At 69.3% G+C, this 103,889-nt stretch carries 104 protein-coding genes, 1 pseudogene and 1 riboswitch (1 of these 106 only partly in view); of the genes and pseudogenes, 63 read left to right on the forward strand and 42 right to left on the reverse strand.

The features are described from left to right. Positions 1-2,776, reverse strand: partial view of a serine/threonine-protein kinase gene (locus U3653_RS28645; RefSeq protein WP_195078005.1) — the 5' portion only. 227 nt of this gene lie to the left of the window's left edge; only the first 2,776 of its 3,003 coding nucleotides appear in the window; the start codon lies at positions 2,774-2,776; its stop codon lies off the left edge, out of view. Beyond that, positions 2,773-5,319, reverse strand: a complete 2,547-nt coding sequence (locus U3653_RS28650) for a serine/threonine-protein kinase (protein WP_195078006.1) — start codon at positions 5,317-5,319, stop codon at positions 2,773-2,775. Before U3653_RS28650 ends, U3653_RS28645 begins: the two co-directional genes overlap by 4 nt. A gap of 178 nt (positions 5,320-5,497) precedes the next feature. Here U3653_RS28650 and U3653_RS28655 point away from each other — a divergent pair, with 178 nt between their 5' ends. After that, the gene (locus U3653_RS28655; RefSeq protein WP_195078007.1) at positions 5,498-6,970 is read left to right on the forward strand and encodes an amidase family protein; all 1,473 of its coding nucleotides are present in this window, start codon (positions 5,498-5,500) and stop codon (positions 6,968-6,970) included. On the opposite strand, the gene U3653_RS28660 is transcribed toward U3653_RS28655, so the two are convergent. From U3653_RS28660 to U3653_RS28670, 3 genes are all read right to left on the reverse strand, one after another. Beyond that, positions 6,960-7,847 (reverse strand): LysR family transcriptional regulator, encoded by an 888-nt coding sequence (locus U3653_RS28660; RefSeq protein WP_195078008.1) that lies wholly within the window; start codon positions 7,845-7,847, stop codon positions 6,960-6,962. The genes U3653_RS28655 and U3653_RS28660 overlap by 11 nt on opposite strands. A gap of 427 nt (positions 7,848-8,274) precedes the next feature. After that, complete coding sequence (locus U3653_RS28665; RefSeq protein WP_195078009.1) at positions 8,275-9,108, reverse strand: SDR family oxidoreductase; 834 nt, start codon at positions 9,106-9,108, stop codon at positions 8,275-8,277. After that, on the reverse strand, positions 9,105-10,709 hold the full coding sequence (locus tag U3653_RS28670; RefSeq protein WP_195078010.1) for an aldehyde dehydrogenase family protein: 1,605 nt from the start codon (positions 10,707-10,709) through the stop codon (positions 9,105-9,107). Before U3653_RS28670 ends, U3653_RS28665 begins: the two co-directional genes overlap by 4 nt. Positions 10,710-10,880: 171 nt before the next feature. On the opposite strand from U3653_RS28670, the gene U3653_RS28675 reads away from it, so the two are divergent. Beyond that, entirely contained in the window at positions 10,881-12,194 is a 1,314-nt protein-coding gene (locus U3653_RS28675) for a PucR family transcriptional regulator (RefSeq protein WP_323124575.1), read from the forward strand. A gap of 12 nt (positions 12,195-12,206) precedes the next feature. Here U3653_RS28675 and U3653_RS28680 read toward each other — a convergent pair whose 3' ends face one another. Then, positions 12,207-12,473, reverse strand: coding sequence for a DUF2277 domain-containing protein (locus U3653_RS28680; RefSeq protein ID WP_195078011.1), 267 nt, complete (start codon positions 12,471-12,473; stop codon positions 12,207-12,209). Positions 12,474-12,626: 153 nt separating this feature from the next. On the opposite strand from U3653_RS28680, the gene U3653_RS28685 reads away from it, so the two are divergent. Continuing rightward, complete coding sequence (locus U3653_RS28685) at positions 12,627-13,460, forward strand: DUF1266 domain-containing protein (protein ID WP_195078012.1); 834 nt, start codon at positions 12,627-12,629, stop codon at positions 13,458-13,460. Here U3653_RS28685 and U3653_RS28690 read toward each other — a convergent pair. Continuing rightward, positions 13,440-14,318 carry a hypothetical protein gene (locus tag U3653_RS28690; RefSeq protein ID WP_323124576.1) on the reverse strand — a complete coding sequence of 293 codons (879 nt, stop codon included), beginning with the start codon at positions 14,316-14,318 and terminating at the stop codon, positions 13,440-13,442. The genes U3653_RS28685 and U3653_RS28690 overlap by 21 nt on opposite strands. Positions 14,319-14,745: 427 nt before the next feature. Here U3653_RS28690 and ftsH point away from each other — a divergent pair, with 427 nt between their 5' ends. The 19 genes from ftsH to U3653_RS28785 all read left to right on the forward strand — a co-directional run bounded on the left by ftsH (position 14,746) and on the right by U3653_RS28785 (position 33,477). Continuing rightward, entirely contained in the window at positions 14,746-17,121 is a 2,376-nt protein-coding gene (ftsH, locus tag U3653_RS28695) for an ATP-dependent zinc metalloprotease FtsH (protein WP_195078014.1), read from the forward strand. A 138-nt stretch (positions 17,122-17,259) separates the two neighbouring features. Then, complete coding sequence (gene folE, locus U3653_RS28700) at positions 17,260-17,871, forward strand: GTP cyclohydrolase I FolE (RefSeq protein ID WP_323124589.1); 612 nt, start codon at positions 17,260-17,262, stop codon at positions 17,869-17,871. 71 nt (positions 17,872-17,942) lie between these two features. Next, positions 17,943-18,800, forward strand: coding sequence for a dihydropteroate synthase (gene folP / locus U3653_RS28705; RefSeq protein WP_195078392.1), 858 nt, complete (start codon positions 17,943-17,945; stop codon positions 18,798-18,800). Further along, a complete protein-coding gene (gene folB, locus U3653_RS28710) occupies positions 18,797-19,234 on the forward strand; it encodes a dihydroneopterin aldolase (RefSeq protein ID WP_195078016.1) in 438 nt (145 codons plus the stop codon). The genes folP and folB overlap by 4 nt, the downstream gene beginning before the upstream one ends. Before the next feature lie 58 nt (positions 19,235-19,292). After that, the gene (gene folK / locus U3653_RS28715; RefSeq protein WP_195078017.1) at positions 19,293-19,829 is read left to right on the forward strand and encodes a 2-amino-4-hydroxy-6-hydroxymethyldihydropteridine diphosphokinase; all 537 of its coding nucleotides are present in this window, start codon (positions 19,293-19,295) and stop codon (positions 19,827-19,829) included. Positions 19,830-19,831: 2 nt separating this feature from the next. After that, positions 19,832-20,302, forward strand: coding sequence for a DUF3180 domain-containing protein (locus tag U3653_RS28720; RefSeq protein ID WP_195078393.1), 471 nt, complete (start codon positions 19,832-19,834; stop codon positions 20,300-20,302). Between the two features lie 70 nt (positions 20,303-20,372). After that, on the forward strand, positions 20,373-21,311 hold the full coding sequence (locus tag U3653_RS28725) for a DUF6779 domain-containing protein (protein WP_195078018.1): 939 nt from the start codon (positions 20,373-20,375) through the stop codon (positions 21,309-21,311). 140 nt (positions 21,312-21,451) lie between these two features. Beyond that, entirely contained in the window at positions 21,452-22,396 is a 945-nt protein-coding gene (locus U3653_RS28730) for a Rossmann-like and DUF2520 domain-containing protein (RefSeq protein WP_323124577.1), read from the forward strand. Further along, positions 22,396-23,373, forward strand: a complete 978-nt coding sequence (gene panC / locus U3653_RS28735; protein ID WP_195078019.1) for a pantoate--beta-alanine ligase — start codon at positions 22,396-22,398, stop codon at positions 23,371-23,373. The genes U3653_RS28730 and panC overlap by 1 nt, the downstream gene beginning before the upstream one ends. 13 nt (positions 23,374-23,386) lie before the next feature. Continuing rightward, entirely contained in the window at positions 23,387-23,806 is a 420-nt protein-coding gene (panD, locus tag U3653_RS28740; protein WP_067794633.1) for an aspartate 1-decarboxylase, read from the forward strand. Between the two features lie 17 nt (positions 23,807-23,823). Continuing rightward, positions 23,824-24,621 carry a type III pantothenate kinase gene (locus U3653_RS28745; protein WP_195078020.1) on the forward strand — a complete coding sequence of 266 codons (798 nt, stop codon included), beginning with the start codon at positions 23,824-23,826 and terminating at the stop codon, positions 24,619-24,621. 181 nt (positions 24,622-24,802) lie between these two features. Continuing rightward, positions 24,803-25,399 (forward strand): cysteine dioxygenase, encoded by a 597-nt coding sequence (locus tag U3653_RS28750; RefSeq protein ID WP_195078021.1) that lies wholly within the window; start codon positions 24,803-24,805, stop codon positions 25,397-25,399. A gap of 8 nt (positions 25,400-25,407) precedes the next feature. Then, positions 25,408-25,830 (forward strand): rhodanese-like domain-containing protein, encoded by a 423-nt coding sequence (locus U3653_RS28755; protein ID WP_195078395.1) that lies wholly within the window; start codon positions 25,408-25,410, stop codon positions 25,828-25,830. A gap of 204 nt (positions 25,831-26,034) precedes the next feature. Continuing rightward, positions 26,035-27,591: a lysine--tRNA ligase gene (lysS, locus tag U3653_RS28760; RefSeq protein ID WP_397071604.1), complete on the forward strand. Its 1,557-nt coding sequence runs from the start codon at positions 26,035-26,037 to the stop codon at positions 27,589-27,591. A 115-nt stretch (positions 27,592-27,706) separates the two neighbouring features. Beyond that, positions 27,707-28,066 (forward strand): histone-like nucleoid-structuring protein Lsr2, encoded by a 360-nt coding sequence (locus U3653_RS28765; protein ID WP_039794672.1) that lies wholly within the window; start codon positions 27,707-27,709, stop codon positions 28,064-28,066. 182 nt (positions 28,067-28,248) lie between these two features. Then, positions 28,249-28,896 carry an FHA domain-containing protein gene (locus tag U3653_RS28770; RefSeq protein WP_195044519.1) on the forward strand — a complete coding sequence of 216 codons (648 nt, stop codon included), beginning with the start codon at positions 28,249-28,251 and terminating at the stop codon, positions 28,894-28,896. Positions 28,897-29,022: 126 nt separating this feature from the next. Further along, entirely contained in the window at positions 29,023-29,601 is a 579-nt protein-coding gene (locus tag U3653_RS28775; RefSeq protein ID WP_195078022.1) for an anthrone oxygenase family protein, read from the forward strand. Positions 29,602-29,689: 88 nt separating this feature from the next. Further along, positions 29,690-30,631: an esterase/lipase family protein gene (locus U3653_RS28780; protein WP_435406595.1), complete on the forward strand. Its 942-nt coding sequence runs from the start codon at positions 29,690-29,692 to the stop codon at positions 30,629-30,631. Positions 30,632-30,921: 290 nt separating this feature from the next. Continuing rightward, on the forward strand, positions 30,922-33,477 hold the full coding sequence (locus U3653_RS28785; protein WP_067794648.1) for an ATP-dependent Clp protease ATP-binding subunit: 2,556 nt from the start codon (positions 30,922-30,924) through the stop codon (positions 33,475-33,477). Between the two features lie 67 nt (positions 33,478-33,544). Here the strand turns inward: U3653_RS28785 and U3653_RS28790 are convergent, their stop codons facing one another. From U3653_RS28790 to U3653_RS28805, 4 genes are all read right to left on the reverse strand, one after another. Continuing rightward, positions 33,545-34,348, reverse strand: a complete 804-nt coding sequence (locus U3653_RS28790) for an LLM class flavin-dependent oxidoreductase (RefSeq protein WP_323124578.1) — start codon at positions 34,346-34,348, stop codon at positions 33,545-33,547. Between the two features lie 28 nt (positions 34,349-34,376). After that, complete coding sequence (locus U3653_RS28795) at positions 34,377-34,646, reverse strand: SHOCT domain-containing protein (RefSeq protein ID WP_323124579.1); 270 nt, start codon at positions 34,644-34,646, stop codon at positions 34,377-34,379. 462 nt (positions 34,647-35,108) lie between these two features. Next, positions 35,109-35,801 carry a response regulator gene (locus U3653_RS28800; RefSeq protein WP_195078023.1) on the reverse strand — a complete coding sequence of 231 codons (693 nt, stop codon included), beginning with the start codon at positions 35,799-35,801 and terminating at the stop codon, positions 35,109-35,111. Positions 35,802-35,832: 31 nt separating this feature from the next. Then, complete coding sequence (locus U3653_RS28805) at positions 35,833-37,428, reverse strand: histidine kinase (RefSeq protein WP_195078024.1); 1,596 nt, start codon at positions 37,426-37,428, stop codon at positions 35,833-35,835. Between the two features lie 204 nt (positions 37,429-37,632). On the opposite strand from U3653_RS28805, the gene U3653_RS28810 reads away from it, so the two are divergent. Both U3653_RS28810 and U3653_RS28815 read left to right on the forward strand, forming a co-directional pair. Next, positions 37,633-38,535 (forward strand): ABC transporter ATP-binding protein, encoded by a 903-nt coding sequence (locus U3653_RS28810; RefSeq protein WP_195078025.1) that lies wholly within the window; start codon positions 37,633-37,635, stop codon positions 38,533-38,535. Next, entirely contained in the window at positions 38,532-39,395 is an 864-nt protein-coding gene (locus U3653_RS28815; RefSeq protein WP_195078026.1) for an ABC transporter permease subunit, read from the forward strand. The genes U3653_RS28810 and U3653_RS28815 overlap by 4 nt, the downstream gene beginning before the upstream one ends. Before the next feature lie 55 nt (positions 39,396-39,450). Here the strand turns inward: U3653_RS28815 and U3653_RS28820 are convergent, their stop codons facing one another. Continuing rightward, the gene (locus U3653_RS28820; RefSeq protein ID WP_195078027.1) at positions 39,451-40,071 is read right to left on the reverse strand and encodes a TetR/AcrR family transcriptional regulator; all 621 of its coding nucleotides are present in this window, start codon (positions 40,069-40,071) and stop codon (positions 39,451-39,453) included. A gap of 110 nt (positions 40,072-40,181) precedes the next feature. Between U3653_RS28820 and U3653_RS28825 the strand changes: the two genes are divergently transcribed. From U3653_RS28825 to U3653_RS28835, 3 genes are all read left to right on the forward strand, one after another. Continuing rightward, positions 40,182-40,829, forward strand: a complete 648-nt coding sequence (locus tag U3653_RS28825) for an FMN-dependent NADH-azoreductase (RefSeq protein ID WP_195078028.1) — start codon at positions 40,182-40,184, stop codon at positions 40,827-40,829. Between the two features lies 1 nt (position 40,830). Then, positions 40,831-41,151, forward strand: coding sequence for a DMT family transporter (locus U3653_RS28830; protein WP_195078029.1), 321 nt, complete (start codon positions 40,831-40,833; stop codon positions 41,149-41,151). Positions 41,152-41,314: 163 nt separating this feature from the next. Further along, the gene (locus U3653_RS28835) at positions 41,315-41,755 is read left to right on the forward strand and encodes an OsmC family peroxiredoxin (RefSeq protein ID WP_067794871.1); all 441 of its coding nucleotides are present in this window, start codon (positions 41,315-41,317) and stop codon (positions 41,753-41,755) included. 56 nt (positions 41,756-41,811) lie between these two features. Here the strand turns inward: U3653_RS28835 and U3653_RS28840 are convergent, their stop codons facing one another. From U3653_RS28840 to mhuD, 4 genes are all read right to left on the reverse strand, one after another. Next, a complete protein-coding gene (locus tag U3653_RS28840; RefSeq protein ID WP_195078030.1) occupies positions 41,812-42,294 on the reverse strand; it encodes a hypothetical protein in 483 nt (160 codons plus the stop codon). A 35-nt stretch (positions 42,295-42,329) separates the two neighbouring features. Then, positions 42,330-43,136 (reverse strand): CbtA family protein, encoded by an 807-nt coding sequence (locus U3653_RS28845; protein ID WP_195078031.1) that lies wholly within the window; start codon positions 43,134-43,136, stop codon positions 42,330-42,332. Beyond that, complete coding sequence (locus tag U3653_RS28850; RefSeq protein ID WP_039794710.1) at positions 43,127-43,321, reverse strand: CbtB domain-containing protein; 195 nt, start codon at positions 43,319-43,321, stop codon at positions 43,127-43,129. The genes U3653_RS28845 and U3653_RS28850 overlap by 10 nt, the downstream gene beginning before the upstream one ends. Before the next feature lie 30 nt (positions 43,322-43,351). Continuing rightward, positions 43,352-43,503: riboswitch (cobalamin riboswitch) on the reverse strand. 80 nt (positions 43,504-43,583) lie between these two features. After that, the gene (gene mhuD, locus U3653_RS28855) at positions 43,584-43,898 is read right to left on the reverse strand and encodes a mycobilin-forming heme oxygenase MhuD (protein WP_039794711.1); all 315 of its coding nucleotides are present in this window, start codon (positions 43,896-43,898) and stop codon (positions 43,584-43,586) included. A 58-nt stretch (positions 43,899-43,956) separates the two neighbouring features. Between mhuD and U3653_RS28860 the strand changes: the two genes are divergently transcribed. Beyond that, positions 43,957-44,703, forward strand: a complete 747-nt coding sequence (locus tag U3653_RS28860) for an alpha/beta fold hydrolase (protein ID WP_195078032.1) — start codon at positions 43,957-43,959, stop codon at positions 44,701-44,703. A gap of 25 nt (positions 44,704-44,728) precedes the next feature. Here U3653_RS28860 and U3653_RS28865 read toward each other — a convergent pair whose 3' ends face one another. Continuing rightward, the gene (locus tag U3653_RS28865; protein ID WP_323124580.1) at positions 44,729-45,649 is read right to left on the reverse strand and encodes an A/G-specific adenine glycosylase; all 921 of its coding nucleotides are present in this window, start codon (positions 45,647-45,649) and stop codon (positions 44,729-44,731) included. Positions 45,650-45,737: 88 nt separating this feature from the next. Here U3653_RS28865 and U3653_RS28870 point away from each other — a divergent pair, with 88 nt between their 5' ends. Together U3653_RS28870 and U3653_RS28875 are read left to right on the forward strand one after the other, a co-directional pair. Next, positions 45,738-46,361, forward strand: coding sequence for a carbonic anhydrase (locus U3653_RS28870; protein ID WP_195078033.1), 624 nt, complete (start codon positions 45,738-45,740; stop codon positions 46,359-46,361). A gap of 123 nt (positions 46,362-46,484) precedes the next feature. Beyond that, a complete protein-coding gene (locus U3653_RS28875; RefSeq protein WP_195078034.1) occupies positions 46,485-47,132 on the forward strand; it encodes a hypothetical protein in 648 nt (215 codons plus the stop codon). Positions 47,133-47,143: 11 nt separating this feature from the next. Here U3653_RS28875 and radA read toward each other — a convergent pair whose 3' ends face one another. Both radA and U3653_RS28885 read right to left on the reverse strand, forming a co-directional pair. Beyond that, the gene (gene radA / locus U3653_RS28880) at positions 47,144-48,541 is read right to left on the reverse strand and encodes a DNA repair protein RadA (RefSeq protein ID WP_195078035.1); all 1,398 of its coding nucleotides are present in this window, start codon (positions 48,539-48,541) and stop codon (positions 47,144-47,146) included. A 621-nt stretch (positions 48,542-49,162) separates the two neighbouring features. Beyond that, positions 49,163-49,918, reverse strand: a complete 756-nt coding sequence (locus U3653_RS28885) for a hypothetical protein (protein ID WP_323124581.1) — start codon at positions 49,916-49,918, stop codon at positions 49,163-49,165. 407 nt (positions 49,919-50,325) lie between these two features. On the opposite strand from U3653_RS28885, the gene carD reads away from it, so the two are divergent. The 6 genes from carD to U3653_RS28915 all read left to right on the forward strand — a co-directional run bounded on the left by carD (position 50,326) and on the right by U3653_RS28915 (position 54,801). Beyond that, positions 50,326-50,814 (forward strand): RNA polymerase-binding transcription factor CarD, encoded by a 489-nt coding sequence (carD, locus tag U3653_RS28890; protein ID WP_011206964.1) that lies wholly within the window; start codon positions 50,326-50,328, stop codon positions 50,812-50,814. Between the two features lie 2 nt (positions 50,815-50,816). After that, a complete protein-coding gene (gene ispD, locus U3653_RS28895; protein ID WP_195078036.1) occupies positions 50,817-51,542 on the forward strand; it encodes a 2-C-methyl-D-erythritol 4-phosphate cytidylyltransferase in 726 nt (241 codons plus the stop codon). Between the two features lie 2 nt (positions 51,543-51,544). Further along, positions 51,545-52,012 carry a 2-C-methyl-D-erythritol 2,4-cyclodiphosphate synthase gene (gene ispF, locus U3653_RS28900; protein ID WP_195078402.1) on the forward strand — a complete coding sequence of 156 codons (468 nt, stop codon included), beginning with the start codon at positions 51,545-51,547 and terminating at the stop codon, positions 52,010-52,012. Positions 52,013-52,076: 64 nt separating this feature from the next. Continuing rightward, positions 52,077-53,483, forward strand: coding sequence for a cysteine--tRNA ligase (gene cysS, locus U3653_RS28905; RefSeq protein ID WP_195078037.1), 1,407 nt, complete (start codon positions 52,077-52,079; stop codon positions 53,481-53,483). After that, positions 53,483-54,460, forward strand: a complete 978-nt coding sequence (gene rlmB, locus U3653_RS28910; RefSeq protein WP_195078038.1) for a 23S rRNA (guanosine(2251)-2'-O)-methyltransferase RlmB — start codon at positions 53,483-53,485, stop codon at positions 54,458-54,460. The genes cysS and rlmB overlap by 1 nt, the downstream gene beginning before the upstream one ends. 62 nt (positions 54,461-54,522) lie before the next feature. Next, positions 54,523-54,801, forward strand: a complete 279-nt coding sequence (locus tag U3653_RS28915; RefSeq protein ID WP_195078039.1) for a DUF4190 domain-containing protein — start codon at positions 54,523-54,525, stop codon at positions 54,799-54,801. 153 nt (positions 54,802-54,954) lie between these two features. Here the strand turns inward: U3653_RS28915 and U3653_RS28920 are convergent, their stop codons facing one another. From U3653_RS28920 to U3653_RS28930, 3 genes are all read right to left on the reverse strand, one after another. Further along, positions 54,955-55,761, reverse strand: a complete 807-nt coding sequence (locus U3653_RS28920; protein WP_195078040.1) for an enoyl-CoA hydratase/isomerase family protein — start codon at positions 55,759-55,761, stop codon at positions 54,955-54,957. 55 nt (positions 55,762-55,816) lie between these two features. Then, positions 55,817-56,989 (reverse strand): acyl-CoA dehydrogenase family protein, encoded by a 1,173-nt coding sequence (locus tag U3653_RS28925; RefSeq protein ID WP_195078041.1) that lies wholly within the window; start codon positions 56,987-56,989, stop codon positions 55,817-55,819. 271 nt (positions 56,990-57,260) lie between these two features. After that, a complete protein-coding gene (locus tag U3653_RS28930) occupies positions 57,261-58,235 on the reverse strand; it encodes a helix-turn-helix transcriptional regulator (protein ID WP_195078042.1) in 975 nt (324 codons plus the stop codon). A 100-nt stretch (positions 58,236-58,335) separates the two neighbouring features. Between U3653_RS28930 and U3653_RS28935 the strand changes: the two genes are divergently transcribed. Continuing rightward, positions 58,336-58,731, forward strand: coding sequence for a RidA family protein (locus U3653_RS28935; RefSeq protein WP_195078403.1), 396 nt, complete (start codon positions 58,336-58,338; stop codon positions 58,729-58,731). 105 nt (positions 58,732-58,836) lie between these two features. Here U3653_RS28935 and U3653_RS28940 read toward each other — a convergent pair whose 3' ends face one another. The 5 genes and pseudogenes from U3653_RS28940 to kstR all read right to left on the reverse strand — a co-directional run bounded on the left by U3653_RS28940 (position 58,837) and on the right by kstR (position 65,779). After that, complete coding sequence (locus U3653_RS28940) at positions 58,837-59,673, reverse strand: metal ABC transporter permease (RefSeq protein ID WP_397071654.1); 837 nt, start codon at positions 59,671-59,673, stop codon at positions 58,837-58,839. Between the two features lie 758 nt (positions 59,674-60,431). Further along, a pseudogene (locus U3653_RS28945) lies at positions 60,432-61,292 on the reverse strand (metal ABC transporter ATP-binding protein); the annotation flags it as partial. 4 nt (positions 61,293-61,296) lie between these two features. After that, positions 61,297-62,178: a metal ABC transporter solute-binding protein, Zn/Mn family gene (locus U3653_RS28950; RefSeq protein ID WP_195078044.1), complete on the reverse strand. Its 882-nt coding sequence runs from the start codon at positions 62,176-62,178 to the stop codon at positions 61,297-61,299. A gap of 159 nt (positions 62,179-62,337) precedes the next feature. Continuing rightward, positions 62,338-64,911 (reverse strand): trehalose-phosphatase, encoded by a 2,574-nt coding sequence (otsB, locus tag U3653_RS28955; protein ID WP_195078045.1) that lies wholly within the window; start codon positions 64,909-64,911, stop codon positions 62,338-62,340. Positions 64,912-65,137: 226 nt separating this feature from the next. After that, positions 65,138-65,779, reverse strand: a complete 642-nt coding sequence (gene kstR, locus U3653_RS28960; RefSeq protein WP_195078046.1) for a cholesterol catabolism transcriptional regulator KstR — start codon at positions 65,777-65,779, stop codon at positions 65,138-65,140. A 145-nt stretch (positions 65,780-65,924) separates the two neighbouring features. Here kstR and U3653_RS28965 point away from each other — a divergent pair, with 145 nt between their 5' ends. The 7 genes from U3653_RS28965 to U3653_RS28995 all read left to right on the forward strand — a co-directional run bounded on the left by U3653_RS28965 (position 65,925) and on the right by U3653_RS28995 (position 73,472). Then, on the forward strand, positions 65,925-68,078 hold the full coding sequence (locus U3653_RS28965; RefSeq protein ID WP_195078047.1) for an acyl-CoA dehydrogenase family protein: 2,154 nt from the start codon (positions 65,925-65,927) through the stop codon (positions 68,076-68,078). Between the two features lie 25 nt (positions 68,079-68,103). Then, positions 68,104-69,168 carry an acyl-CoA dehydrogenase family protein gene (locus tag U3653_RS28970; protein ID WP_195078048.1) on the forward strand — a complete coding sequence of 355 codons (1,065 nt, stop codon included), beginning with the start codon at positions 68,104-68,106 and terminating at the stop codon, positions 69,166-69,168. Then, complete coding sequence (locus tag U3653_RS28975) at positions 69,153-70,391, forward strand: acyl-CoA dehydrogenase family protein (RefSeq protein WP_195078049.1); 1,239 nt, start codon at positions 69,153-69,155, stop codon at positions 70,389-70,391. The genes U3653_RS28970 and U3653_RS28975 overlap by 16 nt, the downstream gene beginning before the upstream one ends. 18 nt (positions 70,392-70,409) lie before the next feature. Further along, on the forward strand, positions 70,410-71,345 hold the full coding sequence (locus tag U3653_RS28980) for a bifunctional MaoC family dehydratase N-terminal/OB-fold nucleic acid binding domain-containing protein (RefSeq protein WP_195078050.1): 936 nt from the start codon (positions 70,410-70,412) through the stop codon (positions 71,343-71,345). Further along, on the forward strand, positions 71,342-71,761 hold the full coding sequence (locus tag U3653_RS28985) for a MaoC family dehydratase (RefSeq protein ID WP_195078051.1): 420 nt from the start codon (positions 71,342-71,344) through the stop codon (positions 71,759-71,761). The genes U3653_RS28980 and U3653_RS28985 overlap by 4 nt, the downstream gene beginning before the upstream one ends. Further along, positions 71,754-72,929: a lipid-transfer protein gene (locus U3653_RS28990; RefSeq protein WP_195078052.1), complete on the forward strand. Its 1,176-nt coding sequence runs from the start codon at positions 71,754-71,756 to the stop codon at positions 72,927-72,929. The genes U3653_RS28985 and U3653_RS28990 overlap by 8 nt, the downstream gene beginning before the upstream one ends. A gap of 105 nt (positions 72,930-73,034) precedes the next feature. After that, positions 73,035-73,472 (forward strand): NUDIX hydrolase, encoded by a 438-nt coding sequence (locus U3653_RS28995; RefSeq protein WP_195078404.1) that lies wholly within the window; start codon positions 73,035-73,037, stop codon positions 73,470-73,472. Here U3653_RS28995 and U3653_RS29000 read toward each other — a convergent pair whose 3' ends face one another. Continuing rightward, a complete protein-coding gene (locus tag U3653_RS29000; protein ID WP_195078053.1) occupies positions 73,473-74,045 on the reverse strand; it encodes a TetR/AcrR family transcriptional regulator in 573 nt (190 codons plus the stop codon). A 62-nt stretch (positions 74,046-74,107) separates the two neighbouring features. Here U3653_RS29000 and zapE point away from each other — a divergent pair, with 62 nt between their 5' ends. From zapE to U3653_RS29045, 9 genes are all read left to right on the forward strand, one after another. Then, positions 74,108-75,118: a cell division protein ZapE gene (gene zapE / locus U3653_RS29005; RefSeq protein ID WP_195078054.1), complete on the forward strand. Its 1,011-nt coding sequence runs from the start codon at positions 74,108-74,110 to the stop codon at positions 75,116-75,118. Between the two features lie 179 nt (positions 75,119-75,297). Then, on the forward strand, positions 75,298-76,215 hold the full coding sequence (locus tag U3653_RS29010; RefSeq protein WP_323124582.1) for a DUF4129 domain-containing protein: 918 nt from the start codon (positions 75,298-75,300) through the stop codon (positions 76,213-76,215). A gap of 34 nt (positions 76,216-76,249) precedes the next feature. Then, the gene (locus tag U3653_RS29015) at positions 76,250-76,738 is read left to right on the forward strand and encodes a hypothetical protein (protein ID WP_195078405.1); all 489 of its coding nucleotides are present in this window, start codon (positions 76,250-76,252) and stop codon (positions 76,736-76,738) included. A 29-nt stretch (positions 76,739-76,767) separates the two neighbouring features. Next, positions 76,768-77,730 carry an AAA family ATPase gene (locus U3653_RS29020; RefSeq protein WP_195078056.1) on the forward strand — a complete coding sequence of 321 codons (963 nt, stop codon included), beginning with the start codon at positions 76,768-76,770 and terminating at the stop codon, positions 77,728-77,730. Further along, on the forward strand, positions 77,727-79,001 hold the full coding sequence (locus tag U3653_RS29025) for a DUF58 domain-containing protein (protein WP_195078057.1): 1,275 nt from the start codon (positions 77,727-77,729) through the stop codon (positions 78,999-79,001). Before U3653_RS29020 ends, U3653_RS29025 begins: the two co-directional genes overlap by 4 nt. Then, positions 78,998-79,459: a hypothetical protein gene (locus U3653_RS29030; protein ID WP_195078058.1), complete on the forward strand. Its 462-nt coding sequence runs from the start codon at positions 78,998-79,000 to the stop codon at positions 79,457-79,459. The genes U3653_RS29025 and U3653_RS29030 overlap by 4 nt, the downstream gene beginning before the upstream one ends. Positions 79,460-79,747: 288 nt before the next feature. Further along, on the forward strand, positions 79,748-81,271 hold the full coding sequence (locus tag U3653_RS29035) for a PucR family transcriptional regulator (protein WP_195078059.1): 1,524 nt from the start codon (positions 79,748-79,750) through the stop codon (positions 81,269-81,271). Positions 81,272-81,393: 122 nt separating this feature from the next. Next, positions 81,394-81,963, forward strand: coding sequence for a CBS domain-containing protein (locus tag U3653_RS29040; RefSeq protein ID WP_195078406.1), 570 nt, complete (start codon positions 81,394-81,396; stop codon positions 81,961-81,963). Between the two features lie 28 nt (positions 81,964-81,991). Further along, entirely contained in the window at positions 81,992-82,447 is a 456-nt protein-coding gene (locus U3653_RS29045) for a TraR/DksA family transcriptional regulator (protein WP_195078060.1), read from the forward strand. A 119-nt stretch (positions 82,448-82,566) separates the two neighbouring features. Here the strand turns inward: U3653_RS29045 and U3653_RS29050 are convergent, their stop codons facing one another. Further along, on the reverse strand, positions 82,567-83,433 hold the full coding sequence (locus U3653_RS29050) for a MaoC/PaaZ C-terminal domain-containing protein (RefSeq protein ID WP_195078061.1): 867 nt from the start codon (positions 83,431-83,433) through the stop codon (positions 82,567-82,569). A gap of 315 nt (positions 83,434-83,748) precedes the next feature. Next, positions 83,749-85,458, reverse strand: coding sequence for a 3-oxosteroid 1-dehydrogenase (gene kstD, locus U3653_RS29055; protein ID WP_195078062.1), 1,710 nt, complete (start codon positions 85,456-85,458; stop codon positions 83,749-83,751). A gap of 105 nt (positions 85,459-85,563) precedes the next feature. Between kstD and U3653_RS29060 the strand changes: the two genes are divergently transcribed. From U3653_RS29060 to U3653_RS29080, 5 genes are all read left to right on the forward strand, one after another. Further along, entirely contained in the window at positions 85,564-87,189 is a 1,626-nt protein-coding gene (locus U3653_RS29060) for an FAD-binding protein (RefSeq protein WP_195078063.1), read from the forward strand. Between the two features lies 1 nt (position 87,190). Beyond that, positions 87,191-87,976, forward strand: coding sequence for a 2-keto-4-pentenoate hydratase (locus U3653_RS29065; protein WP_195044485.1), 786 nt, complete (start codon positions 87,191-87,193; stop codon positions 87,974-87,976). Between the two features lie 16 nt (positions 87,977-87,992). Then, positions 87,993-88,898 carry an acetaldehyde dehydrogenase (acetylating) gene (locus U3653_RS29070; RefSeq protein WP_195078407.1) on the forward strand — a complete coding sequence of 302 codons (906 nt, stop codon included), beginning with the start codon at positions 87,993-87,995 and terminating at the stop codon, positions 88,896-88,898. 12 nt (positions 88,899-88,910) lie between these two features. Beyond that, positions 88,911-89,948 (forward strand): 4-hydroxy-2-oxovalerate aldolase, encoded by a 1,038-nt coding sequence (gene dmpG, locus U3653_RS29075; RefSeq protein WP_195078064.1) that lies wholly within the window; start codon positions 88,911-88,913, stop codon positions 89,946-89,948. Between the two features lie 205 nt (positions 89,949-90,153). After that, the gene (locus U3653_RS29080; protein WP_324722487.1) at positions 90,154-90,630 is read left to right on the forward strand and encodes a hypothetical protein; all 477 of its coding nucleotides are present in this window, start codon (positions 90,154-90,156) and stop codon (positions 90,628-90,630) included. Here U3653_RS29080 and U3653_RS29085 read toward each other — a convergent pair. After that, entirely contained in the window at positions 90,619-91,191 is a 573-nt protein-coding gene (locus tag U3653_RS29085) for a YdeI/OmpD-associated family protein (protein WP_195078066.1), read from the reverse strand. The two genes, U3653_RS29080 and U3653_RS29085, sit on opposite strands and share 12 nt — an antisense overlap. Before the next feature lie 259 nt (positions 91,192-91,450). Between U3653_RS29085 and U3653_RS29090 the strand changes: the two genes are divergently transcribed. After that, positions 91,451-92,308, forward strand: coding sequence for a 3-hydroxyacyl-CoA dehydrogenase (locus U3653_RS29090; protein ID WP_195078067.1), 858 nt, complete (start codon positions 91,451-91,453; stop codon positions 92,306-92,308). Positions 92,309-92,396: 88 nt separating this feature from the next. Here U3653_RS29090 and U3653_RS29095 read toward each other — a convergent pair whose 3' ends face one another. Genes U3653_RS29095 through hsaA form a run of 6 tightly spaced genes read right to left on the reverse strand, consistent with a single transcriptional unit; the run spans position 92,397 to position 96,677 of the window. Then, on the reverse strand, positions 92,397-92,801 hold the full coding sequence (locus U3653_RS29095) for a type II toxin-antitoxin system VapC family toxin (RefSeq protein WP_195078068.1): 405 nt from the start codon (positions 92,799-92,801) through the stop codon (positions 92,397-92,399). After that, on the reverse strand, positions 92,798-93,073 hold the full coding sequence (locus U3653_RS29100; RefSeq protein WP_195078069.1) for a type II toxin-antitoxin system Phd/YefM family antitoxin: 276 nt from the start codon (positions 93,071-93,073) through the stop codon (positions 92,798-92,800). The genes U3653_RS29095 and U3653_RS29100 overlap by 4 nt, the downstream gene beginning before the upstream one ends. Positions 93,074-93,125: 52 nt before the next feature. Next, on the reverse strand, positions 93,126-93,698 hold the full coding sequence (gene hsaB / locus U3653_RS29105) for a 3-hydroxy-9,10-secoandrosta-1,3,5(10)-triene-9,17-dione monooxygenase reductase subunit (protein ID WP_195078070.1): 573 nt from the start codon (positions 93,696-93,698) through the stop codon (positions 93,126-93,128). A gap of 20 nt (positions 93,699-93,718) precedes the next feature. Beyond that, entirely contained in the window at positions 93,719-94,624 is a 906-nt protein-coding gene (gene hsaC, locus U3653_RS29110) for an iron-dependent extradiol dioxygenase HsaC (protein ID WP_195078071.1), read from the reverse strand. Further along, positions 94,624-95,502: a 4,5:9,10-diseco-3-hydroxy-5,9,17-trioxoandrosta-1(10),2-diene-4-oate hydrolase gene (gene hsaD, locus U3653_RS29115; RefSeq protein WP_195044478.1), complete on the reverse strand. Its 879-nt coding sequence runs from the start codon at positions 95,500-95,502 to the stop codon at positions 94,624-94,626. The genes hsaC and hsaD overlap by 1 nt, the downstream gene beginning before the upstream one ends. 11 nt (positions 95,503-95,513) lie before the next feature. Next, on the reverse strand, positions 95,514-96,677 hold the full coding sequence (gene hsaA / locus U3653_RS29120; protein WP_195078072.1) for a 3-hydroxy-9,10-secoandrosta-1,3,5(10)-triene-9,17-dione monooxygenase oxygenase subunit: 1,164 nt from the start codon (positions 96,675-96,677) through the stop codon (positions 95,514-95,516). A gap of 198 nt (positions 96,678-96,875) precedes the next feature. Here hsaA and U3653_RS29125 point away from each other — a divergent pair, with 198 nt between their 5' ends. The 3 genes from U3653_RS29125 (at position 96,876) to U3653_RS29135 (ending at position 99,468) form a co-directional block, all read left to right on the forward strand. Then, the gene (locus tag U3653_RS29125; RefSeq protein ID WP_323124583.1) at positions 96,876-98,147 is read left to right on the forward strand and encodes a 3-ketosteroid-9-alpha-monooxygenase, oxygenase component; all 1,272 of its coding nucleotides are present in this window, start codon (positions 96,876-96,878) and stop codon (positions 98,145-98,147) included. After that, entirely contained in the window at positions 98,147-98,479 is a 333-nt protein-coding gene (locus U3653_RS29130; RefSeq protein ID WP_195078073.1) for a hypothetical protein, read from the forward strand. Before U3653_RS29125 ends, U3653_RS29130 begins: the two co-directional genes overlap by 1 nt. A gap of 170 nt (positions 98,480-98,649) precedes the next feature. Continuing rightward, positions 98,650-99,468: an MBL fold metallo-hydrolase gene (locus U3653_RS29135; RefSeq protein WP_195078074.1), complete on the forward strand. Its 819-nt coding sequence runs from the start codon at positions 98,650-98,652 to the stop codon at positions 99,466-99,468. A 6-nt stretch (positions 99,469-99,474) separates the two neighbouring features. Here the strand turns inward: U3653_RS29135 and U3653_RS29140 are convergent, their stop codons facing one another. Next, on the reverse strand, positions 99,475-99,885 hold the full coding sequence (locus U3653_RS29140; protein ID WP_195078075.1) for a cupin domain-containing protein: 411 nt from the start codon (positions 99,883-99,885) through the stop codon (positions 99,475-99,477). Between the two features lie 31 nt (positions 99,886-99,916). After that, complete coding sequence (locus tag U3653_RS29145; RefSeq protein WP_195078076.1) at positions 99,917-100,966, reverse strand: saccharopine dehydrogenase family protein; 1,050 nt, start codon at positions 100,964-100,966, stop codon at positions 99,917-99,919. 96 nt (positions 100,967-101,062) lie between these two features. Between U3653_RS29145 and U3653_RS29150 the strand changes: the two genes are divergently transcribed. Next, positions 101,063-101,980: an AraC family transcriptional regulator gene (locus U3653_RS29150; RefSeq protein ID WP_195078077.1), complete on the forward strand. Its 918-nt coding sequence runs from the start codon at positions 101,063-101,065 to the stop codon at positions 101,978-101,980. 36 nt (positions 101,981-102,016) lie between these two features. On the opposite strand, the gene U3653_RS29155 is transcribed toward U3653_RS29150, so the two are convergent. Genes U3653_RS29155 through U3653_RS29165 form a run of 3 tightly spaced genes read right to left on the reverse strand, consistent with a single transcriptional unit; the run spans position 102,017 to position 103,544 of the window. Further along, the gene (locus U3653_RS29155; protein WP_195078078.1) at positions 102,017-102,415 is read right to left on the reverse strand and encodes a YbaB/EbfC family nucleoid-associated protein; all 399 of its coding nucleotides are present in this window, start codon (positions 102,413-102,415) and stop codon (positions 102,017-102,019) included. Beyond that, positions 102,415-102,681 (reverse strand): hypothetical protein, encoded by a 267-nt coding sequence (locus tag U3653_RS29160; protein WP_195078079.1) that lies wholly within the window; start codon positions 102,679-102,681, stop codon positions 102,415-102,417. Before U3653_RS29160 ends, U3653_RS29155 begins: the two co-directional genes overlap by 1 nt. Then, entirely contained in the window at positions 102,678-103,544 is an 867-nt protein-coding gene (locus U3653_RS29165; protein ID WP_323124584.1) for a T3SS effector HopA1 family protein, read from the reverse strand. Before U3653_RS29165 ends, U3653_RS29160 begins: the two co-directional genes overlap by 4 nt. Positions 103,545-103,889 lie beyond the last annotated feature (345 nt).

Raw genomic sequence — 103,889 nt, forward strand, 5'->3', positions numbered from 1 at the left:
GCGCGCGCAGCTGGCGTTCGTCGTCGGGACCGATGCCGCCGCGCACCAGAAGCTGTGGATAGATCGCTCGCACCGAGTAGACCATGATCGGAAAGAACGGGTAGGCCAGCGCGATCGCCGCGCACACCACCTGCGCGGCGAAGAAGTGCAAGAAGGTGCCGCGCGGCAGGTCGACGCCCGAGAAGGCCAGCCCCAGCGGCCAGACGATGCCCGCGACCAGCCAGAAGCCGAACGGTATCCACACCGCCCAGTCGCCCATCAGCAAGGTGTCGCGGCGGGCTTGGGCGAGTGTGCGCGCGGAGTACCCCTCGCCACGGCCGAGGCGATGGGAGATGGCGAGCGGACGCCGGGTCATGAACACCAGCAGCAGCGCGGCGACCGGGAACGCGATGAGGTTGTTGATCAACCCGACCGCCGCGAACTTCTCCTGGTCGGCGACCGACATCCGGTCGATGATCAGGGTCTGGTTCAGCTGGATGTTGTAGAAGCTGGCCAGCAGGTTCGGCACGCCGACGCACAGCGCCGCGACCGGGAGCAGCCACCCGCGGGCACGGTGGGCGAGGCTGCGTGGCGGGGGATCGACCAGGTCGCGCGCGCGGCTGTCCAGGCACAGGTCGAGTTGTCCCGCGAGTTCGGCGCCGCCGCGCCAGCGCCGCTGCGGGTCTTCGTGCAGGCAGTCCAGCAGCACGCGGCGCAGCGCGGCCGGGGTGCCCTCCGGCAGGCGTGCGAGCGCGGCGGCCGGGACGCCGCCCCGGCGCACCGCGAGCATCCGCGCGTACGTCTCGGCGTCCGGGCCGTTCTCGTCCAGTGGCGGATCATCGAACGGGGTTGCGCCCGTGAGCATTTCCCATAGCAGCACTCCGAGGGAGTAGACGTCGCTGGCGTCGCCGGGGGCGGGTGCGTCGGGGACGAGATAGCGGGTCAGCTGCTCCGGGGAGCGGTAGACCAGCGCGTCGGTCGCGCCGGGGCCGGGCGGCGCGATGCGGCCCGTCGTCTCACCGAGGGCGAAGTCGGCGAGTTTGGGAATACCCTCCGCGGTGAACAGCACGTTCGCCGGTTTGATGTCGTGGTGCAGCACGCCGTGGTGCGCCGCGTAATCCAGCGCGTCGGCCAGCCGCCTGCCCACCCACGCCACGGTCTCCGGCCAGTCCAGCCGCGCGATCTCGGCACGCACGCTGGAATCCGCCGGGCGGATCTCGCCCTTGGCCTCCATGGCGGTGTCCACCGCGCGTAGCAACAGAGCGCCGCCGTCGGTCACGGGGCCGCGACGGCGTTGCTCGAGCAGGCCGACCGCCGTGCCGCCGGGGAGATATTGCATGTAGACCAGGCGTGGGAGCACCGCCGTCCGGGATTCCGGCGCGACGGGCGGTCCCGAGGCCGCGGCCGCGGTGCCGTCCGGCGCGGCGGCGACGGTCGCGTCCGGATCGCTCGAACGCTCGGTCGCCGCGTCCGGATAGGCCGGCACCGTTGCGGCTCCGCGGAGGTCGGCCGAGCGTCCGGAATCGGGAAGCAGAAGGCGGCCCGGGTGAATCGGAGCGAGCGTGGGTGGATCGCCGACCACCACGGTGTCGTCGTCCTTCGATTCCGGTGCGTCCGTCGCATCGCCTGCGGAGGAGGGCTGGGTGACGGTCGGAGAGCGCCCGTCGCCGTCGCGGGTGCGCGGCTCGTCATCGCCGGGGTGGCTCGCTGTCCGGGGTGGGTGTGCCGTGATGGTTTCGTCGTCACCCGGGCGACCCGCCCTCCGGGGTGGGTGTGCCGTGATGGTTTCGTCGTCGCCGGGGCGGCTCGTCGTTCGGGGTGGGTGTGCCGTGATGGTTTCGTCGTCGCCGGGGCGGCTCGTCGTTCGGGGTGGGTGTGCCGTGATGGTTTCGTCGTCGCCGGGGCGGCTCGTCGTTCGGGGTGGGTGTGCCGCAATCGTTTCGTCGTCGCCGGGGCGGCTCGTCGTCCGGGGTGGGTGCGCCGCAATCGTTTCGTCGTCACCGGGGCGGCTCGTCCGGCTGGGTGGGACGGCCGCGAGGGTGGCGTCGAGCTCGAAGGGTTCAGCGGTTGTGGTGCCGAGGTCCGGGTGCGGCGCGGTGATCGTGCCCTGCACCGCGTTGTGGCGGCCGTGCGCGGAACCGCCGACCGTGAGGGCCTGTGCGGCGTCGGCGCTGAGCACGCGCTGGTCGAAGACCCGCACGATGTGGGCGTGATCGAGCTGGGCCATCGTGTGGGCCGCGCCCGCCCGCCCCGCCGAGAACCGGACGGCGACCAGCCGTTGCATGGAATGCTGTCTGGCCAGGAAGACGCGGCCGAGCAGCCCGGCGCCCAGGTCCGTGAGCAGGTCGAAGTCATCGATCCGCAGGCCGGGGGCGAGGTCGGCCAGCGCGGCGACGGCCTCGCTGGACTCGGCCTCCGGTTGGTCGTCGCCCGCGAGATCGGCGAGGCGTTCGCCGACCGCGCCGGCCAGTTCCGGGTACTCGGCCAGGAAGTCATCCAGCGGCAGCGGTCCGCGCCCGCGGCGCGCCAGGAATTCCTCGCACAGCAGATCGACCAACTCAGGGCTGGTTGCCACTTCGGGGAATTCCTCGCGATAGTCGGCGATCCGTTTACCGGGCCCGCCGTACTGCCACCGCCGTCGCAGATCCACCCGGATCAGCTCGACCAGGACAGCCAGGCGAACCTGCGTGCCGTCGGGCACGTAGTCGCGGATCTGCGGCGGCAATCGATCACCATGGAGGCTGCGCTGCCAGTCGGCGGAGAACCGGGCGACGGCATCGGTGCGGGTCAAGCTCACGTGCTGGTCTCCGCGGCGGTCGTGGCGGCTCGGGCCGACCGGCCATCGGCGGCGCCCGTCTCGGCGGAATCCGGATCGACCACCCGCTCCAGCGCCCGCAGATCCGCTTCCAGCGCGCGGAACAGCAGATAGGTGCCCACGAAGGCGAGTATGCCGCCGACGCACAGCAGCCGGACCGCGACGATGACCGACGGGATATCGGACGGGGGCAGGAAGGTCACTCCGGCGACCGCGAGCAGCGGCACCGAGGCCGCCACCGCGAGGTAGCCGTTGCAGCGCCGGTCCAGGCCGCGCAGCCACACCGCGTCCTCGGGACTGATGTCACCGTGGCGGAGGAACAGCGGGTAGACGCATCGCACCATGTAGAAGGTCAGCAGGAAGAAGGGATAGGCCACCGCGATCGCGCCGCACACCACCAGCGAAGAGAAGAAGTGCACGACCGAGCGCGTCGATATCTCTCCGGTGGACACTTGCAGCGCGATCAGGAAGCACGGTGCGGCCAGCACCCACAGCGAGAAGGCCACCGCGACCGCCCGGTCGCCCATCAGCAGCGCGTCGCGTCTGGCACGTCGTAGCGTTGCGGGGTCGTATCGTCGCCCTTTGCGCAGGCCGCGGGGCACGATCAGCACGTATCTCGCCAGATACAGCACGAGCGCGATGCCGACCGGGAAGAAGATCGCGTTCACGATGCCGGTGATGATGAGGAAGGTCTGCTGGGCGTCCGCGGTCATCCGGTCGATGATCAGATGCTGGTTGTGTTGGATGTTGTACAGCGAGGCGAGCACGTTCGGCAGCGCCATCGCCACCAGCGCCACCGGCACGATGTACGGCCGCAGCCGCCGCCGCCAGCTGTTCGGCGCGGGGTCGACCAACTCCCGCGCACGCGCGTCCAGGCACATCTCCAGCTGCCTGGCCAGGATGGCGCCGTTGGACCAGCGATCGGCTCGCTCGGGAGCGAGACAGGTCAGCAGGATGCGGCACAAGGCGGCGGGACAGTCGGCCGGAACCCGCGACAGCGCGACGTCGTCCACGCCCGAGCTGCGTCGCTCCAGCATGGCCTCCAATGTGGTGTCGTCGCTTCGATCGCCTGCGCCGGCCGTCCGGTCGTCGAACGGTTTCGCTCCGGTGAGCAGCTCCCACAGCACCACGCCGAGGGAATAGATGTCGGCGCGGGTGTCCAGGTCGGCGGCGCTGCGGCCGAAGCCGGGGTGGCAGGCCTCCAGCTGTTCCGGCGACATGTAGGCCAGTGAGCCGCCGAAGTAGGCCACCGGGCTGGTGCCCTCCACGTTGCGGCTGAAGCTGATGTTGAAGTCGGCGAGTTTCGGCACGCCCTCGGCGGTGAGCAGGACGTTGGCCGGTTTGACGTCGCGGTGCAGCACGCCGTGCGATGAGGCGTAGTCCAGCGCCTCGGCCAGCCTGCGGCCCAGCCAGGCCACCGTCTCCGGCCAGCTCAGCGCCGCGATCTCGGCGCGCACGCTGGAATCGGTCGGACGGATCTCGCCCTTCTCCTCCATGGCCGCGTCGACGGCGTCCAGCAGGAGCCGGCCGCTGCGCTCAGCAGGCGGGGTCGCGCGCACCCAGCGCAGCACCCCCAGCAGTGTGCCTCCGGGGAGGAACTGCATGTAGAGCAGCCGCAGCCGGCGCGCTGCGCCCTCGGTGTCCTCCAGCAGCCGCTGGTCGAAAACCCGCACGATGTAGTCGTGGTCGAGTTGGGCCAGCGTCTGCGGCTCGGTGCCGTGGTCGGAGGAGATCTTGACCGCGACCAGTCGCTGCAGCGAGCGCTGCCGGGCGAGGAAGACCCGGGCGAACGCGCCGCTGCCCAGACCGGTCAGCAGATCGAAGTCATCGATCCGCTGACCGATCTCGATCCGGTCGAGCGGGTCGGAGCGGCCCGGCCCGGTCCCGATCGTCGTGGGCGCGGCGGTGGCCGTACCCGTCAGGTCGGCGGCGGTCGTTCTGGTCACCTCGGAACCACGAGCAGACTCGGCGGTTCGGTTCAATGCGGTGTCGGCGAGAACCGGGTCACCGTCCGCGACGACGGTCCGGGTCGAATCCTCCTGGGTCGCGCGGCGGGTGCTCTGATCGATCTCCTCGGCGTTCAACAACTCGCGCAGTTCCGCCGCTTGCCGCGGGTATTCGCGCAGGCATTCGCGCGGATCGACTCGCTCGCCGCTCTGGCGGCGGATGACGAACTCCTCGTACACCAGACCGGCCGGAATATCGTCGGAGGCGAGCTCGGAGAATTCGGCGCAGTAATCGGTCAGGCGCATGCGCGCGGCCGGATCGGGCGCGGCGCCCGAATTCCTTCCGCGGCGAAGCCAGCGATGGCGCAGGTCGACGCGGATCAGCTCGAGCAACGCCTCACGGCGCAGGGTGCTGGCGTCGGGCAGATATTCGGCGATCGCCGGTGGGCGGCGCGTGGATTCCCATGCCGCGGCGAACGCCGACACCGCCTCGGATTCGGCGTGCGACAGGTCGCCACTCCTCGGCCGGGTGGAAACACCCGTGTCGGGGTCGGACCTTCTCTCAGAGTTCGCACTCATGCTCGGACCTAGTGGCTCGGCGGACACCGCGGAATCCGCACCGGTTGTTGTCCGATGTGCCGAAAATTTCCGCCACACCCAACACCATCATCCCCCGCGCCGTATTCGAAATGATAACTTGCGGCTCGACAGTGGATCACCCGATTTCGACAACGACCGGACGGGGGATGACCAGCACATGTCCGACGAGGCCGCAATCATGGCGGACGGCTCGATCTCGGCGGGAAACTCCGCCCCGCCCCTGACATTCTCGAATGCGAAGACCGGCGTCACCCGACCGCTGGGAGCCGCCGACGTGCTTCCCGCGGAAGCCGGGGCCGCGCTCGAACGCGGCCCGGCCGCGACGATCGCCGCGTGCGTGCGCGACGGCCTGCTGCATCCGGGCCAAGTGGCGGCGGATGCCGGGACGCGGATCGCGGCGGCGGACCGGAAACTCGACGCCTTCAGCGTCCTGCGCGACGAGCAGGTGACGGTCGAATCGGTCGGCCTGATGGAGCGTGACGACCTGGACGTGCTGCCGCTGGCCGGTGTCCCGGTCGTGGTCGAACACGGCGTTCCCCTCGCGGGCGAGCCGGTGCCGTGGGGGCCGGTGGCCGCCGCGGATGATCCGGTGGTGGCCAGGTTGCGTGCGGCGGGCGCGGTGGTCATGGGCCTCGTCGCGGCCCCGGAGCTGAGTCGATGGGTGACCAGCGCGGGCGCCGAGCGCGTCATCCGCAATCCGTGGAATCCCGCGCGCAACGCCGGAAGCGCGGCCGGCGCGGCGGTCGCGGCCGGGCTGGTTCCGGTGGCGCACGGCTGCGACGGTTTGGGGGCGGTGCGGGTGGCAGCCGCGTGCTGCGGTGTCTTCGGGATCAAGCCGGGGCAGTACACGGTCCCCGGGACGGGCCCGTGGTCGAGTCTGGTCGAAAACGGTGTCCTGGCGACGAGCGTGGACGATGCCGCGCTGGCGCTGTCGGTCCTGGCGGCGCGACCGGGCCTAGCCGAGGTGGATCCACCCGGCCGACTACGCATCGGGCTGGCGGTGGATCCACCTTCCAGCCTGCTGCGCGTCGACCGGCACTGGACGGCGGCGGCCCGCACGGCGGCCTCGGTGGCCGCGGCGGTGGGGCATTCGGTGCGACCGACCGCGCTACCGTACGGAAACGCGCTGCTCGCGGCCTCGCTGCGCTGGCTGGCCCTCGGTGCCCGCGACGCTCGAGCACTGCCAGAGCCCGACCGACTATCGCGGACAGTCCGGCAGCGCCTGGCTCTGGGCCGGACCGTGCATCGGTTACGGCTCGCGCGTCCCGCCCAGATCGACCGGGTGGAGGCGCGACTACTGGAGTTCTTCGAGCACTACGACGTGGTGATCACACCCACGCTCGCCGCCCCGCCGCCGCCGGCGCGGGCCTGGCACTTCCGCGACCGCCCCGCCACTCTGCTCACCAGCGCGCGGTTCGCCCCCTTCACTCCGCTGTGGAATCTGGTCGGCTGGCCCGCCGTCTCCATCCCCATGGGCATGCATCCCGGATCGGGTACGCCGGTCGCGGCTCAACTCGCGGGACCACCCGGCAGCGAATCCACTCTGCTCCGGCTGTCGGCGCAATTGGAGACCCGCCGCCCCTGGCAGCGCACCGCCCCCGAGGCCCGGCCGGGCCGGTTCAGACGCTGACCGGCTGCTGCTGCGCGGCGAACCCGCCCTCGACGGCCCGTCCGGCGAACTCCAGGATGGTCGGCCGGTTGTCGTCGGCCCGCCAGGCCACGGCGAGCTCGCACGGCGCCAGTCCCGACACCGGACGCGCGGTCAACCCGGGCCAGCGGTACATCGGCACGTTGTTCTCCGCGAGCAGGCACACGCCGAGGCCGAGGCTCACCGCTTCCAGCTTGTCCTCGGCGGTCGCGGCTTCGGCGCCGATCTTCGGCGGACGGCCGCCGCGTCCGTCGTTGCCCAGCCAGAAGTCGCGCACGGCGCCTGCTTCGGTGGGCAGCGCGACGAACGGCTCGTCGAGCAGATCGGTGAACTCGATGGTCTCCGAGACGGCCAGCGGGTGGTTCTCCGGCAGCAGCACCCAGCGCGGTTCGGTGCGCAGCACCTGCCACCGGTACCGGCTCTGGTCCGGCAGCGGAAGCCAGACCAGAGCCAGGTCGGCCTGACGGCCTGCGAGCCCGCTGGACGGATCGGTCCACGACGCCGCGTGCAGCGCGAGACGATGTCCGCTCGCGCTCTCCAGATCGCTGAGCAGACCGCGACCGAGCGTGGATTGGATGCCGACGCGCAGCACCTCGCCCGCCTCCTGCAGCGAGACGTTGGTGACCTCCCACAGCTCCAGGATCTTGCGGGCGCCTTCGAGCAGCTCCTTGCCCGCGACGGTCAGCGCGACGCTGCGCTGGTTGCGGTCGAACAGGACCACGTCGAGCTGGCGTTCCAGCTGACGGATCTGACGCGACAGGGTGGGTTGAGCGATGTGCAGCCGCTGAGCGGCGTTGGTGAAATGCAGTTCCTCAGCGACGGCGACGAAATACCGCAGGTCGCGCAAGTGCGGGTCCATAGCCCCTTGCTATCAGAATCAGTCCGGAATTTCCAGCCTTATCAGGCCGGAAAGTTCGGATACGGGCACCGAAACAGTCGGCAGGTTTGTTAGGAACAGCATATTGCCTGTGATGGTGCCGCGCACCAAGCGGTTGGCGAATTTTCGGCATGCTCTGCGCATTTGCCGTCGCGCTCCCGGATTTGGGCGCTTGACCAGCATGAATGGGGGTTCGCCCGAAGTCTCCGTGGCGGATTGAGGGACGCCTTCGTGGGCATCGAGTGCGGGCTGAGAATTTGCCGCTGACCGGCTATGCGAAGTAAGCGGCAGGTCGCGTGATTTTGCTCACAAGGAACTTCGCGTGTGTCGGGCCCCATGTGGCCCGAACGCGGCGAGGCGCCGTGGCCGAGACGAATCCCGGCCGCGGCGCCCCGGCTCCGCGTCGCGCTCACACGCCGCGAGCGCGCTCCTCGTAGGCCTTGCGCTTCTCGGCGTCGACGTCGTCGAGAAAGGCGCGGCCGGACCCGAGCGCGCGGCCGATGCCGTCCCCGAGCGCTTCCGGCAGCAGGCCGACGAACTGGGAGATGAACCCGGCCACCGCGGTCACCCTGACCTTCGACTTCGGCGTGACGATCAGCTTCGCGACCGCGTCGGCGATCTCCTCCGGCTCGGCGGCGCGCATCAGCTTGGGCGCGGTGACGCCCGATCCGAGCTCGGTGTTGGTCAGCGTCGGCAGCACCGAGGAGAAGCGCACGCCGGTGCCGCGGTACTCCTCGCGCAGCGTGTCGGTGAATCCCAGCACCGCGTGCTTGCTGGCGTTGTAGGTGGCCAGGCCGGGGATGTGCGCCTCGCCCGCCAGCGAGGCGATGTTGATGATGTGCCCGCCGCCGCGCGGCAGCATCCGGCGCAGCGCCAGCTTGGATCCCAGGATCACGCCGTAGACGTTGATGTCCAAAATCCGGCGGGTCAGCGGGTCCGGCTCGTCCACCAGTTTGCCGGTCGGCATGATGCCCGCGTTGTTGATCAGCACGTCGATCGGGCCGAGGGTGCGCTCCACCTCGTCGAGGAAGCTGTCGAAGGAATCGTGATCGGTCACGTCGAGCTTGCCGTAGAACTCGAAACCGCGCGCCGTGCCCGACTCCTTGACCGTGGTCTCGTCGATGTCGCCGATCGCGATCTGCGCGCCGAGGGCCTGCAGCGTGGTCGCGGTGGCGAGTCCGATGCCGCGGGCGCCGCCGGTGATCACCACGACCTTGCCGCGGATCTGCTTCGCATCGGTCACTTGTCGTCCCCCTTCAGCTTCAGCAGGGCGGGCAGGTCGAGCCGGCGCAGACCGCGAGCGCCCGCGGCGCGCATGGCGCCGAGCGCGAACAGCAGCTTCGGCATCGAGTACGGGTACCAGAACAGTTCCTTCTGCTGCGTCGGCAGGATCGGTGTGGTGATCGCCTGCTGACGGCAGTACTTGCGCACGCCGTTCGCGCCGCCCCAGCGCGCGCCGACGCCGGACAGGCCCCAGCCGCCCATGGGCAGCGCGTAGCTGAACAGGTTGGCGAAGACGTCGTTGATATTGACCGCGCCCGCGTTCAGCTGCCGGGCGATCCGCTCGCCCCGCTCCTTGTCGCCGGTCCATACCGAGGCCGAGAGGCCGTACACCGAGTCGTTGGCCAGCCGGATCGCCTCCGACTCGTCGGCCACTTTCATCACCGGCAGCGTGGGACCGAAGGTCTCCTCGGTGATGCAGGACATGGTGTGGTCGACGTCCACCAGAACGGTCGGCTCGAAGGCGGTGCCGAAACCGGCCCGCTTGCCGCCGGTGAGCACCTTCGCGCCCGCCGCGACGGCCTCGTCGACATGGCGCTGCACGATGGCCGCCTGGTTCTCGTTGGCCAGCGCGCCGACGTCGTGCTTCGACTCGCGCCCGTCGAGACCCTGGCGCAGCGCCTTGACGTTGGCCGTGAGCTTGGCGACGAACTCGTCGTAGACCGGCGCTTCGACGTACACCCGCTCCACCGAGATGCAGACCTGGCCGGAGTTGAACATGCCGCCGAAGGCGATGCCGTGCGCGGCGCGATCGAGGTCGGCGTCGGCCAGGACGATGGCCGGGTCCTTGCCGCCGAGTTCCAGGCTGTAGGGCACCATCCGCTCCACGCAGGCGGCGGCGATCTTTCGGCCGGTCGCGGTGGAGCCGGTGAACTGGATGTAGTCGGCGTTGCCCACCACGGCCGCTCCGGTCGCGCCCGCGCCGGTGACCACCGCGAAGACCGGCGGCGCGCCGATCTCGGCCCAGCCCTTGGCCAGTTCGATCGCCGAGAGCGGGGTGACCTCGGACGGCTTGAGAATCACGGCGGCGCCCGCGGCGAGCGCGGGGAACACGTCCATCACCGGCATGGCCAGCGGGAAATTCCACGGCGTGATGACGCCGACCACCGGATAGGGCCGATAGACCGTGGTCAGTCGCTTGACCCTGGCCAGCGGGCTGTGCGGCGACGGGTGGTCGTCGGCGAGGAACTTGGCCGCGCGGCGGGCGTAGTAGCCGATCAGATCGGTCGCGAAACCCGGATCGATCAGGGCGTCGACCCTTGGCTTCGCGGTCTCCGACTGCAGCACGGTGGCCAGGCGATCGGTGTTGTCGATCAGCCAGTCCTGGAATTTCAGCAGCCAGACCTTGCGTCCTTCGGGGCCGATCGCCTCCCACTCCGGCTGGTACAGCCGCAGTTCGCGGACCTTGGCCGCGACCGCGTCCGCGGTCTCGTCCGGCACCGTGCCGACGACCTCGCCCGTGCCGGGATTGCGCACCTCGATGACGGCGGGGCCGTCGCTCTTCGCGGTCGTTTCGCGTGCCTGCGCCTGCTCGGCCGCTGGCGCTGGTTCGGTGTTGGTCACTGCTGTTCTCCCACTGACGTTGTGTTGAACCGCGGTCTGCGACTGCTGTGAGGCAGGCCACTGAACTATGATCGTGACACAATCCGAACAGAGTTTCTTGGCCCGAATTGTCAAGGAAAACGTGCGATTTTGTTTCTTCGAGACAAAATCGCCGAGCCGAAGGAGAGGGCGATGACGATGGGGCCTTCGCCGGGCGTTTCGGTCCGTCCGAACCCCGGTCCCGACGAAGTGCGCGACTGGCTCGCCGAGTACGTCTACGAGACGACGCGCGCGGAGGTACTGGAGCGCATCGTCACCCGGCTGGACGACGTGATCATCGCGCGCATCCCCGAACTCGCCGATCGCGATATGCGGCGCGACCTCGCGGCCAGTACCAGGGCGCACGCCAGGATCGTGCTCAGCCGACTGGCCACCGACACCTTCGAGTACTCGCTGCCGGAGGAAGCGCACGCGTTCGCGCGCAGCGTGGCGCGGCGCGGGTTCGAGCTGCGGTTGCTGCTGCGGGTCTATCACGTGGGCATGGAAGCGGTACTGGACTACATGACCGAGGTGGTCGAGCAGCGGCGGACCACGCCCGAACTCGAGCGCGTGCTGCTGCTGCGGTTGTTCGAGCGGGCCACCAAGTGGATCAGCACCTCGGTCGAACTGCTCACCGACACCTATATGGAGGAGCGCGAGCAGGTGCTGCGCGCCGCGCTCAACCGGCGCGCCGAGACCGTCCGCGCCCTGCTCGACGGCGACGACGTGGACGTCGATCAGGCCTCGGTGCGGCTCGGCTATCGACTTTCCCAGCAACACCTGGCCTTCGTGTTGTGGACCGACGAGCCGACCGGAGAGCCCGCAGGCGCGGAGGCGGAGGCGACCGGACTGCTGGATCGGGTCGCGGCGCGACTGGCCGCGGCGCTGGGCAGCGCCAGGGTGCTCACCGTCCCCTCCGGCGCCAGCGCGATGTGGGCGTGGGCCGGATCGGACGACGGGGAACACGGCGCGGGACTCGCGGCGCCCGGCGAAGTGGAACGGCTGGCCGCCGCGCAGGTCGAGGCGCCGGTGCGGGTGGCGTTCGGTGTGCCGGCCGGGGGGATCGCCGGTTTTCGCCGCAGTCATCGCGAGGCGGTCGCCGCGCGGCAGGTCGCCGAGCGCGCGCCCGCGGGCGGGCGGCGGGTCACCGGGTATCGAACGGTGGAGATCGCCTATCTGGCCGGGGCGGACGAAGCGGCCATGCGGGGACTGGTCGAGCGGGAGCTGGGCGCGCTGGCGGGCCGGGACGCGAACGCCGCACGGTTGCGCGAGACGCTGCACGCCTATCTGCGCAGCCAGCGCAGCCCGGAGGCCACGGCGAAGGTGCTCGGGGTACACAAGAACACGGTCCGCTACCGCGTGCAGCGGATCGAACAGCTACTGGGATATCCGATCGAAGAGCGCGGGCTCCCGCTGGAGATCGCGCTGGTGTGCGTCGCCGTCTACGGCGCCGACGCCCTGCCTTGAACCGCTCGGCGCCTACTCTCCTGCCGCGGCCTCCCGCGCGGCGATGCGGCGCAGCGGCGGTTCGGTGGTCGGCGCCACCCTGCGGTCGGGTAACTCGGCGAGCAAGGTGGTGGTCGCCTTCGCGATGGCCGCGACGGCCTTGTCGACGGCCGGTTTGGTGGTCGAGCTCAGGCCGGACACGCCACCGACCTTGCGCACGTACTGCAGTGCGGCGGCATAGATTTCCTGCTCGGTTGCGGCAGGTTCCAGACCACGCAGGACGGTGATGTTTCTACACATGCGAGCACACTAGCCCCACATCACGACATGCGTCAGGGCAAGAAGCAACCGAGGCCGAAATCGATTCGCCCGGCGGACGCGCCCGCGGGGACGAATGTGCGCCCATCCGTGAATCCCACGCGTGCGGCGCGCGGCATGGGGAACAATCGGGGCATGTCTTCGCGCGGTGTACCCACCTTGACGACCTTTCCGTACGCGGAGCTGGACGAGCGGGAGGAAGACCATTGGTCCGGCGCCGCGGTTTCCGACGACGAATTGCGTGCGCTGGCCCTCGGCGCGTTCTACTCGGCGCGCTGGGACGCGTTCCACGACGCGCTGCTGCTCGGCCCCGAACGCGCGCATCCGCTCGGTGACCGGCGTGAACTGGCCATCGACACGCTCACCGGCGCGTGGGGCATCACCGACGGGACCGAGGCGCAGGCCTCGATGGAGCAATTGCTGGACGGCATGCACGCCCCGCTCTACGCGCTGGTGCATCCGCTGGTGACGGCGTCCATCAACGCCAGCGAGCGCGATCGCTTCGGTGAGCGCGCCGATCGGCACCGGGCGTTCCTGCGCCAGGTCGGCGCGTTCCGCGGGATGGACAATCCGGAGGCGCTGGTCCGCGACTACGACATCTGGTCGCAGGCGATCAAAATCGGATTCACCGATCATCTGGCCCGGCCGCTGCCGAGCGACATCCACGCCTGGGATCTGGCCAGGGTGGTGGCGGTGGCCAGGATGGCCTACACGGCCGGGTACCTCGACGCCGACGTGGCCTGGAGCTATCTGGCGCGCGCCCTGCCGCTGGCGCAGAGCAAGTACCGCAACTGGCGCCAGTTCGGCGACGCCTATCTCACCGGCTGGACCTACTGGCAGGCCTGCGAGGACCTGGCCGAGCTGAAGAACGGCGGCGTCGACCGCCGCAAGGAGTTGCTGCGGCTGTGGCTGCGTCCGACCAGCCCGTGGCGACGGATCGCGCTGAACTCAGCTCCCGTCGGGGAGTGAGCGCAGGATCCCGCGGCCGTAGCGCTGGAACTGCGCGTCGTCCACCATGCCGAGGGAGTGCCGCTCGACCAGCAGCTCCCATTCCGAATACAACTGCGCCACACCGGGGTCGGCCGACCCGGCGGCGCCGTCGGCGGACTCCCGGCGCACCGCGAAGTTCACCGCGCAGCTGACCCGTTCGGTGTCGGCGCGGTCCGCGCCGGAGAAATGCAGCGTCCGGCTCCCGTCGTGCACCTCCATGCCGACGGCGCCGCGCCCAGGACCGATCTCACCGCGCCCTGCGGTGGGGGTATCGGTGACGCGCGCCCATAAGACCACGGGAATCGGGAGTTCGTGCGCGTACCGGCCCTCGCCCATGGCGATGAACAGCAGGCGGGTGGTGGTCGCCGCGAGCAGGCCGGAGCCGTTGCCCGCGGGCGGGTGCGCGACCGCGACGGCGGTCTCCAGGACGTACTCCTCCGGCGTCACGTAACGATGCAGAGCCGCTATCGCCTGCTTCGCCTCGCGGCGCGGTGACATCCTGCGCGTGGCCCGTTCCACGTCCGCGCGGGTGGGACCGCCGCGGCCCCAGACGGGGGCGGGCGGGCGCAGGTCCGGCGCCGCCACGTCGATGCGCTGGGTGGCCAGGATGTGCGCGTTGATGCGATCGACGATCTCGGTGGCCGCGGGCACGTCGTGCTCGGCGATGATGACCGGGAGGGGGGTGCGGTCCGCGGGGACGCCGGTGAGCACGGGCGTGGGGTAGCGCAGATAGATCTCGATGACGACCGCGTCGTCCGCGCGCCGGTTCAGCCGGACTTTCAGCAGGTCGGAAACCGGGACATCGAGCACGCGCTCGCCGTCGGATCCGGGTCGCAAGACGATCAACCTGCCGCGGCCGTGACGCAGTATCGCTGTTGGTGTCCGTAACTCGACTATGTCCATACCCCCTGCGCTCGTGTCTGGTCTGCGGCGCTCCCGGGGCCCTTCGTGGTGTGCGAGCTACCGCCTGGGTGGCCCGTCGCTCGCGCCGCGATGTTGTGTCGTCGCTCACGATAGGCCGAACATGCCATGATTGTTGCCACTTGGAGGAAGCCGAACCGGAGACATCGGGAACCACCGTCGGTCTCCGGCCGTTTACCTCTTTAACTGCACCTGCAGCCGAACTGCGCGATGTATCGAGTAGACCGTACGCGGTAACGTGGCTTGTCCGCATCCGAACCCCCGCGGAACCGGACGCGCCAGACGCATCGCTAGGCAAGAACCGGAGACACCGGAAAGGACTGGCCGCCCCGGCCGACGCTCTATGAACCGCAAGACTGTGTTTCGCACCCTGGCCATAGTCTCGGGCATTCTGCTCGTGATCTATGCGTTCAGCTACTTCGGCAACGACACGCGGGGCTGGAAGAGCGTCGATACATCGGTTGCCCTCAGCCAGCTCGAGAACAAGAGCAACGTCCAGAACGTCCAGATCGATGATCGCGAGCAGCAGCTGCGCATCGAGCTGAAGGACGGCAACGACGCCACCGGCGGACAGACCAGGATCATCGCGAAGTATCCGGGCGGCAGCGAGACCTCCGCGCAGATCTTCTCGGCCGTGAAGAACTCCGGCGCGCCCTACAACACCGTGGTCAAGCAGGAGAGCTGGTTCACCCAGATCCTGCTGTTCGTGCTGCCGATGGTGATCCTGCTCGGCCTGTTCATCTTCGTGATGGCCCGCATGCAGGGCGGCGGCCGCGGCGGCATGATGGGCTTCGGCAAGTCGAAGGCCAAGCAGCTGTCCAAGGACATGCCCAAGACCACGTTCGCCGACGTGGCCGGAGCCGACGAGGCGGTCGAGGAACTCTACGAGATCAAGGACTTCCTGCAGAACCCGGTCCGCTACCAGGCCCTCGGCGCCAAGATCCCCAAGGGCGTCCTGCTCTACGGCCCGCCGGGCACCGGTAAGACCCTGCTGGCCCGCGCCGTCGCGGGCGAGGCCGGTGTGCCGTTCTTCACCATCTCCGGTTCGGACTTCGTGGAGATGTTCGTCGGCGTCGGCGCCTCCCGTGTGCGCGACCTGTTCGAGCAGGCCAAGCAGAACAGCCCGTGCATCATCTTCGTCGACGAGATCGACGCGGTCGGCCGCCAGCGCGGCGCCGGCCTCGGCGGCGGTCACGACGAGCGCGAGCAGACCCTCAACCAGCTGCTGGTGGAGATGGACGGCTTCGGCGACCGCACCGGCATCATCCTGATCGCCGCGACCAACCGCCCGGACATCCTCGACCCGGCGCTGCTGCGTCCCGGCCGGTTCGACCGGCAGATCCCGGTCGGCAACCCCGACCTCGCCGGTCGCCGCGCCATCCTGCGCGTGCATTCGCAGGGCAAGCCGATCTCGCCGGACGCCGATCTGGACGGCCTGGCCAAGCGCACCGTCGGCATGTCCGGCGCCGACCTGGCCAACGTGATCAACGAGGCCGCGCTGCTCACCGCCCGCGAGAACGGCGCGGTGATCACCGGCGAATCACTGGAGGAGTCGGTCGATCGCGTGATCGGCGGCCCGCGCCGCAAGAGCCGGATCATCAGCGAGCACGAGAAGAAGATCACCGCCTATCACGAGGGCGGGCACACCTTGGCCGCCTGGGCGATGCCGGACATCGAGCCGGTCTACAAGGTCACCATCCTGGCGCGCGGCCGCACCGGCGGCCACGCGATGACCGTGCCCGAGGACGACAAGGGCCTGATGACCCGCTCGGAGATGATCGCCCGCCTGGTCATGGCGATGGGTGGCCGCGCGGCCGAGGAACTGGTGTTCCACGAGCCGACCACCGGTGCGTCCTCCGATATCGACCAGGCCACCAAGATCGCGCGCGCGATGGTCACCGAGTACGGCATGAGCGCACGGCTGGGCGCGGTCCGTTACGGCCAGGAGCAGGGCGACCCGTTCCTCGGCCGCTCGATGGGCATGGGTTCGGACTATTCGCACGAGGTGGCGGGCGCGATCGACGAGGAGGTGCGCAACCTGATCGAGGCCGCGCACACCGAGGCGTGGGCCATCCTGAACGAGTACCGCGACGTGCTCGACGACCTGGCCACCGCGCTGCTGGAGCGCGAGACGCTGCACCGCAAGGATCTCGAGCAGATCCTCGCCTCGGTGCAGAAGCGCCCCAGGATCACCGCGTTCAACGATTTCGGCGAGCGCGTCCCCTCGGACAAGCCGCCGGTGAAGACGCCGGGCGAGCTGGCCGCCGAGCGCGGCGAATCCTGGCCGCCGGAGCCGGTGGTGAAGCCGGTGGCCGCCTCCGCCCAGCGCGAGCCGCAGCCCGCCAACGGGTACCCGCCGCACGGCAGCGGTTACGGCGCTCCGCCGCAGTACCCCCGCCCGTCCGCGCCCGGCTACCCGCTGCCGGAGGCTCCGGCCTATCCGCGGCAGGGCACGCACGGGTCGCGCCCGGACTACGGCGCTCCGGCGGGTTGGTCGGCTCCCGGCTGGCCGCCGCGCGACGAGCCGCAGCAGGGTCAGCCCGGCTGGGGCGACCAGCAGCCCAGGCACGGCTACCAGCAGTGGGGTCCGCAGGGTTCGCCCGAAGGCGGCTACGAGCGGGACGGCTACGGCGACCGCGGCGGCTATGACGAGCCGCGCAGGGCGAATCCGAACGGCGAGGGCGACGGCGATTGGGATGGACCGAACGGTCGTCACTGATCAGTGACGATTAGGCTCGACCATCTGGGGTGCCGAGAGATTGCCGGCGCCCGGGGAGTTTGGAGGTGTCCTCGATTGTCGGCCAACGAGCATGGCGGTGGTCACACCCTCGCCGAAGCGGAACACGACGGTGTCGACATCGGCGTGCCGGAGCCTGGCCTCGTGGCACTGGAAACGGGCAGATCGTTCGATCAGGCGCGGGCCGAAGCGGCGGTACGGGAGTTGCTGATCGCCGTCGGCGAGGACCCGGACCGGCCAGGACTGCTCGACACGCCCGCCCGGGTCGCGCGCGCCTACCGAGAAACCTTCGCCGGGCTCTACGTGGAACCGGATTCGGTGCTCAACACCACCTTCGACGAGGGGCATCAGGAACTGGTGCTGGTCAGGGACATTCCGATGTACTCCACCTGTGAACACCATCTGGTGTCCTTCCACGGGGTCGCCCATGTGGGTTACATCCCCGGCCCGCACGGTCGGGTCACCGGCCTGTCCAAACTCGCCCGTCTGGTCGACCTGTACGCCAAGCGTCCGCAGGTGCAGGAGCGGCTCACCAGCCAGATCGCCGACGCGGTGATGCGCAAGCTGGACCCGCGCGGCGCGATCGTCGTGGTCGAGGCCGAGCATCTGTGCATGGCGATGCGCGGCATCCGCAAGCCGGGCGCGAGCACGACCACCTCCGCGGTGCGCGGACTGCTGCAGTCCAACGCCGCCTCGCGCGCCGAGGCGCTCGATCTGATCCTGCGGAAGTGAGCGGGCCCCCGGTGTCCCCACCGAGGCGCATCGACAGCCTCGGCGCCCGCGACGGGCGCTCCTGTGTGGTGATGGGCGTGGTGAACGTCACCAGCGATTCGTTCTCCGACGGCGGGCGATACCTCGATCCCGAGCTGGCTGTCGCGCACGGCATTCGGCTGCACGCCGCGGGCGCGGACATCATCGACGTCGGCGGCGAGTCGACCAGGCCGGGCGCGGTTCGCATCGACGCGGCGACCGAGACCGCGCGGGTGACGCCGGTCATCCGCGGACTGGTCGCAGCGGGCGTGCCGACCAGCGTGGACACCATGCGCGCCGCCGTCGCCGAAGCGGCGATCGAAGCCGGGGTGTCGGTGGTCAACGACGTCTCCGGCGGCCGCGCCGACGCCGACATGGTGCGCGTGGTGGCCGCCGCGGGCGTTCCGTGGATCCTCATGCACTGGCGGGCGGGCGCCGACTACCGGCACACCGGACCGGCCGACCACTACGACGACGTGGTCGCGGAGGTGGTCGCCGAGTTGGACGCGCAGGTGGACTCGGCCGTCGCCGCGGGCGTCGAGCCGTCGCGGCTGCTCCTCGACCCCGGCCTGGGCTTCGCGAAGAACGCCGAGCACAACTGGGCACTGCTCGCAGCGCTGCCGGAATTGGTCGCGCGCGGGCTTCCGGTCCTGATCGGCGCCTCCCGCAAGCGGTTTCTCGGTGCGCTGCTGGCCGACGAAGCGGGTTTGCGTCCACCGGACGGCCGGGAGACGGCCACAGCGACCATCTCGGCGCTGGCCGCGTTGCACGGCGCGTGGGGGGTGCGGGTGCACGACGTGCGCGCCTCGCTGGACGCCATCGCGGTCACCGACGCGTGGCAGAATGCCGCACGGCAGCGCGCCGCACAGCACGACACCGCCCGATCCAGTGCGCAAGGAGCTCAACGATGAGCCGGTCCCCGGTCAACGCCGAAGACGATGCACCGCCGCGTGATCCGGCGCTGCGGCGCGGCGCCGACCGCATCGAGTTGCGCGGCCTGCGCGCCTATGGGCACCACGGCGTGTTCGAGCACGAGCGCCGCGACGGCCAGGAGTTCCTGGTCGACCTGACGGTCTGGCTGGACTTCGCCGCGGCCGCGGCATCCGACGATCTGGCGGCCACCGTGGATTACGGCGCGCTGGCCGAGCGGGCGGTGCGCATCGTCCAAGGGCCGCCGCGCGATCTCATCGAGACGGTGGTGTCGGAGATCGCCGACGACGTGATGACCGATCCGCGGATCAAGTCGGTCGAGGTGGTGTTGCACAAGCCGTCCGCGCCGATCCCGCACACGTTCGCCGATGTGCGGGTGATCACCTCGCGCCACCGGGGGGAGCCCGCCGAATGAGCGAGCGCAACTGCGGCGCGGCTTTTTTCACCGTGCCGGGCGTCGCGGAGGCGCGCCGATGACCCGCGCCGTGCTGTCCATCGGTTCGAATCTGGGTGACCGGCTCGCGCACCTGCGCAGCGTGCTGGACGGGTTCGGCCATCGCGTGCTGGCGGTCTCCGCCGTGTACGCCACCCCGCCCTGGGGTGGCGTACCGCAAGGGGACTATCTCAATGCCGCTGTGCTGGTCGAGGATCCGGCTTTCGGCTGCGCCGACTGGCTGCGTCGCGGCCAGGAGCTGGAACAGGCCGCGGGGCGGGTTCGCGAAGTGCGCTGGGGTGCACGCACTCTCGACGTGGACGTGGTGTGGTGCGCCGAACTGCGCGACGGCCGGCCGGTCGCGTGCCGCAGTTCCGACCCGGATCTGATACTCCCGCACCCGCAGGCGCATCGGCGCGCCTTCGTGCTGGTGCCGTGGCTGGACGTGGCGCCGGACGCGGTGCTGGAGGTCGACGGCACACCGCACGCCGTCGCGGATCTGCTGGCCCGGCTCGATCCGGCCGAGCGCGCCGGGGTGCGGCGCACCGAGTTCTCGCTGACGGGCGCGGCGTCGTGAAACTGAAGCCGACTCGCATCCTGGACCTCGTGGCGAACGTGTTGATCGCCGCGATCGTCGCGTGGATCGCCACCAGGGCGGCCTATGACAACTTTCCGCCGATCTCGGTCTTCGCCGGCGCCTCGCTGTATCCGGTGGCCGCGATCGAGGCTGTGCTCGCCTTCGTCATCCGAGCGCGCGTCAACGATCATCAGATCGGCGACGGACGCCACCAGCTGCATCCGATCACCGCGGCCCGCGCCGTCGCGCTGGCCAAGGCGTCGGCGCAGGTCGGTTCGATCGCCGCTGGTATCTGGCTCGGCTTCCTGTGCTGGGTCTTCCCGCAGCGCGGCACGCTGCGCGCGGCCGCGGCCGACAGTCCCGGTGCGATCGTCGGGATGCTGGCGGGTGTCGCTTTGGTTGCTGCGGCCCTCTGGCTGGAGTACTGCTGCCGGGCGCCGGAGGATCCTACCGATGATGCGGCAACTACATAGCTAGCCTGGCGAACGGAATCACAAAACCGGAATCTGGGCGTGGCTCGAGCAATTGGCTACCCTGGCTGGCATGGTTTCACCCTCCCGTAGCAGCACTTCCCGTGGACGGCGGGACGACGCGGGAAAATTCTTCGTCGGCGTCCTGATCGTGCTCGGTCTGGTTGCCAGTATTTTCCTGATCTTCAGCAATAGCGTCGAGTTCGTACGGGTAGGTCTGGTCGCGGCCCTGTGGGCCGCGGCGATCGGGGCTCTGGCTGCGACGAAGTACCGCAAAGAGGCGACGATCGATAAGGCGAAGGTCCGCGATCTGCAGACCGTCTACGAGTTGCAGCTGGAGCGGGAGGTCACCGCGCGCCGCGAGTACGAACTCGGCGTGGAGGCGCGGGTACGCGAGGAAGTGGGCGCCGACGCGGCCGAACTCGCGGCCTTGCGAGCGGAGCTGACCGTGCTGCGCCAGAGCCTGCAGCGGCTGTTCGACGGCGATCTGCCGACGGATCGCCCCGCGTTGCGCGCCGACGCGACCAGGATCCAGGAGCTGACCAGCTCGGGCGGGGAATCGGGGAACAATAGCTCCGCGAATGCCGGGATGTGGTCGCTGTTCGCCGACCAGCAACCGCGCAGCAGTATGACGCCGATCTTCGAGCCCGATCATCCGCAGCCGCCGGTCTTCGCCAGTCCGTTCGACGATCCGGTCACCGCGGAGACCGCGGTCGTCTCCATCGACGACGACGCCGAGCAGCCCGATGCGCAGCAGGCACGGTACGCCGAGCCGCGCGGCTGGGCCGACGCCTTCACCGAGACCGTGGACGAGCCGCTGGACGAGCCCGCGACCCAGCCGGCCGCGCGGCCGACGCCGGAACCGGCCCCTCGGCCGGCTTCGACGCCCATGGGCACGCCGAGCGCGCGCAGGCGCAGGCGGGCCGAGAGCGACGACGAGACGTCCTCGCGCCGTCTCTCGGTCGCGGAGATCATGGCCAACCTGCAATCCGAGGAGCGCGAGCGCCGGTGATCCTGGCCGAGCCCGGCCCGGGTACTGCGGCCTAGATCACGCGCGCACCCCGTGGCGGCGGCGAAGCGGCTCTGGATATCCTCTTGGCGTACCGTCCGGTACCCGCATGGCGGGACTGGAACGACATCGAGAGGACAACGTTGACCTCGAGAAGCGTGAATTCCGACAACGCTGATTCGGGCTACGACCCCGCGCCCGCACGCCTGACGGTGGGAATCGTCTCGGCGGGACGCGTGGGCTCGGCATTGGGCGTCGCGCTGGAGCGCGCCGGACACGTCGTGTTCGGCGTCTGCGCGATCTCCGACGCGTCGGTGCGCCGTGCCAGGACCCGGCTGCCCGATTCGGAGATCCTGCCGATCGAGCAGGTGGCCGCCCGCAGCGAGCTGCTGCTGCTGGCCGTGCCCGACACCGAGCTTCCCGGCCTGGTTCGTGGTCTGGCCGGTGCCGGAGTGGTCCGGCCTGGCACCATCGTCGCCCACACGTCCGGCGCGAACGGCGTCGGCGTACTCGCGCCGCTGGCCGAGGCCGGTGCGCTCGCGCTCGCCATCCATCCGGCGATGACCTTCACCGGACACGACGAGGACGTGGCCCGCCTCGGCAACGCGTGCTTCGGCATCACCGCCGCCGACGAGGTCGGCTATGCCATCGCGCAATCGCTGGTGATCGAGATGGGCGGCGAGCCGGTCCGGGTCAGGGAGGAGAACCGGCCGCTGTATCACGCCGCGCTGGCGCACGGCAGCAATCACCTGGTCACGGTGATCGTCGACGCGGTGGCCGCGTTGCGCGCCGCGCTGACCGGCCCCGGCTTGCTGGGACAGCAGCTGGTCGACGAGCAACCGAACGGTCTGGCCGAGCGTCTGCTCGCGCCCTTGGCGTCGGCGGCGCTGGACAACGCGCTGCGCCGCGGCCAGTCCGCGCTGACCGGCCCGGTCGCGCGTGGCGACGCGGACGCGGTGGCGGCGCATCTGACCGCGCTGGCGTCGGTCGATGCCCGGTTGGCCGAGGCGTATCGCGCGCTGTCGCTGCGCACCGCGGAACGCGCAGGCACCGCACCCGCCGTCATCGAACTGCTGGAAGGACGCTGATGTTCGACCCGAAATTGCGCGGCGCGTACCGGCCCGGCGCGCTGACCGTGCACCACGATCCCGCCGTGCTCGGCGCGGTGTCCGCCGCGCTGCGCGGCGTCGGCCGCACCGTCGCGCTGGTGCCGACCATGGGCGCGCTGCACGAGGGGCACTTGGAGATCGTGCGGCTGGCCAAGCGGACCAACCAGGTGGTCATCGTGTCGATCTTCGTCAACCCGCTGCAGTTCGGGGCGAACGAGGATCTGGACAAGTACCCGCGCACGCTGGACGCCGACGTCGAGCTGTTGCGCGCGGAGGGTGTCGAGCTGGTGTTCGCGCCCAGCGTGTCGGACATGTATCCGGACGGCCCGCGCACCACGGTGCATCCGGGCCCGCTCGGCGCGGAGCTGGAAGGGGCCAGCCGCCCGACCCACTTCGCGGGCATGCTGACCGTGGTCGCCAAACTGCTGCAGATCGCGCGGCCGACCGAGGCGTTCTTCGGCGAGAAGGACTACCAGCAGCTCACCTTGATCCGGCAGATGGTCCGCGACCTGAATTTCGACGTGAAGATCACCCCGGTGGTGACCGTCCGCGAGCCCGACGGCCTGGCCATGTCCTCACGCAACCGCTATCTCGACCCGGCGCAGCGCGAAGCGGCGCTCGCTTTGTCGGCCGCGCTGTCGGCGGGCAAGCACGCGGGCGGCCTCGGCGGCGATGCGGTGCTCGCCGCCGCCAACCAGGTGCTCGACGCCGCGACCGGTGTGGAGGTCGACTACTTGGAGCTGCGCTCGGCCACCCTCGGCCCCGCCCCGGCCACCGGCAACGCCAGATTATTGATCGCGGCCAGGGTCGGCGCGACCCGGTTGATCGACAACATCGCCGTCACGCTCGGCGCTCCGATCGACGGCCACCCCAACGTCTCCGGTTCGCGGCCCGCCGTGGACTCCCAGCCCGTACCGGCGGTGTCCGATCCCGCCCCGATTCCTCCCGCGAACTAGAAAGGCCGACGCGATGCTGCGCACCATGATGAAGTCGAAGATCCACCGTGCCACCGTGACGCACGCCGACTTGCACTACGTCGGCTCGGTCACCGTCGACCAGGATCTGCTCGACGCCGCCGATCTGCTGGAAGGCGAGCAGGTCTGCATCGTCGACATCGACAACGGCGCCCGCCTGGAGACCTACGTCATCGCCGGGGAGCGGGGTTCGGGGGTGATCGGGATCAACGGCGCCGCGGCTCACCTGGTGCACCCCGGCGACCTCGTCATCCTGATCGCCTACGGCCAGATGAACGAGCAGGAGATCGCGGAATACGACCCCAAGGTCGTGTTCGTCGACGAGCGCAACCGCCCGGTCGAACTCGGTTCGGATCCGGCGCACGCGCCGGAGGGTTCCGGCCTGACCTCGCCGCGCTCGCTGTCGTTCGTCTGAGCAGCGGCGAGCCGGACATGTTGCTGACCATCGATGTCCGCAATACGAGTATCGAACTCGGCTTGTTCTCCGGTTCCGGAGCCCATTCGAAACTCGTGCGCCACTGGCGGATGCACACCAATCCGCTGCTGACCTCCGACGAATTCGCCATGCAGGTGCGCGGGCTGGTCGGCGCGCAACTGGACGAGGTGATCGGCGTCTCGGCGCTTTCCACGGTGCCGCCCGTGCTGCGCGAACTGCGCGGCATGCTCGGCCAATACTGGGGGCATGTTCCGCACGTGCTGGTGGAACCCGGTGTGCGCACGGGCATTCCGCTGCTGGTGGACAATCCGAAAGAAGTCGGCGCCGACCGCATCGTCAATTGCCTGGCCGCTTACCAGCGGTATTCCGGGCCTGCGATCGTCGTCGATTTCGGCACGGCGATCTGTGTGGATCTGGTGTCGAAGAAGGGCGAGTTCCTGGGCGGGATCATCGCCCCCGGCGTGGAGATCTCCACGGAAGCCCTGGTAGAGCGCAGTGCGCTGCGGCGGGCGGAGTTGACCAGGCCGCGGTCGGTGCTGGGGAAGAACAGCATGGAATGCATGCAGTCCGGCGCGGTATTCGGTTTCGCCGGACTGGTGGACGGCCTGATCGATCGGATTCGCGACGAGTTCGACGCCTTCGCAGGCGACGACGTCGCGGTGGTGGCGACCGGCGCGACCGCGCCGTTGATCGTCCCCGAGTCGGAAACGATCGACGACCACGACCCGCATCTCACGTTGACCGGCCTGCGGCTCGTATACGAACGCAACCAGCGGCGCAAGGGAAATGTCTGATATGCGCGGTGTTGGATTTGTCGCAGGCCAGGTACTTGTCGGCACCGCGTCGCATGCTGTTAAACTCCTTCTCGTGACCTTCCACGTGAGCACCCAGGAGTGTTGTCGAGGCTGACTCGCCTCGACCGATCGAGGCTGACTTCCCGCCCTCGACCGTTACCTTCCTCCTGGAGATTCGCTCATGCGTTCTTCTGTCCTTTCCCTTTCTTCCGCGCGTACCGCGCTGTCGGCTACCCCGCCGGTGGAACGCTCGGTGGCCCCCGCCCTGCCCACCCGGTTGCGCCCGGCCGACCTGCTGCGGCTGACCGACGAAGGCGCCGAGGATGTGCTGGCCGGACGCTATGACCATCTCCTTCCCGCTGGTGGGATATGGCCGCAGGACGAGCGCTGGGCGACCAGACTGCTCTCCGACGACGAGGTCGACGTCTGGCTGATCAGCTGGACGCCGGGCAAGTCGACCGAGCTGCACGACCATGCCGGGTCGCTCGGCGCGCTCACCGTGCTCAGCGGCGCGCTGTCCGAATACCGTTGGAACGGAACGGAACTGCGTTGCCGTACGCTCGCGGCGGGTGATCAGGCGTCCTTCCCGATCGGCTGGGTGCACGACGTGATGCGGGCACCCGGCGTCGTCGAATCCGCGGGCCCGCCCGATCCGACGCTCAGCGTGCACGCTTATTCCCCGCCGCTCACCGCCATGTCGTATTACGAGGTGACCGGCCACGGCACCCTGCGGCGCACTCGAACCGTCCTCACCGACCAGCCCGAAGGTGACATGTGATGACCCGTTTGACCATCGATCAGATGCTCGAGAACGCACGGGCCCGACTCGACCGGATCTACGCCTTCGAATTGCCGGAAGCCATCGAGCGCGGCGCCATTCTGGTGGATATCCGCCCCCAGGCGCAACGCGGCCGGGAGGGCACCTTGCCCGGCGCCTTGGTGATCGAACGCAATGTCCTGGAATGGCGGCTGGACCCGACCAGCTCGGCCCGCTTGGCGCTGGCCGCCGATCACGACGTGGAATGGATCATCGTCTGCTCCGAGGGCTATACCTCCAGCTTGGCCGCCGCCGCGCTGCAACAACTCGGGCTGCACCGGGCGACCGATCTGGTCGGCGGTTACCAGGCGTTGAAGGCCGCCGGGCTGTTGAACGTCGCCGTCGGGGCGCCGCACTTCGTGCGTGAGGCCGAAGCGCTCGCCTCGCTGTAATTACCCGTCAACACTTCCATCTCGAAATAGCCGGTCGCGCAGCTGTTTTCGCACACACGGTGATGCGCACCGGCTATTTCGCGTCTCCGGGACGTCGGCTCCGACCGCTCGGGCGGGGCCCCGCATCGATACCGTTTCGTTACTCCGGGTCGGAGTCCGGGCGGCGCGCAAAACGATTTCCGGTGCACGCTAGGGTTGTTCGATGTGAGCACCCCGAACTCTGCATCTTCCAGCGCGTCGACATCGGATTCGCGGCCCGCCGTGGCGCAGGCCGCCGACGATGCCCCGGAGCAGATACGGATTCGCCGGGAGAAGCGGGAGCGGCTGCTCGCGGCCGGTGGCGAGGCGTATCCCGTCGTCGTGCCGCGCACGCATACCCTGGCGGAAATTCGGGCCGCATATCCGGACCTGGCAGCCGACACCGCCACCGGGCAAGAGGTCGGCGTCGCCGGACGCGTCATATTCCTGCGTAATACCGGCAAGTTGTGTTTCGCGACACTGCAGGAAGGCGACGGCACCAAGCTGCAGGCGATGATCAGTCTGAACGGGGTCGGCGCGGACGCTCTCGCCGCCTGGAAGGCGGACGTCGATCTCGGTGACTTCGTTTTCGTGCACGGCGAGGTCATCTCCTCGCGAACCGGGGAACTGAGCGTCATGGCCGATTCCTGGTTCATGGCGGCGAAGGCCCTGCGGCCGCTGCCGGTGGCGCACAAGGAGATGAACGAGGAGTCGCGGGTCCGGCAGCGCTATGTCGACCTGATCGTGCGTCCTGAGGCCAGGGAGATGGCCCGTACCCGCATCGCCGTGGTGCGCGCGCTGCGCAACGCGCTCGAGCGCAGGGGCTTCCTCGAGGTGGAGACGCCGATGCTGCAGACGCTGCACGGCGGCGCGGCGGCCCGGCCGTTCGTCACCCATTCCAACGCCCTGGACATGGACCTCTACCTGCGCATCGCGCCCGAGTTGTTCCTCAAGCGCTGCGTGGTCGGCGGCCTGGAGCGGGTGTTCGAGATCAACCGGAACTTCCGGAACGAGGGCGCGGACTCCACGCATTCCCCCGAGTTCGCCATGCTGGAGACCTACCAGGCCTACGGCACCTATGACGACTCGGCGGTGATGATCCGGGAATTGGTGCAGGAAGTGGCGCAGGAGGCGTTCGGCACGCAGGTGGTGACCTTGGCCGACGGCACCGAATACGATCTGCGCGGCGAGTGGGCCACCGTCGAGATGTATCCTTCGCTGTCGGACGCGCTGGGTGTGCAGGTCACCCCGGAAACGTCGGTCGACGAATTGCGCGCACTCGCGGATCGGGTCGGTCTGGAAATTCCGGAGGGCAAGGGCTACGGCCACGGGAAACTCGTCGAGGAACTCTGGGAACACCAGTATGGCGACAAGCTGTACGCACCGACTTTCGTGCGCGACTTCCCGGTGGAGACATCCCCGTTGACCAGGCAGCATCGCAGCACCGCCGGCGTCACGGAGAAGTGGGACCTCTATGTGCGCGGCTTCGAGTTGGCCACGGGCTATTCGGAGTTGGTCGACCCGGTGATCCAGCGCGAGCGGTTCGTCGACCAGGCTCGGCTGGCCGCGCAGGGCGACGACGAGGCGATGGTGCTGGACGAGGACTTCCTCGCCGCGATGGAGCACGGCATGCCGCCGACGACCGGAACCGGTATGGGAATCGATCGGTTGTTGATGGCGCTCACGGGTTTGGGAATCCGAGAAACGATACTGTTCCCAATTGTGCGTCCGGTCACCAGGTGACCACTGGATTGCAAAGCAGCGGCTCCGTCTTGGAATTTCCGGAATTCGAGGTATTCTTGCCTCGGGTAATCGGCCTAGTATGCGGGTCGCACGATTTCGAGAGGACGTTCATCTCATGGCAAAGAAGGTCACCGTTAGCCTGATCGACGATGTCGACGGTGAGTCCATCGCAGACGAGACCATCGAGTTTGCGATCGACGGTGTGTCGTACGAGATCGACCTGTCGTCGGCAAATGCGGCGAAGCTGCGCGACGGTTTGGAGGAGTGGGTTTCGAATGCGCGCCGGGTCAGCGGCCGGCGCCGGGTCAAGGCCGCCGCGGCCGCCACGGGCACTCCGAAGAGCCGGGTCTCGATCGATCGGGAACAAAGCGCCGCAATTCGTGAGTGGGCGCGTCGTAATGGACACAAGGTGTCCGCGCGTGGCCGCATCTCCGCCGACATCACCGACGCGTACAACAAGGCCGCGAAGGGATAGTTCTTTTTCCCGGCCGCCGTCCCGGCGAATCGTGCGACGTCGGGGCGGCGGTCTTGTTTGTGATAGGGCTTCGATATAGCAGCGAGACCGGATGGCACGGTGGCCCGTCACGGCGGAGGAATCGATCTTGCTCGCGGTACCCCGACGCGGCACCATGGAAACGTGCGACGGTCACTGGCGGTATGGAGAGGCGAGGTATCGGCGCAGTGACAGGATTCGTCGGATCATTTTTGCGGTTCACCGATGACGCAGGCCGGCAGCAGGAGTTCACGCTCACGCCCGACCGCGGCCGCGTCACCATCGGCCGCTCCCCGCATGCCGATCTCGCCCTGAGCTGGGACGCCGAGGTCTCCCGGCTGCACGCCGCGGTCGAATACCTGGGCGCGCACTGGACCATCGTGGACGACGGCCTCTCCCGCAACGGCACGTTCGTCAACGGGGACCGGCTGGTCGGACGCCGCAGGCTGATGGCGGGCGACGTCATCCGGGTCGGTACCTCGCGGGTGTCGTTTCACGACTTCGGCGGCGTCTCCGACGACATCACCCGCACGTCCACCGGCTCGATACCCACCGCGCGGTCGCTCACCGAAACGCAGCGCTCGGTCCTGATCGCGCTCTGCCGCCCGTACAAGCACGGCGCCGGTTTCGCCACGCCGGCCTCCAATCAGCAGATCGCCGAGGAGCTGTTCCTCAGCGTGGACGCGATCAAGACCCACCTGCGCGCGTTGTTCGCCAAGTTCGGGGTCGAGGATCTGCCGCAGAACCAGAAGCGGGTGCGGCTGGCTGGACTGGCCATGCAGAGTGGGCTCATTTCCGATCGGGACCTGTGAGACCTCCACCGTAGACGCTCGCTCATCCGGTCGAGCTTCTCGACCATGGAGAGTCGGCGCGACGACGGCTTGACTCGGAGCATGCAGCCGGAACGACTCCGGCGGGTTTCCGAGCAGGAGGAAGTCATGACCGCCACACGTCTCGCCGCGCTGGTGCTCGCCACACTGGCGACGGGCCTGATCGCAGGCCTTTTCTACGCGTACGCCAACTCGGTGATGCCCGCGCTGGCCCGCACCGGCGATCGCGCGATGGTCGACGTGATGCAGAAGATCAACGTCGTGATCATCAATCCCTGGTTCATGATCGGCTTCCTCGGCACGGTCGGGTTCACCGTCCTGGCCGCGGCGCTGCATCTGGGCCGCGAGCAGCGGAGCACGCTGATCTGGATCGGCGTCGCGCTCGTCCTCAACGTGATCGCCTTCGCCGTGACCTCCGGGCTGAACGTCCCGCTCAACGACCAGCTGGCCGCCGCGGGCGACCCGGCGTCGCTCACCGACCCGGCCGCCGTGCGCGCCGATTTCGAATCCGCCTGGGTGCGTTGGAACATCGTGCGCGGCGTCTGCCACACGCTGGCCTTCCTGGCGCTGTGCGGCGCCCTGTTCGTCGCCGGCGTCCAGCAGGGGAAGGCCTCCGTCGCGGCCGGGACAGGCCAGGTGAACGTGGCGTCGCACCCCTCCGGCGCGTCGGCCCTCGGTCAGAGCTAGTTTCCGCAACGACCCGCCGGAATCTGCGCCGTCCGGTCCACTCCGTGCGGTAGCTTCCCGGAAGACGAGACCGGACCGGGAGGCTATCGTGCGGCGTGTCCCAGGCTTTTCGTTGTTCATCGTTCTGCTCGCCATGGTGTGCGCCGCCGCGGGTGCGGCGCACGCGCAGGATCGATATCCGGTCGAGTTCAACTTCTTCGCGGGCATTCCCGCCGAACTCGCCAATCCGGGCGGCTCACTGCCCGGCACCAACGACTGGTCCTGCCGGCCCAGCTCCGAGCATCCGAACCCGGTGGTTCTCGTGCACGGCACCGGTGGTGGCGCACAGACGAATTGGGGCGTGTACGCGCCGTTGCTGGCCAACGAGGGCTACTGCGTGTACGCGGCCACGTTCGGCGCCTACAACCTGCCGTGGCCCGCGTCGGCCATCGGCGGCATGCTCCCGATCGAGCAGAGCGCGGCTCAGCTGGCCGGTTTCGTGGAGCGGGTGCGCGCCGCGACCGGCGCGCGGAAGGTCGATCTGATCAGCCACTCCCAGGGCAACTTCATCGGCAACTACTTCGTCAAACGGCTCGCGGGCGCGGGCAAGGTGGACAAGATGGTCGGCCTGGCCCCGCCGTGGCAGGGCTCGAACGCCTACGGGATGGCCGACCTGAACGCGTTCGGCACGCGCCTCGGCCTCGGCCCGCTGTTCGACGCCGTGGCCGGATCGCCGTGCAACGCCTGCCGTCAGGTGCTGCAAGGGTCGGAATTCGTGCGCGCGCTCAACGCGGACGGCGTCTACCACCCCGACGTGACCTACACCAATATCGCGACGGTGCTGGACGAGCTGGTGGTTCCGTACACCTCCGGCTTGGTGACCGGCCCCCATGTGACCAACATCGTGGTTCAGGACGGCTGCGCGACGGACTACTCTGGGCATACGGGCATAGCGGGCAGCAAGAGGGCCGCGACCTACGTGCTCAACGCGCTCGATCCCGCTCATCAACGCCCGGTGCCCTGCGGTTTCGTCGACCCGTACACGGGGTAGGCGGCCGAGGTCGTACGTGTGCGGCGCTGATCCGGTCGGCGGACGGTTTGTTCGCTGAGGGCAAAACCCGGCCGGAAACGAATCCCGCGACGCCCACGTTATGAGTGAATGACCGTGCTGTCGCCGGTCGGCAATAGGGTGGACCGGCGGCGGTGGCATCCCCCGCCAACTAGAGTGGAGGCGGGGGCCGCAACCCCCGGGCTTCATGGCAGGCTGACGCCCACGGTTGTTGTACACAGCACACTGCGGCGTCTGTTGCCAGAATGTCGGAGCAGGAGAGTGAGGGAGCGATGTTCGAGAGGTTCACCGACCGCGCGAGGCGTGTCGTTGTCCTGGCCCAGGAAGAGGCCCGGATGCTCAACCACAACTACATCGGCACCGAGCACATCCTGCTGGGGCTGATTCACGAGGGTGAGGGCGTCGCGGCCAAGTCGCTGGAGTCGCTCGGCATTTCGCTGGAAGGCGTGCGCAGCCAGGTGGAGGAGATCATCGGCCAGGGCCAGCAGGCCCCGTCCGGTCACATCCCGTTCACCCCGCGCGCCAAGAAGGTGCTGGAGCTGAGCCTTCGCGAAGCGCTGCAGCTGGGTCACAACTACATCGGTACCGAGCACATCCTGCTCGGCCTCATTCGTGAGGGCGAGGGCGTGGCGGCGCAGGTGCTGGTGAAGCTGGGCGCCGATCTCAACCGTGTGCGCCAGCAGGTCATCCAGTTGCTGTCCGGGTACCAGGGCAAGGAGCCGGTCGAATCCGGCTCGCGCGGCGAGGCGGGCACCCCGTCCACCTCGCTCGTGCTCGACCAGTTCGGTCGCAACCTGACCCAGGCCGCGCTCGAGGGCAAGCTCGATCCGGTCATCGGCCGCTCGAAGGAGATCGAGCGGGTCATGCAGGTGCTCAGCCGCCGCACCAAGAACAACCCGGTGCTGATCGGCGAGCCCGGCGTCGGCAAGACCGCCGTCGTCGAGGGGCTCGCGCAGGCCATCGTCAACGGCGAGGTCCCCGAGACGCTGAAGGACAAGCAGCTCTACACCCTCGATCTGGGCTCCCTGGTCGCAGGCAGCCGCTACCGCGGTGACTTCGAAGAGCGCCTGAAGAAGGTGCTCAAGGAGATCAACACCCGCGGTGACATCATCCTGTTCATCGACGAGCTGCACACGCTGGTCGGTGCGGGCGCGGCCGAGGGCGCCATCGACGCGGCCTCGATCCTGAAGCCGAAGCTGGCCCGCGGCGAGCTGCAGACCATCGGCGCGACCACCCTCGACGAGTACCGCAAGTACATCGAGAAGGACGCCGCCTTGGAACGCCGGTTCCAGCCGGTGCAGGTGGGCGAGCCGACTGTCGAGCACACCATCAACATCCTCAAGGGTCTGCGCGACCGCTACGAGGCGCACCACCGGGTCTCCATCACCGACGGCGCGCTGGTGGCCGCGGCCACCCTGGCCGACCGCTACATCAACGACCGGTTCCTGCCGGACAAGGCGATCGACCTGATCGACGAGGCGGGCGCGCGGATGCGCATCCGTCGCATGACCGCTCCGCCGGACCTGCGCGAGTTCGACGACAAGATCGCCGAGGCCCGCCGGGAGAAGGAGTCCGCGATCGACGCGCAGGACTTCGAGAAGGCCGCGCGGCTGCGCGACAAGGAGAAGCAGCTCGTCGCCAAGCGGGCCGAGCGGGAGAAGCAGTGGCGTTCCGGTGACCTGGACGTCGTGGCCGAGGTCGACGACGAGCAGATCGCCGAGGTGCTGGCGAACTGGACCGGTATCCCGGTGTTCAAGCTCACCGAGGAGGAGACCACCCGTCTGCTCCGCATGGAGGACGAGCTGCACAAGCGGATCATCGGCCAGGAGGACGCTGTCAAGGCGGTCTCCAAGGCCATCCGCCGCACCCGTGCCGGCCTGAAGGACCCGAAGCGTCCGTCCGGCTCGTTCATCTTCGCCGGCCCGTCCGGCGTCGGTAAGACCGAGCTGTCCAAGGCGCTGGCGAACTTCCTGTTCGGCGACGACGACGCGCTCATCCAGATCGACATGGGCGAGTTCCACGACCGCTTCACCGCTTCGCGGCTGTTCGGCGCCCCTCCGGGCTACGTCGGCTACGAAGAGGGCGGCCAGCTCACCGAGAAGGTGCGCCGCAAGCCCTTCTCGGTCGTGCTGTTCGACGAGATCGAGAAGGCCCACCAGGAGATCTACAACACCCTGTTGCAGGTCCTGGAGGACGGTCGCCTGACCGACGGCCAGGGCCGGACCGTGGACTTCAAGAACACGGTGCTGATCTTCACCTCGAACCTCGGCACCTCGGACATCTCGAAGGCCGTGGGTCTTGGCTTCTCGCAGTCCAACAACGAGGGCTCGAACTACGAGCGGATGAAGCTCAAGGTCAACGACGAGCTGAAGAAGCACTTCCGGCCGGAGTTCCTCAACCGCATCGATGACGTGATCGTCTTCCACCAGCTCACCAACGAGCAGATCGTCGAGATGGTGGACCTGATGATCGGCCGCGTCGCCACGCAGCTGAAGAACAAGGACATGGCGATCGAGCTCACTCCGAACGCCAAGAACCTGCTGGCCAAGCGTGGCTTCGACCCCGTGCTCGGCGCGAGGCCGCTGCGCCGCACCATCCAGCGCGAGATCGAGGACCAGCTGTCGGAGAAGATCCTCTTCGGCGAGATCGGCCCCGGCCAGACCATCGAGGTCGACGTCGAGGGCTGGGACGGCGAGGGCTCCGGCGAGGACGCCAAGTTCACCTTCACCGGTAAGGCGAAGCTGACCAAGGCCGCGAGCGAGGAGAAGCCCGAAGTCGTGCTGACCGGCGCGACGGAAGGCTCCACCGAGGCCGCCTCGGGCGAGTAAGTCGCAACCGAAAAGCCCGTGCCCATCGTGGGCACGGGCTTTTTCGTGTTCTCGAGGTCGGGCGAACTCAGGAGCGGTCGGCGAGGTAGGCGAGGATCGGTGCGAAGTCGGCGGCGAGTTCGCCGGGCACGATCACCTCGTCGATACCGTACTTCTCCCGGCGGCGCTCGAGGATCTCGGCGGCGGCGGACGGTTCCGCGGGGATCATCCCCGCCGCGCCCGCGTCTGTGAGGGCGTCGGCGGTCAGGCCCAGCTTCGTCGCGGTCCAAATGGGCAGCCGCCCGCCGATGCCCACCACCTGGTGGGTGAAGCGCAGGGCGCGGTTGGTGGCGGCCCGTGCGGTGCGGACCAGCTCGGCCAGCTCCGCCTCGGTGGCACTGGGCCCTGCGGCCAACAGGATGCGGTCGGCGGCTTCGGCCGCGGTCGCCAGCATCCTGGGGCCGTTGGCGGCGACCACGACCGGCGGGGCGGGGTCCACCTCAGCGCGGACCGCGGCGATGGTGGCGACCAGGTGCGCGCGTCGCTGCGCGGGGGAACCCCAGGACGCGCCGAGCCACTGCGCGTCGGCGGCGGCGTCCGGCCGTCCCGAGCCGATCCCGAGTTCGAAACGCCCGTCCGACAGCAGTTGCAGGGCCGCCGTCTCGCGGACCGTGGCGGCGGGGGTGCGCAGCGGTGCGGCGAGGACGTTCGGGCGCAGCCGGATCGTGGTGGTCACGGCGGCCGCCGCGGCGAGGGCCGGGAACGGGGAAGGGGTGAACCGGGTGTCCGGCAGCAGAATGGTCCGGTAGCCCTGCTGCTCGGCCGCGGTCGCCGCGCGCGCCCAGTCGGTTCCCGAACGCGGTGTGAGAACGATGCCGAAGGTCATGCTCATAGTGGGATCTCCCGATCGTGAAGGCCGGTCAGCGCTTGCTGCCGCGCCGGGATTCGCTCAGGACGGCGAGCCTGCTGCGGTACTGGTCCTCGGTGATCTCCCCGCGGGCGAACGCGGTGCGCAGCGCGCCGATGCCGCTGCCGTGCCCGGTGAATCGCCTCCGGGCCAGGAGCAGCACCGCGATGACGGTCAGCCAGAACAGCAGCGGGAAAATCCAGAAGAACGGCCAGGGCTGCCACTCGCCGTCGTAGTGATCGGCCAGAAAACTCACCGCTTCGGGTCGAGTGAAAATATTCATGACGAAAGACTGCGCTCGAGGGCGGGCTGGGGGCATCGGTCGCGCGTCGGCACTCGGAATACGCCTGGAGACGTACCCGCGGAGTATGAAACGTCCGCCCGCAGTGATTTACCAGTTATTTGCTGGACGTGACTCTCGGAGAAATATCTTGTTCGCTGAAAAATTGCTGTCTGCCGAAATGGAGTCCGGGAAGACCGTGCGGGACTGTGCGGCCGTGCCGCGCGAGGAAGGCATATTCGGCACTGGGCTACGACTGTGCGCTGGTCCTGGCCCTGGTGACGCGACGAAGCAGCCGAAGAAATGGGTGGACCACTCGTGCTGGCGGGGGTCCGACCGCGAACCGCGGAATACGACGTGGGTTTGCTCGCAGCTGGTCGCCGACCTGGAGTCTCTATGCGGAGGGCAGTGCGCTGGATCGTTCGCTTCGGTTCTTCTGGCAGTGCGCACCTGCGGCCGGGCGGCTCACTGCCAGCCGGGGCGGACCAGTCCGGATTCGTAAGCCATGACCACGAGCTGGGTGCGGTCCCTGGCCTGCAGTTTGGTGAGAATCCGGCTGACATGGGTGCGGGCGGTCGCGGGGCTCAGGTAGAGGCGTTCGGCGATCTCGGCATTCGTGAGTCCCTCGGCGACCAGCGTCATCACCTCGCGTTCGCGGTCGGTCAGCTCGGCGAGGGTGGACGGCGGCGGCGTTTTCGCGCGCGCGGAGAATTCCGCGATCAGCGTGCGGGTCACGCCGGGGGACAGCAGCGCGTCGCCGGCGGTGACCACGCGGACGGCGCGAACCAGATCGGCCGGTTCGGTGTGTTTGACCAGGAAGCCGGCCGCGCCGGAGCGCAGCGCCTCGAAGACGTACTCGTCGAGCTCGAAGGTGGTCAGCACGACCACGCGCACCTCGGTCAACGAAGGGTCCTCGGCGATCATGCGGGTGGCGGCCAAGCCGTCGAGGACGGGCATGCGGATGTCCATCAGCACCACGTCGGGACGCAGGCCGCGGGTCATCCGCACGGCCTGCTCGCCGTTGTCCGCCTCGCCGACCACGTCGATGCCGTCCTGGGCGTCCAGCAGCGCCACGAAGCCGCCGCGCACCAACGCCTGATCGTCGGCCACGAGCACCCGGATGCCGCCGGAGGGAACCGAATCGTCGTGGTGCTGCATCGGGTCTCCTGTCGTGGGCCGACTCATCCCGTCAGGGCTGGGTGTGACCGGCCGAGGTGCTCGGTCGTTCGGCCGTATCGGCGGGCAGGCCCGACATGTCGGATTCGGTCTCGCTGGGGCTGGTAGTCGCCGAGCGCGATGTTCCCGCACCCTGCCTCGCAGATTTCGATTCCGCGGAGCCTTGCCTCGGAGCTTCCGATTCCGGAGAACTCTTCCTCGTCGCGTCCGATGTCGCGTCGCCCTGCTCGGTCTTTCGTGCTGTCGCGAGGGCGCGTCGCGGTGTGCTCGGCTCGGCGTTCTGGTCCGGCGCTTGTGACACCGCGTTGTTCCGGTCCGGCGCCCCGCTCGGGGCCGCCGACCCCGGTGCCGAACGGTTTCCGGCCGCGCCGGGTTCGGGTGTACGCGTCGGTAGCCGGGCCGCGACCCGGAATCCGCCGCTGGGCCGTGGGCCCGCGGTGAGCGCGCCGCCGAGGGCGTGGGTACGCTCCCGCATGCCGATGATGCCGTTGCCGCCGCCGTTGCCGGAGCGCGACGGGGCACTGGTCGGGCGGCTGTTGTCGACGGTGATGTCGACCGAGTCCGGGGTGTAGCGCACGGTCACGGCGGCGTCGGCGCCTGGCGCGTGCCGCAGCACGTTGGTCAGCGACTCCTGGATGATGCGCGCCGCCGCCACGTCGATGACGCTGGGCAACTGCTGCGGAGTGCCGAGCACGCGGGTGGTGACCGTCAGTCCGGTGGTGCGCGGACGCTGCAACAGCTCGTCCAAGTCGCCGATGCTCGGCGCGGGTGCGCGCGGGGCTGGCGGCGGCTCGGCCTCGGTCGCGCCACCGGTCTCCTCGGCGTTCGCGTCGGCTGTGGACGATTGCTCGGCGGGCGTCGCGGATTCGCTTCCAGAGCGAATCGTGTGCAGGAGCGCGTGCACTTCGGCCAGGGCGTCGCGACTGGCGTTCTTGATCGCCGTGAGCGCTGTCTCCGCCTGCTCGGGGCGTTTGTCGAGCAGTTCCAGCGCCACCGAGGACTGCACGTTGATCATCGACAGGCTGTGGGCCAGCACGTCGTGCAGTTCGCGGGCGATGGCGAGACGCTCTTCGCTGGCCCGCCGCTCGCGCTGCGCTTGCTCGTCCCTGCGCGCGGCCTCGGCGCGCTGCCCGCGCGCGACGAGCACGGCCTTGCGCTGGCGGATGCCCTCGGCCACCAGCAGCAGCACGGCCAGCCACGCCATCAGCGCGAACACCTGCCACAGGTTCGCGGGGCGGTCGAGCAGTGCGGGCAGCGGCCAGACCAGCGTCAGATACCCGAGCGGGACGAGAGGGTAGGTCCACCAACGCGGTCCGCTGCTGGCGGCGGTCAGGAATGCGACGACCAGCGAGACGAAGATCGGGCCGTACCCGTAGCCGCGCAGGAAGAACGCCACGCACACGGCGAGGACGACGATCAGCACGGGCAGCGGTTGCGCGCGCCGCCAGATCAGCGCCACCGGGCCGGCCAGCAACAACAGGTAGCCGAGCACGTCCAGGGAGTGCACTCCGGTCTGCCGCATGTTCGCGAAAGTGCCTCCGACCAACTGAACCGCGGCGACGACGAGCGCGACGCCCCAATCCCAGCCGACCGAACTCCGATCTGTCATCCCTGCCACCCGCACCCACGTAGCCTATGCGGCCCGGCTGGGATTCGACGTCCGCCTTGCAACGTATTTCGCGTGAATTGCGCCGATTCGGATGTCGGCGGACGGTCGCGGCGGCATCCCGGCCGAGCCGTCGTTCCAGCTACGTATGCCGATAGTCGCCCGGCGACGGATGTCCGCGCCGGGCCTGCGGCGGATTCTCGATGCATGGCAGATTCGATCGTGGTCACCCGAGGGTTGACCAAACGCTACGGGGAGCACACCGCCGTCGACGACGTGAACATGAGCGTCGCGTCCGGCGAGATCTACGGCTTCCTCGGCCCGAACGGCGCGGGCAAGACCACCACCCTGCGCATGCTGGCCGGGTTGATCCGCCCGAGCGAGGGCGCGGTCACGATCGCTGGGCATCGGCCCGGCGACCCCGCCGTGGTGCGCCGGATCGGCGTTCTCATCGAGGGTCCCGGCTTCTATCCCTACCTCTCCGGCCGGGACAACCTGCGCGTGCTCGCCGAATATCACGGGCTCGGGCGGAGGGAGGTCGAAGACGCGCTCGAGCGAGTCGGGCTGGCCGGCCGCGGCGAGGACAAGTACCGCACCTACTCGCTGGGTATGAAACAGCGTCTCGGCGTCGGCGCGGCATTGCTGGGCAACCCCGACCTGCTCATTCTGGACGAGCCGACCAATGGCCTCGATCCAGCGGGGATGGCCGACATGCGAGAGCTGATCACCGCTGTGGCCGCTGAGGGCCGCACTGTGCTGTTGTCGAGCCACCTGCTCAGCGAAGTCCAGGCGATCTGCGACCGGGTCGGGGTGATCTCGCAGGGCAGGCTGCGCACCGAGGCGACCGTCGCGCAGCTGCGCGGCAACTCGTCGCTGCTGCTGCGCGCCGAGCCGGTGGAGGTGGCCCTGCCCGCGGTGCGACGGCTGGCGGGTGCGCGCTCGGCGTTGCTGACCGCGAAAGGCATCCGGATCGAGTCGGACACCGTGACCGCGCCCGCCGTGGCGCGCGCGGTCATGGCGTCGGGGGCGAATCTGCTGGAACTGCGGGTCGAGGAGAAGTCCTTGGAGGAAGTGTTCTTCGAGATGACTGGATGGGAGACCGCGCGATGACCGGCACGGCGATCCGCGACCTGATCGCGAGCACGAAGGCCGAGATGCTGCGGCTGCGCAAGTGGCCCGCGTTCTGGATCATTCTCGGCACATGGATTCTGCTGAACCTCACGTTCGCCTATCTGTTCAACTATCTGGCCTACACCTCCGGGGAATCCAGCCGGATGTCCAACGGCTTGCCGCGCGATGTGCTGCTGCAACAGATGCTGCCCGCCGCGGTGCCCGAAGTGTTCACCCAAGGTATGGCCATGTTCGGCGGTGCGCTGATGCTCATTCTCGGCGCGCTGACCGTGGGCAGCGGATACGGTTGGGGCACCTGGAAAACGGCGTTCACCCAGGGGCCTTCGCGAGTACAGGCGGTCGCCGCGGTGGTGGTGAGCCTCGCGGCCGTGGTGGTGGCGCTGGTGTGCGCGGCGTTCGCCGCCGACCTCGCGGTCGCCGCGCTGATCGCGGCGTCGCAGTCGCAGGCACTCACCGCGCCCGCGTTGGATCGGTCGCTGCTCGGCATCCTGACCGGCGTCGCCATTCTCGGTATGTGGACGCTGGCGGGGGCGCTGATCGGCGCCATCGCTCGCGGACCCGCGCTCGCGGTGGGGCTCGGCCTGGTCTGGGTGCTGGTGGTGGAGAACCTGTTGCGCGGCGTCGCCGGGATCTTCGCGCCGATCGAAGTGGTCACCGATCATCTGCCCGGCACGGCGGCCGGGTCGCTGGCGGGCGCGATGCGCACCGTGGACGGTCCCGCCACGCCCGGTGTGCTGCAGGTCCTTTCGCGGACGGAATCCCTGGTGGTGCTGGCCGCCTATCTGGCGCTGTTCGCGGTCGGCACGATTTGGCTGATGCGCGGACGCGATCTGGTGTGAACCACGAGGGGTGGCAAAACCGGTGGTGGATGTCGTCCACCGCCGGTTTTGTCGTTCATGGACTCACCCGAGGCCCGAGAACGGCTTCGGCGATGGCGCGCAGCGCATCGGTGATCTGTCCTGAGGTCAGCCCGCGCTCACGTTGCTGTCGGTAGACCTCCGCTGCCAGCGGTGCGAGCAGCGGGTCGACCAGCGCGTCCGGTTCACGAATTCCCGCCGCGGCCAACAGTCCTCGCACATGCGCGTACCAGAAGCCGTAGGCGCCGGTCGCGAAGCGGGCTCCGCCGATTTCGGCGCCCAGCACCAGATGGGCGTGTGTATCGAGTAATTCGACCATCGCGGCGTAGAACGCGGCCAGCCGCTGTGCGGCCGGAGCTCCTGGACCCAGCGGCGGGGGGCCGGAAAGCAGTTTCTGTTGCAGCGCTCGCTCGTGTTCGTCCAGCAGCGCCACCGCCACCGAGGCGGTGTCCGGATAACGCCGGTAGAGGGTGCCGCGGCCGACGCCCGCGGCCTTCGCGATGTCGTCCATCGTCACCGTGCGCGGATCCCGGGTGGCGAACAACTCCGCGGCGGCGGCGAGCACTTTCGCCCGGTTGCGTGCGGCGTCCGCGCGTTCCGGCGCAGGCGCCGACCGGCCCGGCCCTTGACCGGTGAGCAGGTCGGATCGCGGTTCCATGCCGTGACTGTAGCCGATTCCGGGTTAAGTGGACAATATGTCCACATCGGTCGTATGGTTGTCCCGTCCGCAGAAATGGACATTCCGTCCGGTTATTCGGAGGTTCGATCATGAGCACCTTGTTGCACCTCGACGCCAGCGCTCGGCCGCGGTCGATCAGTCGGGAATTGAGCGCCGCTTTCGCGGAGGCGTGGCGCGTACGGCACCCGGACGGCCGCTATCTCTACCGTGACCTCGCCGCGCAGCCGGTGCCGTTCATCGGAGAGGCGTGGACCCAACTGTGCGACGCCGTGCTCGCGCTGCCGAGCACGGATCCCGAACGGCTCGGTGAATTGGCGCGCACTCCCGAACAGGCCGCCGCGTGGGAGGTCGTCGAGCCGCTGCTGGCCGAGCTGCTCGCGGCGGACGTGATCTTGATCGGCACCCCGATGTACAACTACTCGATCCCGGCCTCGCTCAAGGCATGGCTGGACCAGGTGACCTTTCCGCGAATGTCGCTGGGACACCGGCGGTTCGTCGTGACGAGCGCGCGAGGCGGCGCTTATTCGCCCGGCGCTCCCAAAGCGGCCTATGACTATCAGGAACGCTTTTTGCGCGACTTCTTCGCGGGCCATTTCGCGGTTTCCGACACCGTTTTCGTGCACGCGGAGTACGCCAACTCGCGCCAGGACCCGGCACTGGCACACTTGCGTGCCGAGCACGACAGGTCCCACGCTCGCGCTCTGGCGACCGCGAGTGACCTGGCCAGGGAGTACTGACATGAACTGGGTGGTCCTCGCCGCCGCCGGACTGGTGGAGATCGTCTGGTCGCAGAGCATCAAACCGACCGAGAATTTCACCAGGCTCGTCCCGACCCTGATCTGCTTCGTTCTCGGTGTCACCGCCGTGTACCTGCTGTCGCGGGCCATGCAGACGTTGCCGGTCGGCACCGCCTACGCGGTGTTCACCGGCATCGGCGCGCTCGGCGCGATCACGCTCGGCATCGTCGTCCACAAGGACCCGATCGGTGCGGGACGGTTGCTGGCCCTTGCTTTGATCCTCGGCGGCATCGTGCTGGCTCGGATCACGAATCCCGAGTAGAACAACGGATTCGTCTGGCGCGCCGCGCTTTACCGCGCCGATCGCGCGGCGTGGGTGCGCGGTGCGCCGAGGCGAACCCGATCGGCGAACCGGTGCGCCGGGGCGAGCCGGCCGGGGTAGGTTCGTGCTGAATCGTCAAACGATCATCGGCGAAAGGACCGTGATGCCCACACGTACCGCGCGTACTGCCTGGACCGGCACCCTGCAGGAGGGTTCGGGACAGGTCGAACTGGCCAGTTCAGGGGTCGGTAAGTACGACGTGTCGTTCCCCAAGCGTTCCGCCGAGGAGGCCGACGGCACCACCAGCCCGGAGGAGCTGATCGCGGCCGCGCACTCGTCCTGCTACGCGATGGCGCTCTCGGCGCAGATCGGCAACGCGGGCGGCACCCCGGAGAGCCTGGACGTCACCGCCGACGTGACCCTCGGCCCCGATCCGGCGGGCGGCTTCCGGATCACCGGCATCGAGCTGACCGTCCGCGGCCGCGTCTCCGGGATCGACGCCGACGCCTTCCAGGCCGCCGCCGAGGCCGCCAAGGCGGGCTGCCCCGTCAGCAAGGCCCTCGCCGGCGTCGACCACATCACCCTCGACGCCGCTCTCGCGTAATTCGGCCACCGGTTTCGTGCCCCCCCACAGTGCGGGGGCACGAAACCGGCACGGAATCAGCGTCCGCGGAAGTAGCGACGGGCCGGGCGGGTGTAGAGAGCCGGGATCGCGATCAGGACGGCTACGACGTGAACGGTACGAAGCGTCGCGAGCAGCAAGCCAACGGGTGGGGTGTCCCGGAACAGATCGCGGAATTCGTTCGCGGACATCGCCGCGGCGAGCGGCTCGATGATCAGGGACAGCAGACCGAGCACGCCGATGCCGACGGTGATCAGCAGGCGGGCCCGGCGGTCGCCGCGAGTCATACGCACCGCGACGGCCAGCACCAGCAGATAGATCGCGATGCGAAGGCCGAGCCCGGGCGCCACGCTCGTCGGGTCGGCCGTCGAGAAATCGCGGGCGGCCCGCGCGATCGCCTCGGCGCTACCCGCGACCAACGCGACGACCAGAGCGTTGAACGCGACGCGCACCGCGCGCGGCGGTCCGGAAGGGGCTGCGCCCCGCGATGCGGGCCGGACGGAAAAGGCAGTGCCGGTCATGGGGCCGACACTGCCTCACTGCTTCCGAACGCGAATCACCCTGCGGTAGCGGGCGCTACCGATACCGGAGTATCGGTGCGTGTGGCGAACTCGGTGAGCGCGGCGAAGCCGAGCGCGAGGCAGGCCCACAGAGTCGCGGTCTCGGCCAGCGAGGCCACCCGGAACTGCCACAGCAGGGTGGCCGGGAAGTCCGCGCTCACCTCGTTCACGCCGGGCAGCAGGACGTAGCCGAGCGCGGTGACCAGCATGAACGCCGCGACGCCGCCGATCAGCCGGAACGTGGGCAGCTGGGTGCGCAGCGCGGTGAACGCCGCCACCGCCGCACCGACCGCGACGATGCCCAGCACAACGGCGGCCAGCCACAGCAGAGTGCGCTCGTTGATGGTGTCCGGGTCGCCGACCGCGGGCGGGTTGGCCGGGTACTTGAAGAACGGCACCGCGACGATCGCGGCCCAACCGGCCACACCGAGCGTCAGCGCGAGCCGCGGCCCGGACAGCGTGGTGTAGCGCCGCGCGAAGTGCGCGACCGAGGCGTAGATGGCGCCGAGCGCGAGACCGGCCAGGCCGAGGGCGAGAAACTGCCCGAACTTCTGGCCGCCGCGGCTCACCAGCGCTTCTTCCTCGTCACCGTGGGAATGGCCGCCGGGCGATTCGGCGTGCTCGCCGTGGGAGTGCCCGTCCGGCGATTCGGCGTGTGAGCTGTGCGCTTCCTCGATGGCGATGGCCGCGTCGACTTTGGGTTCGCCGACGGAATAACCGACTGTGGCGGCCAGCAGTCCGGCGATCAGACCGGCCAGCAGGCCGCGCAGCAGCAGGGTTCGAAGCGAACCGATCAGTGGCACGGAAGCCCCAGCAGGTGACGTCCGTCGTGCATCAGCTCATGCAGGTACATCCCGCTGCGCGAGATGACGCCCTGATCGAAGCCGACCAGGTACAGCGTGAGCAGTGCGAGAAGAACGACACCGACCGTGACGAGCACGGTGGCCAGGGAATCGGTTGCCCGGCTGGGTGAATGCGCGATGGCCATTCGAGTCCTCCTTGGGATACGCGTCCCTTAGGGTGGTGGCGCGACGGTGCCGGTGTCTGGCTTTCCGGCACCGGACTCGGTGCGTGGAACACAGTGGCGCGACCGCTCCGGAATCTCACCGGAATTACCGCGTCACCCTCGCGTTTGTCCCTCGAACTGTGACACCCGCACACCCTCGGCGTCAACCGGGTCCGGCACGGGCGTACCACGGCGTCGGGCGAGTCGCCGGGCAGGCTGGCCTGCCCGGCGGTGCGGCGCGCAGTCAGTTCGCGGGTTTGGCGTCCACGTCGAGCACGACCTCGAACTCGAGCAGCGACGCACCCGTCGAGACCGGCTTCTGACGCTCGCCCGCATGCGCCTCGCGCGCGGGCCCGTCCCGCCAAGCCGCGAAGGACTCTTCCGAGTCCCACTGGGTGACAACGAAATACCGCTTCTCTCCGGCCACCGGGCGCAACAGCTGGAAGCCGAGGAAGCCGGGGGAGTTCTCGACCGCGTGCGCGCGGTGGGCGAACCGCTTCTCCAACTCGGGGCCCGCGCCCTCGGGAACCTCGATCGCGTTGATCTTCACAACAGCCATGTGTCCAAGCTAGCGGCTGCCGCCGAGCAGATGCTCGGTGCCTCGTATTGTCGAACCGATGTTGCACGACGAAGGCGGAGCAGGCGCGCCGATCCTGCTGCTGCACGGACTGATGGGCAGCGCGCGCACGTGGCGCGATCAGCTGGGCTGGCTGCGCGAGCACGGCCACGTCTACACCTTCGACGCCGCCGGGCACGGCAGGCCGGCGCCCGCGGAGCTGACGACCGAGGCCTTCGTCGCCGACCTCGCCGCCCGCACCGCCGCGATCGAAGAGCCGATGGTCGTGATCGGGCATTCGATGGGAGCGCTGCACGGCTGGGTATTCGCGGCGACCCACCCCGACCGGGTACGCGCGCTGGTGATCGAGGACATCGCGCCGGACTTCACCGGCCGCACCGCCGCGCACTGGGCGGCGATGATCGAGGCGTGGCCGCAACCGTTCCCCGACGAGGAGGCCATGCTGTCGTTCTTCGGGCCGGTCGCCGGGCGCTACTTCTCGAACGCCTTCGAACACGGGCCGGAGGGATACCGGCTGCACGGCTCGGTCGCCACCTTCCGCGATATCTCCGAGGAGTGGGGGACACGCGATTTCTGGCAGCAATGGCATGCGGTGCGGGTGCCCGCGCTGCTGCTGGAGGGCGAGCACAGCATCACACCGCCGGGGCAGATGCGGCAGATGGCCGCCGCCCATCCGCACGCCGAACACGTGTTGGTGCCGGGCGCGGGCCATCTCGTGCACGACGATCAGCCCGACCGCTACCGAGCGGAAGTCGAGCGCTTCCTACGGCGAGTGCTCGCCAGCTAGCGGCACGGAATCATCGCGGCGTTCGTCAGTTGTCGGATCCGGTGGCCCCGCCTTCGCCCGCCAACGCGAACAGGCCGTCGGGCGTCTGCTCGATCAAGCCGTCCACCAGCAGCGAGTCCAACGCGCGGTCGCGCTGGCCCGGGTCGCGGGTCCAGGCCAGATCCAAGCGGACCCGCTCCACCGGCCCGCTCGCGTGCCGCAGGACATCCAGCAGCCTGCCGCGCGCTTGGCGGTCGGTGCCCTCGTATTTCTGGGTGCGGCGGACCACCTCGCTCGCCGGCCGTCCCGCGGTGACCCACGCGCAACTCGGCAGCGGGCAGCGCGAGCAATCGGGGGTGCGGGCCGTGCACACGGTCGCGCCGAGTTCCATGAGGGCGGCGGAGAACACCGCGGCGCGGTCGATCCGCAGCGGCAGCAGCGCCTCGGTCTCGGGCAGATCCCGCGACGAGGGGTTACCCGCTTCCGCGCGCCCGTGCACCGCCCTGGCAACCACACGGCGGACGTTCGTGTCCACCACGGGAACGCGTTGTCCGTACGCGAAACAGGCGACGGCGCGCGCGGTGTACGCGCCGATGCCGGGCAGCCCGAGCAGAACCTCCACATCGGCGGGCACCTCGTCGCCGTGCTCGCTCGCCAGCACCCTCGCGCACTCGTGCAGCCGCAGCGCACGGCGCGGATAGCCGAGCTTGCCCCAGGCGCGCAGCACTTCCGCCTGCGACGAGGCGGCCATCGCCGAAGGCACCGGCCAGCGCGCCACCCATTCCCGCCAGATCGGTTCGACCCGGACCACCGGAGTTTGCTGGAGCATGATCTCGCTCATCAGGATCTGCCATGCGGTGACGCCGGGGCGGCGCCACGGCAGATCGCGCGCGGTCTCCGCGTACCAGTCCAGCAACGTGTCGGCGTCGATGCCGTTCGGTGCGCCGTTCCGCACTGTCCTCACCATCCCCGTACTACTGCTGCCAGGCGACATTTGCCCGCCCGTAACCGACCGAACTCGCTGGTAACCGTAACCGTCCTGCACAATGGTCGGTATGCCGGATTCCAACCCGATCAGTGCCTGGAAGTCCTTGCGCGAAGGAAACGACCGCTTCGTCAGCGGCGCGCTGCTGCATCCTAGCCAGGGTGCCGCCGACCGGGCCAAACTCGTCAGTGGCCAGCACCCGCACGCGATCCTGTTCGGCTGCGGCGACTCCAGGGTCGCCGCGGAGTTGATCTTCGACCAGGGCCTCGGCGACATGTTCGTCGTTCGTACCGCGGGCCATGTGGTCGACAGCTCGGTGCTCGGCTCGATCGAGTACGGCGTGCAGGTGCTCAACGTGCCGCTCATCGTAGTGCTCGGCCACGACAGCTGCGGCGCCGTCAAGGCCACCATCGACGCGCTCGACGGCGGCGAGGTGCCGGGCGGATTCATCCGCAGCGTGGTCGAGCGGGTCGCGCCGTCCATTCTGGTCGGCCGCCGCGAAGGCTTGTCCACCGTCGACGAGATGGAGGCCAGGCACGTGGTGGAGACCAGCCGCCTGCTCATGCAGCGGTCGATGATCATCTCGCAGCGGGTCGCGACCGGCGAGCTCGCCATCGCCTGCGTGACCTACAAGCTGGCCGAGGGCAAGGCGCAGTTGCACCGGGTCGTCGGCAACATCGGCGAGGTGGTCTGAGCCGCGGCACGCCCGCGCCGGGGTCGGCGTGCCGGCGGAATGTACTCGCCGCCCGCGGGCGCACGCGGCCGACACGCCGTGCCCCTGAGACGATGCGCCCGATGGTGCCCTTACCGTTGAGACGTGCTGGAACCGAATGGACCGCTGCCACCGGAGATCTATTGGCGTCGACGCGTGTTCGCCATCGGAATCCTGGTGGTCGCCCTGGCGCTGGTGATCTGGGTCGTGCTCGCGGTCGTACGCGGCGGCGACTCGCCCGGTGACGCCGCGGCCGGCGGGACCAGCTCGGCCGTGACCAAGTCCGCCGACGCGGCGGCCAAGCCCTCGGCCGAGTCCGGCGCGCCCAAGTCCTCCGCGGCGGCCACCACCGTCGCGGCCGGACCGTGCCCGGACCAATCGCTGGCGATCAAGGTGACCGTCGAGCAGCCCACCTACAAAACGGGTGAGCAGCCGGTGTTCGGGATCGTCATCACCAACATCTCGGCGGTGGCGTGCACCCGTGACATGGGTTCCGGCCTCCAGCAGGTCTCGGTGCACACGCTCGACGGCCAGCGGCGTCTGTGGTCGAGCACCGACTGCTATCCCGATGGTCAGCCCGACGTCCGCACGATGGGCCGCGGTGAGCAGGCGGCGTTCACTGTCACCTGGTCGGGCACCACGTCCCAGCCGAACTGCGCGGGCGAACGCGTCCAAGTCCCACCGGGGCCCTACAGCGTCGTGGCGCAGCTGGGTTCGGTACGCAGCATGGCCGAGCCGTTCAACATCGCTTGAGAGGGGAGGGGTCAGCTGGCGGCCTCCTCAGGGGCGGCGCGTAGTTTGCGCAGGCCCGCTATGCGGATGGCGGAGCGCAGGTCGGTGACCTCGTGGATCTTCATGGTGCTTTTCACCGGGGCCAGGCCGGGGGGCACCAGGGCAGTGGTGAAGCCGAGGCGTTCGGCTTCGGCCAATCTGCGGTTGACGCCGGTCACCTTGCGGACTTCGCCCGCCAGTCCGACCTCTCCGAGGATCACCCAGCCAGGAGGAATCGGGACATCGGACTCGGCGCTGGCGATGGCGAGCGCGATGGCGAGGTCGGCCGACGGCTCGACCAAGCGCATACCGCCGACGGTCGCGGCGTACACATCGCTCTTGCCGAGGAACACCCGGCCGCGGCTCTGCAGGACGGCAAGCACCATGGCGACCCGGTTGTAGTCCAGGCCGCTGACCGCGCGGCGCGGTTGCGGAATCTCGGTCTTCACCGTCAGGCCCTGCACCTCGCCGACCAGCGGACGCTTGCCGTCCATCGCGACCGTCACCGCCGTGCCGGGCACGGAATCCGTCCGGTGGTGCAGGAACAGGCCGGACGGGTCGTCCACGCAGGCGATGCCGTCCTCGTGCAACTCGAAGCAGCCGACCTCGTCGGCGCTGCCGAAGCGGTTCTTGATGCCGCGCACCATGCGCAGCGTGGAGTTCTTGTCGCCTTCGAACTGGAGCACCACGTCGACCAGGTGCTCGAGCGTGCGCGGGCCCGCGACGTTGCCGTCCTTGGTGACGTGCCCGACCAGCAGCACCGCGATGCCGCTCGCCTTGGCCAGCGAAGTCAGGGCCGCGGTCACCTCGCGCACCTGGGTGACGCCGCCGATCACGCCGTCCACCTCAGGGGCGAGCATGGTCTGCACCGAGTCGACCACCAGCAGCGTCGGCCGCACCTGCTCGACGTGTCCGAGCACGATCGACAGGTCCGACTCCGCCGCCAGATAGACCCGGTCGTGCACCGCTCCGGTGCGATCGGCCCGCAACCGGACCTGCCCCGCCGACTCCTCGGCGGTGACGTACAGCGACTTCTCGTCCCGCTGGGCCGCCCAGCGATGCGCCACCTCGAGCAGCAGCGTCGACTTGCCCACTCCCGGCTCGCCGGACAGCAACACGACCGATCCCGGCACCACCCCGCCGCCGAGCACCCGGTCCAACTCGGTGACACCCGTCGGCCGCGCTTTGGTGATCTTGGAGTCGATCTGCGAGAGCGGCGCGGCCGCAGTGCTCGGCAACATCGCCTTGCGCCCCGGCGAACCGACCGCACCCGCCGCGGCGACTACCTCCTCAACGGTGCCCCAAGCCCCGCACTCAGGACACTTGCCCACCCATTTCGCGACCTCGTGCGAACAGGCGGAGCAGCGAAAGGTCGGCTTCGTCTTTGCCACACCGGCACCATACGCACCGGCTGTGTTTGATTTCCAGCGCCTGCGGCGCTGGGTGTTCGCGGCCCCTTATGGCTCGCGTGTGCGCGACCGCCGCTTGCTCCTTCGTCGCCTACGCGGCGGCCGCGCACACGCGAGCCGGGCCGCGAACGCGGATGCTCGGTCTCGCTTCGCTCGAAAGACGTGGTGGGGGTGTACTGGGCACGTGGGTATCGAAGCTCGCTACCGGTGTACGCGGGTAGCGAGCGCTCCGCCTCGGCGCGCAGCTTGCCTGCTACTCGGGCCGACTGTTTGTTGTCGCATAGGAGCAGTGGCTCTCCGCGCACGGGGGTGGTGCGCGGACCGCGGGCGCGCTGAGCTCCCGCCGCGCAGTGGCTCTCCGCGCCAGGGGTGGTATGTCGAGTCGGGAGGCGCTGCCCGGTAAGAAGGTTTATGGCGTGGCCGGGGCCGCTCCATCCACACTTTCCGAGCCCCGCAGGGCGCGAGTCTTACGAGCGCCGTTCGCGGCCCGGTTCGTGGCCGGGTGGGCGAAGCGCATGCGACGCAGTCGCGAGTCTCGCCCGCCCGGCCACGAACCAAGAAGGGGCCGCGAACACGCAGCGCCGCAGGCGCTGCAAATCGAACTCAGTGGCCGCCGCTGTGTTCGGCTTCGGCCGGGCCGGACTTGTCGGACTCGTGGCGCTCGGTGTGCTGGCCCGCGTCGACCGGGACCTGGACCTGGACGGTGCCGTTCTGCTTGAAGTTGAACGAGACGTTGTAGGTGAGGCCGGGGGAGATGTCCCTGGTCAGGCCGGTGATCTCGATCAGGATGGGGTTGGCCTCCGGGTCCTGGCCCGCGGCGGGGGAGCCGTGCTCGCCAGCGCCGTGCGACTCGGCGGTGGTGGTCGGCGCGGCGGAGCGCGGAGCGGAGGTGGGCGCGCCCGCGCTCGTGGTCGGCGCGGCGCTGGTGGTGGTCGGCGCGGCCTCGCGCTTGACCGGCTGGGTCGCCGCGACGACGGTCTGCTGCGGGGCGAGCTCGACGACCGACTTGCCGGAGGCCGGGGTGATCTTGACGGTGCCCAGGTCGGTGGTGATGCTGGTCAGCTCGTCGGTCACGGACTCGCCGTTGTTGATGATGGACAACGCGATGAGCGCCTTGCCGCCCTTGGTGTTGGCGTACCCGGTGCCCTCGGACGGATACACGATGTGCACGTTGCGCAGGGCGATGCGGCCCACGTCGGCGTGGTTGCCGTTCACGGCGGCGACCTGTTCGGCGGTCTGCGAGATCTGGCCCGCGCCGCAGCCGGACAGCGCGATCGCCGCTCCGGCGGCGAGTGCGGCAACCGTCACCATGCGACGTCGCGCCCCCTTGGGGGCGGTCACAGCTTTCAGGGCAGTCACGGGTTGTCCCTCCATGTCGACCGGGCTCTGGCTCCGCGCGGGAGCGTAGTAACTAGGCAGCGTAGTAGTTCCCTCGGCGGCACGGGCGCGGGGGCCGGGTCGAACTCGGGCAAGCCCGCGCGCACGCGGTGGAGTGTGCGGCCGACCACGGGACGTGCGCGCCGACACTCGGCGCGTTGATAACGGTTCGATCGAACTTCGGAAGGTTGCCGCGAAGGTGCCGGCGCGCGGGCGTCGTGCGGCGGCGACGGAGCCGGGAGATAACCCGTTCTGGCACAACGTAATGCACACCGCCTGGCATCTGTCAAGCCCCTGGCCTTCCTCGTTGTGGCCCTGACCTGCACAGTTGATCGCGCCGTTACCGAGTCGCATGTTAAACTGTGAACATCGAAAGGGGCACGGGACACATGATTTTTAAGGTCGGAGACACCGTCGTTTACCCCCACCACGGAGCGGCGCTGATCGAAGCAATCGAGACTCGCACCATCAAGGGTGAGCAAAAAGAGTATCTGGTCCTGAAGGTCGCCCAAGGCGATCTCACTGTTCGGGTTCCCGCGGAGAACGCCGAATACGTCGGCGTGCGTGACGTCGTGGGTCAGGAGGGTCTCGATCGGGTCTTCCAGGTGCTTCGGGCGCCGCATACGGAGGAGCCGACCAACTGGTCCCGCCGCTACAAGGCCAACCTCGAGAAGCTCGCTTCCGGCGATGTGAACAAGGTGGCCGAGGTCGTCCGCGATCTGTGGCGCCGGGAACAGGACCGCGGCCTGTCCGCGGGTGAGAAGCGCATGCTCGCCAAGGCTCGGCAGATTCTTGTCGGTGAGCTCGCGCTGGCCGAAGGCACCGATGACGGCAAGGCTGAGACCCTGCTCGATGAGGTCCTCGCAGCGGCTTCCTGACCGTGAACACAACTGACAACGGTGTCCGTTCCAGTGACGGACCCGTCGTTGCTCTTGTGCCTGCCGCCGGCCGTGGCGTGCGTCTGGGTGAATCGGCACCCAAGGCGTTCGTCCCGGTCGGCGGCAGGCCCATGGTCCGGCTCGCCGTCGAAGGCTTGATCGCCTCCGGCGCGGTCGACCGGATCATCGTGATGGTTCCCACCGAACTCGTCGACAGCGCCGTTGCCCTGCTGCCGCCAACGAGTTCGGTTCAGGTGGTCGTCGGCGGCGCCGAACGCATCGACTCGGTGCGGGCGGGTATCGCCGCGGCGCCCGACGCCGCCTACTTCCTGGTGCACGACGCCGCCCGAGCGCTCACGCCGCCCGACCTCATCGCCAGGGTCGCGGCCGAACTGCGCGCGGGGCGCCCCGCCGTGGTCCCCGGGCTTCCGGTAGCCGACACCATCAAATCCGTCGACGCGGCCGGCGCGGTGACCGGCACTCCCGATCGCGCCCGGTTGCGCGCCATCCAGACGCCGCAAGGTTTCGCGGCCGACCTGCTGCGCTGCGCGTACGCGCCGGAGGGCATCCAGGCGACCGACGACGCGGGTCTGGTGGAGCGGCTCGGCGTCGCGGTCCACACCATCCCCGGCGATCCGCTCGCCTTCAAGATCACCACTCCCCTCGACCTCCGGCTCGCCGACGCGGTGCTCGACGGCGCGGGCGTCGGACGGGCGGTGGCGCCGTGACCATGCGCGTCGGCATCGGCAGTGACGTCCATCCGATCGAAGCGGGCAGGCCGTGCTGGATGGCGGGTCTGCTGTTCGACGGCGACGACGGCTGCGCGGGCCACTCGGACGGCGACGTCGCCGCGCACGCCCTGTGCGACGCGCTGCTGTCCGCGGCGGGCCTCGGCGATGTCGGCGCGGTGTTCGGCACCGGACGCCCGGAATGGGCCGGCGTCTCCGGCGCGGCCATGCTGAAGGAAGTGCGCAGGCTGCTGGACGAAGCGGGCTTCGAGGTGGTCAACGCCGCGGTGCAGGTGATCGGCAACCGCCCCAAGATCGGGCCGCGGCGCGCCGAGGCGCAACAGGTGCTCGGCGGACTGCTCGACGCCCCGGTCGCGGTGTCCGGCACCACCACCGACGGGCTCGGCCTTACCGGTCGCGGCGAGGGTGTCGCCGCCGTGGCGACCGCCCTGCTGCAAGCTTGTCGTTGATCCAGCTCCGACGGACCCGAGCCGGTCCGTGAACGACCTTATACACCAGCTAGGATCGACTGCCGTGACGCTGCGCCTCTTTGACACCGACACGCGGACCATGCGCGATTTCGCGCCCTTGGTCCCCGGCCGTGCTTCGGTGTACCTCTGTGGCGCCACCGTGCAGGGCGAGCCGCACATCGGCCATGTGCGCAGCGGAGTCGCGTTCGACGTGCTGCGACGCTGGTTGATCGCGCACGACATCGACGTCTTCTTCATACGCAACGTCACCGATATCGAGGACAAGATCCTGACCAAGGCCGCCGAGGCGGGCAGGCCGTGGTGGGAGTGGGCCGCCACGCACGAGCGCGCCTTCGACCGCGCCTACGAACAGCTCGGTGTGCTGCCGCCGTCCGCGGAGCCGCGCGCCACCGGCCACATCACCCAGATGGTGGAGATGATGCAGCGGCTGATCGACCGCGGTCACGCCTACGCCTCGGCCGGGAACGTCTATTTCGACGTGGTCAGCTACCCCGATTACGGCAAGCTGTCCGGCCACAAGCTCGACGACGTGCACCAAGGCGAGAGCGCGGGCGAGGGCAAACGCGACCCGCGCGACTTCACCCTGTGGAAGGCGGCCAAGCCCGGCGAGCCGACCTGGCCGTCGCCCTGGGGGCCCGGCCGCCCCGGCTGGCACCTGGAGTGCTCCGCGATGGCCGAGTTCTATCTCGGCGCGGAATTCGACATTCATTGCGGCGGTATGGATCTGGTGTTCCCGCACCACGAGAACGAGATCGCCCAGTCGAAGGCGGCCGGCGACGGTTTCGCCCGGTACTGGCTGCACAACGGCTGGGTGACCATGGGCGGGGAGAAGATGTCCAAGTCGCTGGGCAACGTGCTGTCCGTGCCGAATGTGCTCGACAAGGTGCGGGCCGTCGAATTGCGGTTCTACCTGGGCAGCGCGCACTACCGCTCGATGCTGGAGTACTCGGAGAAGGCGCTGCACGACGCGGCACAGTCCTACCAGCGCATCGAGGCGTTCGTGAACCGGGTGGTGGACCGGGCCGGTGAGGTTCCGGTGGGCAAGTGGACCGACGCGTTCGCCGCCGCCCTCGACGACGATCTGGCGGTGCCGAAGGCGTTGGCGGAGATCCACCGCGTGGTGCACGAGGGCAACAAGGCGCTGGAGGTCGGCGCGATCGATTCCGCGCGCGACCTCGCCGGTCAGGTGCGCGCCATGCTCGCCGTCCTCGGTGTCGATCCGCTCGACCCGCACTGGTACACCCCGAGCGATTCCTCGGCCGCGCTCGGCGCTCTGGACGTGCTGGTGCGCGCCGAACTCGACCGCCGCCAGCAGGCGCGCGCCGCCAAGGACTGGGCGACCGCCGACGCCGTGCGCGATCGCTTGCAGGCCGCGGGCATCGAGGTCACCGACACGGCCGACGGCCCCGAATGGGCGCTGGCGGCATCACAATCCGGAAAGGCCGAGTGATGGCAGGCAATTCGCAGCGTCGCGGTGCGGTTCGCAAGAGCGGCAGCAAGAAGGGCGCCGTGGTCGGCTCCGGCGGCAAGCGCAGGCGCGGACTGGAGGGACGTGGCGCCACGCCGCCCGCGGAGATGCGCACCAAGCACCCCGCCGCCAAGCGGGCCGCCGCGAAAACCAAGGCCGCGCAGGGACGTTCGTCCGCGCGCGGTGCCACCACCCGTCCCGCCGGACGCAAGACCGAGGACGGCCCCGAGTTGGTGCTCGGGCGCAATCCGGTGGTGGAGTGTCTGCGAGCCGGTGTGCCGGCGACCGCGCTGTACGTCGCGGTCGGCACCGAGAACGACGACCGCTTGACCGAGAGCGTGCGGCTGGCCGCCGACACCGGGATCTCCATCCTGGAGGTGCCGCGTACGGATCTGGATCGGCTGAGTGCCAATGGTTTGCACCAAGGCGTAGCCCTTCAGGTGCCGCCGTACCGCTACGCCCATCCGGACGATCTGCTCGACCGGGTGCGGGGCGCCGCCGAGCCCGCGCTGCTGGTCGCGCTGGACAATATCTCCGATCCGCGCAACCTGGGTGCGGTGGTGCGTTCCGTGGCCGCCTTCGGCGGTCACGGTGTGCTGATCCCGCAGCGGCGCAGCGCGAGTGTCACCGCGGTGGCCTGGCGCACCAGCGCGGGCGCCGCCGCCCGGCTTCCGGTCGCCCGCGCCACCAATCTCACTCGCACGCTGAAGGATTGGGCGGCTCAGGGTATCCAGGTGGTCGGCTTGGACGCCGGCGGCGACACCACGCTCGACGATTTCGACGGCCGCGAGCCGACCGTGATCGTGGTCGGCTCGGAGGGCAAGGGGCTGTCGCGCCTGGTGCGGGAGTCCTGTGACACGATCCTGTCGATCCCGATGGCCGGGCCGGTGGAATCGCTGAACGCGTCGGTGGCCGCCGGGGTGGTGCTTTCGGAAGTCGCCCGCCAGCGCCGCGTGTGAAGGTTTGCGCCTCGCACGCCTAAAAACACGGAGAGGCCGCTCACCCCAGTAGAATTCGGGTGGTGGTGATACCCAATCAGCCCATAGGTTCGCCGGTCGAGCATCCGAACGCGACGGCGGTGTTGTTTCTCGGCGCGGCGAGCGTCTTGTGCTGCGGGGTGCTGGGGCCGGTGGCATGGGCGCTGGGACGGCGCGCGCTCGACCAGATCGAGGAATCCGGCGGCGCGTACGGTGGCCGGGCCCAGGTTATGGTCGGGTACATACTCGGCGTCATCGGCACCGTCCTCATGATCATCTTCGCGGTGCTGTTCCTGCTCATCCTGCTCGGCGGGAACGCTTGAGCGTCCGCGTGCGGGCGCCGGACGACATCGGGAACGATCAGTCCCCGCACTGAACCGCGACAGGCCACGCCTGAGTCCGTTCCGCCAACAAGGGGGGTGGGCGCGGTCGAACGTTCCCGTGCGCTGACACCGCCGGAGCCGGGCGGAGACCGCCTAGTCCAGACTGGGCCGCTCGCGCTCGGCGGTGTCCCAGGCGGGCCACTCCGTGCTGACGCTGCCCGACCAGCTGGGCTGCCTGCGATCGCGGAACGCGGCCATGGCCTCGCCACCGTCGATGCTCTTGGTCGCGTGCTGGTTGAGATCGGTTTCGAGCTTGCCGACCACGGCCGGGCTCATGCCGAGCCCTTCCCAGAGCAGCCGCTTGGACAGTGCCACGGGTAGCGGCGCCGAGCCGTTCGCGATGTCGTGCGCGACGGCCAGCGCGGTGGGTAGCACCTCGCCGGCGGGTAATGAGCTGTTGGCCACGCCCATCGCCTTCGCCTCGTCACCGTCGAAGGTGCGCCCGGTGAGCATGATGTCGGCGGCGTTGGCCATGCCGACCAGCCGGGGTAGCGTCCAGTGCGCGTAGCCGTCGGCCAGGACGCCGCGGCGCACCTGGTTCAGTCCGTACACCGCGTCGCGCGCCATGTACCGCAGGTCGCACTGCAAGGCCAGGGCCAGGCCGATGCCGACCGCGTGGCCGTTGACGGCCGCGATCACCGGCTTGCGCACGCGCCACGGCGGCGGATCGATGGTGGCGCTCACCTCACCCACCCGATTGGAGAGGTCCGCGCCCGCGCAGAAGGCGGGCGGGGTGCCGGTGATGATCACGGCACGGATGGCGTCTTCCGAATCGCAGCGCTGCAACGCGGCGCCCAATTCTGCCGCCATCGTCGGGGTGAAGGCGTTCTGCTGGGCGGGCCGGTTGAGCGTGAGCACGGCGACGCCCCGGGAGACGTCGACGTGCAGTTCCGAACTCATGCCACAGGATGTTAGCCGACGCGCGCTGACCTGACCCGGGGCCGAAAGTCCTCCGCTATCCGCGCAGCACCTTGCGTCCGATGGCGTACTTGTGCACTTCGGTCGGCCCGTCGTAGAGACGGAAGGCGCGCATGTCGCGGAAGATCATCTCGACCACCGTCTCGTCGCTGATGCCGATGCCGCCGAGCACCTGCACGCACCGGTCGGCGACCTTGAACAGTTCCTCCGAGACGAACGATTTGGCGATCGAACTCTCGTGCCGCGCCTTCTCGCCGTTGTCCATCAGCCAGCACGCGTGCCAGATGGTCAGCCTGCACTGGTGCAGGGCGATCTCGTTGTCGGCCAGCATGAACGACACGCCTTCGTGCTCGCCGATCGGCTTGCCGAACGCGGTGCGGGTGCGCGCGTGCTCGACAGCGATGCTCTGGGCCCGCTCGGCCGCCCCGAGCCAGCGCATGCAGTGGGTGAGGCGGGCCGGAGCGAGCCGGAGCTGGGCGTAGCGCAACGCCTGGCCCGCCTCACCGAGCAGCGCCTCCCTGGGCAGGACCAGGTTGTCGAAGCGGACCACACCGTGTCCGGCGACGTAATTGCGGTCCATCGTGTTCATCGTGCGTTCGATGACGATGCCGGGCTGGTCGCCGTCGGCCAGGAACAGCGTGGGGCCTTCGGGCAGGTGCGGGTTGGCGGCAAGGCGCGCCATGATGATCCAGGTCTTCGCGCCGTTCGCCCCGGTGATCAGCCACTTGCGCCCGTTGATGGTGAAGTTCTCGCCGTCGAAGGTGGCGCCGGTGGACAGCTGGGCGGGGTCGGAGCCCGCGCCGTCGGGCTCGGTCATGGCGAAGACCGAGCGCTGATGGCCAGCGACCACGGGGGCCAGGTAACGCTGGACCTGGTCGGGATCGGCCACCTTGGACAGCAGGAACATGTTGCCCTCGTCGGGCGCCGCGCAGTTCATCGCGACCGGGCCGAGCGTGGACCAGCCCGCGGCCTCGTAGATCACCGCTTGCTCGATGTGGGTCAGCCCGCGTCCGCCGAGCGACTCGGGGGCCTGCACGGTGAGCAGCTTCTCGGCGCGGGCGAGTTCGACGAGTTCCTGCCGCAGCTCGTCGGTGGGGCCGTGCGCGGTCAGGCGCGGGTCGCGCTCGTAGGGGACGATCTTGTCGATGACGAAGCGGCGCACTCGGTCGCGTTCGGCGGCGAGGTCGGCGGGAATCGCGAAGTCGATCATCGTTGGTCACCATTCGTTCGGGGGCGCGATGGGTCGAGCATACGAAAGCATCCTGGTATGACTGAAGGCGGCTGCCATCACTGGCTCGGTGAAACCGGGGTGAGTCCTGAGCTGGGCCGACATCCGCTGGTCTCGGCGTGGCCGGAGAGGGTGTAAGGGCCGCCGCGAGAATTTCCCCTCACACTGAAGGATTCCCCCTGGGGCACTGTCCGCCGGATACCCAGGAGTGCGGGACGTGGCCAGCCCCCAGCCGAGGGGTGCGCGCCGACTCTCAGGACGACTCTCCATAGCGGGCGGCGATCGCGGCGGCGCGATCTCGGAGGGAGGTGCGCAACCACTGTGGGGCCAGGGCTTCCGCATCCGTGGCGAGCTCCCAGAGCGCCCATTCGGCATGTCGCGCATCCTGGAAGGTCACCTCCAGCCGCAGTCGGCCGTCGGCGTCGGATTCTTCGGCACGGACGGTGAGCGCGGTGCTCACCAGCGCATCGCGCCGAGCCGGGTCGACCCGTACCAGCACCGTGACTTGGTCGCCGCCCATCCGGAACCGCGTGCTGTGTTCCTGCCAGGCCCGGTCCAAGTCGACCCGGTCCGGTCGCTGCGCGGGTTCGGGGAGTTCCTCGGCGGCCAGCACCCGGGACAGCCGGTAGGTGCGGTCGGCGCCGGATCTCGTGGCCAGCAAGTAGCCCTGGCCGCGCGCGGTGACCAGGCCGATCGGATCCACCGTGCGCCACATCGGGGTCTGGTCCACAGCCGCGTAGTGGATGCGCAGCTTGTGGCCGGCGAACACCGCGCGCCGGATCTCGGTCACGATGGCGTCGGGCACCTCCTCGGCAACCAGCCGGCGCGACAGGAGGTCGGTCTCGGGGTCGATGAGCAACCGCTGCGCCGCGTCGCTCGCGATAGCCCGATGGCTTTCGGGCAGTGCGTCGACCACCTTCAGCATGGCCGAGGCGAGCGCCGAGCCGAGGCCGAATGTCCGCGCGCCGCGCCGTGTTCCGGCGACCAGCAGGGCGAGGGCCTCGTCGTGGTTCAGGCCGGTGAGTTCGGTCTGGAACCCGGGCAACAACGCGAAGCCGCCGTGCCGCCCGCGTTCGGCGTAGACCGGGACGCCGGCAGCGGACAGGGCTTCGATGTCGCGCAGCACCGTGCGGGTGGATACCTCCAGCTCGTGGGCGAGCGCGTCCGCGGTCAACCGACCGCGTTGACGCAGCAGCAGCACCAGCGAGACCAAGCGGTCGGCGCGCATGCGAAAAACCTACCGGAATACCTGACCGAGGATGTCGTGATTTGTTGGGAGGCTCAGGGGCGTACGAATTCGCGATGGATCGATGGGAGCTGATGTGGCAGTGGAACGAACGGCGGTCAACCCGGTGACGTGGGCGGCGGAGATGGGTTTCCACCAGGGTGAGGTCGTCTCCGGGCACACCCGGACGCTGTACTGCTCCGGGCAGACCGCGATGAGCCGCGACGGCAAGCCCCAGCACGACGGTGACATGGCGGCGCAGTTGGCCCTGAGCCTCGACAACTTGGAGGCCGTGCTCGCCGAGGCGGGCATGTCGCTGGCGAATCTCGTTCGGCTCAACGTCTACACCACCGACGTCGATCTGCTGTTCCCGCACTACGGTGTGCTGGCGTCGCGGCTGGGCGCCGCCGGAGTGGCACCGCCCACCACGATGCTCGGGGTGACGCGGCTGGCGATCCCCGGCCAGATGGTCGAACTCGAGGGCACCGCCGTCGCGTGACGCGGCCTCGCCGCTCCTCGTGCCGAGCGGACCGGCACGAGGGGCGGGAAGGTGGATGTTGCCAGGTGACCTGGTGTCACGACCCGGACGATGGGTATGTGGCGCTCAGCGGACGCGGGCGAGTTCGCGATTGCGGGTGCCGAGCAGGCGGCAGGCGAGGTAGATCAGGAACGAGATCGTGGTGACGAACGTCGAGACGGGGACGCCCGGCGCGAGCGACAACAGGATGCCGCCCACGGCGGCGAGTTCGGCGAACACCACCGCGAGCACGGTCGCCCGGATCGGGTCCGCGGTGAGCTGTGCGGCCGCGGCGGCCGGGGTGATCAGCAGGGCGAGGACCAGCAGGGCGCCGACGATCTGCACGCCGAACGCCGCCGTGATGCCGAGCAGGACGGCGAACACGATGGACAGCGCCCGCACCGGAACACCGCGGGCCACGGCCACTTCCGGATCGGAACTGGCGAACAGCAGCGGCCGGTAGACGAAGGCGAGCACCGCGATCACCCCGGCGGTGCAGACGGCGAGCAGGCCGAGCCCGTTGTTGCCGACGCTGACCACCTGACCGGTCAGCAGCGAGAATTTCGATCCGGCGCGATCCGGGCCCAGCCACAGGAAAAGCACCGAGAGTCCCAAACCGAACGAGAGCACCACGGCGATCACGGAATCGCGTTCGCGCGCCCGGGCCCCGAGCAGGCCGAACAACACCGCCGCCACCACCGACCCCGCGATGGCGCCGAGGCCGACGCCGACACCGGCCAGCAGCGCGGCGGCGGCGCCGGTCAGCGAAAGCTCGCTGGTGCCGTGCACGGCGAACGACATCTGCCTGCTGATGATCAGTGGGCCGATCACACCGGACAGCAGCCCCAGCAGAGCCGCGGCGAGCAACGCCTGCTGGACGAAACCGTAGGACAGCAGGTTCGCCGTGGTGCCGAAGTCCAGCATCTTGCCGAGGACGCCGGTGAGCTTGTCGGTCACGAAGGCACTCCGCTCTGCTCGGGCTCCGTGGACGGCCGGTCGCCGTCGCCCTGCGCATGGTCCCCCGAAGCATGGGATGCCGAGGCCGTGCCCTTGCCGTGGATCGAGCGGTCGGACACCACATCGCCGGTGGCAGTGTCGCCGTTCGCCGAGATGGCCGATGTCTCCGCGGCGGCTGCCAGGCTGCTGGGTGTCGGCTCAGGCGAAGCAGCCTCATGCGTCGCCGGTTCGAGCAGCGGCGAGTCGTGGCCGGTCACATTGGCGTGAGAGGAGCGGCGCATGGCGGTCGTCGAGGCCGTCGGGGTCGGTTCGGCTGGCGCGTCGTCGTTGCCTATCGGGGGGCGGCGCGTGCTGGCTTCCGACTTGCCGTTCGCCGGGATGGCCGGTGGCGGCTCGGGCGAGGGCGCTTCATGCGTCGTCGGTTCGAGGGGCGAGTCGTGGCTCGGCACGTCGGGGTCGGAGGACTGGCCGATCGCGGTTGGCGACGCTGCCGGTGTCGGTTCGGCCGGTGCGTCGCCGTCGCGTGCCGGGTGAGCTTTCGACCGGTCGGTCTGAGTGCGGGGTTCCGAGTCGGTCGAGGCCGCGGGGGTAGCGGTGAGGTCGGAATGCGCCGCGGTCGGTGCGGCGGGGACCGGCGCCGCGGATGCCGCGGGCGAGGTGGCTGCGTCGTCCGCCGAGGCTTGGTCGCCGTGGGGGAACTCGTCGCCGGCCGGGCCGTGGCAGTGGCCGCCCGCTGTGCCCAGCGCGTCCATGGTGTCGCCGGTGCCGACGACCACCAGGCGCCCGCGGACCCGCAGCACGTCCACCTGGGTGCGGTACAGCTCCGACAGCACCGCCGAGGTCATCACCTCTTCCGGTGTCCCGATCCGGAACCGGCCGTCGACCAGGTACAGCACGCGGTCCACCAAGGGCAGGATCGGGTTGATCTCGTGCGTCACGAAGAGCACCGCGGTGTCGTGGGTGCGCCTGCGGCGATCGATGAGCTCGGCGACCAGCCGTTGATTCGCCAGGTCCAGGCTCAGCAACGGTTCGTCGCACAGCAAGACCTTCGGATCACCGACCAGCGCCTGCGCCACCCGCAGGCGCTGCTGCTCGCCGCCGGACATGGACTCCAGCGGCGCGTGGGCGAAACGCTCCGCGCCCACGTCGGCGATGGCGGCGGCCACCTTGCGCTTGCGTTCGGCACGGGAGCGCAGCCCGAGCCCCCAGCGATGCCCGTCGACGCCGAGCCCGACCAGGTCGACGCCGCGCAACTGCACCCCGGCGTCGATCGTCTTCTGCTGCGGTATGTAGCCGATGTCGTGATTGCCCGCGCGGGCGGGAGAGCCCGCGATCCGCGCCGTGCCCGCCGTCAGGCCGACCTGGCCCAGCAGCACCTTCAGCAGCGAGGTCTTGCCCGATCCGTTCGGCCCGAGGACCGCGACGAATTCACCGGGCGCGACGGTGAGATCCAGTCCCTCCCAGAGCGTTCGGTCGCCGAACGACAAGCGGGCGTCCGCCAGGCGCACCGCGGCCGCGTCGTCGCCGATGGTCGATCGCCGTTCCACCCCGTCGGCGTGCTCGGTCAGCGCGGCTCCCTTGTTCATCTGCTCAGCCCAGCGCGGCGGCCAGCGCCTGCGCGTTCTTCGTCTGCCACTGAATGTAATCCACGCCGTCGGGCAGGGTCTCGGTCACCTCGACGACGGCGACGCCCGCATGCTGCGCGGTGCCGCGCAGGTCCTTGGTGATCTTGTCCTCGGTCTGCACGTTGTAGATCAGGGCGCGGACCCGCTTGCCGGTGAGCAGGTCCTGAGTCGCCGCGACGGCCGCGGGGGCCGGGTCGGTTTCCTGCTCGATGGCTTCCTGGAACTCGTGCGGCGTCAGGTCGTCGGCTCCGGCGGCGGCCACGAGGTAGTGCGCCAGGGGTTCGGTCTGCAGCACCGGCGTTCTCGGGTGCTCGGCGGCGAGCTTGCCGGTGATGGCGGTGACCGCGGCGAGCCGGTTCTTGAACGTCGTCGCGCGTTCGGCGTAGGCCGCGGCCTTGTCCGGGTCCAGTTCGCCGAGCTGGGCGGCGATCCGGTCGGCGACCACGTCGACGGTGCGCACGTCGTACCAGACGTGTTCGTTGTCGTCGCCTTGGTCCGCTCGCAGGGCGAACGCGTCCACGGTGCGCTTGCCGGTGCCCGCCACCGCCTTCTCGGCGAACTCGTCGTAACCGCCGCCGTTGTAGACCACTAGGTCGGCATCGCTGAGCGCGGCCGATTCGACGGCGGAGGTCTCGTGCGAGTGCGGGTCGGCGGAGGGGTCGGTGATCAGCGCGCGAACGGCGGCGTCGGGTCCCGCGACGGCGGCGGCGATATCGCCCCAGACGTCGGTGGACGCGACGACCGAAGGCCGCCCGTCGTCGTTCGAGCCGGAGCAGGCGCTCAGCGTCAGGGCGGAGACGACCCCCACGGCGATGCCTGCGCAACTGATGGCGAATCGGGTTCTCACGTGGGGGTACTCCTGGCCGTGCTCTAGATCATAATGGAAATCGTTCCCGTTTAACTCTAGCAGGGCCCGTCAAACGACCGGATGCGACGCTCGCGCGGGAGCCGAACGCGAAGGGCCCGTGAACGATTCCTCGTTCGCGGGCCCTCGCCTTGCGTGCGGTCAGACCAGCGCGGCTTCCACCGGCTGTCCGAGCAGCTGCGCGCAGCGCAACAGACCGAGATGGCTGTAGGCCTGCGGGTGGTTGCCCAGCGACCGTTCGGCCACCGGGTCGTACTCCTCGCTGAGCAGCCCGGTGGGGCCGGCCACGTCGACCAGCTGGGCGAACAGCGCCTCGGCGTCGGAGCGCTTCCCGATCAGCAGGTACGCCTCCACCAGCCAGGCCGCGCAGAGGTGGAACCCGCCCTCGCCGCCGGGCAGGCCGTCGTCGTGGTGGTAGCGGTACACCGTCGAGCCGCTGCGCAACTCGGCCTCGGTCGCCACGACCGTCGCCGCGAAGCGCGGGTCGGACGGGTCGATCAGCCCGCTCAGCCCGATGTGCAGCGTCGCCGCGTCCAGGTCGGTGCCGTCGTAGGCCGCGGTGTAGGACTGCACCTCGTCGTTCCAGCCCTTGGCCTTCACCTCGTCGGCGATGGTGTCGCGCAGCAGCGGCCAGGACGGGTCGGCCTCGCGATCGAACTTCTGCGCCAGGGTGAGCGCCCGGTCGACGGTCAGCCAGCCCATCACCTTGGAGTACACGTGGTGGCGCGGGTTGCCGCGGATCTCCCAGATGCCGTGGTCGGGCTCCTGCCAGCGCCGCTGCACCGCCGAGACCATGGCGCACACCAGCTCCCAGTCGGCGTCGGGCAGCACGTCGGCCGGATCGGTGACGCCGCGCAGTTCCCTCGCGTGCGCCAGGGTGGCGATGAGGTCGACGATCGGACCGAAGACGTCCAGTTGGACCTGCATGTTGGCCGCGTTGCCGACGCGCACCGGGCGGGAGCCCGCGTAGCCGGGTAGCTGGTCGATCGAGGCCTCCGGCGGCAGCGTCTCGCCGTACAGCGTGTACAGCGGGTGCAGCCGCTCGGGGCCGGGCAACGTCTCCAGCACCCGGTGCACCCAGCCGAGGTAGTTCTCGGCCTCGTCGAGCGAGCCCAGCGAGACCAGCGACTGCGCGGTCAGCGCCGCGTCGCGCAGCCAGCAGTAGCGGTAGTCCCAGTTGCGCACGCCGCCGATGTCCTCGGGCAGCGAGGTGGTGGCGGCCGCGAGGATCGAGCCGGACGGCGCGTGCACCAGTCCGCGCAGGGTCAGCGCGGAGCGCTTCATCAGGTCGGGCTTGAGCGGCGGCAGCGTGAGCGTGCTCGCCCAGTCCGACCAGTACCGCTCCGCCTCCCGGCGCCGGTCCGCCTCACTGGTCGGGGAGGGGTCGAGATCAGCGGTGCCGCAGCGCAACTCGAGCACGACCGGACCCTTGGACGGATCGACGACGGCCCGTGCCGACTCGTGGGTGCCATCCGAGACGATCTCCCACCGCACGCCGGGGGAGCGCAGCACGATCGGGTCGTTGGTGCCGTACACCCGCAGCCCGCCCTCTTGGGCTTCGAGGTTCACCGGCACTTGGCCGAACTCGGGACGGGGGGCGAAGGTGACCACGGCCTTCGCGTCGCCGGTGATCACCCGGGTGAGGTCGGTGCGGGTGGGGGCCACGTCGTGCGGCAGGTAGTCGGTGACTTGCAGCTTCGCCCAACGGGTTTCGACGGTCATCGTGCCGTCGACGTAGCGCTGCGACAGCGGCAGGCCCGGTCGCTCCGGCTCGATGGTGAAGTGCCCGCCCTGCGGACCGCCGAGCAGGTGCGCGAACACCGCGGCCGAATCGGGCTCGGGGTGGCAGAACCAGGTCACCGTGGCGTCCGGGGTGAGTAGCGCGACCGAGCGCGGGCTGGCCAGCATGGTCAGCCGCTCGATGCGCGGCGCGCTCGCGCCGGCCAGCCAGGTGCGGCGCTCCTCCAGCAGGTAGGCCAGCGCGCAGGCGACGGCCTCGGTGCTGTCCACCCGGAACTTGGCCAGGCTCTCGCCGTCGCCGACCTTGATGCCGACGTCAGGGCCCGACAGCACGCGGAACGCCTTCTCGTCGGTGACGTCGTCACCGAAGAACACCGCCGCCGAGGCCCCCGCCTGATGCCGGACGGTGTCGAGCGCGGTGCCCTTGTCGGTCTGCACCACGGCCAGTTCGATGACGGCCTTGCCCTCGGTGACCTGCACGCCGAACCAGCACGCCGGACCGAGCCGGACCTGCGACAGCGCGCGATGACCGATCTCGGGGCTGGCGTTGCGCACGTGCAACGCGACACTGGCCGGTTTGATCTCGACGGTGACGCCGGGGTTGTCCGCGGCGATCTGATTCAGCGACGTCTGCACCTCTTGGAGCAGATGCTTGGCGTCGTTGTCGATCGCGTGCACGAAGCCCACGTCGAATTCCGAGCCGTGGCTGCCGATCAGTTGCACCTCGACGGGCAGACGGGACAGCGCCGCGAGATCTCGCAGCGCGCGGCCGGAGATCACGGCGGCAGTGGTCCCGGTCAGGCCGGCGAGGGCTCGTAACGCGCTCACCGATTCCCGATGGGGGAAGGCTTTGGTCGGGTCGGACACGATGGGCGCGAGTGTCCCGTCGTAGTCCGATGCGACCAGCAGCCGTGGCACGCGCGCGACCGTCGACAGTGCACGGCGAAGTTCCAGTGGCAGATCCTGTGCGCTCACGCATCCAACCTAGTGATCGGAGGAGTTTTTTCAGGGGGCGGGCAAAACAATACTGTGTTGAATTTGCCGCACAGAAGCGCGCCGGTTCGCGTGCGAACGATAACGCACGACCTGAACCGGTGTCCGGTAGATCTGCCCAGCTAACGGCAACGGTATCCGAGCGGGTGAGCTTCGTCGCAGCCCAGCGGGCCTTTCGCGCCCGGTTGGTGGCCGGGCGCCGAAGAGTCTACTGGTTGCGTTCGCCCAGCAGGAGGTCGACGGTCAGTTCCAGGCGTTCGGTGACGTCGGTGGCCGACGCGCGCCGGGTCAGCCAGGCGACCAGGTTCGACAGCCAGACGTCGCTGATCACCCGGGCGATGGCCAGCTGGCGTTCGGTGGGCTCGCCGTCGTTCATGGCGCGGGCGAAGACCCGGTCCATCACCTTGCCGACGCGGTCGACCTCGGCGGCGGCCGAGGCGTCGGCGAACATGAACGCCCTGGTCATGGCCTCGGTGAGCAGCGGGTCGCGCTGCATCATCCGGGTGATCTGGGTGAGCAGCAGGTGCATGCGCTCCTGCGGGGACTGCCCGGCAAGCGGCTTGCGTTTGCCCTCGATCTGCTCGAACTCGCGCGAGAGCGCGGAGACCAGGAGGTGGACCTTCGACGGGAAGTAGCGGTACAGCGTGCCGACCGCGACGTCGGCGCGTTCGGCCACCGCCCGCATCTGCACCGCGTCGTAACCGCCCTTGGACGCGAGCGCCAGGGTGGCGTCCAAGATCCGCTTACGCCGTTCGCGCTGCGCCGCCGAACTCAGCTCGTCCTCGCTGAGCGTGGTGACCGGCCTGGCCGCGCTCGGGTCGGCTGGCTGCGATCGGGACGGACTGGCCATTGATGAAAGTCCTTTCCGGAAACGTCGTTTCGTCGGCTACGTGCGCGGTGCGGCCGCGGCGGCGATGGTGTCTTGACTTCCGCCCGGCTAGGATATTAGAACATGTTCTAGGTGTGGGAGTCACGCCGGAAAGGCGGTATGGAGTGTGACCATCGCCACCACTGACGAGCATAAAGCCGTTCAGGAGTCGATGCGCGGGTGGGCCGCCTCGGTCCGTCCGATTGCAACAATGCGGGCCGGCGCGGCCGACTTCTGGCGCGCCTACTGGCCCGCGCTCGCCGAGATCGGGATCTTCCGGGTAGCGGTGGACGAGGACGCGGGCGGCGCGGGCGGGTCGGTCTCCGATCTGGCCGTGCTGGTGGAGCAGGCGGCGCACGATCTGGTCGGCGGCCCTGTGCTCGCGACGGCTCTGGCCAATCTGATCACCGCGGGACAGCTCGACGAGGACCTGCCGTGCGGTGTCGCGCTCGACTTCGTCGTCGGTTCGACGGTGAGCGTACCCGCCGCAAGCGACGGCGTGTTGCTCACGGGTACCTGGGATTCCGTCCTCGGCGCAGCCCCCGGCACCGCCGTGCTGCTGCCGATCGACCAACCGCAGGGGCAGCGGTGGTGCCTGGTCCCACCCGGCGCCGATGGCCTGCGGGTGGAAGCGCTCACGCCGCTGGACCCGAGCACGCCGTTGGCGCGGGTGCACTGCGCCGACCTGCGCGTGCCCGCCGAACGGGTCTTCGTCGCGCCGCACGCGGCGGCGGACCTGCTCGTCGCGCTGGTCACCGCCGAACTGTCCGGCCTCGCGGGCTGGTGCCTGGAGACCGCCGTCGAGTACGCAAAGGTGCGCGAGCAGTTCGGCCGCAAAATCGGTTCGTTCCAGGCGGTCAAGCACATCTGCGCGTGGATGCTGTGCCGCACCGAACTCATCCGCGCGGTGGCGGCCGACACCGCCGCTGCCGTGGACGACGGCGGCGCCGAACTGCCGATCGCCGCCGCCATCGCGGCCGCCATCGCCCTGGACGCGGCGGTGGAGACCGCCAAGGACTGCATCCAGGTGCTCGGCGGCATCGGCTTCACCTGGGAGCACGACGCGCACCTGTATCTGCGCCGCGCCACGGCCTTGCGCCAACTGCTCGGCGGTTCGGCGCGCTGGCGGGCCAGGGTCACCGAGCTGACCCGCAGGGGCCTGCGGCGGACCACCGGCGCCGACCGGGTCTTCGCCGAGGAGGGCGTGGCCGCCGTGGACGGCGACAGCGCGCACGAACTGGCCGCCGAGGTCGCGCGGATCGCGGCGCTGCCAGCCGATCGGCAGCGCGCCGCGCTGGTCGACGCGGGCCTGGTCATGCCGCATTGGCCCCGGCCGTACGGACGCGCCGCCGACCCGATGACCGGCCTGGTGATCTCCGAGGAGTTGCGCCGCGCCGGGCTCACCGCGCCGGACCTGGCCATCGGCGGCTGGGCGATCCCCACGCTGTTGCAGCACGGGACGCAGGAGCAGATCGAGCGCTTCGCCTGGCCGACCTTGCGCGGCGAGGTGGTCTGGTGCCAGCTGTTCAGCGAACCGGAGGCGGGTTCCGACCTGGCTGCGCTGCGCACCACCGCGAAAAGAGCCGACGGCGGCTGGGTGCTGCGCGGGCAGAAGGTGTGGACTTCCCTTGGCGACAAGGCGAACTGGGCGATCTGCCTGGCGCGCACCGATCCGGACGCGCCCAAACATCGCGGCATCACGTACTTCTTGGTCGACATGCGCAGCGCCGGGCTCGAGGTGCGCCCGCTGGTGCAGATCACCGGTGAGGCGCGGTTCAGCGAGGTCTTCCTCGACGATGTGTTCGTGCCGGACGACTGCGTGGTCGGCGCGCTGAACAACGGATGGAAGATCGCCCGCTCCACCTTGTCGACGGAGCGGGTCGCCATGGGCGGCAACGGCATCGGTCCCGTGCTCGAAGAGCTGATCGCGAAATCGCCCGCCACCGGCCCCGGCACGGAGCTGGTGAACGACCGGCTCGGTGGCTTCGTGGCCGAGGCGATCGCGGGCCTGCTGCTCGAGCAGCGCGCCGCGGTGAAGATGCTCGCGGGCGGGGATCCCGGCGCGCAGAGCAGCGTGCGAAAGCTGGTCGGCGTGCGCCACCGACAGGCGGTCGCGGAATTCGCCGCGGAGGCGGCGGGCCCGCTCGGCGCGCAGGACTGCGAGGTGACCACGGAGTTCCTGCTCACCCGCTGCCTGTCGATCGCGGGCGGAACCGAGCAGATCCTGCTCACCGTGGCCGCTGAGCGCATTCTGGGGCTGCCGCGTGACGCGAACAGCTAGCCCTACAGTCGATCGGGAGACGAGCGTGGACTTCACCAGGGACGAGGGCCAGGACGCGGTGGCCGAGGTCGTCGTGAGCTTGCTGGAGCGCGAACCGGCGCGCGACATGGGATTGTGGCCGAAGCTGGCCGACTCCGGCCTGCTCGTGGTCGCGTTGCCGGAACAGTTCGGCGGCGACGGCATGGGGCTGCTCGAGGTGTCGGCGCTGCTCACCGAGCTGGCCACCGACGCGGTCGCGGTGCCCGCGCTGCCGACGCTCGGTTTCGGTGTGCTGCCGCTGGTGGCCTGCGCGCCGGAGCACGTGCAGTCGCTCGTGCTGCCGGGCGTCGCCGAGGGTGCGGTGCTCACCGCGGCGCTGAGCGAACCGGCGGCGCCGTTCACGCCCGAGCCGAAGACCACCGCCGTGCTCAGCGGCGACACGGTGCGCCTCACCGGGCACAAGGTGGCGGTGCCGTACGCGGAGGAGGCGAGCTGGCTGCTCGTGCCGACCGACGCCGGTATCGCCGTCGTCGACGCGCACGCCGCGGGCCTGACCCGCACGCCGACGCCCGTTTCCGGCGGCATCCCGGAGTACACGGTCCGGCTGGACCAGGTGGAGATCCCGGCCGATCAGCTGTGGCCGGTCGGTCTTCCGGATCTGCACCGGCTGGCGCTCGCTTCGATCGGATCGGTGGCCGACGGACTGCTGAAGGGGGCGATCACGCTCACCGCCGAGCATCTGCGCACCCGGCATCAGTTCGGCAGGCCGCTGGCGGAGTTCCAGGCGGTGGCCCAGCAGATCGCGGACCTGTACGTCGTCTCGCGGACCCTGCACGTGGCCGCGGTGTCGGCGAACTGGGCGCTGGCGCAGGACGACCCGAGCCGGGAGCACCGCGAGCGCACCGACGACGACCTGGAGATCCTCGCCTACACCGTCACCGCGGAACTGCCGGCGGCCATGCAGAAGTGCCACCACCTGCACGGCGGCCTCGGCGTCGACGTGACCCACCCGATGCATCGCTACTACTCACAAGCCAAGGACATCGCTCGCTGGCTCGGCGGCGCGTCGTTCCGGCTCGACCGATTGGGGGCCAGATGTTCATCGACCTGACCACCGAGCAGCGCAGGCTGCGCGACGAATTGCGCGCCTACTTCGCCGATCTCGTGACTCCCGAGGAGGAGGCCGAGATGGCGGTGAACCGGCACGGCGACGCCTACCGCGCCGTGGTGCGCCGGATGGGTCGTGACGGCTGGCTCGGCGTCGGCTGGCCCAAGGAGTACGGCGGCCAGGGTTTCGGGCCGGTCGAGCAGCAGATCTTCTTCAACGAGGCGGTGCGGGCCGACGTCCCGCTCCCGCTGGTGACGCTGCTTACCGTCGGACCCACCTTGCAGCAGTTCGGCACTGACGAGCAGAAGCAGCGGTTCCTGCCCGGAATCCTCTCCGGCGACATTCATTTCGCGATCGGCTACTCCGAGCCGGAGGCGGGCACCGATCTGGCCGCGCTGCGCACATCGGCGGTGCGCGACGAGTCCGGGGACTGGATCGTCAACGGGCAGAAGATCTTCACCACGGGCGCGCACGAGGCCGACTTCGTCTGGCTGGCCTGCCGCACCGGCTCCACCGAGTCGCGCCACCGCGGCATCACGATCCTGATCGTGGACACGACCGACCCGGGCTACTCGTGGACGCCGATCATCACCTGCGACGGCGCCCACCACACCAACGCGACCTATTTCGACAACGTGCGCGTCCCGGCGAACATGCTGGTCGGCGAGGAGAACCGGGGCTGGAAGCTGATCACCACGCAGCTCAACCACGAGCGGGTGAGCCTGGGCCCCTCCGGCAAGATCGAGCAGCTCTACGACCGGGTGCGCGACTGGGCGCAGCCGCGCGGCGTGCTCGCCGAACCGGACGTGCGCCGCGCGCTCGGCCGCATCCGCGCCATGGTGCGACTGAACGAACTGCTGAACTGGCAGGTCGCCGCCGCGTCTGATGGGCGGCGGTCGCAGGGCCCTGCGTGGTCACGCTCCGCTACCGCCTCCGGGCCCGGCGCTCCCGCCGCCGGTGTGGACGGCGATCAGGCCCAGGTGATCGCCGACGCGTCCGCGACGAAGGTCTACTCCACCGAATCGCTCCAGGAGGCGGGCAGGCTCGCCGAGGAGATCGTCGGCCGCTACGGCGACCCGGCCGACCCGGCCACCGGCGAGCTGCTGACCTGGCTGGACCGCAGGACCAAGCAGAACCTCGTGGTCACCTTCGGCGGTGGCGTCAACGAGGTGATGCGCGAGCTGGTCGCCTCCTCCGGTCTGCGGTTGCCGCGAGTACCCCGATAACGAGTGAAGGAGCCGCGCGTGCCGGAAACCACTACTCCGGAAGCGATCGTCGCCGCAGCAGAAGCCATCAAGGCGGCGGGTGCGAGCGCCCCCCGTTTCGGGCGTGATCCGGTGAACCAGCCGATGATCAACAACTGGGTCGAGGCGCTCGGCGATGCCAACCCGATCTATGTCGACGAGGAGGCGGCGCGCGCCGCGGGACATCCCGGCATCGTCGCGCCGCCCGCCATGGCCCAGGTGTGGACCATGTTCGGGCTCAACGGGTCCCGTCCCGCCGACGATCCGATGGGCGCGGCCACGGAGCTGCTCGACGCCGCCGGATACACCTCCGTGGTCGCGACGGATTGCCGGCAGACCTACCACCGTTACCTCCGGGTCGGTGAGCAGGTATCGGTCACCAGCACACTGGCGGACATCCGCGGCCCGAAGCGCACAGCCCTGGGCGAGGGGTGGTTCGTCACCTTCCAGACCACCTGGCGTGTGGGTGACGAGGTGGTCGCCGAAATGCTGTTCCGGCTGTTGAAATTCGCTCCGGGCACCGCCGCGCCGAAAGCCGCCGAAGGTGCGCGGGTCAAGCCGCTGGTCTCCTGGGATACCGAATTCTTCTGGGAGGGAACGAAAGCGGGCGAACTGCGCATCCAGCGGCTGCCGGACGGCTCGCTGCGGCACCCGCCCATTCCGGCCATCTGGCAGGACAAATCGAAACCGACCGACTACGTCGTCGCCTCCGGGCGCGGCACCGTGTTCAGTTACGTCGTGCACCACGCGCCGAAGGTGCCGGGGCGGCGGCTGCCGTTCGTGGTGGCGCTGGTCGAATTGGAGGAAGGCGTGCGCATGCTCGGTGAACTGCGCGGCATCGACCCCGCCGAAGTGCGGATCGGCCTGCCGGTCGAAGTGGGCTTCGAGAAGCTCGACGACGAGGCCACGCTGCCGGTGTGGCAGGTGGTCTCGTGAGCGCCACCGTGGAACCGGATGCCGTTCGCGTCGGCACGGTGCTGCCCGAGCTGGCGATCCACGCCGATCCCACGTTCGTGATCAGCACCGCCCTGGCCACCAGGGATTTCCAGGACGTGCACCACGACAGGGACAAGGCCGTGGCCCGCGGCTCGAAGGACATCTTCGTCAACATCCTCACCGACACGGGCCTGGTACAGCGTTTCGTCACCGACTGGGCGGGCCCGCGCGCCGTCGTCAAGTCGATCGCGCTGCGCCTGGGCGTGCCGCTGTACGCGGGGGACACGCTGACGCTGACCGGCACGGTGACCGCGCTGGACGGCGAGGACATCCACATCGACGTCGTCGGCAAGGACAGCCTCGGCGACCACATCACGGCCACGGCCGTCATCGCGTTGCGGAGGGCCGATGTCTGAGCACCCGATTTCCGGTCGCGCGGCCATCGTCGGCATCGGCGCCACCGATTTCTCCAAGGACTCCGGGCGCAGCGAACTGCGCCTGGCCGCCGAGGCGGTCACCGCGGCACTGGCCGACGCGGGCCTGACGCCCGCCGACGTGGACGGCCTGACCACGTTCACCATGGACACCAACACCCAGGCCGCCGTGGCCAGGGCGGTCGGCATTCCGCAGCTGACGTTCTTCAGCCACATCGGCTACGGCGGCGGTGCGGCGTGCGCAACGATCCAGCAGGCCGCCATGGCGGTGGCGACCGGGGTCGCGGACGTGGTGGTGGCCTATCGCGCGTTCAACGAGCGGTCGGTGTCGCGGTTCGGGCAGTTCTCCACGGCACTGGCCACCGCGCCCACCTCATCGGGCATCGATGCGGGTTGGTCCTATCCGCAAGGGCTGGGCACACCGGCCGCGCAGGTCGCCATGGTCGCCCGGCGTTACATGCACGTCTACGGGGCCACCAGCGAGGATTTCGGCCGCGTGGCCGTCGCCGACCGCAAGCATGCCGCGGTGAACCCGGCCGCGTTCTTCTACGGCAAGCCGATCACGCTGGAGGACCATCAGAACTCCCGGTGGATCGCCGAGCCGCTGCATCTGCTGGATTGCTGCCAGGAGTCCGACGGCGGCGTCGCGATCGTGGTGACCAGCGTCGAGCGGGCTCGCGACCTGCCGCAGCGGCCCGCCGTGATCGCCGCGGCCGCGCAGGGTTCCGGCGCCGACCAGTACGTGATGACCAGCTACTACCGCGACGCCATGACCGGTCTGCCGGAGATGGGCCTGGTCGGCGAGCAACTGTGGGCGCAGAGCGGGTTGCGTCCGCAGGACATGCAGGCCGCGATCCTGTACGACCACTTCACTCCGTTCGTCCTCATGCAGCTGGAGGAACTCGGGTTCTGCGGTCGGGGTGAGGCGAAGGACTTCATCGCCGACGGCGCCATCGAGGTCGGCGGGCGCCTGCCGCTCAACACGCACGGCGGCCAGCTGGGCGAGGCGTACATCCACGGGATGAACGGCATCGCCGAAGCCGTGCGCCAGATCCGCGGCGCCTCGGTCAACCCGGTCTCCGGCCTGACCAACATCCTGGTCACCGCGGGCACCGGCGTGCCGACCTCGGGGCTCGTCCTCACCGCCTGAGGCCGGCCATGCACCCTCGCGTCCGCCCTTCGCGCCCGTCACGGCGAGTGCGAAGGGCGGACGGGTGTGCTTCAGGTGTGCGAGGTGGCGCGTAGCTTGGGGCAGGTGGTGGCCCGACATGTGGTGGATGTGCACGTGTTGCTGCTGCGCGGCGCGGATCTGTTGCTGAGCAGGCGGCGCAGCGCGGACGAGTTCGACGGGTTGTGGCATCTGCCCGCCGGGAAGCTGGAGGCGGGCGAGTCGGTGCTCGCCGCGGTGGTCCGCGAAGCGCGCGAGGAGGTCGGCGTGGTGATCGATCCGGCGGATCTGCGGCACGTCCATTCCGCGCATGTCGTCGAGCCCGGGCGAGAGGCCAGGGTCGGGTTGTTCTTCCGGACGCGCCGCTGGTCGGGCGAGCCGGTCAACCGCGAGCCCGACAAGTCCTACGAGCTGCGGTGGTTCCCGCTCGGGAACCTCCCCGAAACGCTCATCCCGTATCCGGCGGCGGGCATCGACGGCTATCTCACCGGCGTGACCTACAGCCAGCGGGGCTGGCCGAGCTGATCACACCCGCAACTGCGTCGCGAGGACGCGGGCGAGTTGCCGGACGCTCTCGGGTGTGCCCGGCCGCAAGCGGGAGCGGTTGCCCGCGAAGCGGTCGAAGACGGCTCCCTCGATGACGGCGACGAAATCCTCGGCCCTGGTGTCCGGATCGGGCGCGCCCATGGCGTGGAACAGCTCGCGGGCGCGGGCGATGGAGAACAAGCTGTGCACCAGCCGCGGATGCAGGTCGGGATCGTCGAGCAGGTCGATCAGCAGAGCATGCCGAGCGATCAGGTGAGCGCGCCGTTGCGCCAGTAGCCGGTCCAGCCAGGCGGCGATGGCGTCCGCGGCCGGTTGCGCCGCGGCGGTCGGGGTCAGTGCGGCGGCGGCGAAATCGTCGCGGGAGCGGGTGGTGATCCGATCCACGACGGCCTCGATCAGCGCGCGTTTGGTGCGGAAGTAGTACGACGCCGATCCGGCGGGCAAGCCCAGTTCCGTGTCCAGCGCGCGGTGGGTGAGTGCGCGCAGACCGCGCGTCGCGATCAGTTCGATGGCCGTGTCGGCGAGGAGCGCGCGCCGGTCGCCTGTGGACATGATCACCCTTCCTGGCTGTCGGCCTCCTGGTCCTCTACAAATGTAGAGGACCAGGAGGTGCCATGGAAATCCGGTGGGATGCCGACCAAGCACGGGCGGCGGCGCGGCTGCGCGAATTGGTCGATCGGCGCGGCAGGCCGGTCCGGCGTCACCGGGGCGTCTATCTCCACGGCAGACCCGGGCGCGGCAAGACCATGCTCATGAACCGGTTCTTCGCCGAGGTGGCATCGCGACGCAAGCGCCGCTATCACTTTCACCAGTTCTTCGCGAACCTGCACGCCGCGGCGCACGCGTCCGGCTCGATCGATGCCGCGGTGGACGCGCTGCTCGGTGACGCGATACTGGTCTGCTTCGACGAGTTCCACGTGCACGACATCGGCGACGCGATGCTGATCGCCCGGTTGCTCGACGCGCTGTTCGCCCGCCGCGTCACGCTGGTGGTGACATCGAACTACCCGCCCGCCGAGTTGTTGCCGAACCCGTTGTTCCACGACAGGTTCGTGCCGGCCATCGAGCGAATCCTCGCTGACATGGACGTCGTGGCCGTGGACGGCGCGACCGACTATCGCGCCATCAATAACCATAGAGCTGCAACTGGATTCGCCTCAGGGCGATACGTCGTGGCGCCCCCGTGTCACACGGCAGCGAGCGTTCCATGGGCTTCTGCAGCCCAGAATAAAGCTGCGACACAACGGGAAACCGAGCCGATTGTCGAGATATCAGAGGGTGCTCGAAGTTTGCGCGTCATTGCGGCCGATGGTGGAACGCTCGTCATCGACTTCGCCGTATTGTGCGGGACTCCAACTTCCGCCGCGGATTATGTTGCCCTGGCCCAACGATTTCCGTGCTGGGAAATCCGAGATGTGCCGCCGCTGCGTTCAGTTCCCCCCGACTGGGTGATGCGTTTCGTCAACGCCGTCGACGTGCTCTCCGACGCTGATCGGGCACTCACCGTCATCGCGTCTTCGACGCTCGGCGAGCTGGTGCGGGACGTACGGGAAGTGCCGGATATGTCACGTTTGACGAGCCGGCTTTGTGCTTTGTCCCAATCCCCGCCCGATATCGCCCGGTAGTCACCGCGGCGCCGGCCGGCCCGTCGCCTCCCCATCCAGTTGCGGTTCAAGAGGAAGGACTGCGAAGTATTCCATTCCATCCCGAGCGGACCGCCCGGCATGTAACTATGTGGCTGTTTTGTGGAGTACTCAGATTTGGTGGTAACGCAGTGGTCCGGGCGCGAGCGCCGATATCGCGCGTGATCGTGCTGATCACGCTGCTGGCTTTTGCCGCCATCGCCCTGCACGGATACATCCCAGGAATCAGCGAGACCGAGTCCCGCAGGCAGGTTCCGTCGGCTTTGTCGGTCGCGCTCATGCCGGTGTTGCTGACCGTGTCGATCGTGATCCTGCTGGCGGGCGTCATCGCGAGCCAGCACCGGTTGCCGCTGGCCATGCCGGAGCCCGAACGCGCGGACGAGCGCAGGCAGTGGCGGCTGGGGCGCACGGGTTTGGCGCTGCTTGGCGCGCTCGCGCTGCTCGGCGTTCTGGTCGCGGCGGCGTCGGCCATCTACTTCATCGGCGCGGGCACGCCGAGCGAGCCGGCGCGCCCGGCCGCGCCCGCCACCACCACGGGCGCCGCCCCGGTGCAGGGGACCCCGCCGCCCCCCGAAACCGAGCCGAGGTCGGCGGAGTTGACCGGCACGGCGCTGGTGCTGGCCGGAATCGCGGCCGCGGGCCTGGTGACGGTGGCGATGACCGGTCTGGTCGTGGTCGCGGTGTCGTCCCGGCGCAGGCCCGCCCCGGCGCCGGCGCAGGCCGCCGCGCCGACCCCCACCGTGGCGGACTCGCTGGCCCGCGCGGCGGAGATGGGCTTGGCCGCGATGAACGCACCCGGCCAGGACCCACGCACCGCGATCATCGCCTGCTACGTCGCCATGGAACGCGGCCTCGCCTCCGACCGCGCCGCCGCCCCGCTCGCCTCGGACACCCCGATGGAAGTGCTGGCCCGCGCGTTCGAACGCGGCGCGCTGCACGACGCGTCCGCCCGTGAGCTGGTCGCCCTGTTCGAGGAGGCCAGGTTCAGCCCGCACGCCATGCTCGAATGGCAGCGCATGCGCGCCGAGCAACTGCTGCGCATCGTGCTCGCCGATCTGCAAGGGGAGGTGCCCGCGTGACCGGCCGGGTGAGAAAGGACGTCGCGTGAACCGGATGGGGGTGGTGATCACCTGCGTGATCGTCATCGCGGTGATCGAGCTGGTCGCTGTCGAGCGCGCCCGCGGGCTGCTGCTGATCGTCGCCGGTATCCCGGTCGCGGTGGCGCTGGGCTGGCTGATCTGGTCGTTGCTCGAGCGCGCCGAGGCCGGGGAGTCCGACGCGATCGACGACATGGACAACGGCCCGGCGGAGATGTTGCGGCGCTGGCACGCCAGGGCGCAGATGCTCGCCGACCGCGCGGACGGCAGCCGTGCCGATTGGGACCGGCACCTGCGCCCGCTGCTGGCCAAGGAGTTCGAGCTGTCCAGCGGCCAGCGGGTGGCGAAGAACCGCAGAGCGGTCGAGGCGGCGGGCATCCACCAGTTCGGGCCTGAGCTGTGGCGCTGGGTGGACCCGGCCAATTCGGCCCTTCGTGATCAAGCCGGCAGGGCACCGGGACGTGCGGCGCTGGACGAGATCCTGAGCCGCCTGCAGAGAATGTGAAATGGGTTGAGGCAAGTGCGGGTACACACATGACCATGCCGATGGACGTGACCATCCAGCGCAGCGAGGCCGTGCTCCGGGAATTGTCCCGGGTCGTGGTCGGCAAGCAGGACGAGTTGCAGTTGATCATGATCGCGGTGCTGTCCGGTGGGCATGTGCTGATCGAGGACTTACCCGGCCTCGGCAAGACGCTCATCGCGAGATCGTTCGCCTCCGCGCTCGGGTTGCAGTTCACCCGGGTGCAGTTCACCCCGGACCTGCTGCCGGCGGATCTGCTCGGTTCCACGATCTACGACATGTCCTCGGGCCGGTTCACCTTCCGTCGAGGGCCGGTGTTCACCAACGTGCTGCTGGCCGACGAGGTCAACCGCACCCCGCCGAAGACGCAGGCCGCGCTGCTGGAGGCGATGGCGGAAGGACAGGTCAGCATAGACGGCGAGACGTTCGTGCTGCCGCAACCGTTCATCGTGCTGGCCACCGACAACCCGATCGAGTACGAGGGCACCTATCCGCTACCGGAAGCCCAGCTCGACCGCTTCGCCATCCAGCTGCGGCTGGGCTACCTTTCCGAGCACGACGAGACGCAGATGATCCGCCGCAGGCTCGAGCGCGGGGCGCAGCAGCCGCAGGTCAACCAGGTCGTCGATGCCAACGGCCTGCTGGAGATGCGGCAATCCGTCGAATACGTGACCGTGCACCCGGACGTGGTGAGCTACGTCGTCGCGCTGGCGTCGGCGACCAGAGGGCACCCCCAGGTCGAGGTCGGCGCGAGCCCCCGCGCGGAACTGGATCTGGTGCAGATGTCGCGGGCACGGGCGCTGCTGCTCGGCCGCGACTACGTGATCCCCGAAGACGTCAAGGCGCTCGCGGTGCCGGCCATGGCGCACCGGATCACGCTGCGGCCGGAGATGTGGGTGCGCCGCATCCGCGGCGAGGACGTCATCACCGAACTGCTGCGCCGTCTGCCGGTCCCGCGCGCCACCGTGACATGAGGCACCGCGACGCCAGCTCCGCCGTCGACGCCGAATTGCGGTGGCGACCCGCGCCGCTGGTCTTCATGCTCGCCGGATGCGCCGCGGCGGCGTTGGTGCTCGCGGTGGTGCTCGGCCGGTGGCAACTGCTCGTGTTCGCCGCGCCGCTGCTCGGCGTGCTCGCCACCGCGCCGTGGCAGCAGTCCTCGACCAGGATCCAGGTCGACGGCGGCGGCACGCTGCGCTGTTTCGAGACCGAGGAGGTGACGCTCACCGTCGCCGCCTTCGTGGAGAAGGGGCACGCGCTGCTGCGCCTGAAACCGGAGCACTCGAGCGGGCTGGAAATGCAGGTCGAGGAGGCCAGCGATTCCGGCATCGCGCCGGCCGGGTTGCGGCTCGCGCTCTCGGCGGGCAGGTGGGGGCGCTATCCGATCTCGGTTCGGGTATCGGCGCTCAGCCCCGCCGGGCTGGCCGTCGCCACCGCGGTGCTGCCCGCGGGGCAGCTGTTCGTGTATCCGATCACCGATCCGCAGCGGATGCGCCTGCCCCGGACCGAGCTGCCCGAGCGGCTCGGCACCCACCTGACCCGCAGGCACGGTCCCGGCGTCGAGTACGCCGACATCCGCGCCTACGCCCCCGGCGACCAGTTGCGCATCGTCAACTGGCCGGTGAGCGCGCGGCGCGGGCGGCTGTATGTCACCGAACGGCTGACCAACCGATCCGCCGACGTCGTGGTGCTGGTGGACACCTCGCAGCAGGCGCCGGGACCGGCGACCGATTCGCTGGAGCTGTCGGTGCGCGGCGCGGCGCAGGTGGTGCAGTCGACGTTGCAGGCGGGCGACCGGACCGCGGTGGTGTGCCTGGGCCAGGCGCCGCGCTGGCTGCGGCCGGACATCGGCCGCCGCCAGTTCTACCGCATCGTGGACACCGTGCTCGACGTCGGCGACGAGCACATCCCGACCACCGGCACCCTCGCGCCGCACGCGGCCGTGCCGCTCGGGGCGATCGTCGTGGCCTTCTCCACGCTGCTGGACACCCAGTTCGCCCTCGCGCTGATCGATCTGCGCAAGCGCGGGCACGTGGTGGTCGTGGTGGACGTGCTGCGCGGCACGCCGTTCCGGGAGGATCTCGATCCGATCCTGGCCAAGATGTGGCAGCTCGAGCGCGCGGCGATGTACCGGGACATGGGCACCGTCGGCGTCGACATCGTGGCGTGGCCGGAAGACACGCGCCTGGACCAGATCATGCGGGTGCTGCCCGAGCACCGCAGGACCGTACGGGTGCGCCGATGACCAGATTCCTCGCCGTTCTCTCCGGCGTGCTGCTGGTGGCGTCGGTGGCGCTGCTGGAGCCGTGGATCGCCATCCCCGCCATGGTCTTCGTGGCGCTCGGCTGGTGGCTGCGGCCGCTGGCGGTCTGCGCGGTGCTGCTCGCGCTGGCCGTGCTCGCGATCGCCGACGCCGGTGTGCTCGCCTCCGCCGCAACGGGTTTGGTGGCCACCACCTACTTGCTCAACGCCGCGACGGTGACCGCGCCGCACGGCGTGGTGCCGACCACGATCCCGTCGGTGACCGGCGCGGTCGGCTTCACGGCGGTCGCCGTCGTCGCCGCTCTCGTCCCACTGCGCCTGGCCTGGGCTCCGCTGGCCGCACCGGTGCTCGTGCTGCTGCTGTACGCCCTGGTGATCCAGGGCGCGGCCGCCCGGCGCGGGCGCGGCGACCGCGAACTTCCGGCGTCGGGCGAAGTCTGACGCCGAGGCGACAGCCCTCGGAGACGAGACCATGGCCGAAACCGTGCCGGTATGAACCGCGAAGGCCGCACGGACGTGCGCGTACCGTTCGGTAGTGCGAGGGCGGCCCCGACGGCCGAGGTCGCCCCCCGCTGAGGCTCCGCAGGCGTGATCGAGGAGATGGACAACCGCGGGAGGTCTTATGACGTTCGCCGAGTTCGATCGAACGACCACCACGTCAACGACCTTCCGCGGGTCGCGTCGGTCGCCTGATGGCGCAGCGCCGCGGGCTTGGCTCGGGAGCGGCTCGTGGTGACATTGGACCGGTTGGCGAATGTGCTGAGTGGCTACGGAATCCGCTTGCGGTTGGGTTCGGTGCCCCGGTCCACCCGACTGCGCAGCGTGGTGATCCACGGGGCCGATGAGGACCCCATGGAAGCGGGCGACGTACTGCTGGGAATCGGGGCGCGCTCGGTGCCGGAGGTGCTGGAATGGGCGGTGTCGGCGGGTGCTGTCGTCGCGCTCTTTCGTGGGGGTGCGGAGACCGAGCACGAGCCGGATATCGATGGCGTGGCGGTGCTCGTGGTCGATCCCGCGGTGGCATGGAGCGAGCTGGCCGCGGTGGTCTACGGGTTGGTGCTGGAAGGACGCGAGACCGAGGCCGGTCGCGGCCCGACCGATTTGTTCGCCTTGGCCGACAGCGTGGCCGACGCTGTCGGGGGTGCGGTGACGATCGAGGACCGGCGGTCTCGGGTGCTGGCGTATTCGAAGCCGAAGCAGCACCTCGATCCCGCCCGCGTCGAGACGATCCTCGGTAGGGAGATGCCGCCGTGGTTGCGGGCACTGTTCGACGCGCGCGGCGTCTTCGCGCATTTGGCCGCCTCGGACGAGCCGTTGTTCGTCGCCCCGGACGTCGAACGCGGTGTGACGGGGCGGATGGTGGTGGCCGTGCGCGTGGGCAGGCAACTGCTGGGGTCGGTATGGGTGTCGTGCCCGGCGCCGTTGCGCGGGGCCCGGCGCGCGGCCTTGGCCGACGGTGCGCGCACGGTGGCCTTGCACCTGTTGCGGTCGCGGGCCAGCGCGGACCTCGAGCGTCAGGTGGAAGCCGATCTGGTCATCCGTCTACTGGAGGGCGCGGCGGACGCGGCGACGGTGGCCAGCAGACTCGGGCTGGCGCCGGAGAACCTGCGGGTGATCGCGCTGCGGGATCGAAGCGCGGACGAGCGGCACGCCGCGCTGCTGTTGATCTTCGAGCGAGCGACGACCGGATTCGGCTGGTCCCGTTCGACCCGCAGCGCCTTGGTCGGCGACACCGTCTACACCGTGCTCCCCGCTGATTCCGCTGCGGCGGCACGCCGCTGGGTCGGTGAGTTACAGGACGCGCTGCCCGTGGGGATGACATTGGCGGCCGGCGTCAGCGGTCTCGCGCGGGCCACGGAATTGGCGTCGGCGCGCCGAGAAGCCGACGAGTGCATGGCGCTGCACGAGGCCCGGCCCGCGGCGGCCGCGCCTCCCGCCTACGACGAGTCGTGGGATGAAATCCTGCTACAGCGATTGCGCACCGCGGGACTTTCCGGACGCACCCCGGCGCGGGGGCCGGTGTCGGAATTACGGCGCCACGATCGCGTGCACTCCACCCAGTACGTGGCTACGCTGCGCGCCTGGTTGCAGGCGCAGGGCGACTCCGCCCAGGCGAGCGCGCAGCTCGGCGTGCACGAGAACACCGTCCGCAACCGGTTGCGGAAGATGGCGGAGGTGACCGACCTCGGCTTGGACGATCCCCGCAAACGTCTCGCCATGATGATCGAACTCGCCGTCGCCGACACCGACTGACCCGGCCCGCTGTGCCTGCGCCACAAATCTCCGCCCTCCGATTGTCCGATCAGCGCAACCGATCGCCTCGCCGCCACGCCACCATGGGGTTGAGCCAGGAAGGAGGTATCGGAGTGAGGAACATGCAGGTACGTGAGGTGATGCGGAGACCGGTCACCACCGTCCGGCGCGAGGACACGGCGCGCGAGGCGGCGCTGATGCTCGCCGAACTGCGGTACGCGGCGCTGCCCGTGCTCGACGGAGACGACCGCCTCATCGGAATGCTCACCAGCGGCGACCTCTTGCGGTCCGGGGAACTCGACGACGCGGTCGGCGCGGTGATGACTACGCCGGCGGTGTCCCTGCCCCAGAACGCGGCACTGGCCGAGGTGATGAGCAGGCTGGTGACCCACGGACTACGCAGTCTGCCGGTCGTCGACGCCGAGGACCGCGTGGTCGGCATGTTCAGCCGCGGCGACGCGCTTCGGCTCATGCTCACCCCGGACGACGCGCTCGCGGCCGATGCGCAGCGCCTGCTCGATCAATACCGCGGCGCGCGGCGCTGGCAGGTCACCGTCGACGACGGCGACGCCACCGTCTCCGGCCGGTTCGCCGACGAATCCGAACGACGCATCGCCGTCGCCCTGACCCGCACCGTGCCCGGCATCCGTACCGCGAGCATCGCGCTCACACCCGCTGCGGCTGAGCATTGACCCCCACCAACCAGCTCTGGAGTCGACGATGACCCACGCATACCCCGTTCAACGCGCGAGCCTCAGCGAACACCTACCCGTGCTGCGCGCCGCACTCGAGCAGCAACGCCGCTTCCGCCTGCAACAGCTGGCCGAACTCGAAGCCGAGCTCGACCGCGCAGGTGAACCCGCCGACGCGGCTGACGCGGCCAGACACGAGGTCGACGGCAAACTGGCCGCGGCGGCGCGGCAAGCGCTGGCCGATATCGAGGCCGCTCTCCTGCTCATCACCGCCGGACGTTACGGCCGCTGCCGACGCTGTCACGCCGAGATCCCGATCCGGCTGCTGCGCGCCATTCCCACTACACAGTGGTGCTTGCGGTGCCATCGGCATCTCTCGTCCGCCGACGGGTCCCGCGTGATACGGGGGCAGGGGCCTGGGCGCCGCTCCCGATCGCCGCGCCGCGGCCTGCAGGCGAAACGAGAGACGCTCGCCTTCCGTTGACCGTCGATGCGCCGGGACCGGCCCGGAGTCGCCCGCACCGGCACCTTGGCGCCGCGTTTGCCGTTCGGGTCGGACGCGGCCCGGCTGGGAGCCGCTCGGGTGCAGCTGTGTAGTGATCCTCAGGCGGGCCGGAACCGCAGTTCGACATCGTTCAGGACCGGTGCGTCGTCGCGTTCGACCACGGTCGCGGCGATGACGAGCCGATCGTCCTCGCGCCAGATCCGGACGCGGATCGTCTCGCCCGGGTACAGCACACCGGCGAACCGGGCGCGGAAGCCGGTGACGCGGCTGGCGTCGGAGTCGAGCACGATGTCGGTCGCGGTCTTGCACACCATGCCGTAGGTGCACAACCCGTGCAGGATCGGCGCGGGGAACCCGGCGGCGCGGGCGAATTCGGGATCGGAGTGCAGGGGGTTGCGGTCGCCGGACATCCGGTAGAGCAACGCCTGCTGCGGCAGCGTCGGCGTGGTGACGTCGAAATCCGGTGCGCGATCCGGCAATTCGGTCTTGGTGCTCGGCCCGCGCTCGCCGCCGAAACCGCCCTCGCCCTTGGCGAAGATCGAGGAGCGCTCGGTCCACAGCGGCGCGCCGTCGGAGCCGGTGACGGTGTGCTCCTGCACGATGACCGCGGCCGAGCCCTTGTCCCAGATCTCGGCGATCCGGCTGGTTTTGGTCGCCTTGCCCGCCGCCGGGATCGGCCGGTGCACCTCGACCTCCTGATGTCCGTGCACCACCTTCGCCAGGTCGATCTCGACGCCGGGGAAGCTCACCCTGGGCGGCTCGGTCTCGTGCACGGTCGCCGCCACGGTGGCGAAGGTCGGCAGCACCTGCGGTTCCCGATCGTCGAGATAGCGCAGCTCGGCCGGGTCGGTCCAGCGCGCGCCCGCGCCGAGGCCAAGCTGATACAGCTGCACGTCCGACGCGGTCCAGGCGAACTCCCGGCTCGGCAGTTGCGCGCCGAGCGCGATCTTCGGGTCGATGGGCATCAGTTCTCCTTGTGCATGAATGTGGATCGATTCGGATCTACCGCGCCGCGAGGGAGGCCGCGCCCGAAATCGATGCGCCTTCGGTCCGATCCTGCTCGGCGCGACCGCGGCTCGCCAGCGCGCCGTCCGATCGGTGGGATGGGCGCGGGGATCGCGGTGTGGCTCGTGTTCGGGCGCGCCCCGCACTTCGTTCTCGTGACCGAGACCCCAGCCGTAGCGGAAGGCGTTCCTTTCGCCGCAGCGGCAGGCTTTCGTTCGGCGAGACGGACGGCGGAGCGGGTCGCGTCCAGCGCGACCCACACCGCGATCCGACCATCAGGCCTCCGCCGCGGCGGCCGCGGGCTGCTGCTTCTTGCGCTCGACGATGTCCAGCACCGCGAGGTATCCGAAGGCGATCGCGGGGCCGATGGTCGCGCCGGGCCCCGCGTAGGTGTGGCCCATCACCGGTGTGGAGCAGTTGCCGGAGGCGTACAAACCCTCGATGACACTGCCGTCCTCGCGCAGCACCCGTCCTGCGGTGTCGGCCACCAGCCCGCCCTTGGTGCCCAGGTCGCCGGGCACGATCTTGGCGGCGTAGTACGGACCCTGCACCAGCGCGGCCAGGCACGGGTTGGGTCGCACGGTCGGATCGCCGTAGTACCGGTCGTAGTGGCTGTCGCCGCGGCCGAAGTCTTCGTCCTTGCCGGTCTCGGCGAAGCCGTTGAACCGGGTGACGGTCGCGGCCAGCGCGTCGGCGGGCACGCCGATCCGGCCCGCCAATTCCTCGATGCTGTCGGCCTTGACGATGAAGTCGTTTTCCATCCACCGGGACGGAAAGCGCTGACCGGGCTGCAGCCCCGCGAAGATGTAGCGGTTCCGGTAGCGCTGGTCGAACACCAGCCACGCGGGGATGTTCTCGCCCGGTCCCTCACCCTGCCCGTACTCGCCGCCGTACATGGTGTGCACCGCCTCGACGTAAGGAGCGGACTCATTTCCGAATCGCTTGCCGTCGGCGTTCACCATGATGCTGCCGGGCAGGTTCCGTTCGGCCAGCGCGAACCACGGCTTGCCGCCCTTGAAGATGGTCGGCCCCCACCACGCGTCCTCCATGAAACCGATGGCCGCGCCCGCCGCCATGCCCGCTTGGATGCCGTCGCCGGTATTGGCGGCCGCGCCGGTGGTCCACTCGGTGGTGATGGGCTGGCGCTGGTATTTGGTGCGCATTTCCGCGTTGTGCTCGAAACCGCCGCTGCCGAGCACGACGCCGTAGCGGGCGGTGAAGGTGACCGGCTCGCCCTCGTGCAGCGCTTGGACGCCGGTGACCACGCCATCGGTCACGACGAGGTCGGTCATCGGGGTGTTCAGCAGAAGCGGCACGTTCGCGTCCATGAGCCCCTTGCGCATGCCCGCGATGACGGCCTGCCCCATGCCGACGATGTGTTTGCGAGTGAACTTGGCCCAGTAGGTGCGCGCGCCGACGCGCATCGCCCGCAGCATGCCCTTCGGATGACGCCGGATCAGATTGAGCCGGACGAAGTCCGCCTGCATGACCACGACGTTCAGCGGAGCCTTCGCGTACGGCGGCTCCAGGTTGAACCGTTCATCGCCCAGGATCTTCGTGTCGAACGGCTTGGGCTCGCACGAGCGTCCCTCGGGCCGCCCGCCCGGCGCCTCCGGATGGTAATCGGAGTAGCCCGGCACCCAGGTCATCTTCAGCGGCGAATGATCGAGCACGAAATCCAGCGCTTCGGCCCCGCGGTCGATGAAGGTGTCGATCCGTTCGGCGGGTACGACGTCGCCGATGATGCTGTGCAGGTAGGTCCGTGCGTCCTCGCGGTCGTCGGGCCGACCGGACGCGCGCAGCGCCTTGTTGCCCGGGATCCACACGCCGCCGCCGGAGCGCGCGGTCGACCCGCCGTAGTGCGCGGCCTTCTCGATGACCACCACGCTCAGGCCGTTGTGGGCCGCGGTGAGGGCGGCGGTCATGCCGGCGGCGCCGCTGCCGACCACCACCACGTCGTATTCCCGATCAGTCATGTAGAACACGTTATAGAATGGACGCGCCATTGGTCTATGTTGTGTGGCAGAAGACTTGCTCGACGTTCCGTTTGTCGAGGAAACTTGTTTCAGTTTCGGACCGGAGTTAAGAACATGGGCCTCGAATGGGACCTGACCACCGACGTTGTCGTGGTCGGATACGGCGCCGCGGGGGCCGCGGCCGCGCTGGAAGCGACCGCGGCGGGCGCGCAGGTGCTCGTCCTCGAACGCTTCACCGGCGGCGGCACGTCGGCGCTGTCCGGCGGCATCATCTACGCGGGCGGCGGCACCTCCGTGCAGCGCGAGGCGGGTGTCGAGGACACCCCCGAGGCCATGTACGCCTACCTCGAGCGCGAGGTCGGCGACGCGGTCGCCCCCGAGACGCTGCGCCGGTTCGTCGACGAGAGCCCGGAGCTGATCGAGTGGCTGAAGGCGCACGGCGTCCCGTTCGAGGCCTCGCTGTGCCCGTACAAGACCTCCTACCCCAACGACCGCTACTACCTGTACTACTCGGGCAGCGAGATCTCCGGCGCGTTCCGCGACATCCCCGCCGCCCAGCGCGGACACCGGGTGAAGGGCCGGGGCACTTCGGGCAAGAAACTCACCGGCCCGCTCGCCGCCGCAGCGTCGAGGGCGGGCGTGCGCGTGGAAACGCTCACCCGGGTGACCCGATTGATCACCGACGCCGCGGGTGCGGTGATCGGCGTGGAATGCCACACCCTGCGCGACGCGCCCGGCCGGGTCCGCGACCGCTACACCCGCATGGCGAAGGTCGCGGCCAAGCCTGGCATCTACTACCCGCCGCTGCGGCGAGCGCTGGAACAGCGGCTGGACGCGCTGGAACGCCGGTACGGCAGCACGATCAGGGTCCTCGCCCGGCGCGCGGTGGTGCTCAGCGCGGGCGGGTTCATCGCCAATCGCGATCTGGTGCGGCAGCACGCGCCCGCGTTCCACGGCGGTCTCGCCCTCGGCACCACCGCCGACGACGGCAGCGGCATCCTGATGGCCCAGCAGGTCGGCGCGGCCGTCGACCACATGGACAACGTCTCCGCGTGGCGGTTCCTGCTGCCGCCCAGCGCCATCACCGCGGCGCTCCTGGTCGACGCCGATGGCCGCAGGGTGATCGACGAGACCCGCTACGGCGCCGCCGTCGGCAACAAGCTGATCACCGAGCACGGCGGCAAGGGATGGCTGCTGGCCGACGACCGGCTGATGCGCACCGCGATCGGCCAGATCGGCAAGCAGGGCGCGTGGTTCCAGCGCGGGCAGTTCGAGACCATGCGGCGCACCGCGATTCGCGGCGCGACGTTGGAGCAAGCCGCGGCGAAGGCGGGCATCGACCCGGCCGGGCTGCGCGCGACGGTGGACGCGCACAACACCGCGATCGAGACCGGCGCGCCCGATCCGGTCGGAAAGCCCGCCGAGTTCACCGAACCGGTCCGCACCGGTCCGTTCTGGTTGTTGGATGTGGGCATCAAACCGAGCCTGACCAACCCGTGCCCCATGCTCACCCTCGGCGGCGTCGTCGTGGACGAGCGCACCGGCGCGGTCGAGACGGTCGATGGCCGTGACATCCCCGGCCTCTTCGCCGCCGGCCGCACCGCGGTCGGCGTCTGCTCCGAGTCCTATGTCAGCGGGCTGTCGCTGGCCGACTGCATCTTCTCCGGTCGCAGGGCAGGCCGGTCCGCCGCGGGCGAGCAGGTCTCGGCGCTGGAAAACGCAACTGTGGAAGGGAACTAGCGTGCTGTCCGACGCGGTACGAACCGAACTGGCCGACGAACTCGAGCGCGCCGAGCGCGACCGGGTGGCGATCGATCCGCTGATCGCCCGCCACCCCGATATCGACGTGGTCGACGCCTACGAGATCCAGCTGATCAACATCCGGCGCAGGCTCGACGCGGGCGCGCGCGTGGTCGGGCACAAGGTGGGCCTGTCCTCGAAGGCCATGCAGCAGATGATGGGCGTCGACGAGCCCGACTACGGTCACCTGCTCGCGGAAATGGAAGTCTACGAGGACGTTCCGGTGGAAGCGGGCCGCTACCTGTTCCCCCGGGTGGAGGTGGAGGTCGGGTTCGTGCTCGGCGCCGACCTGCCCGGCGCGGAGTGCACCGAGGAGGACGTGCTCGCCGCCACGGTCGCCTTCGCGCCCGCGATCGAGCTGATCGACTCGCGGATCAAGGACTGGAACATCGGCCTGGCCGACACCATTTCCGACAACGCGTCTTCGGCCGGCTTCGTGCTCGGCGCGCAGCGGGTCGCGCCGAAGGACATCGACATCAAGGCCATCGACGCGGTGCTCACCCGCAACGGCGATGTGGTCGCCGAAGGCCGCAGCGACGCGGTGCTGGGCGATCCGGTGATCGCGGTGGCCTGGCTGGCGCGCAAGGTCGCGAGCTTCGGGGTGCGGTTGAAGGCCGGTGACATCGTGCTGCCCGGCTCCTGCACCCGCGCCATCGACGCCCGTCCGGGCGATGAGTTCCACGCCGAGTTCGCCGGACTCGGCTCTGTCCGTCTGCAATTCACCTAGGGAGGCTGTCGTGTCCGTGAACGGGACCGTCACCGCCGCGATCGTCGGGTCCGGCAACATCAGTACCGATCTGCTCTACAAACTGCTGCGCTCGCAGAAGATCCAGCCGCGCTGGATGATCGGAATCGACCCGGACAGCGAGGGCCTGAAGCGGGCGCGCGGTCTGGGGCTGGAGACCTCGCACGAGGGCGTGGACTGGCTGCTCGCGCAATCCGAACTGCCCGATCTGATCTTCGAGGCGACCTCGGCGTACGTGCACCGCGCCGCCGCCCCGCGCTACGCCGAGGCGGGCATCCGCGCCGTCGACCTCACCCCGGCGGCCGTCGGGCCCGCCGTGGTGCCGCCGGTGAACCTGGGCGCGAACCTCGACGCGCCGAACGTCAACATGATCACCTGCGGCGGTCAGGCGACGATCCCGATCGTCGCCGCGGTTTCGCGGGTCGTCCCGGTGCCGTACGCGGAGATCGTCGCCTCCGTGTCGTCGGTCTCCGCCGGTCCCGGCACCCGCGCCAACATCGATGAGTTCACCAAGACCACCAGCAGGGGCGTGGAGACCATCGGCGGGGCACAGCGCGGCAAGGCGATCATCATCCTGAACCCCGCCGAGCCGCCGATGATCATGCGCGACACCATTTTCTGCGCCATCCCCGAGGACGCCGACACCGACGCGATCGCCGACTCGATCCACCGGATGGTCGCCGATATCCAGCAGTACGTGCCCGGCTACCGGTTGCTGAACGAGCCGCAGTTCGACGAGCCGTCGGTGGTCTCCGGCGGCATGGCGAAGGTGTCGGTGTTCGTGGAGGTGGAGGGCGCGGGCGACTTCCTGCCCCCGTACGCGGGCAACCTCGACATCATGACCGCCGCCGCGACGCAGGTCGGCGAGGTCATCGCCGAACAGATCGTCACGGCCCGGGTGTAAGGAGCTTTCGACATGGCCTACTCAGCAGAACTCGACATCCGCGTCACCGACACCTCGCTGCGCGACGGATCCCACCACAAGCGTCACCAGTTCACCGCGACGGAGGTCCGCGACATCGTCGCCGCCCTCGACGGCGCGGGTGTCCCCGTGATCGAGGTGACCCACGGCGACGGTCTCGGCGGCTCGTCGTTCAACTACGGCTTCTCCAAGACGCCCGAGCAGGAACTGGTCGCCATCGCCGCCGAGACGGCGAAGCGGGCGAAGATCGCCGTGCTGATGCTGCCCGGCGTCGGGGTGAAGGAAGACATCAAGGTCTCGCAGGACAACGGCGCGACGATCTGCCGGATCGCCACGCACTGCACCGAGGCCGACGTGTCGATCCAGCACTTCGGTCTGGCGCGGGAACTCGGGCTGGAGACGGTCGGGTTCCTGATGATGTCGCACACCCAGCCGCCGGAGGTGCTGGCCAAGCAGGCGCGCATCATGGCCGACGCCGGCTGCCAGTGCGTCTACATCGTCGACTCCGCCGGGGCGCTGGTGCTCGAGCAGGTCTCCGACCGGGTCGCGGCGCTGGTGGCCGAACTCGGCGACGACGCGCAGGTCGGCTTCCACGGCCACGAGAACCTCGACCTGGCCGTCGCCAACTCGATCTACGCCATCCGCGCCGGCGCCAAGCAGATCGACGGCAGCGCGCGGCGTTTCGGCGCGGGCGCGGGCAACACGCCGGTCGAGGCGCTGGTCGGTGTGTGCGACAAGCTGGGCGTGAAGACGGGCATCGATTTCTTCGCCATCGCCGACGCCGCCGAAGACGTCGTCCGCCCCGCGATGCCGCAGGAATGCCTGCTCGACCGCCAGGCCCTGATGATGGGCTACGCGGGCGTCTACTCCAGCTTCCTCAAGCACGCCGAACGGCAAGCCGAACGCTACGGGGTCTCCGCCGCCGAAATGCTCGTACGAGCGGGCAAGCGCAAACTGGTCGGCGGCCAAGAGGACCAGCTGATCGACATCGCGCTGGAATTGCAACGGGAGAAGGCGACGGTCACCGCCTGACCGGTAAGCCACAGCGGGGTCGCGAACGAACGTTCGCGACCCCGTTCGTCTGCCGGGACCACTATCGAGCAAGTCTCCGCTGGTCGAAGGGTGGTCGATCACGCGTCTCCCAGTACCCGGAAGTCCAGTCCATTCGGCCAGGCGGCAGCAACGATCCCGCGTCCCCAAGGCAAAGGGAGCGGGAAGGGGATAGCTCCCGACGCGCGTGATCGAACGCGGCGCGATCGGTTCCGCTGGTCCATACCGACCGAGGAGTCATGTCGGCGAGTGCGGAATACCACCCGGGCAATTCGTGTGCGCGCCGGTACTGCTCGGCGCTCGTGCGCAGCGTGACGCGCCGCCGCAAGCTCCGTTCGAACGCGGCGTACTCAGCACTGCGCAACATCCAGCCGCGGTAGACAGCCACCCCGCTGGAACGGACGCGTCGAACGGCATCCTCCGCGCCGTCGGCGCGGGTCAACGCGTCGTGATCGACCACGGCGATGTCCAAACCGGCGGCACGAGTCGCGTCCGCCTCCGGGGCGAAATGCTCGTCGACGCGTTGGGGGCGAAGTACATCGGCCGGAACAAGAAGCAGCACAACGCATATCGTCGCGTCGGCACACGCGATTCCCAACCGATTTCCGCCTCGCCGCTATCGGTGATCATCGTTGCCGCAGTCGACTTGGAACTACGCCGCTGACTGGATCAACTCCTCGCACATGCGCCGCAGCTGTCCAGCCCGTTCGCCGGAACTCCGCGTCTTCATCAACCGCAGGAAGTACGCGTACTGCGCGGTGCGATCAAGCTGCTCGAATCTCTCCCGTGCGGGTGGACTCGCACTGAGCGCTTCGAGCAGGTCGGCCGGGCAGGTGGCGGTCCGCTGGCATTCGTAGGCGGCCGCCCAGCGTCCATCGGACTGCGCGGCGGCAATGGCCGCGAAACCGGGAGCCCGCATGCGACCTGCGGCGATGAGCGCTTCGGCTTTCGCGACATTGATCTGCGACCACGGACTCTTCGGGCGGCGCGGCGAGTACCGCTGCAGATAGTGCTCGGCGTCCATGCCGCGGCGATGGCTGTCGATCCACCCGAAGCAGAGCGCGCCGTCGAGCGCCTCGCCGTTGCTGATGGTCCTGCCCGCCACCCCTTTCTTGCCGATCTTCAGCCAGACATCAGCGGCCTCGTCGTGATCGGCCGCGAGCCACCCCTCCCACTGCGCAAGGTCCGCAAAGGTCAGGATCCTCGTCCCATCGAACCGACCCATAGTGCCTCCCTAGATCCGGTGCCCTCATCGCACCCATCCTCCACCCCAAAGTGCTCACCATCTGAGCACTTCACGAGTGGCACATGAGCGTGTGGCGCTCTCGCGTTTCGCCGCGCTCATGTGCCACTCGCGAAGCCGACGGCAGCGACAGTCGCCTCCGGCTGACACGGCACCGCCGCCGGTAGGTTGATCCATGGCAGCGGTGATCGCGAGGTCGCTCCGACGCGGGCTTCTTCGCAACAGTCGAGAGGAGAAACGAATGACCATCGATATTCGCAAGGTGACCGTGCTGGGCACCGGGGTGCTGGGTTCGCAGATCGCCTTTCAGACCGCCTTTCACGGTTTCGAGGTGACGGCATACGACATCGACGACAAGGCGCTGGCCGCGGCCAGGGAACGACTCGACAAGCTCGTGCCGGTCTACCGCGAGCAGGTGCCCGGTGGCGGGGACGGCAAGGCGGAGCAGACGGCGGCGGGCATCGCGCTGACTTCCGACCTGGCTCACGCGGTGCAGGACGCGGACCTGGTCATCGAGGCCATCCCCGAGGTGCTGAGCATCAAGCAGCAGACCTACGAGCAGCTCGGCCGGGTCGCACCGGAGCGCACGATCTTCGCCACCAACTCCTCCACCCTGCTGCCCAGCGCCATGAAAGACTTCACCGGCCGTCCGGACCGGTTCCTCGCGCTGCACTTCGCCAATCAGGTGTGGCACTTCAACACGGCCGAGATCATGGGCACCGCCGACACCGACCCGAACGTATACCAGGCCGTGGTCGACTTCGCCTCGAAGATCGGCATGGTGCCGATCGAAATCCACAAGGAGAAGGCCGGTTACGTCCTGAACTCGCTGCTGGTGCCGTTGCTCAACGCGGGCATGAGCCTGGCGGCCGGCGGCTACGCCGATCCCGAGGCGGTGGACAAGACCTGGCAGATCGGCACCGGCGCACCGGCCGGACCGTTCCGCATCCTCGACATCATCGGACTGACCACGCCGTACAACATCCTGGTCAACAACGAGGACGAGGACTCCCAACGGCTGGCCAAGTGGTTGAAGGAGAACTACATCGACAAGGGCAAGCTCGGCATCGCCACCGGGGAGGGCTTCTACAAGTACTGACCGGCGAGCGCGGTGAGTTCGGGATTCGCCGCGCCCAGGCACCACTCGTGGAGCGAGGGCGGCTGATCGAGGCCTAGTCCTTCATGCGCTACACGGCGACGATCTCGAGCATGCTTTCCAGCCCGCGGAAATCCGCGCTGTTGCGGGTGTACAGCGGTAACCCACGTGCCGACGCGATTGCCGCGATGAGCAAATCCATCCGGCGCGGCCGCGGGTCGCGTTTCGCCGCCAGAGTGAGTGCTACCAGGGTGCCGTAGCGTGTCGCGGCGTCCTCGTCGAAGGGCAACGGATCGAAATCCACGATGGCGGCACCGAGTTGCTCGGATCGTGCGGCCCGAGTGACAGTGTCTTTCGCCATGGCGACGCCTTGGTGCAATTCGGCCAACGTGATCGCTGTTATCTCACACAACTCCGGCAAAGAAGTGGGATCCAGCGTACCCAGGTCGATGTAGGCGCAAGTGTCCAATACGCCCGATGTATGCCGCTCGGTCATGACCGCGATCCCCACGCATCGTCGTCGCCGACTCGATCTTCCGTTCCGAAGAATTCGTCGGCCTCTTGCCGCATGCCGGCGAAGTCGACACGAGGTAGTCTGCGATGCCGTTCCACGAGCTCTTCCGTCGTCAGGCGGCGCTTTCGGCTGACCGGCCGTACTTCGGCGACTTCGACCCCATTTCGGGTTACGCGGAACGTCTCCCCGGCCTCGACCGCATCCATGACCGCCGCTGAGTGGTTGCGGAACTCGCGCTGCGTGATCACTTTCATAGCCTGATTGTAGCCCCCTGTAGCGCGCGGGGCTACGCGTGCTGGTCGCGTCCTACAACCAGGTGTCCAACGTCGTCGTCGTGAGGAAGTGCTCCAGGTCGGCACGCCAAGGTGCCGGGGTGGTCTTCTCCGGTTCGATGGCGGTGTACTGGCCCCGATAGAACAGCAGGGGGCGGCCGGTGGTGGTCGTCTCGGAGAGGGCTCGGACGCGGCCGATCACGATGTAGTGGTCGCCGCCGTCGACGACGGTCTCGACCTCGCACTGGATGGTGGCCAGCGCTTCGTCCAGCACCGGGAGTTCCAGGTCGGAGGTGTGCCAGGCGGCGCCGGCGAACTTGTCGGGTTCGCGGGAGCCGAAGCGGGCGCACAGCTCGCGCTGCTGTTCGGCGAGGACGTTCACGCAGAAACGCCCGGTTTTCTCGATCGCCGCCCAGGAGCGGGACGCCTTGGTGGGGCAGAACAGCACCAGCGGCGGTTCGAGGGAGAGGGCGGCGAAGGATTGGCACGCGAAGCCGATCGGAACCCCGTCGTTGTCGAAGGTGGTGATCACGGTGATGCCGGTGCAGAACTGTCCCAGCACGTTCCGGAACTGCCGTGGATCGATCTCGGATCCGTCCGCGGTCATCGTTTCGCTCGCCCTCTCGGTCACTGCTGCCGTTGCCCGACGGTGAAGTCGTGGCCCCACAGGCTCACCGCGGTGGATTCCCGCGCGATCCAGTCGTGGTCGTCCACTTCCAGGCCCTCACAACCGAATTCCACGTCGAACCCGCCCGGCGTCTTCATGTAGAAGGAGAGCATCTTGTCGTTGACGTGCCGTCCCAGCGTCGCCGACATCTTGACCTTCTTGCGCAGCGCGCGGTCCAGGGTCAGGCCGACGTCGTCGGCGTTCTCCACCTCGAGCATCAAGTGCACGATGCCGCTCGGCGTCGGCATGGGCAGGAACGCCAGCGAGTGGTGGCGCGGGTTGCAGCCGAAGAAGCGCAGCCACGCGGGCTCGCCGTCGGCCGGGCGTCCCACCATCTGCGGTGGCAGCCGCATCGAGTCGCGCAGCCGGAAGCCGAGCACGTCGCGGTAGAACTCCAGCGCCGCCTTGTCGTCCTTGGTGCTGAGCACCACGTGCCCGAGCCCCTGCTCCTCGGTGACGAATTTGTGCCCGTAGGGACTGACCACCCGGCGATGCTCCAGCGCCGCGCCGTGGAACGCCTCGAGCGTGTTGCCCGAGGGATCTTCGAACGCGATCAGCTCGTAGACCCGGCGATCGGCCAGTTCCGCCGCGGTGCCCTCCTTGTAGGGCACGCCCGCCGCGTCCAGCCGGTTGCGGATGTCCTGCAACTCCTCGGCGTTGGCCGTCTCCCAGCCCGAGACCTGTAGCCGGTCCTTCTCGCCCGGGACGATCACCAGCCGGGCCGGGAACTCGTCCATGCGCAGATAGAGGGCTTCGGGGTCGGCGCCCTTGCCCTCGACCATGCCGAGGACCTTCAGGCCGTACTCCCGCCAGGCGGCCATGTCGGTCGCCTCGATACGCAGATATCCCAGTGAACGGATGCCCATCACTTCTCCTTGACGCCCGCGAGGAAATCGATCGCGAGCCGGTTGAATTCGTGGAACTTCTCCAGTTGCGCCCAGTGCCCGCAGCCGCCGAAGACGTGCAGTTGCGCGCGCGGGATCAGTTTGGTCGCCACCAGCGCGCCGTCGAGCGGGTTGACCCGGTCCTCGCGGCCCCAGATCAGCAGCACCGGCTGACGCAGCTTGTAGGCGTCGCGCCAGAGCATGCCCTTCTCGAAGTCGGCGCTCGCGAACGACTTGCCCATCGCCCTGGTCGCGGCCAGCGCCTCCGGCGTGCTCGCCGAGGCGAACCGCTCATCGATCAGCTCGTCGGTGACCAGCGACTGGTCGAAGACCATGATGCGCAGGAACGCCTCCAGGTTCTCCCTGGTCGGCTCGTAGTTGAACTTGGAGAGCAGCTTCACGCCCTCCGTCGGGTCGGGCGCGAACAGATTGGTGCTCAGCCCGCCGGGCCCCATCAGGATCAGTTTTCCGGCGCGGTCGGGATAGTCCAGCGCGAACCGGACCGCAGCGCCGCCGCCGAGCGAATTGCCCAGCAGGTGCACCCGGGTGGTGATCTCGAGGTGGTCGAGCAGATCCTTCAGCGCCGAGGCGCTGTGCACGAAGTACTGCGGATGCTCGGTGGGCTTGTCCGAGCGGCCGTAGCCGGGCTGGTCCACCGCGAGCACGTGGAAGTGCTCGGCCAGCACCGGGATGTTGCGCGCGAAGTTCGACCAGGAGGACGCGCCGGGCCCGCCGCCGTGCAGCAGAACGATCGTCGGCCCGTTGCCGACGCCCGCCTCGTGGTAATGCAGCCGCAGATCGGGCCGCACCTGCGCGTAGCGCGAGGTCGATTCGGCGGTGAGTTCCGCGGTCGATGTCACGGTCAGCCCTCCTAGACCATGCCGTCGGTGACGGGCAGGCCGAACTCGTGCGTGCCGTACATCAGGTACGCGCGCTCGGGATCGTTGGCCGCGTGCACCCGGCCCGCGTGCGCGTCGCGCCAGAAGCGTTGCAGCGGCGTGCCGTTGGCCAGCGCGGTGGCGCCGGAGCTCTCGAACAGCTTGTCGATCGCCGCGATCGAGCGACCGGTGGCGCGCACCTGGTCGCGCCGGGCCCGCACGCGCAGGTCGAACGGGATCTCCTTGCCCGCAGCCAGCAGCGCGTACTCGTCGGCCACGTTGCCCGACAGCTGCCGCCACGCGGCGTCGATGTCGCTGGCGGCCTCCGCGATGCGCACTTTGGCGAACGGATCCTCCTTGGCCTTCTCGCCGGCGTAGGCCGCGCGCACCCGCTTGCCCTGGTGCTCGACATGCGCCGCGTACGCGCCGTATGCCATGCCGACGATCGGCGTGGAGATCGTGGTGGGATGGATTGTGCCCCAAGGCATCTTGTAGACCGGATCGATATTCTGCTCCAGACCGGGCGATTTCAGTTCGCTCATGGCACGGAAGCTGAGGAACCGGTGCGAGGGCACGAAGACGTCCTTCACCACGACGGTGTTGGAGCCGGTGCCGCGCAGGCCGACCACGTTCCACACGTCGTCGATGCGGTAGTCGTCGCGGGGGATGAGGAAGCTGCCGAAGTCCACCGGCTTGCCGTCCTTGATCACCGGGCCGCCGAGCACCGCCCAGGTGGCGTGATCGCAGCCCGACGACCAGGCCCACGCGCCGTTGACGAGGTAGCCGCCGTCGACCACCGTGCCCGCGCCCATGGGCGCGTAGGAGGAGGAGATCCGCACTTCGGTGTCCTCGCCCCAGACGTCCTCCTGCGCCTGCTGCGCGAACAGCGCGAGGTGCCAATTGTGCACGCCGACAATGCCCGCCACCCAGCCGGTGGAGCCGCACGCGCTGGCGATCTTGCGCACGGTGTCGTAGAAGACCACCGGATCGGCGGCGTGACCGCCCCACTGCTTGGGCTGGAGCAACCGGAAGAAGCCGGTCTCCTGCAACGCCTTCATGCTTTCGTCGGGGATGCGCCGCAGGTCCTCGGCCTCCTGTGCGCGTTCGCGCAACGTCGGCAACAGCGCTTCGACCCGTTCGGTCACTTCTTGCGTCATCTCGGGACCTGCTCCTGCCTGGTCGGTTGATGTCGGGAATCTCATTTGTCTCTGAGACTAGAACAGGTTCCTATTTCTGTCGAGAACCGGTGTTCACCCCTCGTCGGACATGCGCTCATGCAGGAAGTGAGGTGAATCGCTGGCGTCGAGGACGCCAGTTTTGTAACGTGTTCTAGTACAGATGGAGGAGGAAACGCGATGGCAGTTACCCCACCGCCGCCGAGCGACGGGCCCGGAGGCGGCAGCGTGCGTCACCAAGGAGGGCCCCGGGAGGCGGCTCAAACGACGCGGAGCGGCGCGAAGGTCCGGGAGCTGGATGTCGGCACCGCACCGACCCGCTATGCGCGGGGATGGCATTGCCTGGGTCTGGCCAAGACGTTCCGGGACGGCAAGCCGCACGCGGTGAACGTCTTCGGCACCAAGCTCGTCGTCTGGGCCGACAGCAACGGTGAACTGCGGGTGCTCGACGCCTACTGCAGGCACATGGGCGGCGACCTGAGCATGGGCGAGGTCAAGGGCGACGACATCGCCTGCCCGTTCCACGACTGGCGCTGGTCGGGGACCAACGGCAAGTGCACCGCGATTCCGTACGCGCGGCGGGTGCCGCCGCTGGCGCGCACGAGGAAGTGGACCACGCTGGAGCGCAACGGCCAGCTGTTCGTCTGGCACGACCACGAGGGCAGCCAGCCGCCGCCCGAGGTCACGATCCCGCACATCAAGGGCCCTTACACCGACGCCGACGGCAACCCGAGCGAGCAACTCGACAGCGGGTGGACCGAATGGACCTGGAACTCGATGCTGATCGAGGGCGCCAACTGCCGCGAGATCATCGACAACGTGGTGGACATGGCCCACTTCTTCTACATCCATTTCGCCTTCCCGACGTACTTCAAGAACGTCTTCGAGGGCCACATCGCCACCCAGTTCCTGGAGACCAAGGGCAGGCCGGACATCGGCATGGCCTCCAAGTACGGCGGTGACACGCTGCTGAAGTCGGAGGCCTCGTACTTCGGCCCCTCGTACATGATCAACCCGCTGATCAACATCTACAGCGGTTACGAGGTCAAAAGCGTCCTGATCAACTGCCACTACCCGGTCACCCAGGACTCCTTCGTCCTGCAATGGGGCATCACGCTGGAGAAGCCGAAGGGCGTCGAGGGCGAGATGGCGACCAAGCTGGCGGAGAAGATGACCGAGGGCATCAGCGTCGGCTTCCTGCAGGACGTCGAGATCTGGAAGCACAAGTCCAAGGTCGAGAACCCGCTGCTGTGCGAGGAGGACGGGCCGGTCTACCAGCTGCGTCGCTGGTACGAGCAGTTCTACGTCGACCTGGCCGACGTCACCGAGAAGATGACCCAGCGCTTCGAGTTCGAGGTGGACACCACCAAGGCGAACGAGGCGTGGGAGGCCGAGGTCGCCGAGAACCTGCGGCGCAAGCGCGAGTCCGAGGAAGCCGAGGCGAGCGTCTGATGGCGGCCACCTGGGCGAAGGCGCCCGATTTCGCCGATCAGCCCGCTCGGCGAGCCGAAGTGCGCGCCCAGACGGTGGCCGACAAACAGCGGTATCTGGAGGACGGCCTGACGCCACTGCGGTGCCGGGCCTGCCAGAGCCACGTGCTGGTGCGCAAGAGCAGCACCCACCAGACGTCGGTGCAGTGGACCGGGAATCCGGCCGAGCACTGCCCGGTCTTCGCGAAACTGAGCGAGACCGGCCACGGGCCGGGTCGCCCCGACTCGTGTCCGGATCTCGAACGCACCATCGCCTGGGCCGTGGACGAGGGCGTGCTCGAGATTCCGGAGTGAACCGGCCGTTCGGCGACGGCGGGCGGTGATCGATTCGCCCGCCGATCACCGCGGTGGTGACCGCGCTGTCGCGGCCGAGTCGCGCTCCGACTACGTTGACGGGAACAAAAGAGACCTTCGTGCCGAAACGGATCGAGTCCGATTCGGCGCCGTAGGAGGGAGTTTCCGCGATGCTGGTGCGGCATCTGGACTGCGCGACCATGTGCCCGGTCGGCGGGCGAGCGCTGCTCGGCAGCGGTGGGCTGCTGACCGGCGGGCTGGTCGGCCACTGCCTGCTCGTCGAGTCCGATGACGGGCTGGTGCTGGTCGACACGGGCTTCGGCATGGCCGACGTGCTCGATCGAAGCAGGCTGGGTTTCGGCACCGGGCGATTGCTGCGGCCCCGGTTGCGCCCGGAACTCACCGCGCTGCACCAGATCCGCGGGCTCGGCTATCGGCGCGAGGATGTCCGGCACATCGTGCTCACCCATCTCGATCTCGATCACGCCGGCGGGCTGTCGGACTTCCCCGACGCCACCGTGCACGTCTTCGCCGACGAACTCGACGCGGCGACCCAGCGCCCGACCCTCGGGGAGAAACTGCGCTACCAGCCGCGTCAGTGGGAGCACGGACCTCGCTGGCTGGCCCACGAGACCGGCGCGGACACCTGGTTCGGATTCACCGCCGTCCCGGTGCTCGAGGACATCATGCTGATCCCGCTGGTCGGCCACACGCGCGGGCACAGCGGCGTCGCGGTCCGGCAGAGCGACGGATGGTTGCTGCACTGCGGCGACGCCTATTTCCACCACCGGCAGCTGGAGGTGGGCAAGGCGCGTCCGCCCGTCGGCCTGGGCGTGTTCGAGGTGCTCGCGAGCACGCTCGGCCGCGAGCGGGTGGAGAACCTGGAACGGCTGCGCACGCTGCACAACGACCACGGCGACCGGGTGCGAATGTTCTGTGCCCACGATCCGCACGAACTCGAGCGATTCGCCGCCGTGCCGGTGCGCTGATCCAGGTCAGTCCAACCGGAAGTCCGCGAAGTCGAATCCCGGCGCGACGATGCAGCTGACCAGCACGTATTCCGCGCCGGCAGGTCGCGCCGATTGGCTGACCCCACCCGGCGCCACCGCTTGGAGCACCTGGCCGTGCTCCAGGTCGGGGCCGAGGATCACCTGCTCGCCGCCGATGTCCAGCGCCAGCGGCCCGCCGCGGTGCCAGAGCCACAGCTCGTCGGAGCGCACCGTGTGCGGGGCGGACCGCTCGCCCGGCAGCAGCAGGAAATAGATCGCCGTGGCGGCGGCGCGCGGGCCGGGGTAGCCCTCCGGCGTGAATTCCGCCGGGCTGCGCCAGGTCTGGCGGTACCAGCCGCCTTCGGGATGCGGCACGAGATCGAGTGCGACGGCGAGCGGCGGTCGGTTGTCGGTCATCGTTCGACTATGCCCGATCCTGCCCTGCCGCTCAGCTCTCCTCGATCCGCCAGGTGATTCCGAACGGCGCCAGCGCATCCAGGAAATCGGCGGGATCGAACGCCTCGGCCGGCGCGAGCGCTCCCGGAGCCGTAGCGCCCTCGGCCAAGCGGACGGCCGTCTCCACCGCCATCAATGCCGAATCGCGGTAGGAGTCCACGCCGCTGAGCACGCCGCGGACCCGGCGTCCGTCCGCGCCGAACGCGTCGACGACGAGGTCGTAGCGCAGGTCGGCGCCGGGCGCGTCGGGCAGTGCGTCGATGAGTTCGGTGGTGAACCCGCTGAGCGTGTCGAGGATCGAGGTGGCGAGGACGCCTTCGACGTAGGAGACATCCGAGTGCCGGGGGATGGTGAGAACCGGGGGCTGCGGGAATTTCGCGACAGTGGTCGGCTCGATGTCACCGGGGAAGGTCATCTTCTGGTGACGTGCCGCCGCGCCGGTGCGCAATTCGCCGTCGGCGTAGTGCCAGCCGCCGCCGCGGAACCAGTCCAGACTGGCGAACACCGTCTTGGCGCTGCCTTTGGAACCGTTTCCGCCGCTCTTGCTGAGGTGGCTGAGCACCACCTCGGCGGGGCCGGGCACCCGGCGGGTGATGAGATGGGCGAGCAGATCTCCGGGGAGATTGTTGTCGGTCACGCCGGAAACCACGGTGACGCCCGCCGCCGCAGCGCGCGTTCCGTACTCGTCGAGAACGCGCTTCAGGAATAGTTGCTCGCCGGACATGTCTGTGTAGTGCGCGCCCGCGTCGATGGCCGCGTCGAGCACCGCAGAGCCGTGCTGGACGTAGGCGGGCAAGCTGCTGATCACCACGTCGGCGCCGGTGAACGCTCGGACGAGGGCCGCGCGGTCGGACAGGTCTGCTACTCGTATGTCGGCGCCGGGCATGGCCGCCGCGTCGGCGGCGGCGCGGATGCGCTCGGCATTGCGCCCCACCAGGATCGGGGTGAGGCCGCGACGGCGCAGTTCGGCGAGCAGGTAGCCGCCGGTGTGTCCGGTCGCGCCGTAGACGGCGATGGTCGCAGGGCGTTGGGTTGATGTCATGGGAAGAAACATATTGCTCTCATACGACTAAGCCAATGCCTGTAATGCTCTATTATTTGTCCCAAACGCTCATATCCAGAGTGTTATGGTGAATGAGTGGACATTCTCAGCGAGGCCATCGCGGCGATCCGCACCGGCAGTCCCGCCTCCGGCCTGTTCATCCGGCACGCCCCGTGGGGCCGGCGGTATCCCGTGGTGCCGGGGGCGGGTTTCCATGTGGTGTTGCAGGGCTCTTGCTGGGTGGTGCCGCCGGACGGCGAACCCATGGCGCTCGGCGTGGGGGACGTGTTGTTCATGCCGCGAGGCGCCGACCACGACCTGGTCGACAGCTTGGACACTCCCGTCACCGAGACCGCGTTGCCCGGTGAGCCGAGGGAGATCGTGGGGCCCGGCGTCCGGACCGCCTTGCTCTGTGGCGCTTACGAACTCGGCCGCGGTCGCACCCACCCGATCCTCGACGAGCTGCCCGAGTTCATCCATCTGCCCGCGCGTCCGGGGCGTCATCCCGCGCTGCGCGGCGCGGTCGATCTGCTGGCCGCGGAGATCGCCGAGCCGCGGCAGGGGAGCGACGCGGCCGTGCCCGCGATCCTCGAGACGCTGCTGCTGTTCATCCTGCGCGCCTGGTTCGACGAGCAGGCCGACCTGCGTTCCTCCGGCTGGGCCGGCGCCTTCGCCGATCCCGCCGTGGCGGCGGTGCTACGCGCGGTGCACGAGGAACCCGCGCGCGCCTGGACCGTCGCCGATCTCGGTGACATCGCGGGCGTTTCCCGCGCGACCCTCGCCCGCCGCTTTCTCGCGACGGTCGGCGAGCCGCCGCTGGCCTATGTGACCCGCTGGCGCATGCTGACCGCCGCCCGCCTGCTGCGCGACACCGACAGCAGTCTTGCCGCCGTGGCCCGCCGCGTCGGCTACACCTCGGAGTTCGCCTTCGCGAAGGCGTTCAAACGCGAATACGGGCTTGCGCCAGGCGGATACCGCCGTGCGGCCGACAACGCGCCTGTGGTGGCGGTTTGAGGGCCCGGGTTCGGAACCGCCTTGTCGGCACCGGCGTCAGGTGTCGTAGTACTCGTCTTCGTACTCGTCGTCGGGGAGGTACTCGACATCCGAAGCCACGTCGGCGGCCGGCTCGCGCAGGCTCGGAGCGCCCGGTAACAGTTCGGCGAGTTCGGGCATGCTGCCCACGATGTCGCTGATCGGGGTGATCGTCTCGGTCACTTGGTGATGTGCGAGACGCGCTGCGGCCCGCGCTGTTTCGGTCACGATCGCGGCGAGACGTTCGGAGGGAGTGCGCAGCGCGGCCGGATCCAATCGCACCTCGGTGACCGCGCCGGTGAAATCCACCGCCACCGTCACGTATCCGTCGGGAGAACGTGCCTCGCCGCGCACGTCGTGCACTTGTTCTCGAATAGCGGCCAGTTCCGTGAGTTGCTGCTCGTACCGCTCGTCCATCACTGGCCGTTCGCGTCGAGCAATGCCTGGGCTTCGGCGCCGTGCTTGCGCATCATCGGAATGATCCACGCGCGCAGATCGCGTGGGAAATCACGATTCGCGAGCTGAGCGAGCAGCCATTCCGAGTCCTGCTGGTCGAGACGATCGACGGCGAAGAGGAGTATGTCGTCGTCGAACCAGTGCGGGTTGTCATCCGGATTGATCTCGCCGGTCAGGAATTTGGTCACCGCATCGCGCGCCGCCGCGATCTTGTCGTGGTTGTTCATGTCGACCTCCGCGGTTGATCAGGGTGCTCGTCCGGTTGGTTGAGATGAGGATGTTCGGGATCGACACCCTTTCCGGCGAGTGCCGCGAGTGCTCGTTCTCGGAACATCGCGAAATCGCCGTTCTCGCTCCGGGTGGATTGCAGCGCCTGGTAGATGGCCTGGGACCGTTCGGAGCCGAAACTGGAATTGGCGGCCCGTGGTTCGGCGCCGATACCGACGCCCTCCATAACTTGGTGTGTCATCGCGGGAGCGTCCCATAGGAACGCATCGGGTTGCCGCGCCTGATACTCGCGAAGCCAGTCGACAACCCGATGGGCATCGGCAAGATCCTTCGTATAGATCACCATCGCGTCCGACCGAACCGAATGGGGGCCGACGACTTTCGCGCTGTAGATACCGGGGAATCGATCGGGGCTGTCCACGATTTCGTGGACCACACCACGCATCAGGTCGGGCACCGCGTCAGCGCGTGCGTTCACATACACACGATAGCCGACGTCCGAGACCGCATTCGCTCGGTGGTAATGGACGAAACTGATCGATCCGGTATCGATCTCCGACGCGTTCGAGGCGTCGAGAATTCTGGCCCCTCGCCCTTGGACCAAGGCTATACGCGATTCCGGTCCTCGGGCGGCGAGTATATCCGCGAGTTGCATGACATAGCCGCGTGGATCCGTGACCAGATTCGTCTCGGTAGCCGCGCCGTACTCGCTGTACACGCCCCATTCGCTGGTTATCCGGTCTCCGTTGTTCCAGATCCGTTCCAGGAATCCGTTGAGATTCTCGAGCGACAGATCCGGCGCATCCAACCCGTGCTGCTGGTAGGAGAAATCGCGCACCGCCATCACATCGTCGAACGACATGTCATGGCTCAGGCGCTCCCGCAGTTCGGCGAGTGTGCGTGGCTCGTCGAATACCGAGGGGAACTCCGCTACGGCACGATCGAGTGCCGCCGCATCCGGATGCCATGCGTACGGGGACGTGCCGTGCTGTTCTCCCGGGGGTGAGGTCTCGTCGGCTTCCCGCGACGCATCCGGGTCAGCCGCGTCCTCGTCGCGGTCCGGATGCTGCGGGGGTGGTGTCTCTTCGTCGGGCTTGGGTGTGGTGGGTTCGGGTTCGTCGGGCTTGGGTGTGGTGGGTTCGGGTTCGTCGGGCTTGGGTGTGGTGGGTTCGGGTTCGTCGGGCTTGGGTGTGGTGGGTTCGGGTTC

The sequence above is a fragment of the Nocardia implantans genome (genome assembly GCF_035544775.1).
GTDB lineage: Bacteria > Actinomycetota > Actinomycetes > Mycobacteriales > Mycobacteriaceae > Nocardia > Nocardia implantans.

What these genes read in the sequence shown, in the direction of transcription:
- U3653_RS28840 (WP_195078030.1), bottom strand. Translation starts at nt 42,294, where the DNA reads ATGACCGGCACTGCCTTTTCCGTCCGGCCCGCATCGCGGGGCGCAGCC.
- U3653_RS29060 (WP_195078063.1), top strand. Translation starts at nt 85,564, where the DNA reads ATGGGCCTCGAATGGGACCTGACCACCGACGTTGTCGTGGTCGGATAC.
- kstR (WP_195078046.1), bottom strand. Translation starts at nt 65,779, where the DNA reads ATGGCCAGTCCGTCCCGATCGCAGCCAGCCGACCCGAGCGCGGCCAGG.
- U3653_RS28865 (WP_323124580.1), bottom strand. Translation starts at nt 45,649, where the DNA reads ATGGTGAGGACAGTGCGGAACGGCGCACCGAACGGCATCGACGCCGAC.
- U3653_RS28820 (WP_195078027.1), bottom strand. Translation starts at nt 40,071, where the DNA reads ATGGAACCGCGATCCGACCTGCTCACCGGTCAAGGGCCGGGCCGGTCG.
- U3653_RS28660 (WP_195078008.1), bottom strand. Translation starts at nt 7,847, where the DNA reads ATGGACCCGCACTTGCGCGACCTGCGGTATTTCGTCGCCGTCGCTGAG.
- U3653_RS28990 (WP_195078052.1), top strand. Translation starts at nt 71,754, where the DNA reads ATGTCTGAGCACCCGATTTCCGGTCGCGCGGCCATCGTCGGCATCGGC.
- U3653_RS28685 (WP_195078012.1), top strand. Translation starts at nt 12,627, where the DNA reads ATGTCTTCGCGCGGTGTACCCACCTTGACGACCTTTCCGTACGCGGAG.
- panD (WP_067794633.1), top strand. Translation starts at nt 23,387, where the DNA reads ATGCTGCGCACCATGATGAAGTCGAAGATCCACCGTGCCACCGTGACG.
- U3653_RS28850 (WP_039794710.1), bottom strand. Translation starts at nt 43,321, where the DNA reads ATGGCCATCGCGCATTCACCCAGCCGGGCAACCGATTCCCTGGCCACC.
- U3653_RS29155 (WP_195078078.1), bottom strand. Translation starts at nt 102,415, where the DNA reads ATGGACGAGCGGTACGAGCAGCAACTCACGGAACTGGCCGCTATTCGA.
- rlmB (WP_195078038.1), top strand. Translation starts at nt 53,483, where the DNA reads ATGGCAGGCAATTCGCAGCGTCGCGGTGCGGTTCGCAAGAGCGGCAGC.
- U3653_RS28810 (WP_195078025.1), top strand. Translation starts at nt 37,633, where the DNA reads ATGGCAGATTCGATCGTGGTCACCCGAGGGTTGACCAAACGCTACGGG.
- folP (WP_195078392.1), top strand. Translation starts at nt 17,943, where the DNA reads ATGGGCGTGGTGAACGTCACCAGCGATTCGTTCTCCGACGGCGGGCGA.
- U3653_RS29000 (WP_195078053.1), bottom strand. Translation starts at nt 74,045, where the DNA reads ATGTCCACAGGCGACCGGCGCGCGCTCCTCGCCGACACGGCCATCGAA.
- U3653_RS29045 (WP_195078060.1), top strand. Translation starts at nt 81,992, where the DNA reads ATGACCCACGCATACCCCGTTCAACGCGCGAGCCTCAGCGAACACCTA.
- hsaA (WP_195078072.1), bottom strand. Translation starts at nt 96,677, where the DNA reads ATGACGCAAGAAGTGACCGAACGGGTCGAAGCGCTGTTGCCGACGTTG.
- U3653_RS28775 (WP_195078022.1), top strand. Translation starts at nt 29,023, where the DNA reads ATGACCGCCACACGTCTCGCCGCGCTGGTGCTCGCCACACTGGCGACG.
- U3653_RS29160 (WP_195078079.1), bottom strand. Translation starts at nt 102,681, where the DNA reads ATGAACAACCACGACAAGATCGCGGCGGCGCGCGATGCGGTGACCAAA.
- U3653_RS29165 (WP_323124584.1), bottom strand. Translation starts at nt 103,544, where the DNA reads ATGTCGTTCGACGATGTGATGGCGGTGCGCGATTTCTCCTACCAGCAG.
- hsaB (WP_195078070.1), bottom strand. Translation starts at nt 93,698, where the DNA reads ATGACCGCGGACGGATCCGAGATCGATCCACGGCAGTTCCGGAACGTG.
- U3653_RS28860 (WP_195078032.1), top strand. Translation starts at nt 43,957, where the DNA reads ATGTTGCACGACGAAGGCGGAGCAGGCGCGCCGATCCTGCTGCTGCAC.
- U3653_RS28745 (WP_195078020.1), top strand. Translation starts at nt 23,824, where the DNA reads ATGTTGCTGACCATCGATGTCCGCAATACGAGTATCGAACTCGGCTTG.
- mhuD (WP_039794711.1), bottom strand. Translation starts at nt 43,898, where the DNA reads ATGGCTGTTGTGAAGATCAACGCGATCGAGGTTCCCGAGGGCGCGGGC.
- U3653_RS28825 (WP_195078028.1), top strand. Translation starts at nt 40,182, where the DNA reads ATGAGCACCTTGTTGCACCTCGACGCCAGCGCTCGGCCGCGGTCGATC.
- U3653_RS29135 (WP_195078074.1), top strand. Translation starts at nt 98,650, where the DNA reads ATGCTGGTGCGGCATCTGGACTGCGCGACCATGTGCCCGGTCGGCGGG.
- U3653_RS28805 (WP_195078024.1), bottom strand. Translation starts at nt 37,428, where the DNA reads ATGACAGATCGGAGTTCGGTCGGCTGGGATTGGGGCGTCGCGCTCGTC.
- U3653_RS29145 (WP_195078076.1), bottom strand. Translation starts at nt 100,966, where the DNA reads ATGACATCAACCCAACGCCCTGCGACCATCGCCGTCTACGGCGCGACC.
- U3653_RS28795 (WP_323124579.1), bottom strand. Translation starts at nt 34,646, where the DNA reads ATGAATATTTTCACTCGACCCGAAGCGGTGAGTTTTCTGGCCGATCAC.
- U3653_RS28800 (WP_195078023.1), bottom strand. Translation starts at nt 35,801, where the DNA reads ATGCAGCACCACGACGATTCGGTTCCCTCCGGCGGCATCCGGGTGCTC.
- U3653_RS28765 (WP_039794672.1), top strand. Translation starts at nt 27,707, where the DNA reads ATGGCAAAGAAGGTCACCGTTAGCCTGATCGACGATGTCGACGGTGAG.
- U3653_RS28650 (WP_195078006.1), bottom strand. Translation starts at nt 5,319, where the DNA reads ATGAGTGCGAACTCTGAGAGAAGGTCCGACCCCGACACGGGTGTTTCC.
- U3653_RS29040 (WP_195078406.1), top strand. Translation starts at nt 81,394, where the DNA reads ATGCAGGTACGTGAGGTGATGCGGAGACCGGTCACCACCGTCCGGCGC.
- U3653_RS28790 (WP_323124578.1), bottom strand. Translation starts at nt 34,348, where the DNA reads ATGAGCATGACCTTCGGCATCGTTCTCACACCGCGTTCGGGAACCGAC.
- U3653_RS28785 (WP_067794648.1), top strand. Translation starts at nt 30,922, where the DNA reads ATGTTCGAGAGGTTCACCGACCGCGCGAGGCGTGTCGTTGTCCTGGCC.
- U3653_RS28920 (WP_195078040.1), bottom strand. Translation starts at nt 55,761, where the DNA reads ATGAGTTCGGAACTGCACGTCGACGTCTCCCGGGGCGTCGCCGTGCTC.
- folB (WP_195078016.1), top strand. Translation starts at nt 18,797, where the DNA reads ATGAGCCGGTCCCCGGTCAACGCCGAAGACGATGCACCGCCGCGTGAT.
- U3653_RS28680 (WP_195078011.1), bottom strand. Translation starts at nt 12,473, where the DNA reads ATGTGTAGAAACATCACCGTCCTGCGTGGTCTGGAACCTGCCGCAACC.
- hsaC (WP_195078071.1), bottom strand. Translation starts at nt 94,624, where the DNA reads ATGGGCATCCGTTCACTGGGATATCTGCGTATCGAGGCGACCGACATG.
- U3653_RS28975 (WP_195078049.1), top strand. Translation starts at nt 69,153, where the DNA reads ATGTTCATCGACCTGACCACCGAGCAGCGCAGGCTGCGCGACGAATTG.
- U3653_RS28870 (WP_195078033.1), top strand. Translation starts at nt 45,738, where the DNA reads ATGCCGGATTCCAACCCGATCAGTGCCTGGAAGTCCTTGCGCGAAGGA.
- U3653_RS29085 (WP_195078066.1), bottom strand. Translation starts at nt 91,191, where the DNA reads ATGGGTCGGTTCGATGGGACGAGGATCCTGACCTTTGCGGACCTTGCG.
- U3653_RS28655 (WP_195078007.1), top strand. Translation starts at nt 5,498, where the DNA reads ATGTCCGACGAGGCCGCAATCATGGCGGACGGCTCGATCTCGGCGGGA.
- U3653_RS29015 (WP_195078405.1), top strand. Translation starts at nt 76,250, where the DNA reads ATGGGGGTGGTGATCACCTGCGTGATCGTCATCGCGGTGATCGAGCTG.
- U3653_RS29100 (WP_195078069.1), bottom strand. Translation starts at nt 93,073, where the DNA reads ATGAAAGTGATCACGCAGCGCGAGTTCCGCAACCACTCAGCGGCGGTC.
- U3653_RS29050 (WP_195078061.1), bottom strand. Translation starts at nt 83,433, where the DNA reads ATGCCCATCGACCCGAAGATCGCGCTCGGCGCGCAACTGCCGAGCCGG.
- ftsH (WP_195078014.1), top strand. Translation starts at nt 14,746, where the DNA reads ATGAACCGCAAGACTGTGTTTCGCACCCTGGCCATAGTCTCGGGCATT.
- U3653_RS29020 (WP_195078056.1), top strand. Translation starts at nt 76,768, where the DNA reads ATGACCATGCCGATGGACGTGACCATCCAGCGCAGCGAGGCCGTGCTC.
- U3653_RS29140 (WP_195078075.1), bottom strand. Translation starts at nt 99,885, where the DNA reads ATGACCGACAACCGACCGCCGCTCGCCGTCGCACTCGATCTCGTGCCG.
- U3653_RS28725 (WP_195078018.1), top strand. Translation starts at nt 20,373, where the DNA reads ATGGTTTCACCCTCCCGTAGCAGCACTTCCCGTGGACGGCGGGACGAC.
- U3653_RS28815 (WP_195078026.1), top strand. Translation starts at nt 38,532, where the DNA reads ATGACCGGCACGGCGATCCGCGACCTGATCGCGAGCACGAAGGCCGAG.
- U3653_RS29030 (WP_195078058.1), top strand. Translation starts at nt 78,998, where the DNA reads ATGACCAGATTCCTCGCCGTTCTCTCCGGCGTGCTGCTGGTGGCGTCG.
- U3653_RS28835 (WP_067794871.1), top strand. Translation starts at nt 41,315, where the DNA reads ATGCCCACACGTACCGCGCGTACTGCCTGGACCGGCACCCTGCAGGAG.
- U3653_RS29095 (WP_195078068.1), bottom strand. Translation starts at nt 92,801, where the DNA reads ATGACCGAGCGGCATACATCGGGCGTATTGGACACTTGCGCCTACATC.
- U3653_RS28925 (WP_195078041.1), bottom strand. Translation starts at nt 56,989, where the DNA reads ATGATCGACTTCGCGATTCCCGCCGACCTCGCCGCCGAACGCGACCGA.
- dmpG (WP_195078064.1), top strand. Translation starts at nt 88,911, where the DNA reads ATGGCCTACTCAGCAGAACTCGACATCCGCGTCACCGACACCTCGCTG.
- U3653_RS29090 (WP_195078067.1), top strand. Translation starts at nt 91,451, where the DNA reads ATGACCATCGATATTCGCAAGGTGACCGTGCTGGGCACCGGGGTGCTG.
- U3653_RS28770 (WP_195044519.1), top strand. Translation starts at nt 28,249, where the DNA reads ATGGAGAGGCGAGGTATCGGCGCAGTGACAGGATTCGTCGGATCATTT.
- U3653_RS28930 (WP_195078042.1), bottom strand. Translation starts at nt 58,235, where the DNA reads ATGCGCGCCGACCGCTTGGTCTCGCTGGTGCTGCTGCTGCGTCAACGC.
- U3653_RS28675 (WP_323124575.1), top strand. Translation starts at nt 10,881, where the DNA reads ATGACGATGGGGCCTTCGCCGGGCGTTTCGGTCCGTCCGAACCCCGGT.
- carD (WP_011206964.1), top strand. Translation starts at nt 50,326, where the DNA reads ATGATTTTTAAGGTCGGAGACACCGTCGTTTACCCCCACCACGGAGCG.
- ispF (WP_195078402.1), top strand. Translation starts at nt 51,545, where the DNA reads ATGCGCGTCGGCATCGGCAGTGACGTCCATCCGATCGAAGCGGGCAGG.
- U3653_RS29125 (WP_323124583.1), top strand. Translation starts at nt 96,876, where the DNA reads ATGGCAGTTACCCCACCGCCGCCGAGCGACGGGCCCGGAGGCGGCAGC.
- U3653_RS29130 (WP_195078073.1), top strand. Translation starts at nt 98,147, where the DNA reads ATGGCGGCCACCTGGGCGAAGGCGCCCGATTTCGCCGATCAGCCCGCT.
- U3653_RS29025 (WP_195078057.1), top strand. Translation starts at nt 77,727, where the DNA reads ATGAGGCACCGCGACGCCAGCTCCGCCGTCGACGCCGAATTGCGGTGG.
- U3653_RS28750 (WP_195078021.1), top strand. Translation starts at nt 24,803, where the DNA reads ATGCGTTCTTCTGTCCTTTCCCTTTCTTCCGCGCGTACCGCGCTGTCG.
- U3653_RS28940 (WP_397071654.1), bottom strand. Translation starts at nt 59,673, where the DNA reads ATGCTGGACTTCGGCACCACGGCGAACCTGCTGTCCTACGGTTTCGTC.
- panC (WP_195078019.1), top strand. Translation starts at nt 22,396, where the DNA reads ATGTTCGACCCGAAATTGCGCGGCGCGTACCGGCCCGGCGCGCTGACC.
- U3653_RS28830 (WP_195078029.1), top strand. Translation starts at nt 40,831, where the DNA reads ATGAACTGGGTGGTCCTCGCCGCCGCCGGACTGGTGGAGATCGTCTGG.
- folK (WP_195078017.1), top strand. Translation starts at nt 19,293, where the DNA reads ATGACCCGCGCCGTGCTGTCCATCGGTTCGAATCTGGGTGACCGGCTC.
- zapE (WP_195078054.1), top strand. Translation starts at nt 74,108, where the DNA reads ATGGAAATCCGGTGGGATGCCGACCAAGCACGGGCGGCGGCGCGGCTG.